112 protein-coding genes, 1 tRNA gene and 1 pseudogene are annotated in these 112,047 nt (G+C 62.3%); 37 read left to right on the plus strand and 77 right to left on the minus strand.

The features are described from left to right. Positions 1–104: 104 nt before the first annotated feature. The 4 genes from pyrG to tpiA form a co-directional block, all read right to left on the minus strand. The gene (pyrG, locus tag NKI19_RS11860) at positions 105–1,733 is read right to left on the minus strand and encodes a CTP synthase (protein ID WP_352448839.1); all 1,629 of its coding nucleotides are present in this window, start codon (positions 1,731–1,733) and stop codon (positions 105–107) included. A 147-nt stretch (positions 1,734–1,880) separates the two neighbouring features. Then, on the minus strand, positions 1,881–3,002 hold the full coding sequence (locus NKI19_RS11865; RefSeq protein WP_352492001.1) for a L,D-transpeptidase: 1,122 nt from the start codon (positions 3,000–3,002) through the stop codon (positions 1,881–1,883). Between the two features lie 199 nt (positions 3,003–3,201). Next, on the minus strand, positions 3,202–3,654 hold the full coding sequence (gene secG, locus NKI19_RS11870; RefSeq protein WP_254817294.1) for a preprotein translocase subunit SecG: 453 nt from the start codon (positions 3,652–3,654) through the stop codon (positions 3,202–3,204). 163 nt (positions 3,655–3,817) lie between these two features. Then, positions 3,818–4,585 carry a triose-phosphate isomerase gene (tpiA, locus tag NKI19_RS11875; protein ID WP_352492002.1) on the minus strand — a complete coding sequence of 256 codons (768 nt, stop codon included), beginning with the start codon at positions 4,583–4,585 and terminating at the stop codon, positions 3,818–3,820. A 143-nt stretch (positions 4,586–4,728) separates the two neighbouring features. Between tpiA and NKI19_RS11880 the strand changes: the two genes are divergently transcribed. The 5 genes from NKI19_RS11880 to NKI19_RS11900 are packed head-to-tail and all read left to right on the plus strand — an operon-like array spanning position 4,729 to position 10,159. Further along, a complete protein-coding gene (locus NKI19_RS11880) occupies positions 4,729–6,621 on the plus strand; it encodes a SurA N-terminal domain-containing protein (RefSeq protein WP_352492003.1) in 1,893 nt (630 codons plus the stop codon). Next, positions 6,618–7,628 carry an anthranilate phosphoribosyltransferase gene (trpD, locus tag NKI19_RS11885; protein ID WP_352492004.1) on the plus strand — a complete coding sequence of 337 codons (1,011 nt, stop codon included), beginning with the start codon at positions 6,618–6,620 and terminating at the stop codon, positions 7,626–7,628. Before NKI19_RS11880 ends, trpD begins: the two co-directional genes overlap by 4 nt. Position 7,629: 1 nt before the next feature. Beyond that, on the plus strand, positions 7,630–8,445 hold the full coding sequence (gene trpC, locus NKI19_RS11890) for an indole-3-glycerol phosphate synthase TrpC (RefSeq protein WP_352492021.1): 816 nt from the start codon (positions 7,630–7,632) through the stop codon (positions 8,443–8,445). A gap of 2 nt (positions 8,446–8,447) precedes the next feature. Further along, positions 8,448–8,954: a cyclic pyranopterin monophosphate synthase MoaC gene (gene moaC / locus NKI19_RS11895; protein ID WP_352492005.1), complete on the plus strand. Its 507-nt coding sequence runs from the start codon at positions 8,448–8,450 to the stop codon at positions 8,952–8,954. Then, the gene (locus tag NKI19_RS11900) at positions 8,954–10,159 is read left to right on the plus strand and encodes a molybdopterin molybdotransferase MoeA (protein ID WP_352492006.1); all 1,206 of its coding nucleotides are present in this window, start codon (positions 8,954–8,956) and stop codon (positions 10,157–10,159) included. The genes moaC and NKI19_RS11900 overlap by 1 nt, the downstream gene beginning before the upstream one ends. Before the next feature lie 7 nt (positions 10,160–10,166). On the opposite strand, the gene NKI19_RS11905 is transcribed toward NKI19_RS11900, so the two are convergent. Both NKI19_RS11905 and kynU read right to left on the minus strand, forming a co-directional pair. Further along, on the minus strand, positions 10,167–10,997 hold the full coding sequence (locus tag NKI19_RS11905) for a hormone-sensitive lipase (protein WP_352492007.1): 831 nt from the start codon (positions 10,995–10,997) through the stop codon (positions 10,167–10,169). Between the two features lie 97 nt (positions 10,998–11,094). Then, entirely contained in the window at positions 11,095–12,342 is a 1,248-nt protein-coding gene (gene kynU / locus NKI19_RS11910) for a kynureninase (protein ID WP_352492008.1), read from the minus strand. 447 nt (positions 12,343–12,789) lie between these two features. Between kynU and lexA the strand changes: the two genes are divergently transcribed. Next, positions 12,790–13,524: a transcriptional repressor LexA gene (lexA, locus tag NKI19_RS11915; RefSeq protein ID WP_023674949.1), complete on the plus strand. Its 735-nt coding sequence runs from the start codon at positions 12,790–12,792 to the stop codon at positions 13,522–13,524. On the opposite strand, the gene NKI19_RS11920 is transcribed toward lexA, so the two are convergent. Continuing rightward, complete coding sequence (locus NKI19_RS11920; RefSeq protein WP_352567459.1) at positions 13,518–15,983, minus strand: ComEC/Rec2 family competence protein; 2,466 nt, start codon at positions 15,981–15,983, stop codon at positions 13,518–13,520. The genes lexA and NKI19_RS11920 overlap by 7 nt on opposite strands. 96 nt (positions 15,984–16,079) lie before the next feature. Here NKI19_RS11920 and gltX point away from each other — a divergent pair, with 96 nt between their 5' ends. Together gltX and gltA are read left to right on the plus strand one after the other, a co-directional pair. Beyond that, positions 16,080–17,501, plus strand: coding sequence for a glutamate--tRNA ligase (gene gltX / locus NKI19_RS11925; protein ID WP_352567458.1), 1,422 nt, complete (start codon positions 16,080–16,082; stop codon positions 17,499–17,501). A gap of 179 nt (positions 17,502–17,680) precedes the next feature. Further along, the gene (gltA, locus tag NKI19_RS11930; protein ID WP_254817305.1) at positions 17,681–19,009 is read left to right on the plus strand and encodes a citrate synthase; all 1,329 of its coding nucleotides are present in this window, start codon (positions 17,681–17,683) and stop codon (positions 19,007–19,009) included. A 106-nt stretch (positions 19,010–19,115) separates the two neighbouring features. Here gltA and lpxB read toward each other — a convergent pair whose 3' ends face one another. From lpxB to NKI19_RS11995, 13 genes are all read right to left on the minus strand, one after another. Continuing rightward, positions 19,116–20,282 carry a lipid-A-disaccharide synthase gene (gene lpxB, locus NKI19_RS11935; RefSeq protein WP_352951136.1) on the minus strand — a complete coding sequence of 389 codons (1,167 nt, stop codon included), beginning with the start codon at positions 20,280–20,282 and terminating at the stop codon, positions 19,116–19,118. Then, positions 20,272–21,174 carry an LpxI family protein gene (locus NKI19_RS11940; RefSeq protein WP_352492012.1) on the minus strand — a complete coding sequence of 301 codons (903 nt, stop codon included), beginning with the start codon at positions 21,172–21,174 and terminating at the stop codon, positions 20,272–20,274. Before NKI19_RS11940 ends, lpxB begins: the two co-directional genes overlap by 11 nt. A 6-nt stretch (positions 21,175–21,180) precedes the next feature. Continuing rightward, complete coding sequence (gene lpxA / locus NKI19_RS11945; protein ID WP_352492013.1) at positions 21,181–22,014, minus strand: acyl-ACP--UDP-N-acetylglucosamine O-acyltransferase; 834 nt, start codon at positions 22,012–22,014, stop codon at positions 21,181–21,183. Positions 22,015–22,027: 13 nt separating this feature from the next. Further along, complete coding sequence (gene fabZ, locus NKI19_RS11950) at positions 22,028–22,492, minus strand: 3-hydroxyacyl-ACP dehydratase FabZ (RefSeq protein ID WP_023674942.1); 465 nt, start codon at positions 22,490–22,492, stop codon at positions 22,028–22,030. Continuing rightward, positions 22,485–23,543 carry a UDP-3-O-(3-hydroxymyristoyl)glucosamine N-acyltransferase gene (gene lpxD, locus NKI19_RS11955; protein WP_292653516.1) on the minus strand — a complete coding sequence of 353 codons (1,059 nt, stop codon included), beginning with the start codon at positions 23,541–23,543 and terminating at the stop codon, positions 22,485–22,487. The genes fabZ and lpxD overlap by 8 nt, the downstream gene beginning before the upstream one ends. Before the next feature lie 179 nt (positions 23,544–23,722). Then, positions 23,723–26,086, minus strand: coding sequence for an outer membrane protein assembly factor BamA (gene bamA, locus NKI19_RS11960; RefSeq protein ID WP_352492014.1), 2,364 nt, complete (start codon positions 26,084–26,086; stop codon positions 23,723–23,725). Positions 26,087–26,303: 217 nt separating this feature from the next. Beyond that, positions 26,304–27,446 carry an RIP metalloprotease RseP gene (gene rseP / locus NKI19_RS11965; protein WP_352492015.1) on the minus strand — a complete coding sequence of 381 codons (1,143 nt, stop codon included), beginning with the start codon at positions 27,444–27,446 and terminating at the stop codon, positions 26,304–26,306. A gap of 104 nt (positions 27,447–27,550) precedes the next feature. Next, positions 27,551–28,384, minus strand: a complete 834-nt coding sequence (locus NKI19_RS11970) for a phosphatidate cytidylyltransferase (RefSeq protein ID WP_352492016.1) — start codon at positions 28,382–28,384, stop codon at positions 27,551–27,553. Between the two features lie 3 nt (positions 28,385–28,387). Beyond that, complete coding sequence (locus NKI19_RS11975) at positions 28,388–29,110, minus strand: isoprenyl transferase (protein ID WP_352492017.1); 723 nt, start codon at positions 29,108–29,110, stop codon at positions 28,388–28,390. A 32-nt stretch (positions 29,111–29,142) separates the two neighbouring features. Further along, on the minus strand, positions 29,143–29,697 hold the full coding sequence (frr, locus tag NKI19_RS11980) for a ribosome recycling factor (RefSeq protein WP_084640965.1): 555 nt from the start codon (positions 29,695–29,697) through the stop codon (positions 29,143–29,145). A gap of 91 nt (positions 29,698–29,788) precedes the next feature. Then, positions 29,789–30,511, minus strand: coding sequence for a UMP kinase (pyrH, locus tag NKI19_RS11985; protein ID WP_023674934.1), 723 nt, complete (start codon positions 30,509–30,511; stop codon positions 29,789–29,791). 132 nt (positions 30,512–30,643) lie between these two features. After that, the gene (locus NKI19_RS11990) at positions 30,644–31,750 is read right to left on the minus strand and encodes an aldo/keto reductase (RefSeq protein WP_352491528.1); all 1,107 of its coding nucleotides are present in this window, start codon (positions 31,748–31,750) and stop codon (positions 30,644–30,646) included. Positions 31,751–31,804: 54 nt separating this feature from the next. Then, positions 31,805–32,329, minus strand: a complete 525-nt coding sequence (locus tag NKI19_RS11995; protein ID WP_352491529.1) for a nuclear transport factor 2 family protein — start codon at positions 32,327–32,329, stop codon at positions 31,805–31,807. A gap of 19 nt (positions 32,330–32,348) precedes the next feature. Here NKI19_RS11995 and NKI19_RS12000 point away from each other — a divergent pair, with 19 nt between their 5' ends. Continuing rightward, positions 32,349–33,287, plus strand: a complete 939-nt coding sequence (locus NKI19_RS12000; protein WP_352491530.1) for a LysR family transcriptional regulator — start codon at positions 32,349–32,351, stop codon at positions 33,285–33,287. On the opposite strand, the gene tsf is transcribed toward NKI19_RS12000, so the two are convergent. The 5 genes from tsf to NKI19_RS12025 all read right to left on the minus strand — a co-directional run bounded on the left by tsf (position 33,276) and on the right by NKI19_RS12025 (position 37,917). Then, a complete protein-coding gene (gene tsf / locus NKI19_RS12005; protein ID WP_352565357.1) occupies positions 33,276–34,211 on the minus strand; it encodes a translation elongation factor Ts in 936 nt (311 codons plus the stop codon). The genes NKI19_RS12000 and tsf overlap by 12 nt on opposite strands. A gap of 119 nt (positions 34,212–34,330) precedes the next feature. Further along, complete coding sequence (gene rpsB, locus NKI19_RS12010; protein WP_031211288.1) at positions 34,331–35,128, minus strand: 30S ribosomal protein S2; 798 nt, start codon at positions 35,126–35,128, stop codon at positions 34,331–34,333. A 204-nt stretch (positions 35,129–35,332) separates the two neighbouring features. Then, positions 35,333–35,611, minus strand: a complete 279-nt coding sequence (locus NKI19_RS12015) for a DUF4031 domain-containing protein (RefSeq protein ID WP_352491532.1) — start codon at positions 35,609–35,611, stop codon at positions 35,333–35,335. Positions 35,612–35,654: 43 nt separating this feature from the next. Beyond that, complete coding sequence (locus NKI19_RS12020) at positions 35,655–36,953, minus strand: lysophospholipid acyltransferase family protein (RefSeq protein ID WP_352491533.1); 1,299 nt, start codon at positions 36,951–36,953, stop codon at positions 35,655–35,657. Positions 36,954–37,089: 136 nt separating this feature from the next. Beyond that, positions 37,090–37,917, minus strand: a complete 828-nt coding sequence (locus tag NKI19_RS12025; RefSeq protein ID WP_352491534.1) for a cell envelope integrity EipB family protein — start codon at positions 37,915–37,917, stop codon at positions 37,090–37,092. A gap of 138 nt (positions 37,918–38,055) precedes the next feature. Here NKI19_RS12025 and NKI19_RS12030 point away from each other — a divergent pair, with 138 nt between their 5' ends. The 4 genes from NKI19_RS12030 to NKI19_RS12045 all read left to right on the plus strand — a co-directional run bounded on the left by NKI19_RS12030 (position 38,056) and on the right by NKI19_RS12045 (position 41,068). Next, positions 38,056–38,520 (plus strand): RidA family protein, encoded by a 465-nt coding sequence (locus NKI19_RS12030; protein WP_352491535.1) that lies wholly within the window; start codon positions 38,056–38,058, stop codon positions 38,518–38,520. A 14-nt stretch (positions 38,521–38,534) separates the two neighbouring features. After that, positions 38,535–39,263, plus strand: a complete 729-nt coding sequence (locus tag NKI19_RS12035; RefSeq protein WP_352491536.1) for a glycerophosphodiester phosphodiesterase — start codon at positions 38,535–38,537, stop codon at positions 39,261–39,263. Between the two features lie 40 nt (positions 39,264–39,303). After that, positions 39,304–40,518, plus strand: a complete 1,215-nt coding sequence (locus NKI19_RS12040) for a GNAT family N-acetyltransferase (protein ID WP_352491537.1) — start codon at positions 39,304–39,306, stop codon at positions 40,516–40,518. 118 nt (positions 40,519–40,636) lie between these two features. After that, positions 40,637–41,068 carry an HIT family protein gene (locus NKI19_RS12045; protein WP_352491538.1) on the plus strand — a complete coding sequence of 144 codons (432 nt, stop codon included), beginning with the start codon at positions 40,637–40,639 and terminating at the stop codon, positions 41,066–41,068. Positions 41,069–41,162: 94 nt separating this feature from the next. Here the strand turns inward: NKI19_RS12045 and clpA are convergent, their stop codons facing one another. From clpA to NKI19_RS12060, 3 genes are all read right to left on the minus strand, one after another. Beyond that, positions 41,163–43,631 carry an ATP-dependent Clp protease ATP-binding subunit ClpA gene (clpA, locus tag NKI19_RS12050; RefSeq protein ID WP_352491539.1) on the minus strand — a complete coding sequence of 823 codons (2,469 nt, stop codon included), beginning with the start codon at positions 43,629–43,631 and terminating at the stop codon, positions 41,163–41,165. A 6-nt stretch (positions 43,632–43,637) separates the two neighbouring features. Then, positions 43,638–43,964: an ATP-dependent Clp protease adapter ClpS gene (gene clpS / locus NKI19_RS12055; RefSeq protein WP_023717744.1), complete on the minus strand. Its 327-nt coding sequence runs from the start codon at positions 43,962–43,964 to the stop codon at positions 43,638–43,640. Between the two features lie 274 nt (positions 43,965–44,238). Then, positions 44,239–44,568, minus strand: coding sequence for a phasin family protein (locus NKI19_RS12060; protein ID WP_023717745.1), 330 nt, complete (start codon positions 44,566–44,568; stop codon positions 44,239–44,241). Between the two features lie 297 nt (positions 44,569–44,865). Here NKI19_RS12060 and NKI19_RS12065 point away from each other — a divergent pair, with 297 nt between their 5' ends. Then, positions 44,866–46,254, plus strand: a complete 1,389-nt coding sequence (locus NKI19_RS12065; RefSeq protein ID WP_352491540.1) for an SPOR domain-containing protein — start codon at positions 44,866–44,868, stop codon at positions 46,252–46,254. Positions 46,255–46,304: 50 nt separating this feature from the next. On the opposite strand, the gene NKI19_RS12070 is transcribed toward NKI19_RS12065, so the two are convergent. The 4 genes from NKI19_RS12070 to NKI19_RS12085 all read right to left on the minus strand — a co-directional run bounded on the left by NKI19_RS12070 (position 46,305) and on the right by NKI19_RS12085 (position 49,785). Then, positions 46,305–47,003, minus strand: a complete 699-nt coding sequence (locus NKI19_RS12070) for a DnaJ domain-containing protein (RefSeq protein WP_352565355.1) — start codon at positions 47,001–47,003, stop codon at positions 46,305–46,307. Next, positions 47,003–47,734 carry a vWA domain-containing protein gene (locus NKI19_RS12075; protein WP_352491542.1) on the minus strand — a complete coding sequence of 244 codons (732 nt, stop codon included), beginning with the start codon at positions 47,732–47,734 and terminating at the stop codon, positions 47,003–47,005. The genes NKI19_RS12070 and NKI19_RS12075 overlap by 1 nt, the downstream gene beginning before the upstream one ends. Positions 47,735–47,859: 125 nt before the next feature. Then, the gene (locus NKI19_RS12080; protein WP_352491543.1) at positions 47,860–48,297 is read right to left on the minus strand and encodes a DUF1489 family protein; all 438 of its coding nucleotides are present in this window, start codon (positions 48,295–48,297) and stop codon (positions 47,860–47,862) included. 84 nt (positions 48,298–48,381) lie between these two features. Further along, the gene (locus NKI19_RS12085) at positions 48,382–49,785 is read right to left on the minus strand and encodes an L-serine ammonia-lyase (protein WP_352491544.1); all 1,404 of its coding nucleotides are present in this window, start codon (positions 49,783–49,785) and stop codon (positions 48,382–48,384) included. A 170-nt stretch (positions 49,786–49,955) separates the two neighbouring features. Here NKI19_RS12085 and NKI19_RS12090 point away from each other — a divergent pair, with 170 nt between their 5' ends. Continuing rightward, complete coding sequence (locus NKI19_RS12090) at positions 49,956–50,699, plus strand: DUF599 domain-containing protein (RefSeq protein ID WP_352491545.1); 744 nt, start codon at positions 49,956–49,958, stop codon at positions 50,697–50,699. Here NKI19_RS12090 and NKI19_RS12095 read toward each other — a convergent pair. From NKI19_RS12095 to NKI19_RS12120, 6 genes are all read right to left on the minus strand, one after another. Further along, on the minus strand, positions 50,648–51,442 hold the full coding sequence (locus NKI19_RS12095; protein ID WP_352491546.1) for a YdcF family protein: 795 nt from the start codon (positions 51,440–51,442) through the stop codon (positions 50,648–50,650). The genes NKI19_RS12090 and NKI19_RS12095 overlap by 52 nt on opposite strands. A 28-nt stretch (positions 51,443–51,470) precedes the next feature. Beyond that, positions 51,471–53,036 (minus strand): amidase, encoded by a 1,566-nt coding sequence (locus NKI19_RS12100; RefSeq protein ID WP_352491547.1) that lies wholly within the window; start codon positions 53,034–53,036, stop codon positions 51,471–51,473. Further along, on the minus strand, positions 53,036–53,494 hold the full coding sequence (locus tag NKI19_RS12105) for a GNAT family N-acetyltransferase (protein ID WP_352491548.1): 459 nt from the start codon (positions 53,492–53,494) through the stop codon (positions 53,036–53,038). The genes NKI19_RS12100 and NKI19_RS12105 overlap by 1 nt, the downstream gene beginning before the upstream one ends. Before the next feature lie 7 nt (positions 53,495–53,501). Next, a complete protein-coding gene (gene gatC / locus NKI19_RS12110) occupies positions 53,502–53,789 on the minus strand; it encodes an Asp-tRNA(Asn)/Glu-tRNA(Gln) amidotransferase subunit GatC (protein ID WP_023674910.1) in 288 nt (95 codons plus the stop codon). A gap of 76 nt (positions 53,790–53,865) precedes the next feature. Further along, the gene (locus NKI19_RS12115) at positions 53,866–54,252 is read right to left on the minus strand and encodes a hypothetical protein (protein ID WP_352491549.1); all 387 of its coding nucleotides are present in this window, start codon (positions 54,250–54,252) and stop codon (positions 53,866–53,868) included. A gap of 53 nt (positions 54,253–54,305) precedes the next feature. After that, on the minus strand, positions 54,306–55,013 hold the full coding sequence (locus NKI19_RS12120) for a metal-dependent hydrolase (RefSeq protein WP_352491550.1): 708 nt from the start codon (positions 55,011–55,013) through the stop codon (positions 54,306–54,308). 116 nt (positions 55,014–55,129) lie between these two features. On the opposite strand from NKI19_RS12120, the gene ruvX reads away from it, so the two are divergent. After that, entirely contained in the window at positions 55,130–55,615 is a 486-nt protein-coding gene (ruvX, locus tag NKI19_RS12125; RefSeq protein WP_023674907.1) for a Holliday junction resolvase RuvX, read from the plus strand. On the opposite strand, the gene NKI19_RS12130 is transcribed toward ruvX, so the two are convergent. The 3 genes from NKI19_RS12130 to NKI19_RS12140 form a co-directional block, all read right to left on the minus strand. Beyond that, positions 55,582–55,893 (minus strand): DUF6105 family protein, encoded by a 312-nt coding sequence (locus tag NKI19_RS12130; RefSeq protein WP_352491551.1) that lies wholly within the window; start codon positions 55,891–55,893, stop codon positions 55,582–55,584. The genes ruvX and NKI19_RS12130 overlap by 34 nt on opposite strands. Then, positions 55,893–56,447 (minus strand): hypothetical protein, encoded by a 555-nt coding sequence (locus NKI19_RS12135; protein WP_352491552.1) that lies wholly within the window; start codon positions 56,445–56,447, stop codon positions 55,893–55,895. Before NKI19_RS12135 ends, NKI19_RS12130 begins: the two co-directional genes overlap by 1 nt. A gap of 159 nt (positions 56,448–56,606) precedes the next feature. Beyond that, the gene (locus NKI19_RS12140) at positions 56,607–58,235 is read right to left on the minus strand and encodes a DNA alkylation response protein (RefSeq protein ID WP_352491553.1); all 1,629 of its coding nucleotides are present in this window, start codon (positions 58,233–58,235) and stop codon (positions 56,607–56,609) included. A gap of 155 nt (positions 58,236–58,390) precedes the next feature. On the opposite strand from NKI19_RS12140, the gene NKI19_RS12145 reads away from it, so the two are divergent. The 5 genes from NKI19_RS12145 to NKI19_RS12165 are packed head-to-tail and all read left to right on the plus strand — an operon-like array spanning position 58,391 to position 62,848. After that, on the plus strand, positions 58,391–59,353 hold the full coding sequence (locus tag NKI19_RS12145) for an aspartate carbamoyltransferase catalytic subunit (protein ID WP_352491554.1): 963 nt from the start codon (positions 58,391–58,393) through the stop codon (positions 59,351–59,353). Continuing rightward, positions 59,353–60,639, plus strand: coding sequence for a dihydroorotase (locus tag NKI19_RS12150; RefSeq protein ID WP_352491555.1), 1,287 nt, complete (start codon positions 59,353–59,355; stop codon positions 60,637–60,639). The genes NKI19_RS12145 and NKI19_RS12150 overlap by 1 nt, the downstream gene beginning before the upstream one ends. Before the next feature lie 58 nt (positions 60,640–60,697). Next, the gene (plsY, locus tag NKI19_RS12155; RefSeq protein ID WP_352491556.1) at positions 60,698–61,285 is read left to right on the plus strand and encodes a glycerol-3-phosphate 1-O-acyltransferase PlsY; all 588 of its coding nucleotides are present in this window, start codon (positions 60,698–60,700) and stop codon (positions 61,283–61,285) included. Then, on the plus strand, positions 61,282–62,406 hold the full coding sequence (gene dprA, locus NKI19_RS12160; RefSeq protein WP_352491557.1) for a DNA-processing protein DprA: 1,125 nt from the start codon (positions 61,282–61,284) through the stop codon (positions 62,404–62,406). Before plsY ends, dprA begins: the two co-directional genes overlap by 4 nt. Before the next feature lie 46 nt (positions 62,407–62,452). Then, positions 62,453–62,848: a hypothetical protein gene (locus tag NKI19_RS12165; RefSeq protein ID WP_352491558.1), complete on the plus strand. Its 396-nt coding sequence runs from the start codon at positions 62,453–62,455 to the stop codon at positions 62,846–62,848. Positions 62,849–62,935: 87 nt separating this feature from the next. Here NKI19_RS12165 and NKI19_RS12170 read toward each other — a convergent pair. Next, positions 62,936–63,011, minus strand: a tRNA-Lys gene (locus NKI19_RS12170). A gap of 308 nt (positions 63,012–63,319) precedes the next feature. On the opposite strand from NKI19_RS12170, the gene NKI19_RS12175 reads away from it, so the two are divergent. Continuing rightward, the gene (locus NKI19_RS12175; RefSeq protein WP_352491639.1) at positions 63,320–63,793 is read left to right on the plus strand and encodes a BA14K family protein; all 474 of its coding nucleotides are present in this window, start codon (positions 63,320–63,322) and stop codon (positions 63,791–63,793) included. Between the two features lie 76 nt (positions 63,794–63,869). Here NKI19_RS12175 and glpK read toward each other — a convergent pair whose 3' ends face one another. The 15 genes and pseudogenes from glpK to NKI19_RS12250 all read right to left on the minus strand — a co-directional run bounded on the left by glpK (position 63,870) and on the right by NKI19_RS12250 (position 80,268). Beyond that, positions 63,870–65,363: a glycerol kinase GlpK gene (gene glpK, locus NKI19_RS12180; protein ID WP_352565353.1), complete on the minus strand. Its 1,494-nt coding sequence runs from the start codon at positions 65,361–65,363 to the stop codon at positions 63,870–63,872. A gap of 145 nt (positions 65,364–65,508) precedes the next feature. After that, positions 65,509–67,236, minus strand: a complete 1,728-nt coding sequence (locus tag NKI19_RS12185) for an ABC transporter substrate-binding protein (RefSeq protein ID WP_352565351.1) — start codon at positions 67,234–67,236, stop codon at positions 65,509–65,511. A 78-nt stretch (positions 67,237–67,314) separates the two neighbouring features. Further along, positions 67,315–67,581 (minus strand): DUF2160 domain-containing protein, encoded by a 267-nt coding sequence (locus NKI19_RS12190; protein WP_031193610.1) that lies wholly within the window; start codon positions 67,579–67,581, stop codon positions 67,315–67,317. A gap of 173 nt (positions 67,582–67,754) precedes the next feature. Further along, positions 67,755–68,669 (minus strand): carbohydrate ABC transporter permease, encoded by a 915-nt coding sequence (locus NKI19_RS12195; protein WP_352491561.1) that lies wholly within the window; start codon positions 68,667–68,669, stop codon positions 67,755–67,757. A 1-nt stretch (position 68,670) separates the two neighbouring features. Further along, entirely contained in the window at positions 68,671–69,537 is an 867-nt protein-coding gene (locus NKI19_RS12200; protein ID WP_023674893.1) for a carbohydrate ABC transporter permease, read from the minus strand. A gap of 1 nt (position 69,538) precedes the next feature. Then, the gene (locus NKI19_RS12205) at positions 69,539–70,606 is read right to left on the minus strand and encodes an ABC transporter ATP-binding protein (protein WP_352491562.1); all 1,068 of its coding nucleotides are present in this window, start codon (positions 70,604–70,606) and stop codon (positions 69,539–69,541) included. 9 nt (positions 70,607–70,615) lie between these two features. Continuing rightward, positions 70,616–71,695 carry an ABC transporter ATP-binding protein gene (locus NKI19_RS12210; RefSeq protein ID WP_352491563.1) on the minus strand — a complete coding sequence of 360 codons (1,080 nt, stop codon included), beginning with the start codon at positions 71,693–71,695 and terminating at the stop codon, positions 70,616–70,618. Between the two features lie 39 nt (positions 71,696–71,734). Further along, positions 71,735–73,261: a glycerol-3-phosphate dehydrogenase gene (gene glpD, locus NKI19_RS12215; RefSeq protein ID WP_352565349.1), complete on the minus strand. Its 1,527-nt coding sequence runs from the start codon at positions 73,259–73,261 to the stop codon at positions 71,735–71,737. Positions 73,262–73,388: 127 nt separating this feature from the next. Next, positions 73,389–74,156 carry a DeoR/GlpR family DNA-binding transcription regulator gene (locus tag NKI19_RS12220; RefSeq protein WP_023674889.1) on the minus strand — a complete coding sequence of 256 codons (768 nt, stop codon included), beginning with the start codon at positions 74,154–74,156 and terminating at the stop codon, positions 73,389–73,391. 128 nt (positions 74,157–74,284) lie between these two features. Further along, positions 74,285–75,692, minus strand: a pseudogene (locus tag NKI19_RS12225) (pyridoxal phosphate-dependent decarboxylase family protein). A 58-nt stretch (positions 75,693–75,750) separates the two neighbouring features. After that, positions 75,751–76,482 carry a proteasome-type protease gene (locus NKI19_RS12230; protein ID WP_352491565.1) on the minus strand — a complete coding sequence of 244 codons (732 nt, stop codon included), beginning with the start codon at positions 76,480–76,482 and terminating at the stop codon, positions 75,751–75,753. A 31-nt stretch (positions 76,483–76,513) separates the two neighbouring features. Beyond that, positions 76,514–77,308 (minus strand): transglutaminase family protein, encoded by a 795-nt coding sequence (locus NKI19_RS12235; RefSeq protein WP_352491566.1) that lies wholly within the window; start codon positions 77,306–77,308, stop codon positions 76,514–76,516. 61 nt (positions 77,309–77,369) lie between these two features. Next, on the minus strand, positions 77,370–78,311 hold the full coding sequence (locus tag NKI19_RS12240; protein ID WP_352491567.1) for an alpha-E domain-containing protein: 942 nt from the start codon (positions 78,309–78,311) through the stop codon (positions 77,370–77,372). Positions 78,312–78,446: 135 nt separating this feature from the next. After that, a complete protein-coding gene (locus NKI19_RS12245; RefSeq protein ID WP_352448777.1) occupies positions 78,447–79,859 on the minus strand; it encodes a circularly permuted type 2 ATP-grasp protein in 1,413 nt (470 codons plus the stop codon). Positions 79,860–80,031: 172 nt separating this feature from the next. Continuing rightward, positions 80,032–80,268, minus strand: a complete 237-nt coding sequence (locus tag NKI19_RS12250) for an Lrp/AsnC ligand binding domain-containing protein (protein ID WP_352491568.1) — start codon at positions 80,266–80,268, stop codon at positions 80,032–80,034. Between the two features lie 196 nt (positions 80,269–80,464). On the opposite strand from NKI19_RS12250, the gene NKI19_RS12255 reads away from it, so the two are divergent. Beyond that, a complete protein-coding gene (locus NKI19_RS12255; protein ID WP_352491569.1) occupies positions 80,465–80,884 on the plus strand; it encodes a DUF4864 domain-containing protein in 420 nt (139 codons plus the stop codon). 10 nt (positions 80,885–80,894) lie between these two features. Here NKI19_RS12255 and NKI19_RS12260 read toward each other — a convergent pair whose 3' ends face one another. The 8 genes from NKI19_RS12260 to coaD form a co-directional block, all read right to left on the minus strand. After that, entirely contained in the window at positions 80,895–81,620 is a 726-nt protein-coding gene (locus NKI19_RS12260; RefSeq protein WP_352565348.1) for an SDR family NAD(P)-dependent oxidoreductase, read from the minus strand. A 61-nt stretch (positions 81,621–81,681) separates the two neighbouring features. Continuing rightward, entirely contained in the window at positions 81,682–82,812 is a 1,131-nt protein-coding gene (gene tgt / locus NKI19_RS12265; RefSeq protein ID WP_352491571.1) for a tRNA guanosine(34) transglycosylase Tgt, read from the minus strand. Continuing rightward, positions 82,809–83,090: a hypothetical protein gene (locus NKI19_RS12270; RefSeq protein WP_352491572.1), complete on the minus strand. Its 282-nt coding sequence runs from the start codon at positions 83,088–83,090 to the stop codon at positions 82,809–82,811. The genes tgt and NKI19_RS12270 overlap by 4 nt, the downstream gene beginning before the upstream one ends. Then, entirely contained in the window at positions 83,080–84,165 is a 1,086-nt protein-coding gene (queA, locus tag NKI19_RS12275) for a tRNA preQ1(34) S-adenosylmethionine ribosyltransferase-isomerase QueA (protein WP_352491573.1), read from the minus strand. Before queA ends, NKI19_RS12270 begins: the two co-directional genes overlap by 11 nt. Positions 84,166–84,177: 12 nt before the next feature. Then, positions 84,178–84,576 carry a hypothetical protein gene (locus NKI19_RS12280; protein ID WP_352565346.1) on the minus strand — a complete coding sequence of 133 codons (399 nt, stop codon included), beginning with the start codon at positions 84,574–84,576 and terminating at the stop codon, positions 84,178–84,180. Further along, a complete protein-coding gene (locus NKI19_RS12285; RefSeq protein WP_254817363.1) occupies positions 84,573–85,085 on the minus strand; it encodes a peptidylprolyl isomerase in 513 nt (170 codons plus the stop codon). The genes NKI19_RS12280 and NKI19_RS12285 overlap by 4 nt, the downstream gene beginning before the upstream one ends. 28 nt (positions 85,086–85,113) lie before the next feature. After that, a complete protein-coding gene (locus tag NKI19_RS12290) occupies positions 85,114–85,704 on the minus strand; it encodes a peptidylprolyl isomerase (protein ID WP_352491575.1) in 591 nt (196 codons plus the stop codon). Positions 85,705–85,779: 75 nt separating this feature from the next. Further along, positions 85,780–86,280, minus strand: a complete 501-nt coding sequence (gene coaD / locus NKI19_RS12295; RefSeq protein WP_352491576.1) for a pantetheine-phosphate adenylyltransferase — start codon at positions 86,278–86,280, stop codon at positions 85,780–85,782. Positions 86,281–86,476: 196 nt separating this feature from the next. On the opposite strand from coaD, the gene NKI19_RS12300 reads away from it, so the two are divergent. Further along, positions 86,477–86,629 (plus strand): hypothetical protein, encoded by a 153-nt coding sequence (locus NKI19_RS12300; protein ID WP_352491577.1) that lies wholly within the window; start codon positions 86,477–86,479, stop codon positions 86,627–86,629. A 56-nt stretch (positions 86,630–86,685) separates the two neighbouring features. Here the strand turns inward: NKI19_RS12300 and gyrA are convergent, their stop codons facing one another. Next, on the minus strand, positions 86,686–89,472 hold the full coding sequence (gene gyrA, locus NKI19_RS12305) for a DNA gyrase subunit A (protein WP_352491578.1): 2,787 nt from the start codon (positions 89,470–89,472) through the stop codon (positions 86,686–86,688). Between the two features lie 148 nt (positions 89,473–89,620). Continuing rightward, on the minus strand, positions 89,621–90,448 hold the full coding sequence (locus tag NKI19_RS12310; RefSeq protein WP_352491579.1) for a helix-turn-helix transcriptional regulator: 828 nt from the start codon (positions 90,446–90,448) through the stop codon (positions 89,621–89,623). A gap of 86 nt (positions 90,449–90,534) precedes the next feature. Here NKI19_RS12310 and NKI19_RS12315 point away from each other — a divergent pair, with 86 nt between their 5' ends. Next, the gene (locus NKI19_RS12315; RefSeq protein ID WP_352491580.1) at positions 90,535–91,065 is read left to right on the plus strand and encodes a hypothetical protein; all 531 of its coding nucleotides are present in this window, start codon (positions 90,535–90,537) and stop codon (positions 91,063–91,065) included. Positions 91,066–91,139: 74 nt separating this feature from the next. Then, positions 91,140–91,769, plus strand: coding sequence for a MarC family protein (locus tag NKI19_RS12320; protein ID WP_352491581.1), 630 nt, complete (start codon positions 91,140–91,142; stop codon positions 91,767–91,769). An 8-nt stretch (positions 91,770–91,777) separates the two neighbouring features. Here NKI19_RS12320 and NKI19_RS12325 read toward each other — a convergent pair whose 3' ends face one another. Together NKI19_RS12325 and NKI19_RS12330 are read right to left on the minus strand one after the other, a co-directional pair. Next, a complete protein-coding gene (locus tag NKI19_RS12325; protein ID WP_352491582.1) occupies positions 91,778–92,203 on the minus strand; it encodes an OsmC family protein in 426 nt (141 codons plus the stop codon). Positions 92,204–92,326: 123 nt separating this feature from the next. Beyond that, the gene (locus tag NKI19_RS12330) at positions 92,327–92,839 is read right to left on the minus strand and encodes a single-stranded DNA-binding protein (protein WP_352448761.1); all 513 of its coding nucleotides are present in this window, start codon (positions 92,837–92,839) and stop codon (positions 92,327–92,329) included. 263 nt (positions 92,840–93,102) lie between these two features. Between NKI19_RS12330 and NKI19_RS12335 the strand changes: the two genes are divergently transcribed. The 9 genes from NKI19_RS12335 (at position 93,103) to NKI19_RS12375 (ending at position 100,690) form a co-directional block, all read left to right on the plus strand. Then, on the plus strand, positions 93,103–93,429 hold the full coding sequence (locus NKI19_RS12335) for a cupin domain-containing protein (RefSeq protein WP_352709800.1): 327 nt from the start codon (positions 93,103–93,105) through the stop codon (positions 93,427–93,429). 78 nt (positions 93,430–93,507) lie between these two features. After that, positions 93,508–93,822 carry an ArsR/SmtB family transcription factor gene (locus NKI19_RS12340; protein WP_352491584.1) on the plus strand — a complete coding sequence of 105 codons (315 nt, stop codon included), beginning with the start codon at positions 93,508–93,510 and terminating at the stop codon, positions 93,820–93,822. Further along, complete coding sequence (locus tag NKI19_RS12345; RefSeq protein WP_352491585.1) at positions 93,819–94,343, plus strand: SRPBCC family protein; 525 nt, start codon at positions 93,819–93,821, stop codon at positions 94,341–94,343. Before NKI19_RS12340 ends, NKI19_RS12345 begins: the two co-directional genes overlap by 4 nt. 26 nt (positions 94,344–94,369) lie before the next feature. Then, entirely contained in the window at positions 94,370–94,975 is a 606-nt protein-coding gene (locus NKI19_RS12350) for an ATP-dependent Clp protease proteolytic subunit (protein ID WP_254817374.1), read from the plus strand. A 93-nt stretch (positions 94,976–95,068) separates the two neighbouring features. Beyond that, positions 95,069–95,362 carry a hypothetical protein gene (locus NKI19_RS12355; protein ID WP_352491586.1) on the plus strand — a complete coding sequence of 98 codons (294 nt, stop codon included), beginning with the start codon at positions 95,069–95,071 and terminating at the stop codon, positions 95,360–95,362. A 694-nt stretch (positions 95,363–96,056) separates the two neighbouring features. After that, entirely contained in the window at positions 96,057–98,978 is a 2,922-nt protein-coding gene (uvrA, locus tag NKI19_RS12360; RefSeq protein WP_352491587.1) for an excinuclease ABC subunit UvrA, read from the plus strand. Further along, the gene (locus NKI19_RS12365) at positions 98,978–99,388 is read left to right on the plus strand and encodes a DUF302 domain-containing protein (protein ID WP_352491588.1); all 411 of its coding nucleotides are present in this window, start codon (positions 98,978–98,980) and stop codon (positions 99,386–99,388) included. The genes uvrA and NKI19_RS12365 overlap by 1 nt, the downstream gene beginning before the upstream one ends. Further along, entirely contained in the window at positions 99,385–99,855 is a 471-nt protein-coding gene (locus NKI19_RS12370) for a GNAT family N-acetyltransferase (RefSeq protein ID WP_352491589.1), read from the plus strand. Before NKI19_RS12365 ends, NKI19_RS12370 begins: the two co-directional genes overlap by 4 nt. Before the next feature lie 28 nt (positions 99,856–99,883). Continuing rightward, a complete protein-coding gene (locus NKI19_RS12375) occupies positions 99,884–100,690 on the plus strand; it encodes a DUF72 domain-containing protein (RefSeq protein WP_352491590.1) in 807 nt (268 codons plus the stop codon). 45 nt (positions 100,691–100,735) lie between these two features. On the opposite strand, the gene NKI19_RS12380 is transcribed toward NKI19_RS12375, so the two are convergent. The 6 genes from NKI19_RS12380 to urtA form a co-directional block, all read right to left on the minus strand. Continuing rightward, on the minus strand, positions 100,736–100,936 hold the full coding sequence (locus NKI19_RS12380; RefSeq protein WP_352491591.1) for a hypothetical protein: 201 nt from the start codon (positions 100,934–100,936) through the stop codon (positions 100,736–100,738). A gap of 217 nt (positions 100,937–101,153) precedes the next feature. Then, positions 101,154–101,849, minus strand: a complete 696-nt coding sequence (gene urtE, locus NKI19_RS12385; RefSeq protein WP_352491592.1) for an urea ABC transporter ATP-binding subunit UrtE — start codon at positions 101,847–101,849, stop codon at positions 101,154–101,156. A gap of 70 nt (positions 101,850–101,919) precedes the next feature. Then, the gene (gene urtD, locus NKI19_RS12390; protein WP_352491593.1) at positions 101,920–102,666 is read right to left on the minus strand and encodes an urea ABC transporter ATP-binding protein UrtD; all 747 of its coding nucleotides are present in this window, start codon (positions 102,664–102,666) and stop codon (positions 101,920–101,922) included. 7 nt (positions 102,667–102,673) lie between these two features. Further along, positions 102,674–103,906 carry an urea ABC transporter permease subunit UrtC gene (gene urtC / locus NKI19_RS12395; RefSeq protein WP_352491594.1) on the minus strand — a complete coding sequence of 411 codons (1,233 nt, stop codon included), beginning with the start codon at positions 103,904–103,906 and terminating at the stop codon, positions 102,674–102,676. After that, the gene (gene urtB, locus NKI19_RS12400; protein ID WP_352565344.1) at positions 103,903–105,519 is read right to left on the minus strand and encodes an urea ABC transporter permease subunit UrtB; all 1,617 of its coding nucleotides are present in this window, start codon (positions 105,517–105,519) and stop codon (positions 103,903–103,905) included. The genes urtC and urtB overlap by 4 nt, the downstream gene beginning before the upstream one ends. Before the next feature lie 98 nt (positions 105,520–105,617). After that, entirely contained in the window at positions 105,618–106,928 is a 1,311-nt protein-coding gene (gene urtA / locus NKI19_RS12405) for an urea ABC transporter substrate-binding protein (RefSeq protein ID WP_376704326.1), read from the minus strand. Positions 106,929–107,229: 301 nt separating this feature from the next. Between urtA and NKI19_RS12410 the strand changes: the two genes are divergently transcribed. After that, the gene (locus NKI19_RS12410) at positions 107,230–107,625 is read left to right on the plus strand and encodes a hypothetical protein (protein WP_352491596.1); all 396 of its coding nucleotides are present in this window, start codon (positions 107,230–107,232) and stop codon (positions 107,623–107,625) included. Positions 107,626–107,672: 47 nt separating this feature from the next. On the opposite strand, the gene NKI19_RS12415 is transcribed toward NKI19_RS12410, so the two are convergent. Together NKI19_RS12415 and cckA are read right to left on the minus strand one after the other, a co-directional pair. Then, complete coding sequence (locus NKI19_RS12415) at positions 107,673–108,383, minus strand: purine-nucleoside phosphorylase (RefSeq protein WP_352491597.1); 711 nt, start codon at positions 108,381–108,383, stop codon at positions 107,673–107,675. Between the two features lie 82 nt (positions 108,384–108,465). Further along, a complete protein-coding gene (cckA, locus tag NKI19_RS12420) occupies positions 108,466–111,039 on the minus strand; it encodes a cell cycle histidine kinase CckA (protein WP_352491598.1) in 2,574 nt (857 codons plus the stop codon). Positions 111,040–111,242: 203 nt separating this feature from the next. Here cckA and NKI19_RS12425 point away from each other — a divergent pair, with 203 nt between their 5' ends. Further along, the gene (locus tag NKI19_RS12425) at positions 111,243–111,995 is read left to right on the plus strand and encodes a hypothetical protein (protein ID WP_352491599.1); all 753 of its coding nucleotides are present in this window, start codon (positions 111,243–111,245) and stop codon (positions 111,993–111,995) included. Positions 111,996–112,047: the final 52 nt, after the last annotated feature.

A 112,047-nucleotide genomic window follows, 5' to 3' on the forward strand; every position in this document is an offset into this window, starting at 1 on the left:
GGTCAGCGCCCGTGATCCCATCCATCCCGTCGCTAAGGCGACCCAGCCTAGCATAAACCTCTGTAAACGCTGCGAAATACACGTGTTTGTGGACGGAAACTAGTCTAGACCAGCCGCGACTGCTCTACCGCCGCTTCGATGAAGCTGGCAAACAGCGGGTGCGGATCGAGCGGCCGGCTTTTCAACTCGGGATGGTACTGCACGCCGATGAACCAGGGGTGGTCGGGATATTCGACCGTTTCCGGCAGCACGCCGTCCGGCGACATGCCGGCAAACACCAGGCCGCAATCCTCGAGCCGCTCCTTGTAGTCGACATTGACCTCATAGCGGTGACGATGGCGTTCGGAAATCTGCGTATCGCCATAGATCTCGGCGATCTTCGATCCCTTGGCGAGGTCGGCCTGGTAGGCACCGAGCCGCATGGTACCGCCGAGGTCGCCGGTTTCCCTGCGCTTTTCCAGCATGTTGCCCTTCAGCCATTCGGTCATCAAGCCGACGACCGGCTCCTCGGTCGGGCCGAACTCGGTCGATGATGCGTGCTCGACACCGGCCAGCGAACGCGCCGCCTCGATGCAGGCCATCTGCATGCCGAAGCAGATGCCGAAATACGGCACCTTGCGCTCGCGCGCGAACTTCGCCGCCAGGATCTTGCCCTCCGAGCCGCGCTCGCCAAAGCCGCCGGGGACGAGAATGCCATGGACCTTTTCCAGCCACGGCGCCGGGTCTTCCTTCTCGAATATCTCGCTTTCGATCCAGTCGAGCTTGACCTTGACCCGGTTGGCGAGGCCGCCATGCGACAGCGCCTCGATCAGCGATTTGTAGGCGTCCTTGAGGCCGGTATATTTGCCGACGACGGCAATGGTCACTTCGCCTTCCGGATTGTGGATGCGGTTGGATACTGCTTGCCAGCGTTCCATGCGCGGCTTCGGCGCCGGATCGATGCCGAACGCGGCCAGCACTTCCGAGTCGAGCCCTTCATTGTGATAGGCCATCGGCACGTCGTAGATGTGCGGCACGTCCAGCGCCTGGATGACGGCGCTTTCGCGGACATTGCAGAACAGCGACAGCTTTCTGCGCTCTTCCTTGGGGATCGGCCGGTCGGCGCGGACCAGCAGGATATCAGGCGCAATGCCGATGCCGCGCAACTCCTTGACCGAATGCTGCGTTGGCTTGGTCTTCAGTTCACCCGCCGTCGGAATGTAAGGCATCAAGGTCAGGTGCACGTAGACGGCGTTGTTGCGCGGCAGGTCGTTGCCGAGCTGGCGGATCGCCTCCAGGAACGGCATCGCTTCGATGTCGCCGACGGTGCCGCCGATCTCGCACAGCACGAAATCGTAGTCGTCGTTGCCGTTGAGGACGAAGTTCTTGATCTCGTCGGTGACGTGCGGAATGACCTGCACGGTGGCGCCGAGATAGTCGCCGCGCCGCTCGCGCTCGATGATGTTCTTATAGATGCGGCCGGTGGTGATGTTATCTTGCTGGTTGGCCGAGCGGCCGGTGAAGCGCTCATAATGGCCAAGATCGAGATCGGTCTCGGCCCCGTCATCGGTCACGAAGACTTCGCCGTGCTGATAGGGCGACATCGTGCCGGGATCGACATTGAGATAGGGATCGAGCTTTTTGATGCGTGCGCGATAGCCTCGCGCCTGCAAGAGAGCCCCAAGGGCCGCTGCAGCAATGCCTTTTCCAAGTGAGGAAACCACGCCGCCTGTGATGAATACATATCGCGCCATGGGAGTCATCGCTTAACGCGGCCGAATTGATTCCGCCAGAGAAAAAACCGCCGCGAAGGCTTTTTCCCAAGAAGGCGCTCTGGTCGTTGGCGTATCAAAACAAAAGGGCCGGCGAGGCCGGCCCTTTTGGCACGATCTGTCAAAGCGTCAGATGATGACGACTTTGGTGCCTACTTTCACCCGGCGGTAAAGGTCCATGACGTGCTCGTTGATCATGCGGAAGCAGCCATTGGAGGCGCTGGTTCCGATCGACTGCGGCGCTATGGTGCCGTGAATGCGCAGGTGGGTGTCCTTTTTGCCGTCGTAGAGATAGATGGCGCGCGCACCGAGCGGATTGTCGCCGCCGCCGGGCATGCCGTCCTTGTACTGGCCATAGTGCTTGGGTTCGCGCTTTTGCATATCCAGCGTCGGAATCCAGCGCGGCCATTCCTGCTTGTCGCCGACGGCAACCGTCCCCTTGAACTGCAGGCCTTCCCGGCCGACCGCGATGGCATAACGGCGGGCGGTTGACGATGATTCGACGAGGTAGAGACGACGGGCGCTGGTATCGATGACGATGGTGCCGGGGTTGTAGCCGGTGAATTCGACCTCCTGCGGCACGAACTCCGGCTTGACCTTGAACTGCCGCTTGGCTTGCTTCCTTTCGAGCGCGGCGTCGAGCGCGCGTGTTTCCGGAAGCAGCGACATCGACGAAGAGGATGTGCCGCCGAACAGTCCCGCGAACAGCCCGACGCTCTGCGGCTTCTGCCCGACCGGTTCGCTGCGCAACTCGCCATTGTTGCCGGTCAGCGCAACGTTCATGGCCTCGGCCGGGATCGGCTCGGCCGACTGGATCGGCGCAATGGGTGCAATAGGTTCGATGATGTTGAGGGTCTTCTTCTTGGCCGGCTTGGCATCAGCCACTTTGACCGCCGCGACCGGCTGGCTCTTCTTGGCAAGGAATGCCTGCCGTTCCGCATCGGCCTTGGCTTTCGCCGCCTCGCGCATCGCCAGCTTCCTGGCTTCAAGTGCCTTGGCGCGAGCGGCTTCCTTGTCGGCTACGATCTTGGCTTCGATCTTGCGGATCTGTGCAAGGTCGTCCGGCGTCGGATCTTTCTTCTTCTTGAGTAGCTTCAATTGCGCCGCATCGCTTTTGGCAGCGACGTTGACGACGTTGGTTGTTGTCGCGGCTTTATGGGCCGAATTTGCCGCCGGCATGGCCGCGTAAGCGGGCGCACCTAGGCTGAGCACGGCACAAAGGCCGGCAAAAATGAAGCTGCGAAGCTGCATGGGGAAGATCCGATCGTTCAATGCTTGTTGCCCACGGCGTCGCCCGGCGCCCCCCAAGGACGCCGAGAATGCCGCGTGCAACGTATAATCGATTAGCCGGAAGCGCCTCAAGCGTAGGGCACTGTCGAATCTTCGTGATCGTGCGGCATTTGCCGCGACTGTGTTCAAACGACAACAGATCGCGGCATATCTTGCCCGATTACTGGTTGGGGACCTGCGGCGTGGCCGGCGCGGTGGCGCCGTTTGTCGCTGGCGGCGTCGCCGGAGCGGTTGCCGGCGGCGTCGTTGCCGCGCCATTGCCGGACGGCGGGGTCGGCGCCGTGGTGCCCGAAGGCGGCGTCGGCGTCGTGGTTCCGGGCAATTGGTTGAGTACGCCCTTGCCTGCCCCGTCCGAGGTCGCTGGCACGCGATCGAGAATGTCGATCGGCTTCTCGCCATAGCGCGCTACGATCGACAGTGTCAGCGAAGTGACGAAGAAAGCGGCAGCCAGGATCGCCGTCGCCCGCGTCAGCGCATTGGCGGCGCCACGCGCGGTCATGAAGCCCGATCCGCCGCCGATGCCGAGGCCGCCGCCTTCAGAGCGCTGCAGCAGCACCACGCCGACAAGCGCGAGCACGACCATGAGGTGGACGACGATCAGTACGGTTTCCATAATTTATCCTGGCAAGGCCTTGCGCGGCCGCTGATTTGGAGGCGGCTCAATACAATGCTTTGACGGCATTTCCAAGCCCGTGGCCGGAATATGGGAAGCAATGCGTCCTTTGCAACGATTTCGGCGCCGGCCGTCCGCTCAAATGCAGCAAGCAGCTCCTGTATCAAGCGATGTTTCGATAGGCTTCCGCGATGCCGAGGAAGTCCGCCGCCTTCAGGCTGGCGCCGCCGACCAGCGCGCCATCGACATTCCTCACGCCGAGCAACTCGACGGCGTTGGACGGCTTGACCGAGCCGCCGTAGAGAATGCGCATCTTGGCCGCCGTATTGCCGAGCTTCCGCGCCAGTTCTTCGCGGATATGCGCATGTGCCTCGGCGACGTCGGCGGCGGTCGGGGTCAAGCCCGTGCCGATCGCCCATATTGGCTCATAGGCGATAATAGTGTTGGAAGCCGTGGCGTTTGGCGGGACCGAGCCAGCGACCTGGCGCGACAGCACGTCGAGCGTGGCTCCTGCTTCGCGTTCGGCTCTTGTCTCACCAATGCAGACGATGGCCACCAGCCCGGCGCGCCATGCGGCGGAGGCCTTGGCCTGCACCAAGGCATCGTCCTCCTTGCGATCGGCGCGGCATTCGGAATGGCCGACGATGACATGGCTGGCACCTGCATCCTTCAGCATCTCGGCCGAAATGCAGCCGGTATAGGCGCCGCTTTCCTCGGTGTGGCAATCCTCTCCGCCGGCCCGCACCGGCGTGCGCGACAGAATCTCGGCGGCGTGCGCAAGCAGGGTCGCCGGCACGCAGACCACCGCTTCGGTCTCGGCGTCGAGCCCACTCATGAAGCCGTTGCCGATCATCCTGAGCTCGTTGAGCGAGGCGCTGGTGCCGTTCATTTTCCAGTTGCCGGCGACGAGCGGGCGGATTCCAGGCGTCATGGGATTTGTTTCTCCGGGCAATTTCAAGCTGGCCCTCACTATCAAAATCAGGCCACAAAGCAATCGACAGTGGGCAGGAAGGGCGCTATTGCGCTTGTTTCAGACTCGGCGCATGCGAAAATGCGCAAAAATCGGAAGTACTCATGCTTGGTATGTTGAGAAGCGCGGCGGGGACCTGGGTCGCGAAACTGCTGCTGTCATTGTTGGTGTTGAGCTTCGCCATCTGGGGCATCTCGGGACGGCTGATGGGCGGTCTTGCCGGCCATGACGCCGTGATTACGGCCGGAGGCACCAAGGTCTCGATCAACGAATACCGCCTCGCCTACGATCGCCATTTGAGTGTCATGTCGCAGCAATTCGGCCAGCGCATCAGCCGTGAGCAGGCGACGGCGCTCGGCATCGACAACCAGGTGCTGGCGCAACTCGTGTCAGGCGCTGTCCTCGACGAGCAGGCCCGCAAGCTCGGCCTCGGCCTGTCAAAGGACCGGCTTGCCGAACTGACGCGTGAGGACCCGGCGTTCAAAGGGCCTGCCGGAACCTTCGACAGGAGAACCTTCGAGTACCTGCTTCGGCAGATCGGCATGCGGCCGGAAGACTATTTGAAGAACCGCGCCCAGGTCGCGGTCCGCCAGCAGATCGTCGAGGCGGTTTCGGATGGCCTCAAGGCCCCGGATACATTCTTCAAGGCGGTCGCGCTCTATCGCGGCGAAGATCGCACCATCGACTACCTGACCTTGCCGAAATCGCTTGTCGAGCCGATAGAAGCGCCGTCCGACAGCGTGCTTTCGGCCTATTTCGAGGAAAACAAGAAAACCTACGCCGCACCCGAATACCGCAAGTTCTCCTATGTTAGGCTCGAACCGGAAGACATCATGGATTTGAGCGCGGTGACCGACCAACAGGTCAGCGACGACTACAACAAGAACAAGGCGCGCTACACCACGCCGGAGATGCGCACCATCGAGCAGCTTGTATTCAAGACGCCTGATGCCGCAAAGGCGGCGCTCGATTCGCTCAGGACCGGCGCGACCTTCGACAAGATCGTCGCCGCTGAAGGCAAGACACCAGCCGACACGCTGCTCGGCACGCTGGCCAAGGACAAGATCGCCGACAAGGCGGTTGCCGATGCTGCCTTCAAGCTCAACGTCAATGAAGTCAGCCCGGTCGTGCAAGGCGCCTTTGGCCCCGTTCTGCTGCGCGTCACCGAGATCAAGCCCGAAGTGGTGAAGCCGCTGGCCGAAGTGTCCGAGCAGATCCGCAAGGACCTGGCACTGGGCGAGGCAAGCCGCATCTTGCTGGACGTGCACGACAATTACGAGGATACGCGCGCCTCGGGCAGTTCGCTCGCCGAGGCCGCCGCCAAATTGAAGCTGAAGGTCGTCACCATCGACGCTATCGACCGCACCGGCCGAAGGCCGGATGAAAGCATCGTCAAAGACCTGCCGGAATCGCCGGCACTCATCAAGGCGGTTTTCGAATCCGAACCCGGAACCGACAATGAAGGCCTCACCACCGCCGATAACGGCTTCGTTTTCTACGATGTGAGCGCGATCACGCCGGCCCGTGACCGCACATTGGACGAAGTCCGCCAGAAGGTCGTGGCCGACTGGACCGCGGCTGAGACTACCAAACGGCTTAGCGCAAAGGCACAAGAGCTCGAGAAGCGTCTCAAGGCCGGCGCCACGCTCGAGGTGATCGCCGGTGAGCTCAAGCTCGAAAAGCAGACCAAGCGCGGCGTCAAGCGCGATGCTGACGACGTCGATTTCGGCAAGGAAGGGGCTGCCGCGATGTTCGGCGTCGGCGAAGGCGGAACCGGGCTGATCCCCTCGCCCACAGGCGACGGACAGATCCTGTTCAAGGTTGCCGAGGTGTTCGAGCCTGCCGGGGCCGATGCCAGCTCAGTACCCGAGGACGCACAGAAATCCTTCACCTCCGGCATGTCCGACGACCTGCTCGACCAGTTGGTGGCGCAGCTGCAGACGCAATATGACGTCCGCATCGATCAGGCGGCCGTGACCCAAGCCCTGGCCAGATGAGCGCGCTGAAGATCCACATCGCCAAGGTCGCCGCCGGCAGCGCCCTTTCTTTCGAGGAGGCGCGCGAGGCCTTCGACATCATCATGTCCGGCGATGCCACCCCAGGCCAGATCGGCGGCTTCCTGATGGCATTGCGCGTGCGCGGTGAAACCGTCAGCGAGATCGCCGGCGCCGTCGCCACCATGCGCGCCAAGATGCTGCGCGTCGAAGCCCCCGAAGGCGCCATCGACATTGTCGGCACCGGCGGCGACAATTCGCACAGCGTCAACATTTCGACCGCATCCGCTTTCGTCATCGCCGGCAGCGGCGTGCCCGTCGCCAAGCACGGCAATCGCGGACTGTCCTCGCTGACCGGCGCCGCCGATGTGCTGATCGCATTGGGCGTCAAGATCGACATCCCTCCGGAGACGATCGGCCGCTGCATCCACGAGGCCGGCGTTGGCTTCATGTTCGCGCCGGCGCATCACCCGGCGATGAAGCATGTCGGCCCGACCCGGGTCGAGCTCGGAACCCGCACCATCTTCAACCTGTTGGGCCCGCTTTCCAATCCGGCCAGTGTCAGACGGCAGATGGTCGGCGTGTTCCTGCCCGAATGGATCATGCCGGTGGCAGAAACGTTGAAGGAACTTGGTGCCGACCATGCCTGGATCGTCCATGGCGACGGCTATGACGAGATCACCACCACCGGCGAGACACTTGTCGCCGAACTGGCCGGCGGCGAGATCCGCAGCTTTACGCTGACCCCGGAAGCCGTCGGGCTGAAGCGTCACACCAAGGACGAGTTGCGCGGCGGCGACGCCGCCCACAACGCCCAGGCACTGCGCGACATGCTGGGCGGCGCTGCCGGCGCCTTTCGCGATACGGTGCTGATGAATGCCGGCGCCGGGCTGGTGGTGGCCGGCAAGGTGACGACACTTGCCGACGGCATGGTGACGGCGGCGCAGGCCATCGACAGCGGCCGCGCGCTGAAAGTGCTCGACAGGCTGGTCGAGATTTCGAACGGTTAGAATTATGTCCGACATCCTGCGCAACATCGAGGCTTACAAGCGCGACGAGATCGCGGCGGCCAAGGCGCAAGTGCCGTTTGCCGAAATCAAGGCACAGGCGACGGATGCCGACGCGCCGCGCGGCTTTCTTTCCGCCCTTGAGGCAAAGCGCAAATCCGGCGGGTTCGCGCTGATTGCCGAAATCAAGAAGGCTAGCCCATCGAAAGGCCTGATCCGCGCCGATTTCGATCCGCCGGCGCTGGCCAGGGCCTATGCGGAAGGCGGTGCCGCCTGCCTTTCGGTGCTGACCGACGCACCCTCCTTCCAAGGCGCGCCCGAATTCCTCACTGCTGCGCGCACTGCCGTCGACCTGCCTGCCTTGCGCAAGGATTTCCTGTTCGACCCCTATCAGATCTACGAGGCCAGGGCCTGGGGCGCCGATGCCATCCTGATCATCATGGCCAGCGTCGACGACGCGTTGGCAAGAGAACTCGAAGCGACAGCCTTCGGGCTCGGCATGGACGCGCTGGTCGAAGTGCATGACGAGGCGGAAATGGAACGCGCGCTGCGGCTGTCGTCGCGGCTGATCGGAATCAACAACCGCAATCTCCGGACCTTCGAAACCAGCCTCGAGACCTCGGAACGGCTGGTAGCGATGGTGCCAGCCGGCCGCCTTCTGGTCAGTGAGAGCGGGATCTTTTCGCATGACGATTGCCGCCGGCTGGAGCGGAGCGGCATCGCTACTTTCCTGGTTGGTGAAAGCCTGATGCGCCAGCAGGACGTGGCCGCGGCAACGCGCCTGCTTCTGACGGGCAAGGCGCGGGCAGAGGCCGTCTGACGATGGCGGCCGCCCTCACCCATCTTGGCGCGCAGGGCGAAGCCAACATGGTCGATGTCGGCGACAAGGCTGAGACGGTGCGCACGGCAGTCGCCGAGGGCTTCGTGTCGATGCGGTCCGAGACGCTGGACATGATCCTCGCTGGCGATGCCAAGAAGGGCGACGTGCTCGGCACCGCGCGCATTGCCGGCATCATGGCGGCCAAGAAGACGCACGAACTGATCCCGCTTTGCCATCCGCTGCTGCTGACCAGGATATCTGTCGATATCGAGGCGGACGCCGCGCTGCCCGGCCTGAAGGTGACAGCATTGACCCGCGTCACCGGCAAGACCGGCGTTGAGATGGAGGCTCTGAGTGCCGTCTCGGTCGCTTGCCTGACCATCTACGACATGGCCAAGGCGGTCGACCGCGCCATGGTCATCTCGGGCATCAGGCTGGTTGAAAAGACCGGCGGCAAATCCGGCGACTACAAGATCACCGGAGGCGGGGCCACCGGGGCAGGCCGATAATGGCGCTGGTCCCGGTTGCCGAGGCGCTCGAGCGCCTGCTGGACGGCGCAGGAGCGCTGCCGGGCGAACGCGTCGCACTGCTGGATGCCGCCGACCGCGTGCTGGCGGAGCCGGTTGTGGCGCTCCGCACCCAGCCGCCGTTCAACGCTTCCGCTATGGATGGCTATGCCGTGCGGGCGGCCGATATCGCGTCCGTACCGGCAAAGCTTTCGGTGGTCGGCGTGGCGCCGGCCGGACGCGGCTTTGCCGGAACGGTGCAGCAGGGGCAGGCCGTGCGTATCTTCACCGGCGCGCCGCTTCCCGAAGGCGCCGACACCATCGTCATCCAGGAGAACGTCCGCGATCTCGGCGGCGGTGTCGTAGAAGTGACGGAGCCGACTGTGCAGGGGCGCAACATCCGCCGCCTCGGGCTCGATTTCGCCAAGGGCGATGTCCTGCTGCCCAAGGGCCGCCTGCTCGATCCGGCGGCCTTGTCGCTGGCGGCGTCGGCCAACCACCCCGAGGTCCGCGTGGTCAAACGGCCGCTGCTCGCCATCATCGCGACCGGCGACGAATTGCTGCCGCCGGGCAGCAATCTTGGCCCCGACCAGATCATCTCCTCCACCGCCTATGGTGTCGCCGCTGCCACACAGTCGGTCGGTGCGCGCGCGCTCGACCTTGGCATCGCACCGGACCACAGGGAGGCGATCGCCGCATTGGTTGAAAAGGCCGTGAAGGCTGGCGCGAACGTCATCGTCACGCTGGGCGGTGCCTCGGTCGGTGACCACGACTTCGTCCATGACGTGCTGACCGGGCAAGGCATGACGCTCGATTTCTGGAAGATCGCCATGCGGCCGGGCAAGCCGCTGATGTTCGGGCGGCTGGGCGACATTCGCTGCATTGGCCTGCCCGGCAATCCGGTGGCAAGCCTGGTCTGCACTCAGCTCTTCCTGAAGCCGCTGCTGGCGCGGCTCGGCGGCCGCGCCTTTCAGCAGGATATACGTCAGGTGCGGCTCGGTGCTGCCATGCCGGCCAACGATCTCAGGCAAGATTATGTGCGGGCTGTTGTCACAGACGACGCCGGTACGCTCGTGGCGACGCCGTTCGGCATCCAGGACTCCTCGATGCTGAAAATGCTGGCCGATGCCAACGGATTGATCGTTCGCGCGCCGTTCGCGCCTGCCGCGGCGGCGGGCTCCCCCTGCGACGTGCTGATGCTACGCTGAACCTGCCTCACTCCGAGATCAAGGCCTGGGTCAGCGGATGGTCTGGATCGGCCAAACCGTCGATGATGTTGAAATGGTGCCGGTCAGGCTCGACCACAGAGCTGGTCGAGGCACCTAGGCCGATCCAGATGTTGGCCAGCACCGCGCTCTGGCGCAGGAATTCGGCGCGCTCGCCGCCGCCGGCCCAGCAGGTCAGGCGGGCCTTGTCCATCGGGCGCAGCAGCACCGGGCTTTCGGCCTGCGCCTCGGCCTCATCGATCGCCAGCGTCTCGTTCATGCCGGTGCACATGATCGGGCGCAAATCGTGCACTCCCGAGATCGACACCACGCGACGAACGCGCCGGACCACTTCGGGCGCCAGCGGCGTCGTCGCCGTAACCATCCGGCTAACAAGATGGCCGCCGGCCGAGTGTCCGGTCAGCATCAGCGGCCCTGCGACCATCGCCGCCGCTGTGCCGATCGCCGCGCCGACTTCCTTGACGATGCCGGCAATGCGTATCTGCGGACAGAGCGTGTAGGACGGCATCGCAACCGCATAGCCGCGATCAACAGGGCCAGCGGCAAGATGCGACCAGAAACTCTTGTCGAATGCCATCCAGTAGCCGCCATGGACGAACACCACGAGCCCCTTGGGCTTGGTGGCCGGCAGGAAAAGATCGAGCCGGTTGCGTGGTTTATCGCCATAGGCCAAGTCGAGCCGCGCCCTGCCCTCGGTCGAAAGCACGTCGCGGAAAACCCGCGCTGGCTCCATCCAGGCCGCCGGCCAGCGATCGCTGCCGGCTATATTGGCGCCGTTGGCATAGGCGTTATCCCAATCGGCAATGTGACGTTCGAACACCCTGCGCCCTCCCCTGGCAATATGGCCTTGCAACGTAGCCGTAAGCATCGCGCGGCGCGTCGTCGCCAGCCTCACGGCTCCAGCTCTCGCATCAATCTCAAGTGACAGCCGCCTTGATGGCGAAGCGCGCATCCTTCCACGCACCGGTGCGCAGGATGTCCTCAAGCACTTCGACGGCCTGCCAGACATCGGCATAGCCGACATAGAGCGGGGTGAAGCCGAAGCGCATGGTCGATGGCGCGCGAAAATCGCCGATCACGCCGCGTTCGATCAGCGCGCGCATGATCTGGTAGCCATGCTCATGCATGAATGAAATCTGGCTGCCGCGTTTTTCCCCGTCGCGCGTGCTTTCGAGCGTGAGCCCGTAAGTGCCGCACTTTGCCTCGACAAGCTCGATGAACAGATCGGCCAGCGCAATGCTCTTCTTGCGCACCGCCGTCATGTCGACATCGTTCCAGATGTCGAGCGCGCCCTTCAGCGTGCGCATCGACAGGATCGGCTGGGTGCCGCACAGAAACCGGCGGATGCCGGTGCCGGCCGCATAGCCTGGCTCGAAGGCGAAGGGCCGTGCATGGCCCCACCAGCCGGTGAGCGGCTGCTGGATGTCGGCAAGATGCCGCTCAGCCGCATAGATGAAGGCAGGCGCGCCCGGTCCGCCATTCAGATATTTGTAAGTGCAGCCAACGGCAAAATCGGCCTTTGCCTTGTCGAGCTCGACTGGCATCGCACCGGCGGTGTGGCAGAGATCCCAGACGATCATCGCCCCGGCTTCCTGGGCCCTGCGCGTCAGCGCCGGCATGTCGCGCAGTTCGCCCGACTTGTAGTTGACGTGGTTGACCAGCACCACGGCGGTGCGTGCGTCGATCAGCTCCTCGATGCTCGGCGCGTCGACCCCCGAGAGGCGCAGCAGCGTATCTTTTCGCGTCGAAACCACACCCTCAGCCATGTAGAGGTCCGTCGGAAAACTATCGCCCTCGGCGACGATGACCTGCCGCTCCGGTCGCATAGCCATGGCGGCGTGCAGCAGCTTGTAGATGTTGACCGACGTCGTGTCGCAGACCACCGTCTGGCCGGCCGCGGCGCCAATCAGGCGCCCGAGCTGGTCGCCGAGTTCGAGCGGCATGTTGAACCAGCCGGCCGCGTTCCAGGCGCGGATAAGATCATGCGACCATTCTTCGGTCGCGGCCTTGCGCAATTCATCGAAAGCGGCACGTGAAGCAGCTCCTAGCGAATTGCCGTCGAGATAGATCACTCCTTGCGGCAACACAAAGCGGTCGCGCATCGCGCGCAGCGGATCCGCGGCATCCATCGCCTTTACGGCCACGAGATCGGGAATTCCTGTCATGATTTGCCTGCTCCCCCAAGATCCAACGCAACGCCGGACACGCATCGACTGTTCTTCCATTACCTGGTTGCGCGCAGCAAGACTCCACCGGCGAGAAGCAGCCTGACCAGGCGATGGAAACCAGGACCTAACCCGAGGTTGGCGTTTTGAGTTCGTTTCGTTCACGGTGCATTGACCAAACCGCACACTCGATAGGGTTCACTTCCGTGCCATTTGCCGACCGACGGCCGATGCCAATGTGGCCTTCCGGGAAGCCAGAAGGGCGCAAACGAAAGCAGAATCAAGGCGATGAGGCTCGCGACGGTGAAAGTGCGGTACCCCGGTTAGGGGACGTCGTTTGTTTCCCGAGCCTTAACGCATTCATTAAACTTTAAACAGTTGCGGAACACAACTGGAACAGATAGTGTTTGTTCTGGGTTTGTTTTTCTGATTCTGTTGGGGGTCGCTATGCTGACACGCAAACAACACGAACTGCTTATGTTCATCCACGAAAGATTGAAGGAAAGCGGTATCCCGCCTTCCTTCGACGAGATGAAGGAAGCGCTCGACCTGGCTTCCAAATCGGGAATCCACCGGCTTATTACGGCACTGGAGGAGCGCGGCTTCATTCGCCGTTTGCCCAACCGGGCCCGTGCGCTGGAGGTGCTGCGCCTGCCTGACTCGATCGCCCCCGGCCTCAATGCGGCACGCAAGTTCTCGCCGAGTGTCATCCAGGGCAGCCTCGGGCAAGGCGCCCCTCGGCAGGGCAAGCCGACATCGTCGCGCGTCCCTGCAGCCGGCAATGACGACGATGTCGTCGCCGCCGTTTCGATCCCGGTGATGGGCCGCATCGCCGCCGGTGTGCCGATCGACGCCATCCAGCACCAGACGCATTCGATTTCGGTGCCGCCGGATATGATCATGGGCGGCGAGCATTATGCGCTCGAGGTCAAAGGCGATTCGATGATCGAGGCTGGCATTTTCGACGGCGACACGGTGATCATCCGCAATGCCGATACGGCGAGCCCCGGTGAGATCGTGGTGGCACTGGTCGACGAGGAGGAAGCGACGCTGAAGCGGTTCCGCCGCAAGGGCGCTTCGATCGCCCTGGAAGCCGCCAATCCGGCCTACGAGACGCGCATCTTCGGACCAGACAGGGTCAAGGTGCAAGGCAAGCTCGTCGGACTGATCCGCCGCTACTGAGCTCCGCCCTTGGCGCCGGCTTTGGGTTTGTCGGCCCTGCGGTATGGCGGCAGGCCCCGCGCCGCGCGTGAAAATTTCCGCTGCACGTGCCAGGGCCGGTATGATTTTTCGACTGCGAAACGGATTTCGGCGCGTGTTGCCGCTTGTGGATCGAAATAGACGGCGGCACTTCCCGCGCGCGCCAGTTGCCGTTTGGTGACGACGAGGACCAGCCGGTCGTAGTAGCAGGGGTTATGGGCGGTGGCGTCGTCGATGACGATCAAACTGGCAAAGGCGCAGGCTGGCCGCGCAGTATTGCGGTCCTTGGCTTGCGCGATGATCGCGCCGGATGGATGCCTGGCAAGGCAGAGGCCGTCCGCGCAAATGAACGGCATGCCCGGCGGTAGTTCGGCCGGATCGGCAATGTCGAATTGCGGGTCGTTCTTTCCAGGTGTTTCCGGCGCGACGATAGCCTCTGATGTGAGCGCGCGTTTCCAGTTGTCGATGGTGAACTCATTCGGGCGTGCCCGGTTGACCGCGAGTTCACCGCTCCCAATCGGCAGCGCGACCAGCCGTGCGTCCTCCGAGATCAATACATCGGGTACGCGCGTCTGCGTTGTCGTCAGCAAGCCGGCGAGCGCAAAAGGAAGTGCCGCGAGCCGCAACCAGGTCGTCGCCATGCTGGCAATGACGAGGGCGATCGTCACCAGAAGGACGGATCTCAGCGAAATCAGCCCGACCGCATCGATCGGCGAGCGCTCGGAGATCCACCCGGACAGGGCGATCATCGCCGTTAGCCCCTTGCCCATCACATAGAGGAACGGCCCATCCGCACCGAACGGCATCGCCAGCGCGCTGAGAACGGCGAAGGGCATGACGACCAGTGAGACGATGGGCATGATGGCCAGATTGGCGAACAGGCTGAGCGGCGCCACGCGCTGGAAGTGCCATATGGCGAAAAGCGCCGTGGCGCTCCCTGCAATGATCGAGGTCATCGCTAGGCCGCCCATGCCCAGCAGGACCTTTCGCGTGGCAAAGCGTAGCGGCGACCGCCGCAGCGGCGGCGTGGCGGCCCTGCCGGCGCGGTAATCGGACCAGCCTGCATAGGCGCCGACAAGGGCCGCCGTCGCGGCGAAGGACATCTGGAAACTCGGACCGACCACCTCGTGCGGCGACACCAGGATGACCGCGATGGCCGAGATCGCCAGGTTGCGCATGGTGAGCGCGGCCCGGTCGAACAGCACGGCGATAAGCATCACCGCCAGCATGATGAAGCTGCGTTCGGCCGCTACCACAATGCCGGAAAAGACGAGGTAGGCCGCAATCGAAAAAAGCGCGGTGGCCGCGGCATATTTCTTGACCGGCCGTCGCGATGAGAAATCGGGAAACAGCGCAAAGGCGCCGCGCAGCAGCGCCATGATGGTGCCGGCGACCAACGCCATATGCAGCCCCGAGATAGAGATGATGTGATAGATGCCTGTACGCCGCATCGCTTCGTTGATCTCCTCGGGAATGCCGGCGCGCACGCCGACGATCAGCGCAGCAGCAATCTCGCCCTCGGCGCCGCCGATGCGGCTGCGGATATGGTCGGCGATGGATTCGCGCGCGTCTTCGATCGCGGAAGAAAGCCGCGCGGCAAGCGGCATGCTGCCCGACGACACGACTTTCGGATTGCCGAGAAAAAAGCCGCTGCCGCCGATACCGGCGAAATAGCTGTCGAAGGAGAAATTATAGCTGTCGGGCCGCACCGGGCCGGTCGGCGGCAGCAGCCGCACATAGCCGGTGATCTCGGAACCAGCGGTCAGCTCAGCCGGTATCTTCATCGCCGAAACGCGGACCCGTCCCGGCATATAGCGCAGCGTCGGCCTGGCAGTTGAGATCACATCGATTGTCAGCCTGATGCGGCCGCTCGCCATGGGCTCGTACGATACGACGCGGCCCGTCAGCCGCGTCGAGATTTCGGAACCGAGCATATGCGTTCCGACACGCCAGGTCTCGAACTTGGCGGCAAGCACGCCAAGCGCGCAGAGCAGCGCCACTATGAAGCACAGGCGGGCTCTGGGCCAAGAGCGCGACAGGACGGCACAAAGCGCCGTGAGAAGCACGATTGCGATCGGCTGTGGGAAGGCCGGCTCAGCCGCCATCGCGAAATACACGACCACCCCGCACGCGAGGAATACCGGCACCAGCAGGAAGGCGATGCCGCGGTCGAGTTCCAGGCCGGCCGCCGAGGTTACGCTGTTGCGGATACGGGACGGTGACGGGAGGCGGAAACGACGGCGTAGGCGCACGATGGGCTCGCCCGCGGGCACGGGAACCGTTGCGGGGTCGCTGGCCGGCAGTGACGGCGCATCAAAGCGCGGAGCGGGCAGCAATGCCGGTGCCAGCAGGACAGGCTGGGGAGCGGCAAACAGCAAGCGTTCGCTGACGCCGCTGCCAGCGTCCTCGCCCCCGCCCGCACCACGGCCTCGCACAGCCATCGGGTCTGCCCCTTGCGCCCTCGACCTCCTATGCTACATGAACGCGCAACGCGCGAAAGTCCGAAAACCCACTTCCTTCGCCCGCCTGAGAGTTCCATGCCCGATAAGGTCGTCACCCGTTTTGCCCCCTCGCCCACCGGCTATCTGCACATTGGCGGCGCGCGCACGGCGCTGTTCAACTGGCTGTATGCCAAGCACACAGGCGGCACGATGCTGCTGCGCATCGAGGACACCGACCGTGAGCGCTCCACCGATGCGGCAACCGCGGCCATTCTCGACGGGCTTTCCTGGCTTGGCCTGACATGGGACGGCGAGCCGGTGTCGCAGTTCGAGCGTGCGCCGCGCCATCGCGAGGTCGCCGAGGAGCTCGTTCGCACGGGCAAGGCCTATTATTGTTATGCGACGCCTGCCGAGCTGGAAGAAATGCGCGAGAGCGCACGGGCCAAGGGGCTGCCTCCCCGCTATGACGGACGCTGGCGCGACCGCGACCCGTCGGAGGCGCCGCCCGGCGCCAAGGGGGCGATCCGCATCAAGGCGCCGACAGACGGCGAGACGGTGGTACATGACCGCGTCCAGGGCGACGTGCGCTTTCCCAACAAGGATCTCGACGATTTCATTATTCTGCGTTCGGACGGCAATCCAACCTACATGCATGCCGTCGTCGTCGACGATCACGACATGGGCATCACCCACATCATCCGCGGCGACGATCATTTGACCAACGCCGCACGCCAGACCGTAATTTACCAGGCCATGGGCTGGGAGGTGCCGTCGATGTCGCATATCCCGCTGATCCACGGTGCCGACGGCGCCAAGCTGTCGAAGCGGCACGGTGCGCTTGGCGTCGAGGCCTATCGCGCCATGGGCTACCTGCCGGAGGCGCTGCTCAACTATCTTGCGAGGCTTGGCTGGAGCCACGGCGACGATGAAATCATGTCGATAGCCGACATGATTGCATGGTTTGACATTGGCGACGTCAACAAGGGCGCCGCCCGTTTCGACTTCGCCAAACTCGAGGCGCTTAATGGCGTGCATATGCGCCGGATGAACGACGCGGCGCTGCTCGACATCTTCATTGCCACTCTGCCCTATCTCGAAGGCGGCCCGGCAATCGCCGCGCGCCTCGACGACAGAGGCAGAGCGCAACTGCTTGCCGCTTTGCCGGGCCTGAAGGAGCGCGCCAAGACGCTGGTCGAACTTGTTGAAGGGGCTGCATTCCTGTTCGTCGAGCGGCCGCTGCCGGTCGACGAGAAGGCGGCGGCGCTGCTTAGCGGTGAGGCGCGCGCGATCCTGCGGGGCGCTCATGCGGCACTAGCCACGGTGTCGGACTGGTCTGCCGCCTCAGCGGAGGCCGCGATCCGCGACTATGCGCAGTCCGGCGGCCATAAACTCGGCGCCGTGGCCCAACCTTTGCGCGCCGCGCTCACCGGCAAAAGTACCTCGCCAGGTGTCTTTGATGTGCTTGCCGTGCTTGGCCGCGAGGAAAGCCTGGCGCGGATCGCTGATCAAATCGATTAGCAAACTGGCCCAAGAAGATTGGCATTGAAAGGTGTGTTTCGCAGTGCAACATTGGGTCTTGGCCTAATCTGGCGCGCAGATTCAATTGCGGGCGCAAATGTGCGTATTCCGATGCTTTTGACGTGTTGGGTTCAGATATTTTGCCTTTGCCGGCCTGAGGAAACAAAAAGGAGTTTGCTATGACCGAACCTGCGACAAAAATGGAATTTGGCGGCAAAACCCAGGCATCGACGGCAAAGCTGGAACTCGGCGGCAAAACCCATGAATTCAAGATACGAAGTGGTTCGGTAGGACCTGACGTCATCGACATTGGTTCGCTCTACAACACTGCCGGCGTCTTTACCTACGATCCCGGCTTTACGTCGACGGCAAGCTGCGAATCGGAAATCACCTTCATCGATGGCGATGCCGGCATTCTTTTGCACCGCGGTTACCCGATCGACCAATTGGCCGAGCACGGCGACTTCCTCGAAGTCTGCTATCTCTTGCTCTATGGTGAACTACCGACCAAGGCGCAGAAGGACGATTTCGACTACCGGGTGACGCGCCACACCATGGTGCATGAGCAGATGTCGCGCTTTTTCACCGGCTTCCGCCGTGATGCGCATCCGATGGCGGTGATGTGCGGCGTGGTCGGCGCGCTGTCGGCCTTCTATCACGATTCCACCGACATCTCGGACCCTTATCAACGCATGGTCGCCTCAATGCGGCTGATCGCCAAGATGCCGACGATCGCGGCGATGGCCTATAAATACCACATCGGCCAGCCATTCATTTATCCGAAGAACGAGCTGAATTTCGCAGCCAACTTCCTGCATATGTGCTTCGCCGTGCCTTGCGAGGAATACAAGATCAATCCGGTGCTGGCGCGCGCGATGGAGCGCATCTTCATCCTGCACGCCGATCACGAACAGAACGCCTCGACTTCGACCGTCCGCCTGGCCGGCTCGTCGGGCGCCAATCCCTTTGCCTGTATCGCTGCCGGCATCGCCTGCCTGTGGGGTCCCGCACATGGCGGCGCCAACGAGGCAGCCCTAAACATGCTGGGCGAGATCGGCCATGTCGATCACATCCCGGAATTCATTGCGCGCGCCAAGGATAAGAACGATCCGTTCCGATTGATGGGATTTGGCCACCGCGTTTATAAGAACTACGATCCGCGCGCCAAGATCATGCAGAAGACCGCGCACGAGGTCCTGGGCGAGCTCGGCATCAAGGACGATCCGTTGCTCGACATCGCCATGGAGCTGGAAAAAATCGCGCTGACCGATTCCTATTTCATCGAGAAGAAGCTCTATCCGAACGTCGATTTCTATTCCGGCATCACACTGAAGGCGCTGGGCTTCCCCACCACCATGTTCACGGTGCTGTTCGCGGTCGCCCGCACCGTCGGTTGGATCGCGCAGTGGAAGGAGATGATCGAGGACCCGCACCAGAAGATCGGTCGCCCGCGCCAGCTCTATACCGGCGCGCCGGAACGGGATTACGTGCCGATCGCGAAGCGGTGAAGATGGTGAATGGTGAATGGTGAATGGTGAATGGTGAATGGTGAATGGGAGTAGCAAAGCGTCGCTCCCTGTCCATAGAAACCACTATTCACCATTCACTATTCACTCACTTCCTCACCGTGCCCATCACCACCCCCGCGGCAATCTCGCCTGACGGCTTGGCGGTTGCCATACGCCCGGCAATGTCGGCAAAACCGTGCTTCTGCCAGGTGCGGTAGGCGGTATCGGAGAACAGCGCTTCCAGCTGCCGCGCCAGATAATGCGGCCGCACATATTGATTGTAGTGTTCCGGCACAACTGGCCGGTCGGCAATGAGATTGGGCAAGGCTGCGCTCCATACTTTGATCAGCGGCTGCGCCATGCGCATGACTGGATCGAGCCGGTAGCAGGAGATCATCGGCACACCCGCCAGTGCCAGTTCCAGCGATACCGTCCCAGACGCGATCAGCGCCGCATCGGCCTTGCCGAAGGCCTGCCATTTGCGTTCGGCATCAAGGATGATCTCCGGCTTCTCGTCCCAGCTCGCGACCGAGGACCTGACCAGGTCGGCGACGTGCGGCACCGTTGGCAACAGCAGGCGCAGGCGGTGTCCGCGCGTCCGCAGGATCGACACCGTTTCGCCGAACGGCCCAACCAGGCGCCGCACCTCACCACGACGCGAACCGGGCAATACAAGCAACGTTTTCACACGGTCAGCGGAGAGGTTGCGCGGCTGCGCCTGCGCCCTGGCGGCACTGACTATGCCCGGATCGTGTGCAAGGCGATGCCCGACATAGGTGCCGGGCGGCCCGCCCAGGCGAGCGAGTTCCTTCACCTCGAATGGCAGGATGCAAAGGATGTGATCGACATATGGCTTCATCGCCGCCGCCCTGCCCGGTCGCCAAGCCCACACGCTCGGGCAGACATAGTGGACGATCGGGATGGTCGGATCGGCGGCACGCACGTTCTTGGCGACGCGCAGCGAGAAATCCGGACTGTCGATGGTGACAAGGCAATCGGGCTTTTCACCGGCAATCGCGTTTCCCGTCTGGCCGATCCGCCGCATCAGGCGCGGCAGGTCGCGCAGGATGGCACTAAGCCCCATCAGTGCGATCTCGCTGCCGTCGAACAATGGCGCCAGCCCGAGCGCCTGCAAATGGCGGCCGCCGATGCCTACGAGCCGAACGTCGCGCCCGGTCATGCGCTTTAATGCCTGCACAAGGTCGGCGCCAAGCAGGTCGCCGGACTCCTCGCCGGCGACGACGGCTATCTTCAACGGCCGCTCATTCGCCATGCGCCGGCTCCGCAGCAGGTAGCCCGATCACGAACAGGCCGAGCGCATTGGCACGCCGGATCGTGGCGGGACCTTCGAGCACCAGCGAGCGACCGGCTTCGACGGCAATGCCGGCCAGTCCGGCGGCATGCGCCGCATCGACGGTCAGCGGGCCGATGGAGGGCAGATCGGCACGCAGTTCCTGACCGGGCTTGGCGCATTTGACCAGGACACCGCGCGTCCTGCCGGCCAGCCTGCCGTGCCCGCGCAACTCCCTTGTCCGCTCGAGCAGCCCGTCGGTGCCTTCGACGCCTTCCAAGGCAATAGCGCGGCCGCCGACCGCAACAGCCGCTTGGCCGATATCCAGCGCGCCGATGGCTTTTGCCGCCGCGTGCGCCGCCTCGATGTCGCGCCAGTCGGATTTGCGTGGCGCCGCCTTGGTCAGCAGGCCTTCGGCGGCGACCAGTTCCGGCACGATCTCGTGAGCGCCGACGACCTTGATGCCGCTGCGCTCGATCCTGCGCACGAACAGTTTCAGCACGGTATCGTCCCCCCGGGTTACACCGACGAAGAGGCTGGGTAGCCACGCGAGCAGGCCCAAATTGAGGCGCATGGCGCTCAGCCTGGGGCGGCGCGTGATATGACCCGCGGTTACGAGATGCGTAACGTGATGCCGCTTAAGGATTGGCAGCAGCGAGCCGACGTCTTCCAGCCTCAAGGTTGCCTGCTCATAGGGCTCGAAATCGGCTATGCGATCGACCTCGCCGGCCGCCATCACGACGAAGGGCGATTTGCCTTGCCGGGCGAGCGCTCGGGCAATTTCGACCGGGAGGCTGCCGCCGCCGGCGATGATGCCGACCTTGGCATCTGGCGCGAGATCAAGGCCCTTTCCGGCAGCCTCAATCTTCGTCATCTGCCCTCAGTCTTCATCATCGGTATCGTCGCCGTCGCTACCCTTGAGCGATGGCACGGCGTAGTGCCGCTTGCCGCGACCGGCGATGAAGTCGACGATCTTCATGGCAGTCGGCGACGAGGCGAATTCCGCCTTCGCGAATTCGATGTTTTCGCCGACGGTCCGGGAGCGATCGAAGATCGTCTTGTAGGCTTTGCGCAGCAAGTGGATCTCCGAACGCGGCAGGCCGGCGCGCTTCAGGCCAATGATGTTGAGGCCGCGAAGGCTGGCACGGTTGCCAACGGCGATCGCGTAAGGAATGACGTCGCCGACGATCGCCGAGCAACCGCCGAGGAAGGCGTTATCGCCGATGCGGACAAACTGATGAACCGCGGTAAGTCCGCCGATGTAGACATTGTCACCGACTTCGCAATGCCCGCCTAACGTCGCTTGATTGGCGAAGGTGGCGTTCTTGCCGACCACGCAGTCATGGGCAATGTGGGCATAGGCAAGGAAATTGCCGTTGTCGCCGATCGTCGTCTCGCCGCGGCTGGAATCGGTGCCGACATGCATGGTGACGCCTTCGCGGATCGTGCAATTCTCGCCGATCACCAGCGTGGTCCGGCCGCCCTTGTGCTTGGTGTTCTGCGGCGGCCCGCCCAGTATCGCCATCGGATAGACCTTGGTCGATGCACCGATGGTGGTCGCGCCAATCACCGAGACATGGCTGACCAGTTCGACGCGGTCGCCGATCACGGCGTCGGGGCCGACGTGACAGAAGGGCCCGATGCGGGCGCCTTCGCCGATTTGGGCGCCTGGCTCGATGACCGACGATGGATGGATGACTGTCTGGATTTTCATTAGCATTCGTTTGTCAGCCGCTTGCGACCATCATCGCCGAGATCTCGGCTTCCGCCGCCTTGGCGCCATCGACGAGGGCCTCGCAAGCGAATTTGAGAAGATTGCCGCGTTTCTTGATTTTCTTCACATGAATTTTCAACTGGTCGCCTGGAACGACCGGCTTGCGGAACTTGGCATTGTCGATGGTCAGGAAATAAACCAGCGACGGCTTTTCCGTACCAAGGCTGCGGATGCAGATGGCGCCGGCCGTCTGCGCCATCGCCTCGATGATCAGCACGCCGGGCATGACCGGCTGGTCGGGGAAATGACCTTGGAAATGCGGCTCGTTTATGGTGACGTTCTTGATGCCGATGGCGGATTCGTCGCCATCTATGTCGACAATGCGGTCGATCATCAAGAACGGATAGCGGTGCGGCAGGAGCTTCATCAGCCGCATTATGTCAACCGCTTCGAGCGTCGCCGCTGCGATGTCAGCCATTTCCCCCCTCACCCTGTTTGCGCGTCCGTGCAAGTCTGCGCAAGGCCGCTATCTCGCGCATGGCTTCCGCCATCGGCTGCGCCGGATATCCTCCCCAAATCTCACCGGCAGGCACATTGCTCATAAACCCGCTTCTTGCCGCAAGCTTGGCCCCGGACCCTATGGTCAAATGATCCGCAAGGCCGACACCGCCACCCATGGTGACGTTGTCGCCTACCGTCACGGAACCGGAAATACCCGAAAGCCCGGCTATTATGCAATTGCGGCCGATGCGAACGTTGTGGGCGATCTGTACCAGATTGTCGATCTTGGTACCCTGGCCGATGATCGTGTCGGACATGGCGCCGCGATCGACGGTCGTATTCGACCCGATCTCGACGTCGTCCTGGATGATGACGCGGCCGATCTGCGGAACCCGCTCCGGACCTTTGGCGCCGGCCACGAAACCGAAGCCATCCTGCCCGATCCTGGCACCGCCATGGATGATGACGCGATTGCCAATCAACGCATATTGCACGCTGGCTCCTGGACCGACATAGCCGTCGCGGCCGATCTGCGAGGATGGACCGATGACCGCATGCGGGGCAATGACGGTCCCGCTGCCGATGGCAGCGCGCGGTCCGATGACCGCACCTGCTTCGATGATCGCACCGGCCTCGACATGGGCGGTCGCATCGATATGGGCGTGCGGCGAGATACCGGTTTCGCCGGTCATCGGTCCAGGCGTCGCAGCCGCGGGGAAAAGCAGACGCCCGACCATTGCGAAAGCCTGCTGCGGGCGCGGATGCACCAGCACCGCGATGCCCGCCGGCGCCTTGCCGGCAAATTCGGCAGGGCAGAGAACCGCCGCCGCCCGCAGTGCCTGCATCAGGGCGAAATTGCGCCTGCCGTCGACGAAGACAAGGGCGTTCTCGCCGCCTTCGTTGGCGGGCGCCAGAGCTTCGATCGATACATCGGAGAGACCGGAATCGACAAGCGTCGAGCCGGTCAGATTCGCGACTTCGCCGGCCGTATACCGGCGTGAGGGCGCGAAGAACACCGGATCGGTCATTCCAGAAGCAATATCCAGCTAGCGCATGATCCCGAAATCGGAAATCGACCCTCGGAAAGGATCATGCGCAAATCAATGTACTACAACGTCCTTTGCGCGTCCGATAGGACGCGCTGCGCTGTAGTGTCGGATCACTGCCATCCGGATCCAAACGAGCCGGAAGCATCATTGCCCGCACATCAGAAGCGGGTCGATATGCCGAAGTTGAATTCCTGCACGTCGTCGGTCTTTTCCTTCTTGACCGGGATCGCATAGTCGATGCGGATCGGCCCGAAAGGCGATGCCCACATCACACCGACACCGACGGAAGCGCGCCATTCCATGCCGGTTGTCGAAGAATTGACAAGGCCACTTGCGATTTTGCTGCCGTAGAGCGTTGCCGCATCGGCGAACACAGCGCCGCGCAAACCGAAGCTTTCGGGGATGACCGGCAGCGGGAACTGCGCTTCCGCCGAGGCATTGAAGTAGGTGGTGCCGCCGAGATGGTCATTGCTGTTGTCCGAAGCAACCGGGCCGATGCCGCCGTATTCGAAACCGCGGATCATACGATCGCTGCTCTGGAAATGGTCGAAGACGCGCAGATCGCCATTGCCATACCCTTGCACATGGCCGGCGCCGCCCGAAATGAGGCCCACCAGATCCAATTGTTCGGACAGCGTCTGATAGATGCTGCCGCGCGCTGTAACCTTGATGAACTTGGCGTCGCCGCCGAGGCCAGCCACTTCCGTGCCGACATTGGCATAAATGCCGTCATGCGGGTTCTTCATGTCGTCGATCGTATTGTAGATCAGACCGAGACTGACCGAAGACTTGAGCCATGGGCTCTCGTTAACGCCGTTTACGATCGCCTGGGAGACGTCGCAGGTGCCACCATTGATAACGGGAACGCAGCCCTCGTCGAACTTGTACTTCTCTTGCGAGATGTTGTACGCTAGCTGCGTCGAAATGTTGTCTGTGATTGGCAGGCCGAAGCGAACGGTCGCGCCTGTCGTGTCGCTGTCGTAATGGTCGTAGTTTCGGCTCTGCTTGTAGATGTCGAAGCCAGCCGCGATGCGGCGTCCGAGGAAATAGGGTTCGGTGAAAGAGAAGCTGTAGTCGCGCGAGTTCTTGCCACCGCCCGCCGCCACCTTGATGAATTGGCCGCGACCGAGGAAGTTGCGCTCACTGATGGAGCCTTCGACGGACGGACCTGACGTTTCACCGCCGCTCGAATAACCGGCGCCGACGGTGAACTCACCGGTCGATTTCTCGACCACGTCGACCACCAGCACAACCTGGTCCGGCTCAGAGCCCGGAACGGTGGAAATTTCGACTTTCTCAAAATAATCGAGCGCTTCCAGCCGCCTCTTCGCGCGCTGGATGAGGACCTGATTGAAAGCGTCGCCTTCGCTGACATCGAACTCGCGGCGAATGACGTAGTCGCGCGTCCGATCGTTGCCGCGAATCTCGATGCGCTCGATATAGGCCTTGGTACCCTGGTCGACCGTATAGACGACCGAGATCGTGTGGTTCTCGAAGTTGCGGTCGCCACGCGGCGTCACCTGGGCGAAGGCATAGCCGGATCCAGCCACCTTCTCGGTCAGCGCAATGATCGTGTCCTCGACGTTTTTGGCGTTGTAGACATCGCCCTTGTGGGTCTCGACCACCGATTCAAGCGACTTGCTGTCGACCTCGGGGATCGTGCTTTCGACGCTGACATCCCCGAACGTATAACGCTCGCCCTCCTGCACCGTGATGGTGACGGTGTATTTGTTGGTTGTGTCGTCGAGTTCGCCGACAGCCGAGACGACCTGGAAGTCGGCATAGCCGTGATTGTAATAGAAGCGGCGCAGCAGCTCCTGGTCGGCGCGCAGCTTGTCCTCGTCATAGACGTCGTCGCGCAGCACGAACGAAAGGAAGGACGAGCGTTTGGTGGAGATGATGTCCGACAGCCGGCGGCTCGAATAGGCACTGTTGCCGACGAAATTGATCGCTGCGATCTGGGTGCGGCCGCCTTCGTTGATGTTGAAGACCACGTTTACGCGGTTGTCGCCGAGATCCATGATTTGGGTGGTCACGGCGGCATCGTCGCGGCCGATACGCCGGTATGCGGCCTTGACCGCCTCGACATCGGCGTCGAGCTGCTGTTGCGAGAAGGTGCCGCGCGGCTTCAATTGCACCGCGGCTTCAAGCGCGTTGTCCTTGAGCTTCTTGTTGCCCTGGAACAGGACCTGGTTGACGACCTGGTATTCAGAAACCTTGATGACCAGCGTCGATCCGACCTGGTTGATCTGCACGTCCGAAAACAGCCCGGTGCCAAACAACGCCTTGACCGCATCGTCGATATCCGAACTTGAAAACGCCTTGCCGGGTTTGATCGTCACGTAATTGCGGATGGTGTCCGCGTCGACGCGCTGATTGCCGGTGACTTCGACTCTGGAGACGACAGCCGCCTCGGCGGCCGATGTGGCAACGAACTGCACTGCGAGCGCGCCTGGTACAACCAGAGCGGCGGACATAGCCACCGCGGACGCGGCGCTCAGAAACTTGGATGCTGCCTTCATCGGGCTTTTGTACCTTTTCTCGAAGTCCCCACGGCGAGAAAACCGGACGTGCGGTAATTTCCCCTACCGTATTAACCGGATTTTCCCTACACGCAAGGCTTCTGGTTAATTTGTATTTACTTAACCCTGCGGCGTGGCTTTCGCGTCACGCATATCCCCACGCATGGTAAACGGCGTCTCAACATTGCTTGTGCCGAAGCCAAATTCCTTCATGATTTCAGCACCCAAACAGATCGTTCCAGAAAACAAAGCCCATGAAGCCGAGCACCAATATGAGGCCGCTTCGGTAAGCCATTTCCATCATCCGTTCGGACACCGGCCGCCGGATGACAGCCTCCACGCCGTAGAACAGAAGATGCCCTCCGTCGAGGGGGGGAATCGGCAATAGGTTCAGAATCCCTATCCCGACTGACAGGAATGCAACAAGCTGCACGAGCCATTCAAAGCCGAGCTTTGCCGCCTGACCCGACATCTTGGCGATCTTGATGGGGCCGCCCAGCTGGCACTTGTCCTCGCGACCGACAACGAAACGTTGCAGGAACTGGCCGGTGCGCTGGATGACGTGCCCGGTTTCCTGGACCGCTGCCCCGACCGCCCCGGCCGGACTGTAGGTGATCAGCCGCGGCTGGCCGAGTTCCTTATTATTGACGACGCCGATCACGGCCACCTGGACCTTGTTGCCCAGCGCGTCTTGTTGTTCCATCAAGCGCGGCGTCGCCGTGACGGTGATTTCCTTGCCGCCGCGGAGCATGACGAAGGTGATGCTGTCGCCGGCGCGGCCAGAGACCAGACGCTGGACGTCGGCAAAGGTCTCGACCTTGCTGCCGTCGACGCTGACGAATCGGTCGCCGGGCATGATGCCGGCCGCGGCGGCCGGACTGCCGACGGTGACCTCGGCCACCATCGGCTCCAGCACGGGCCGGCCATGGACGGAAAACAGCACGGCAAAGACGGCGATCGTCAGCAGGAAGTTGAACAGCGGCCCCGCCACGACGGTCGCCGCACGCTTCCAGATCGGCTGCGTGTGGAAGGCGACCTTGCGTTCCTCGTCGCTAAGCGCCTCGATCTCCTCCGAGCTGGGCTGGCTCGACGTCGCGTTCATGTCGCCGACGAACTTGACGTAGCCGCCAAGCGGTATGGCGCAAAGCTTCCAGCGCGTGCCGCGGCTGTCGTTGAAGCCTATGATCTCAGGGCCGAAACCGATCGAAAAGGCTTTTGCGCCGATACCGCACCAGCGGCCGACGAGGTAGTGGCCCATTTCGTGGACGAAAACGACCACGGTCAGCACGAACAGGAAAGGCACCAGCGTGCCGAGGACAAAGCCCTCTGTGCTGAAAACCGCGTGAAGAATCTCGTTCAACTCATGCCCTCAAATTCATTCACGGCACAGATCACGCCGCGACTGTGACATCAATCCAGGCGAATCCATGGCGCAGCCCCGCGCCGGCCCACCGACGATGCCGCTCAAACCGGAAACAGCCCCTGTGCCGGATGATCGGCGGTCGCGGAAATCCAGCCGATGACGTATAGGGCGAAAGCCGCCGCGACAAGCCCGTCGACCCGATCCATGATGCCGCCATGGCCGGGTATCAGCGTGCCGGAATCTTTACGGCCGTGGCGTCGCTTGACCCATGATTCGAACAGGTCGCCGGCCTGAGCGACGATCGAAAGCACCAGTGCGACCACGCCAAGCACGACGAGGTTGCCCGTTCCGGCTACGGCGGCCAGAAGCAGCCCGGCCACTACGCCGCCGACCACCCCACCGAGCGCCCCGCTCCGCGTCTTGCCCGGCGAGATCGACGGCGCCAGCCTTGGGCCGCCGACGGAGCGGCCGACGAAATAGGCAAAGATATCGGTCGCCCAAACCACGGCGAATAGGAACAGAATGGCCAGCAGCCCTGAATGGTCGCCGTCACGCAAGAAGGCCAGCGACAAGCCGGACACGGCCGCATAGGCAAGGCCGGATGCTTCCCACGGTCCTGCCCTGCGCATGGAGGAAGCGACGGCAGTGATAGCCACCAGAGCCGCGACGAGCGGCAGCAGCAAAGATGCAGGCAGGCCGGCGACGAGGGCACCAATAAAGACCACGATCAGCGCCTCCGGCAGAAAGCCGAGACCTGCCGTAGCACTAGCACCTGCCGGGGCAACGGGGCGGCTCATCCGCGTCCACTCGTAAAAGATCACCGCCGCCATGGCGGCGCAAAGCAACCGGAAGGACAGTCCGCCGAGCCAGGTCAGGGCAAGCGTGACGATGCCAAGCACGACCGCCGAAATGACCCGGAGTTGGAGGTTGCTCATTCCTCAGCCTGAGGCGACATCTTGGGCGGCAAGTCCGCCGAAGCGGCGCTCGCGGCCGGCGAAATCGCGCAGTGCGTCGGACAGGTGCTCGCGACTGAAGTCGGGCCAGTAGCAAGGCAGGAAAACGAGTTCGCTATAGGCGGCCTGCCATAACAGGAAGTTGGACAGCCGAAGCTCGCCGCTGGTGCGGATGACCAGTTCCGGGTCCGGAATGCCCTCTGTATCGAGCGAGCTGGCAAAGGAATCGGCCGTGATCGCCTCGCTCTCCATCTCACCGCGCGCCACCGCCGCTGCGAGCTTGCGCGCGGTGCGCACGATCTCATCGCGCCCGCCGTAATTGAAGGCAATGACCAGTGTCAGCGCCTCGTTGCGGAGAGTGAGCGTTTCGGCTTCCTCGAGCAGGCCCCTTATGTCGGGCTGCAGCCCTGCCCTGTCACCGATGACCCTGATCCGCACCCCACTCTGGTGCAGCTCGGCGAGGTCACGTCGGATGAAAAGCTTCAGCAGGCCCATGAGGTCGCTGACTTCGGATTTCGGCCGTGACCAGTTTTCCGACGAAAAAGCGTAGACGGTCAGGAAGGAGATGCCGAGGCCGGGGGCGGCCCGCACTGTCTTGCGCAGCGCCTCGACGCCGGCGCGGTGACCGGCCAGCCGCGGCAAGCCGCGCGCCTTGGCCCAGCGTCCGTTTCCGTCCATGATGATCGCGACATGCGCGGGCGTTGCCATATTCTCGCTTCCGGGCCAGGCGTGGCCAGACCCTAGACCTGCATGATTTCCGCTTCCTTGTCGGAAAGCAGGTGGTCGATGGTGCTGATTGTCTCGTCGGTCAGTTTCTGAACCTGGTCGGCCCGTTTGCGATGGTCGTCCTCACTGATGTCGCCGTCCTTTTCCGCCTTTTTCAGAAAGTCCATGCCGTCCCGACGAACGTGGCGTGCGGCGACGCGGGCATTCTCGGCATAACCGTGCGAGATCTTGACCAGCTCCTTGCGGCGCTGTTCGTTGAGCTCGGGCAGCGGAATCCTGAGATTGGTACCGTCGACGATAGGATTGAAGCCGAGATTGGCTTCACGGATGGCGCGGTCAACTGCGCTGACCATCGACTTGTCCCAGACCGAAACCGAAATCATGCGCGGTTCCGGCACCGACACTGTTGCCACCTGGTTGATCGGCATGGTGGTGCCATAGGCCTGCACCTGGACGGCATCGAGCAGGTTGCTCGACGCACGGCCGGTGCGCAGCGAAGCCAGATCATGCTTGAACGCGGCGATCGCCCCGTCCATGCGCCGTTTGAGATCGTCGTATTCGCCACTCATCATCGTCTCCTCGACCCGTTAACCCGGGTTCACTGCTTAGGCCCTGTTCGAGCCTCATCCGCAACCGGTCCCTTTCGGGTTCATGGTTCGGTCAATCGTCTGCGACAACCGTGCAACGGCCGCCGCCCCTCAGGATATCGCCGAAACCACCCTTCTCGTGGATCGAATAGACGATTATCGGAATGTTGTTTTCGCGCGCAAGTGCAATCGCCGCCGTATCCATGATCGAAAGCCCGCGTTTGATGACTTCGTCATGGCTGATCCGCTCGAAACGTGTCGCGTGCGGGTCCTTCTTGGGATCAGCCGAATAGACACCGTCGACCTGGGTGCCCTTGAACAGAGCATCGGCCCCGATCTCGGCGGCGCGAAGGGCTGCAGCCGAATCGGTGGTGAAGAACGGATTGCCGGTGCCGCCGGCGAAGATAACGACCTTGCCCTGGTTCATGTAGGCGGTCGCCTGACGCTGCGAAAAACTTTCGCAAAGCTCGGGCATGGCGATCGCCGACAGCACAACGGCGTCGACGCCGATCTTGTTGAGCGAGGTGCGCAGCGCCAGCGAGTTGATGACAGTGGCTAGCATGCCCATATGGTCGCCGGTAACGCGGTCGCCGCCCTTCGAGGCAACCGCGACGCCACGGAAGATGTTGCCGCCGCCGATGACGACACCGACTTCGATGCCCAGTGCGCGGGCCTCGGCGATGTCGGCGGCGATGCGGTCGACCACCGATACGTCGATGCCGAAATGCTGCTCGCCCATCAACGCTTCGCCCGATGCTTTCAGCAAGACACGTCGGTAGAGGGGCTTCACCGTCATCTGGTCCTCGTCATCGTGCGTGTGACGCGTTTCGGTGCGCCCCGAAACACTGGGCGTTCCGATACACGAAGGGCGCCGCGCTGTCACGCGGCCCCCGAGCCGGAAAGTTGAGATCGTCGACCGGGATAACCGTCAGCTCACGCCGGCAAAAGTGCCTTGCATGAGCAGGTCCGGCAGATAACTTGCCGGCTTACCGCCCACCGCCTGCCCACCGGTCAGGCCGCCTTGTATTTCAGGGCCGAAGAACGAATACGGAAAGGGCGTGACCGGCCGGCTCACCTCATCGAGCCGTGCCCGAAGATCTTCGGGAATATCGAAATCAAGCGCGCCGAGATTGTCCTTGAGCTGGTTAAGCCTGGTGGCGCCGACGATGACGGACGCAATGCCTGGCCTGTTTGCCGTCCAGTTCAGGGCGACCTGGGCCATGCTGCGGCCGAGCTGGCCGGCAACCGTCTCCAGTTCAGCGACGATTTGCCAGTTGCGGTCGGTGAATTTCTGGAAACCGGGATTGGGCGAACCACGCATTGTCTCCAGCCGGCCACCATCCTTGACGATTGTATCGAAACGGTATTTTCCGCTGAGCAGGCCGCTGGCCAATGGACTCCAGACCATGATTCCGGCGCCATAGCGCGTGCCGAACGGCACGAACTCGTGCTCGATGTTGCGCTCGGCCAGCGAATATTCGAGCTGAAGCGCCGAAACCGGTTCATAGCCGCGCTGCTCGGCGACCGCCTGCGCCCGGCTTGCGTACCAGGCCGGCACGTCGGACAGACCGACATGCCGGATCTTTCCGGCGCGCACCAGATCGTCCAGCGTCCGCATCACCTCCTCCGGTGGTGTCAGCCTGTCCCAGGTATGGAGGATGTAGAGGTCGATGTAGTCGGTGCCGAGCCGCTTCAGCGAACCGTCTACAGCCCGCAGGATGTTCTTGCGGCCGTTGCCCCCGGCGTTCGGGTTGCCCGGTTCGGCGTTGTAGGTGAATTTGGTACTGATCACCGCCTTGTCGCGCAGCCCACGCTCGGCGATGAATTCGCCGAGCCAGGTTTCAGCCGTGCCACCGGTATAGAGATCTGCTGTATCGAAGAAATTGCCACCGCCTTCGACATAGGCATCAACCAAGGTGCGCGCGGTTTCCTTTTCCGCGCCCCAGCCCCATTCAGTGCCGAACGTCATGGTGCCGAGCGCCAGGCGGGTGACACGCAGCCCGCTGTTGCCGAGCGTGTAGTAGGACATGGTCATGGATTTCTCCTGAAGTTTGAAAAGCGGGAGTGAGGTCTTGCCTGGGATACGCAGTCAGGCCTTGGCCAGCGCATCGATCACCACCTGGAACCGGCGCGGATCGAAATAGTCGTGGTAGGCGCTGATCAGACCGCTCTTGAAGCGGAAAATCGCGATATTGCTGTTGGTGTATTCAGTGCCGCCGATCAGCATCGCGCGGTAATTGTACTCAACGACGATCGCGTCCGAATCCGCTGCCGGATAGATGGCTGTCAGCTGCGAATCGAAGGATTCGAAATTACCGAAGAGGCCTCGGAAGGCCGCCAGGATCGCGGCCTTGCCATCGATGCTGTTTCCAAATCCTGCCGGCGGGTTGAAGACAAGGATACGGCCATCTTCAGACCAAAGGTCGCCCCATGCCTCAATGTCCTTGCGATGCATCAGATCAAAGAATTTACGCACGGTCTCGAGATTACGGGTTTGTTCGGAATCGAGGTCGGTCATTAGACGTCCTCCTTGGCTGCTCGGCGATTGCCGTGTGATGCGGTCAAAGATGCGCCCTCCTTTCCCTGCGGATAAGATTGCATTATCCGCATGCACTATGCGATATCATGCATGAATGGACCGCGATCTGCTTAGCCACCTACCTATAATCGTTGCCGTCGCGCGGCGTGCCGGCTTCGCGTCGGCGGCCGCCGAGCTCGGCATGAGCCCGTCAGCGGTCAGCCATGCGGTGCGGCTGGTAGAGGAGCGGATCGGCCAGCCGTTGTTTGCCCGCACCACGCGCAGCGTCTCGCTGACCGAGGCTGGTACCGCGCTTGTCGCTGCGGCGGAGCCCGCGCTGGAAGACATTGCCGACCGAATCGAACGCATCCGCTCTGTCAAAGGCCGGGCAAGCGGACTGCTCAGGATCAATGCGCCGCGTTTGGCACTGCCTCTGGCGCTGATGCCCATCCTGACGGCGATGGCGGAACGCTACCCTGACGTGACCGTGGAGATCGTCACCGACGAACGTCTGAGCGATATCGTCGGCGAGGGTTTCGACGCCGGCATCCGGCTGGGCGAGATGATCGCCGAGGATATGGTGACGGTGCGGCTGACTCAGCCGTTCCGGACGACCATTGTCGCCTCTCCGGCCTATGTCGGCCGCCACGGAAAGCCGCGAACAATTGCTGATCTCTCTGCCTGCAACTGCATCGGCTATCGGCTGTTGCGATCACATGCGCTCTATCGGTGGGATCTGTCAGACCATGGCAAGGATATCAGCGTCGAGACACGCGGCAGCGTGGTCGTCAGCGATCCGCTGTCGGCAAGGGAAATGGCGCTTGCCGGCATCGGCCTCGCCTATCTGTTCGAGCCGCTTGTCAAGCCCGACATCGAGGCAGGCCGGCTGGTCGAAGTCCTTGGCGAGGCATCGATCGAGGAACCGGGACTGTTCCTCTATTTCCCGCGCCGCGCCGCGATGGCCCCGAAGCTCCGCACCTTCATCGACACCGCGCAAGAAATCGGCCGGGCATCCTCGCGGATACCCGGCCGAAAAAGCCTTTCAAACGAATAGTTGCTTCTTGACCGCTGCCGCGACTTCCGCCGCGAAATCGGTCTCTTCCTTCTCGATGCCCTCACCGAGCGCAAAGCGCAGATAGGCAGCGATTTTGGCTGGCGCGCCGATTTCGCTTTCGGCATCCTTCAGCGCCTTCTCGACGGTAATGTCGGGATTGAGCACGAAAGCCTGCTTGAGCAGCACGACCTCTTCATAGAACTTGCGCAAACGGCCTTCGACCATCTTCTCGATGATCGCTTCCGGCTTGCCGGACTGGCGCGCCTGGTCGGCGAAGATCGCCTTCTCGCGTTCCACCGCGGCCGGATCGAGCTCTTCGGTAGTCAAGGCCATCGGATTGGTGGCAGCGACATGCATGGCAACCTGACGGGCGAAGGCGTTGGCGGCATGCGCGTTGCCTGTCGTCTCGATGGCCACCAGCACGCCGAGCTTGCCAAGGCCGTCGGCGACCGCATTGTGAACGTAGGTTGCGACAGCGCCGTGCTCGACGGTGAGCTTGGCCGAGCGGCGGAAGCCCAGATTCTCGCCGATGGTGCCGACGGCGTCCTTGATGGTCTCGGTGACGGACTTGCCCGAGCCCGGATAGGGAGCGGCGGCAACGGCATCGGTCTTGCCGCCATAGGCAAGCGCGACCTTCGCGACATTGGCGACGATCTCCTGGAACGCAGCATTGCGCGCAACGAAGTCCGTCTCGGAATTGACCTCGACGATCGCTGCCTCGCGGACGCCGGAATCGACGCCGATCAGGCCTTCGGCAGCGGTACGGCCAGCCTTCTTGTCGGCCTTGGAAATGCCCTTCTTGCGCAGCCAGTCGATGGCTTCTTCCATATTGCCGTTGGTCTCGTTCAACGCCGCCTTGCAGTCCATCATGCCCGCGCCGGTCAAGTCGCGGAGTTCTTTGACCTGTGCAGCCGAAATGCTCATTGTCGCCTCTTTGTCTAAATGCACCGACGCACCATCGATTTTCGATGATGCGCCTGGTGCCGGTAGCGCTTACCGCGCCAACATATTGGAAAGATGAAGGCCGCAGCCGGCCTTCGCTACTATGCTTCCGGCGTCTGGGCTGCCGGGCTCTCGGCGGCCGGGGTCTGATCGAGCGCCGGCTCGACCGGAGCCTCGACCGATGCGCCGATATCGACACCGAGCGCGCCCTGCTGACGGGCGATGCCGTCGATAGCTGCCTTGGCGATCAGATCGCAATACAGCTGGATGGCGCGGGCCGCGTCGTCGTTGCCGGGGATCGGGAAGTCGATCTTGTCCGGGTCGCAGTTGGAATCGATGATGGCAACGACCGGGATGCCGAGACGCTTGGCCTCGAGAATGGCGATCGCTTCCTTGTTGGTGTCGATCACGAACATCAAATCGGGCGTCGAACCCATATCCTTGATGCCGCCCAGCGCCTTGTCGAGCTTCTCACGCTCGCGGTCGAGGTTGAGGCGCTCCTTCTTGGTCAGGCCCTGAGCCTCGCCGGCCAGCATTTCGTCGAGCTTGCGCAGGCGCTGGATGGAATTCGAGATCGTCTTCCAGTTGGTCAGCATGCCGCCGAGCCAGCGCGAGTTGACATAGTACTGGGCCGAGCGCTGCGCGGCATCGGCGACGATGTCGGAGGCCTGGCGCTTGGTGCCGACAAACAGCACGCGGCCGCCCTTGGCGACAGTGTCGGAAACCTGCTTCAGCGCCTGGTGCAGCAAAGGCACCGTCTGCGAGAGGTCGATGATGTGGATGTTGTTGCGGGCGCCGTAGATATAGGGCGCCATTTTCGGGTTCCAGCGGTGGGTCTGGTGGCCGAAGTGAATGCCAGCTTCCAATAGCTGGCGCATGCTGAAATCAGGCAGAGCCATTCTTATTTCCTTTCCGGTTAGCCTCCACGGACACAGGCATTTTTGGACTTTGTCCTCGAACGCCACCGGAGGTTTCAGCCGGATTTCTCCCGGGCAGACACCAAAGTCCGTGTGTGGAATGAGCGCGCATATAGAGGGGAAGCGCGACAAACGCAAGCGTTGTGGCGTCTTGTGGTTCAGCGTGCGGCGATCAGCGCACCGGTGTCATCGCCGCATCTTCGCCTTCGGCACCCGCACACGCCGGAAAACGGCGACGATCTCCTCGCGGCTGCATTCGATGGCGCCTAACCGCACTGCGCGGTCGCGCTCGAACCCGGTTATGTCATAATGCGGTGCCGATGTCTTCGGTGGCCCTTGATAGGACGAGCGCTTGATGCCGAGCTGCCCGGCAAAGCGATGCAGCTCGTCGGTGTCGTCTGCCAGCAGATGACACCAGCGGTGGCCGACCCATTTCCAGATCGCCGCATCGACATAGACCGCCATGAGGCTTGCCGCACTCCTTCATCTTGCGCCGACCAACACGCCGCTAACGATGATAGAAGGGATTGGCATAGAAAATGAAGCCGCCGCCGGCCTCGAGTTGCGTCATCGTCCTGGTGACGGTCTCCTGCATGCGGTCATGCAGTTCGGCGAGTGCCTCCTCGACGGAGCCTTGATAGGCGTGCAAGCCTAGCGGCTCCGGTACCCGGACATAGGCGCGGCGCGGGCCTGCCGGCTGCGGCACGAAACGGTTGATGGTATCGCGCAGCGTACCCTTGCAATAATCGTTGCGGATTCGCTTCAAATGTTCGGCGATCTCCTCCTGCGTGATGCGCGGATTGGCCGACGCCCACGGCCCGACACGCTGCAGGCGCTGGATTGTATCCGCCAGCATTCGGACCTGCTTCTGGCTTCCGGTGCCGTCCGTGTTTTCCCGCAGCCAGCGCCGCGAACGGCGCAAAAGCTCGGCATTGTCGAGCGTGCCGGCGTCGAGCGAAACAAGTTCAGCAAGGCGACGGCCGAGTTCGGTCAGCAGGTCCTTCTGACGTGTGTCATACGAAGCCCGCTCGTCGGACCGCAGGCCATTCGCAGCCTCATCGCGCGATAGCAGCGTCGCGTAGATATGATGGACGCGCTCCGGCAGCGTATCGGCGGCACGGCGTTCGATCTTCAGGCTGTGCTCGACATAGGCGCATTCCTTTGCCAGCGCCGCCTCGACATTCCCCGTGAAAGCGAGCTTCCAGATCACGGGCGCGATCCAAACCTTGAAATCCGGATCCGTCAGGCGGCCGCGCTTCAGCGCCTCGAACCCCATCTCGACCGCGCCCGGCAGCAGCGGGGCAATGATGTTGGCATGCCAGCCGACACCGCCTTCGGGATGCAGGAGCACGCCGTGCCCCTTCAGCGCCCAGGCCACCGAATGTTCCTTCGCGGCCGTGCTGTTGCCCGGGATTTGCGCGATCAGATTGTTGGCCAACCAGAATTTCTGCATCAGCCGGCCAAGCCCGTTGACGACGCCGTGCGTGGCCCAGGATGCCGCCAGCGGGCTTACCCGCGAGACGACCTCCTTGTCGATCATCCAGTCGGTAAAGAATTCGGGATGGTTGGGTGTTATGAACGTCGCCTTGCCCGCGCCGCAACAAGCCTTCAACCTTTGCCGGTCATCCTCCGGAAAATCGATGTGGCGGACATTGGCGACGCCGCGCAAACCGGCCAGACGGTTGAATGGCAACAGGTCACGAAGCCCCGGAATGCCGTGCAGCATGACAATCCGGTTGACGAATGTCATGGCCTTGATCAGCGTCGCGTTGGGCCGCGGCGCAACAAAAACGTCGATCCTGCTCAACTTGCTCCCCCGCGGCGCTTACCGTCGTAAAACGTTCATATGCAATTGCGGCATGCTCAAGTCGATGCGACATGCCCCGCAAGATCAAGCACTGCTAATGCTGGATAGCGGCCGGCGGCTTGTCGTTGGTTCGAGCCTATTTCGACGGGCAGGTCTTTGGCTGATCGAACAGCGACAGATTGACCAATTTGCCGGTCATCGAGAACTCGCCATAGTCCATGACGAGATCGCGCGTGATGCCGTTCTTGTGCAGCTTGAAGCTGATCCGGTATTCCGGCACCTCCTCGCCGCCTTTGTCGGCATCATCGAAATAGGCGATGTCGACCGGCCAGTATTTGTCGGTGGCGAGCTTGGCCAGCGCCGGCGCTTCCGGATCGGCGTTGTCGGCATCGGCTTGCTTGCCGACGACGACGGTGGTGGTCACCACCTTGTTGGCATCCTCAGAGCCGTCGAACAGGTTGGTTTCGTAGAAACGCTCGCCCCTTTCCGCCTTGCCGATCATTTCGACCATTTGCTGGGTCGGGAACTGGGTCGGCGCGAGTTCCAGGCTGCTCTTCTCGGGCTTGTCGATATCGACCTTGAGACCATTAGCCTCCTTCGTTGCGGTACCCTTGACCTCCTTGTCGAGGTTCTGGTCGACAAAGGATTTGTTCACGAAGGAGAAGGTCTTGCCCTCGGCATCCTCGAAGGTGGTCATCTGCTGGTCGGTCAGCCTGGTGTTGTCGCTGGTTACGATCTGGGTCACCAGACGGAACTTTACCGTATAGCCCTCGCAAGGCGAGCCGTTGAACTCGTAGACCATGCGGCCGGTAATGCCGGTAATGCCGGAACGGTCTGAGGCCTTGTCGAGTGAAATGTCGTAAACAGCACGATGCGCCTGCAGCGCAGGCACCGCAAAAGCGGGAGCCGCCCAGGAAGCCGCTGTCAAGAGAACGGCGTTGAATGCGAGGCGCGTTGCGCGCATGGGGTGCTCCGATCATCGCGGCTAATGGCAGGCCGCATGGAAAGATGGTCCAGCTTAAAAAAAGTCGTGGCGGAAGCGAGGCAAAAATAGCAATTTCGGCCCGGCCTGCGCGGCACCTTCAAGCAATAGGGAAATAGCATGAGCGAAACAATCGAAAAGCGGCTAAGCGATCTCGGCGTGACGCTGCCGGCCGCCGCCGCGCCTGCCGCCAATTACGTGCCCTATTGCAAGACCGGCAATCTGCTGTTCACCGCCGGGCAGTTGCCGCTCAAGGAGGGCAAGCTCCAGGCGAGCGGACTGCTTGGCCGCGATGTCGACACCGCGACTGGCAAGGAAGCCGCAAAATACTGTGCGATCAACATATTGGCGCAGGCCCAGGCGGCACTTGGCGATCTCGAGAAAATCCGTCGCTTGGTGAAGATCACCGTCTTCGTCGCCTCGGCACCGGATTTTGTCGAACAGCATCTGGTTGCCAACGGCGCCTCGGATTTTCTCGCCGCCGTGCTCGGCGATCGCGGCAAGCACGCACGCTCCGCCGTCGGCACCGCCTCCCTGCCGCTTAATGCCGCAGTGGAAATCGAAGCGATCTTCGAAGTCGAATGACCGGGACTGCGACCATGACCGATCTTTCCTGGCTGACCGCCCGGCCCGTCGCCCATCGCGGCCTCCACGACATGAACAAGACGCGCTGGGAGAACACGCTTTCCGCCTTTGCCGCGGCGGCCGAGCGCGGCTATGCGATCGAGTGCGACGTGCACCTGTCATCCGACGGCGTCCCCGTCATTATCCACGATGGCGATCTGCGGCGGCTGACCGGCAAGGACGGCTTCGTCTGGCAGCGTACCGCTGCCGAGATCACGGCGCTGACGGTCGGCGGCACCGCTGACCATTTGCCGACGCTGCAGCAGGCACTTGATCTGGTCGACGGCCGTGTGCCGATGGTTATCGAGCTGAAAGGCGCTGCCGGGCACGACGAAGGCCTGGTCGAAAGCGTCGGCAAGATACTCAAACATTACAAGGGCAGGACCGCGATCATGTCGTTCGACCATTGGCTGATCCGCGAGTTCGCGAAACATGCACCCGGCATACCCGGCGGGTTGACCGCCTACGGCAACGACAACCACCTGATCGAGGCGCATTTCGCCATGCTGGCGCATGACATCGCCTTTACCTCCTACGCCGCCGGCGACCTGCCGAACCGGTTCGTCTCCTTCGTGCGAGAAAGACTCGGCATGCCGGTGATCACCTGGACCGTGCACGACCAGCCTGCCGTCGATCTGACCTTCAAATATGCCGACCAGATGACGTTCGAAGGATTCGAGCCCGATCTGGTACGGCTTGCCTGAGCGGGCTTGTATGGGTCCGCAGCGAGCTTAAGTAAGCCTCATGGATCAAGGGGACGACTGCGAAAGGCAAACGGCGAATGCGGAGCTGTCGATCCGCATCGCCGCGGGTATCGGCGCCTTTACCAGCGCTGAATGGGACAGCCTCGGCGGCACCACACGCGGCGATGCAGAAAACGGCTACAATCCGCTTGTTTCATTCGCTTTTTTGAGCGCTCTGGAAGATTCGGGCTGCGCTGTTCGGCGCACCGGCTGGCAAGGCCATCACGTCAGGCTGGAAACCGCCCGAGGCAAGCTGCTCGGGGCGGTCCCCTGCTATCTGAAGTCGCACAGCCAGGGCGAATATGTATTCGACCATGGCTGGTCGGACGCATTCGAACGCGCTGGCGGACGCTACTACCCGAAGATGCAATGCGCGGTGCCGTTCACACCCGTCACCGGCCCTCGCCTGCTCGTCGGCAAGGGCGAGGACAGCCCCACCGTCAAGGCTGGTCTTGCGGCCGGCCTGAAGGCGGTGACGGATAAGCTGGGCGTGTCTTCCGCGCATGTTACTTTCGCGCCGGAGGACGACGTCCAGATATTGGCGGCGGCCGGCTACCTGCATCGCACCGACCAGCAATTTCATTTCTTCAACGAAGGCTTTTCGAGCTACGACGATTTTCTCGCGACGTTAGCCTCGCGCAAGCGCAAGGCAATGAAGAAAGAGCGGCGCGAGGCGCTCGCCGACGGCATCTCGATCGACTGGCTGACCGGCAAGGATCTGACCGAAAAGACCTGGGACGACTTTTTCGCGTTCTACATGGATACCGGCAGCAGGAAATGGGGCCGGCCCTACCTCAACCGCGATTTCTTCTCGCTGATCGGCGAGCGCATGGCCGACGACATCCTGCTGGTCATGGCCAAACGCAACGGGCGCTACATTGCAGGTGCCATCAACTTCATCGGCTCAGACGCGCTCTACGGCCGCAACTGGGGCTGCATCGAGGACCACCCATTCCTGCATTTCGAGGTCTGCTACCATCAGGCAATCGATTTCGCCATCTCGCGCAAGCTGAAGGTGGTTGAAGCCGGTGCGCAGGGCGAGCACAAGCTGGCGCGCGGCTACCGGCCCGTGACAATGCATTCGGCGCACTACATCGCCCATCCAGGTCTGCGCAATGCAGTTGCCGACTACCTCCAGCGCGAGCGGCGCGAAGTCGAGCGGATGAGCGAATATCTGGAAGAGCACACGCCGTTCCGCAAGGACATGGCGGAGTAGAGTAGCGAGCCCCAATCGCTCAGCCGAGCGGGCCGGCACGGCCGATGTCGATCGATCGTCTTGCCCGCCCGGAACAGCTTCGCTACACGAGACAGCGAGCCAAGAACCGGAGCGCGCCATGGCCGAAGCAACCTACGACAGCAGCAACATCTTCGCAAAAATCCTGCGCGGAGAAATCCCTTCGCACCGCGTCTACGAGGATGACGCGGTCATGGTCTTCATGGATGTGATGCCGCAAGGACATGGTCACACGCTGGTGGTGCCGAAAGCCCCGTCACGCAATCTGCTCGACGCGGATCCGGCGGTGCTTGGCCCGCTCTTCGCTCACGTCCAGAAAGTTGCGCGGGCCGTAAAGAAGGCCTTCGATGCCGATGGCGTCACGGTTATGCAGTTCAATGAACCAGCCTCGGGGCAGACCGTTTTCCACCTCCATGTCCATGTCATTCCGCGCTTCGAGGGCATTCCCTTGAAGCCGCACAGCGGACAGATGGAAAAGCCTGAAGTCCTGGCCGAGAACGCCGGCAAGATACGGATGGCGCTGGCAAGCTGAACCGGCGCAAACCGCTCCGGCGGGCGCCGGGTGCATAACCGGAAGGTGTCATAAAAAAAGCCCCGTTTCCGGGGCTTTTTTACTGGCTGGTTCGTCAGCTCTTGCGCGGCAGTTGCGGCACGAGGCTGCGCTTGCCACCATCCTTGCCTTTCGGCTCCGGCTTCTGCGCCACCGCCTTTTTCGCGGCGGGCTTCTTCGCCACCGCCTTCTTGGCTTTCGGCGCGTCGTCCGGCTCTTCTTTCTTCGGCTTCACCGGTGCCTCGTCGGCCAGCGATTCGAGCTTCAGGCCGGTCTCGCCGGTTTCCTTCTTCTCGACGGTGACACGCACCGTGCCGCCCTTCTTGAGCTTGCCGAACAGCACCTCATCGGCCAGCGGCTTCTTGATGTGCTCCTGGATGACACGGCCAAGCGGCCGGGCGCCCATGCGCTCGTCATAGCCTTTGTCGGCCAGCCATGCGATTGCCTCCTGCGACAAATCGAAGGTCACGCCACGCTCGGAAAGCTGCGCTTCCAGCTGCATGACGAACTTCTGCACCACCTGATGGATGACCGGCACCGGCAGCGAGCCGAACGGAATAATCGCATCGAGACGGTTGCGGAACTCCGGCGTGAACAGCCGGTTGATCGCTTCGACATCGTCGCCTTCGCGCTTGGTCGAACCGAAACCGATGGCCGCGCGCTGCGCATCGGACGCGCCCGCATTGGTGGTCATGATCAGGATGACATTGCGGAAGTCGATCTGCTTGCCGTTATGGTCGGTCAGCTTGCCGTGGTCCATGACCTGCAACAGGATGTTGAACAGGTCCGGATGCGCCTTCTCGACTTCGTCCAGCAACAGCACGCAATGCGGATGCTGGTCGACGCCGTCGGTCAGAAGCCCGCCCTGGTCGAAGCCGACATAGCCGGGAGGCGCGCCGATCAGCCGCGAAACGGTGTGGCGTTCCATATATTCCGACATGTCGAAGCGGATCAGTTCCACGCCGAGCGAGGCGGCGAGCTGCTTGGCCACTTCCGTCTTGCCGACACCGGTCGGGCCCGAGAACAGGTACGAGCCGATCGGCTTTTCCGGTTCGCGCAGGCCGGCCCGCGCCAGCTTGATGGCCGAGGTCAGCGCTGTGATCGCGGTGTCCTGGCCGTAAACGACGCGCTTCAACTCGATGTCGAGGCCTTGCAGCACCTTCTCGTCGTCGGCGGAAACCGTCTTCGGGGGGATGCGTGCCATGGTGGCGATCGTCGCTTCGATCTCCTTGATGCCGATGGTCTTCTTGCGCTTGGCTTCCGGTACCAGCATCTGCGAGGCGCCGGTCTCGTCGATCACGTCGATCGCCTTGTCCGGCAGCTTGCGGTCGTTGATGTAACGCGCCGAGAGTTCGACCGAAGCCTTGATCGCCTCGCTCGTGTAGCGGACCTTGTGGAACTCCTCGAAATAGGGCTTGAGGCCCTTCATGATCTCGATTGCGTCCTCGACCGTCGGCTCGTTGACGTCGATCTTCTGGAAGCGCCGCACCAGCGCGCGGTCCTTCTCGAAGAACTGACGGAACTCCTTGTAGGTGGTTGAGCCGATGCAGCGGATGGCGCCGGACGACAGCGCAGGCTTCAACAGGTTGGACGCATCCATGGCGCCGCCGGAGGTGGCCCCTGCCCCGATCACGGTGTGGATTTCGTCGATGAACAGCACGGCGCCGGGATAGTCCTCGAGCTCCTTGACGACCTGCTTCAGCCGCTCCTCGAAATCGCCGCGATAGCGGGTGCCGGCCAGCAGTGTGCCCATGTCGAGCGCGAAGATGGTGGCATTGTGCAGTACTTCGGGAACGTCGCCCTCGACGATGCGCTTGGCGAGGCCTTCGGCGATCGCCGTCTTGCCGACGCCGGGATCACCGACATAGAGCGGGTTGTTCTTCGAGCGGCGGCACAGCACCTGGATGGTCCGGTTGATCTCGCTCTCGCGACCGATCAATGGATCGATCTTGCCGGCCTTGGCCTTGTTGTTCAGGTTGACGCAATAGGCAGTCAGCGCGTCCTGCTGCTGCTTCTTCTTGCCGCCTTCCTCTTGCGGCTCGGCCCCGCTCTGGCTGCCTTGCTCGTCGTCGGCGCCGCGCGGGGTCCGCGTCTCGGAAGCGCCGGGGCGCTTGGCGATGCCATGCGAGATGTAGTTGACCGCGTCGTAGCGGGTCATCTGCTGTTCCTGCAGGAAGTAAGCGGCGTGGCTCTCACGCTCAGCGAAGATGGCGACAAGCACGTTGGCGCCGGACACTTCCTCGCGGCCTGACGACTGCACATGGATCACCGCGCGCTGGATGACGCGCTGGAAACCGGCAGTCGGCTTGGAATCTTCATCGTAGCCGGTGACCAGATTGTCGAGCTCGGTGTCGATATAGGTGAGGACCGTATGCTTCAATTCGTCGAGATCGACGTTGCAGGCACGCATGACGGCGGCCGCCTCGGTGTCGTCGATCAGGGCGAGCAGCAAATGTTCAAGGGTTGCATATTCATGGTGTCGCTCATTGGCGAGCGTCAGCGCTTGGTGAAGCGCCTTTTCCAGGCCTTGGGAGAAAGCCGGCATGTTACCTCACTTCTTCTCCATCACGCATTGCAGCGGATGCTGATTCTGTCGGGCGAAATCCATGACCTGAGACACTTTGGTCTCGGCCACCTCGAATGTATAGACCCCGCACTCGCCCACCCCATGATTGTGAACATGAAGCATTATGCGTGTGGCGGCTTCGCGGTCCTTCTGGAAAAAGCGCTCCAGCACGTGGACCACGAATTCCATGGGTGTGTAGTCGTCGTTAAGAATGAGGACCCGATACAGACTGGGCTTCTTGGTCTTGGTTTTTGTGCGCGTGATGACGGCCGTGCCGCGACCGGCCTCATTGCCGTTGCTGCCGTTCTGCATTCGCACCACGTAGCTCGTGGCAGTCAAACCTGTAGTCACGTAGTCCTGCCTTTTTCGAATCCTCATGCATCCTCGACATGTAGGTGTTCGATGGACGATTTTAAGCCCTTCTGTTTAGCTGACAATATGGCTAGGTGGCCAAACTTGACCGATTTTCCAAATCGTGAAGACCGCAGGCCCCCGATTTCGAGCTGGCATGAAAAAACCCGGCCGCGCGTTCGCGACCGGGTCTGTCTTTGCAAGCCCAGGGGCCGGCTCGGAACGTTCGTCGAATTTACTTCGCCTTGGCGACGATCGATTCGAACGGCTTGTAGGCTTCCTTGGCGAGTTCGGCATAGAGATCGCCAAGCTTGGTGGCCTCGGTGACGAAGCTCTCATAGGACTGCTTGGCGTAGTCGGACTGGATTTCGATCGCCTTATCCAGCGACTTGGCGGAGAAGAGCTTCTCGACAACGGCGCTGCCGGCCTCGAAACTTTTCTTGGTGTACTCGCCCGCCTCGGTGGCGATGGCCTGCGCACCCTTGGACAGCGATGCAAAGCTCTTCAATCCGGTGTCGGCAAATTCCTTGCCGTATTTGCTGAAATCTTCATAGGTCTGGGTCATTTCACGCATTCCCTTGAACGGTTGCCTTGGACGATAGACGCGCCTTGTCCGGGTCGCGTTGTGCAATGCGTATAAATATATTGTGCAGTGCACAAAAAGTCAAGATTCCCGCGGCAATGCGCATCGTGAGCTGCCGGCAATCGCTAAGATTCGAATAAAGAGAAGCTCAATCCCGCAGAAAATGGTGAACGCGGCGGTTACCATAAACGGATTGGTAACGCTGCCCGCGTTAGCGTGGCCGGAGGTGAGGCAGGACCTTTGCCGCCTCCAGGCAACGGAAATTCAAAGGAACTATCAGTGCGTAAGGCGTTGTCGGGCTTCGTTTCCAAATCCGCGTCCCCCCTCAAAACGATCATGGTCCTCGCTTTGGCGATGAGCTTCGTCATCGCGGACGCGGCCTCATCCATGGCGGCCAAGTCGGCGGCCATCGTCATCGATGCCAAGACCGGCAAGGTGCTTTATTCGTCGGATGCCGATGGCCGGCGCTATCCGGCTTCGCTTACTAAGATGATGACGCTCTATCTGACGTTCGAGGCGTTGGCGAAGGGCAGGATCAGCAAGAATTCCCCGGTCGTGTTCTCGGCCAATGCCGCAGCCGAACCGCCCACGAAGCTCGGCGTCAAGCGGGGCGGCTCGGTCACGGTCGAGACCGCGATCCTGTCGATGGTGACCAAATCGGCAAACGATTCCGCAACGGCGCTTGGCGAGATGCTCGGCGGCAACGAAGCCAATTTCGCCCGCATGATGACCGCCAAGGCGCGGGCGCTGGGCATGAGGGGAACCGTTTTCCGCAACGCCAACGGCTTGCCTGATCCCGGCCAGTTCACGACCGCGCGCGACATGGCGATGCTCGGCATCGCCCTGAGAGAGCATTTTCCGCAATATTACGGCTATTTCTCGCAGCGCTCCTTTCTTTATGGGCGGCAGCGTATCAACGGCCACAACCGGCTGCTCGGACGCATCAAGGGCGTCGACGGCATCAAGACCGGTTACACCCGCGCCTCCGGTTACAATCTGGTCTCCTCGGTCTCGGATGGCGATCGGCGCATCGTAGCGGTGGTCATGGGCGGCAGGTCCGGCGGCAGCCGCGACAGCCAGATGGCCGGGTTGATCAATGCCTACATGCCGAAGGCGTCGTCGCGCGGCGGCGGCGTGCTGATTGCCAAGGCTAGCGGCGGCAATCCGATTTCAGCCTTGGCCAAGGTGCTTTTACCGAAGCATGACGCTCCGACACCGGACAGTAAGCCGGACGACGATGCCGTTGCTTCCCTTGTCGAGGAAAATGCGCCCGTCGTTGAAGAAACCACTCCGGTCGTTCAGGCCAAGAGGGTCAAGACGACGGCCGTGGCGACAGTGGACGATGTGGCGACAGCCCGGGTCGCCGCAGCCTATGCCGAACCGGCGCCAGAGGTCGATCCGGTCAGCACGGCATCGGTGCCATCCGGCTGGGCAATACAGGTCGCCTCTTCGCCAAAACAGGCCGAAGCGAAGGCTTTCCTCGACAAGGCGACGAAGCAGGCGCCCTCCGTTCTGGCCGATGCCTCCGGTTTCACCGTCGCCTTCGACAAGGACGGCGTCACCTACTACCGCGCCCGGTTCGGTGGTTTCGGTTCGAAGACCGCTGCCTGGAAGGCCTGCAACGCTTTGAAAAAGAAGAAGATCGAGTGCTACGCCGTCCAGCAGTAAGCGGCGCGCGAAAAACGATATCTTTCCCGAAAGTTCTGCGTCGAAGGAGACTAGTTGTGATTGGAGAGCAAGACGTCCTTGGCTTCATTGATCCGCGCCGCCAGGAAAGACGTGCCACCGATATCGGGGTGCAGGCGCTGCATCAGGCGGCGGTGCGCCTTGCGGACATCCGCCGCGGCAGCCCCCGCTTCAAGACCAAGGATCTTGTAGGCCTCCTCCTTAGTCATGGCGCCAGAACCTGGCGCAACACCCAGCCCTTCGCCACCATTCGCATCAGCGTCTTTGCGCCAGATGGGAAATCTGCCGTCAAGATACGTCTCTAGCAATTGGCGGCTCTCCGGATCGCCGGAGAGTTCGCGATACAGTTGCTGCAATTCGGCAAGCCCCATCGAGCCAAGCATCTTGCCTTCATGGCGCCCGGCCAGCACAAGGCCTTCGAGGCTGCCGGTATCGTGATCGAGTTCCATCTCAAGCGCGGCGGTACGAACTGTCGAACGCTTGCCTGGTGCCAGTTTGGCTGCCGGCCGATTCATGCGCATGGAGCCGTACCAGGCGAGCGCAGCCGACAGGATCAAGCCGCCGATGCCCTCGCGCCCGACCAGCAGCACGGCGACGCCGACCAGCCCGAGCAGCACAGGTCCAAGCGTTCTCATGCCGCCTGCAAGCTTCGCCGGATCGGCGCGCAGGAAGATGGTGAGCGTGCCGAGAAGCACTAGAAGCAATGCTACAAAAGCGATAATTGCGCCCATCAGTTTCCGCCGCCCCGCATATGCTCGATCATCAGCCGGTCCTCCGGCCTGCCCCGGGCCTCCAGTGCTTTCAGCCCGCCGGTCGCAAACACGGCGACGGACGAAAGCAGGCCGGCCAAGGTTGCGGCAGCCCGTCGATCGAACCGGAACCAGGCCCCTTTCGACAGCCGCGCAATTTCCTTGAACGCCTTTTCCGCAGCGGCATCATGACCCTCCTGAAAGACGAAGACAGGAACGCCGTGCAGACCGAGGCTGCCGGCCTTTTCGGCCAGATCATCTATGTTTTCTTCCATCGCGTCGCCGATATAGACCAGCGCGTTGACCTTGGCCGCCGCCGTCTGTTTCAGCGCATGGGCGAGCACCTTGCCGATCTGGGTATGGCCGCTGCGGCAGTCGATGCGCGTCATCAACTGTTTCAGAGCTTCGGTATCGGTAACGAATGCGGAGGAGCGGCACTCGCCAAGGCCGCGAAAATAGACAAGTTGAACCTTGAGCGCCCCGGCCTTGCCGACGGCGTCGAACATCTCGGCCTGCAGCGCACAGGCGAGATCCCAGGTCGGCTGGCGGCTCATCGTCGCGTCAAGCGACAGGATCAGCCTGCCTGAACCGGTGGCGGATGCAGCGAGCGTCCTTGCCTGACGGAGAAACGCGTCGATCTCGCCGGTGCTCGATTGAGACTCGACCGGCGCAGGATTGGCCTTTGCAGGCACGGGCTGCTTCTTGTCGCTCATGACATTCAAGATGTGGCGTTGTTCCCCGGCTTGCAAGCCCAGATGAGGCGACCTGGAGGACCGGTGATGATGGCAACTGCGGACAAGCGCTTCGGCTGGTGGTCTTGGCGTTGCGTTTCTTGCCGTCAGAGCAGGCCGAGATCGGCAAGCTCACGCCTGAGCTTCGGCGGCATCTCGATCAGCCCGGCTTTGCCCTTGCCGAGATCGGCCGGCGCGTCCGCCTGCTTCAGGTAGCGCCACCCCTGGAATGCACGGCGCGGTTGCCAGTCAGTGCGCACGACCTCGGGATCGAGGATCAGATGGCAACGGCCGATGCCCTCGTCATCGGTGAAGGGCCGGATTTCGGTGATCAGCTGGCGGCATTGGACATTGCCCTTGATCACCCAGTAGAGCGAGCCGCCGTCGGTAATCTCGGCGCCGCGTGTCGGCACCATGCGGGTGGTGTGGTAGTGCTCGGCCGGTTCGCCGGCGCGGCGCCGCTCGTCGAGACGGAAGGCAATCCACTCTTCCAGATCCTCGACGCTGTCACAGCCGACGCAAAGCTTTATGAGATTGAGAGACATCGTTTAAGGTTTAGTCCAGCACGCGAACGCGTCAACGGCCTGATCGACTTCTCCACAGTGGTGGTCCGGGCCCCAGATTGGCGCTCAGCACTCCACGACATTGACGGCCAATCCGCCAAGGCTGGTTTCCTTGTACTTTTCGTTCATGTCGAGGCCGGTCTGGCGCATCGTCTCGATCGCGGCATCGAGCGGCACGAAATGAACGCCGTCGCCCTTGATCGCCAGCGAAGCGGCGGTCACCGCCTTGACGGCACCAAGCGCGTTGCGCTCGATACACGGTACCTGCACCAGGCCGCCGACCGGATCGCAGGTCATGCCGAGATGATGTTCCAACGCGATCTCGGCAGCGTTCTCGACCTGCTCGGGCGTGCCGCCCATGACGGCGCACAATCCCGCCGCAGCCATTGCCGAAGCCGAACCGACCTCGCCCTGGCAGCCGACTTCCGCCCCCGAGATCGAAGCATTGGTTTTGATGATGCCGCCGACGGCCGCCGCCGTCAGCAGGAAATCGCGGATACCGGGCTGGTCGGCTTCGGGATGGAAATGCAACCAGTAGCGCAGCACTGCGGGCAGAGTGCCGGCCGCCCCATTGGTTGGCGCGGTGACCACACGGCCGCCGGCGGCGTTCTCCTCATTGACCGCCATCGCATAGATCGACAGCCAGTCATTGGCGAGCAGCGGGTTGGGCCGATTCTGCTGCCATTGCTCCTGCAGCTTGTCGTGCAGCATCCGGGCGCGGCGGCGCACCTTCAGTCCGCCCGGCATGATGCCGTCTTGCGACAGGCCACGCTCGATGCAGCCCTTCATGGCGCTCCAGATGCCGTCGAGGCCGGCGTCGAGCTCCTCGCGCGACATCTGCTTCTCCTCGTTGACGCGCTTCATCTCGGCAATGGAAAGCCCGCTTTTTGCTGCCATCGATAGCATTTCGACGGCATTCTTGAACGGATACGGAACCTTCTTGCCTTCGGTTGTCGCCGAGCCCCTTGCTTTCATCCGCTGCAGTTCCTCCTCGGACACTACGAAGCCGCCGCCGATCGAATAATAGACGCGCCTCAGCAGCAACCGATCGCCGGCATCATAGGCCGAGAAGGCCATGCCGTTGGCGTGACCCGGCAGCGGCGTCTTGCGATCCAGCACAAGATCCGTTGCCGGGTCGAAACGATAGGACGGATGGCCGGGCGGCGAAATCCGCTTCTCGGCGGCGATGCGAGCGACGATGCCGTCCGCCTGGTCGGGATCCACCGTCTGCGGCGTCTGGCCGGCGAGGCCGAGCACCACGGCACGATCGGAGCCATGGCCGATGCCGGTATAGGCGAGCGAGCCATGCAGGCTGGCCGCGATCCGGTCGACCTTGGCGCCGGCCGGGCGCGGCCAGTCGTCTCCCGCAATCTCGTCGAGAAACCGCCGCGCAGCCGTCATCGGCCCCATCGTGTGCGAACTCGATGGGCCGATGCCGATCTTGAACAAGTCGAAAACCGAAAGGAACACGTGGGCGTTTTCTCCTGGGACCCTGTTGAGGTCTACATATAGGAATTCCCATGATGTTTTCCGCTGTTTTAAGGACCGCGGCGCTGCGCCTGCCGACCTTGTTTGCTCCGGCAGCGACATTCCAGCTTCGGCCATCGAAGCGTTACCGCCGCCTGTGGTAAAAGCAATGCATGAGCGATTCCTTTCATCTATCGACGGCCGACCTTGCGGCGCTGGGGTTCTTCCTTGCCGCGTGGGTGCTGCATACGCTCGCCGCCGACGGAATGCTGGTCAGCCGCATGTCGCTGACGAGGGCGATGAACGCGCAGCGCGAGACCTGGATGCGGACCATGGCCGAACGCGAGATCCGCATCGTCGACACCGCTATCATGAGCGGCCTGCAACAGGGGACCGCCTTCTTTGCCTCCAGTTCGCTGATTGCGATCGGCGGCTGTTTTGCCCTGCTCGGCGCCTCCGATCAGGTTCTGACCGTGCTGAGCGACCTGCCGTTTGGCGCCACGTCCTCACGCGCGGCCTTCCAGACGAAGGTGTTCGGGCTGGTGCTGATCCTGGCCTTTTCCTTCTTCAAGTTTGGCTGGGCTTACCGGCTGTTCAACTATTGCTCGATCCTGATCGGCGCCGTGCCGATCCCACATGGCGAGGCGTCGCGCAATTCGGTCACCGAAACGGCGGTGTGGCGTGCCGCGCGGATGAACATGCTGGCCGGAAAGCATTTCAATTCCGGCCTGCGCGGCGTGTTCTTCTCGATCGGCTATCTCGGTTGGTTCGTCGATCCCACTGTCTTCGTGCTTTCGACGCTGCTGCTTCTGGCGGTACTGGTGCGCCGCCAGTTTTTTTCGGCGGCGCGGCAGGCGGTGCTCGGTCAGCCGCCCGGTCCGGGAAAAGGCCGATCGATGCGGCCCGACAGCCAATAGGCGGTGAGCCCAATCCATTCGCGGATCGCAACAGTGGTGACCTCCAGCCAGTCGCCGGGATAGGGCAAGGTGCCGATGCTTTCCCTGCCGGAGGTGCGATAGTCGACCGGCCACGGAACGGTCGAAAAGCCGGCTTTGTCGAACAGCGCCTTGGCGCGTGGCATATGGAAGGCCGAGGTCACCAGCAACCAGGTCTCGCCCGGTTTCGGCGTCACCAGTTCCCTGGTGAAGACAGCATTCTCGTAGGTGTTGCGGGATTTGTTCTCGAGGATCAGCCGATCGGCCGCCACCCCGAAAGCGGCAAAAAGACGCGGCGCGGTATCTGCATCGCCTTCGCCGCCGCGGAACGTTTCGATGCTGCCACCGGAGATAACGACTTTCGCTGTCGGAAACCGCCGCGCCAGCACGGCAGCCTCGACCATCCGGTCGCCGCTGGCGTTCATTTCATAGCCGCCACGCACCAGATTGACGGCGCCATCCAGACTGCCGCCAAGCACGATGATACCGTCAACCTTTTCCGGCAGCGGCGGCCTGGGGAAGCGCTCCTCCAGCGGATTGAGCATCATGGGTCCGAGCGGGCTCCATGTCGAAACAACAAGGATGAGGAACGCAAGAGTGCTGCCGGCGGTCGCCAACCGTCGCCGCCCGAACATCGCCGCGACCAGCCCCGCCAGCAGCAGAAAGATCGCGAGATTCAACGGCTCGACGAAGAACCCGAGAACCTTGGAGACATAGAAGAACATCCCTCACCCCCTCCGATGAGAAACGATCCTACCACCATTTTTCCGGCTGAAATGTGCCGGCCGCCTGTTCGATGACATGGGCGGTCTGGAACAGCGTTCCCTCGTCGAAGGGCCGGCCGATCAGCTGCAGGCCGAGCGGCAGCCCCTTGGCGTCGAGCCCGGCCGGAACCGCTATGCCGGGCAGGCCGGCCATGTTCACCGTCACCGTAAAGATGTCGTTGAGATACATCTTGACCGGGTCGGCGGCCATGTCCTCGTCGGCGATGCCGAAGGCGGCGGACGGAGTTGCCGGCGTCAGGATGACGTCGACGCCTGCGGCAAACACATTTTCGAAATCACGCTTGATCAGGGTTCGAACCTTCTGCGCCTGCAGATAGTAGGCATCGTAGTACCCGGCGGAAAGCACATAGGTGCCGATCATGATGCGGCGCTTGACCTCGCGCCCGAAGCCGGCAGCGCGGGTCTTTTCATACATGTCGACAATGTCCTTGCCGGGCACGCGCAAGCCATAGCGGACGCCGTCGTAACGGGCGAGGTTGGACGAGGCTTCGGCCGGCGCCACGATGTAATAGGCCGGCAGCGCGTATTTCGTGTGCGGCAGCGAGATATCGACGATCTCGGCACCGGCATCCCTCAGCCAGGCAATGCCTTTCTGCCACAGCGCCTCGATCTCCGCGGGCATGTCGTCGACACGATATTCCTTTGGAATGCCGACCTTCATGCCTTTGATCGGGCGGCCGATCGCCGCCTCGTAGTCCGGCACTCGCAGGTCGACGGACGTCGTATCCTTCGGGTCGACCGAAGCCATCGACTTCAACAGGATCGCGGCGTCGCGTACGTCGCGCGCGATCGGCCCGGCCTGGTCGAGCGACGAGGCGAAGGCAACGATGCCCCAGCGCGAACAGCGGCCATAGGTCGGCTTGATGCCGACCGTGCCGGTGAAGGCGGCGGGCTGGCGGATCGAGCCGCCGGTGTCGGTGGCGGTGGCGCCTGCGCACAGGAAGGCCGAGACCGCTGATGCAGAGCCACCGGACGAACCGCCCGGCACCAGTTGGGCATTGTCCAACGTGCGCGCGGTCCTGGTGCCGCCCGCCGAAACGAAGCCGCCCTCGCCCTGATGCGTCGTCGGCATCACCACCGTGTCGAGGCGCGAACGCCGCCACGGGTTGATGACGGGCCCGTAATACGAGGTCTCGTTGGACGAGCCCATGGCAAACTCGTCCATGTTGAGCTTGCCGAGCATGACGGCGCCATCCGCCCACAGGTTGGCGGTGATAGTCGATTCATAGCGCGGCTTGAAGCCATCCAGCACATGGCTGCAGGCCTGGGTGTGGACGCCTTCGGTGCCGAACAAATCCTTGATGCCGAGCGGGATACCCTCGAGCGACCCGCCCTCGCCCTTGGCCAGTTTCGCGTCGGAGGCCTTGGCCATGTCGCGCGCCTTGTCGTCGGTAACCACGACGTAGGCATTGAGCGCCGGATTGGCTCGCTCGATCGCCGACAGATAAGCCTCGGTGATTTCGGTGGCGGTGATCTCCCTGGAGCGCAATTTGGCGCGGGCCTGCGAAATCGTCAGCTGGGTCAGGTCGCTCATCAGGCAAGGCTCTTTTCGTAAAACACCGACCACTCGGAATCGGGATAATTCAGCACCGGGCCGCAACGCGAAAAACCGGCGCGTTCGTAGACCGTCCAGGCGGCGGGATGACGGTCGCCCGTCTCCAGCACCAGACGCTTAAGCCCTTCTTGGCGCGCCAGCGCCTCGATACGGTCGACAATCTTCGCGCCGATCTTGCGGCCGCGATGCGAAGGTCGCGTATACATGCGCTTGACCTCGCCTAGGACGGCATCGTGGCGCTTCAGTGCGCCGCAACCGATGGCAAGGCCGTTGTCGCGGGCGATGAAGACGGTCGTGTCACGGTCCGCCATCTGCTCGACTGTCAAATGGTAGCAATGCTCCGGCGGCGTCAGCTCCAGCAATGTGGCATTGAGCTCCTCGACCAGCCCGCGCACATCGTCCTGCAGCGGAGTCTCCGCGGCGATCTCGATTGCCATCGGCCAGCTACTCCACGACCTTCGGCACAAGGAAGAAATTCTCTTCGGTCGCCGGCGCGTTGGCGACGATGTCGGCTGCCTTGCCGCCGTCGGTAACGACGTCCTGGCGCTTTTTCATTGCCATCGGCGTGACCGAGGTCATCGGCTCGACGCCGGAAACATCGACCTCGTTCAACTGCTCGACAAAGCCCAAAATGGCGTTCAATTCGCCGGTCATGCGCTCTGCATCCTCCTCGCTCACCGCAATACGGGCAAGATGCGCGACGCGCTTCACGGTTTTAATATCAACGGACATGTTCGTGCCTCGGGGAAAACCAGCGCTATAGCGGCGCAGCGCGTGCCGCGCAACATGCATCGTGCCGACAACTGCCCTATGGCATCGCGACGCCGTCGCAGAGGAAATAACTGCCGCCGTTGCCGCTCTGCTCGCCTTCGTCGGTGGCAGGCCGAACCGATACCAGGTCGATCTGCTTCGGGCTCATCTGTGTCAGTGAGAGCACATCCGGAAAGACGTAGCCCGGCTCCTGGCATATGGCGGTCACCGCCCAGCTTGGTGAACGTGTCGCTTTGGTGATTTGCAGGAGTTCACAATTATATTCGATGCTTTCCAGGCCATTTGCCGACAGCACGATATTGCCGCCCTCGATCACCGTCTGCAGCGTATCCTTTTTGGCCTGCGCGCAGAGGTCCTCCGATTGCAGATAGATGCCCTCGATGAAATCCTCCGCCGCCAGCGCCGGCGACGCGGCAACCAGCATGGAAATGCAAGAGAATTTCTCAAGCGCATCGTATCGTTCCGGATCAGCTTTCTTTACAGCGTAATCGTCTCGCCGAACTTGGGCAACGCCACTTTCACGCCCGATCCGTCCAGCCCGGCCACGAATTTGTCGGCGGTCTGGTCGATCATCGGAAACGTGCCGAAGTGGGCGGGAACGACGGTCTCGAACTTGAAGAAGCGCTGGCAGGCAAGGGCTGCTACCGCCCCACCCATGGTGAAGCGGTCGCCGATCGGCACGATGCCGATCTTCGGTTCATGCAATTCGTTGATCAGCGCCATGTCGGAAAAAATGTCGGTGTCGCCCATATGATAAAGCGTCTGGTCCTCGGGGAAGTGCAGGACGAGCCCACCCGGATTGCCGAGATAGGTATTCTGGCCGCCCTCGCCCGAAAAGGACGATGAGTGCAGGGCCTGAACGAAGGTGGTGGTGAAGCCGCCGCAATCGACCGTACCGCCGATATTGCCGGGATTGATCTGCTTGTCACCGACGCCCTTGCCGACCAGGTACATGCAAATCTCGAAATTGGCGACCAGCATCGCGCCGGTCTTCTTGAGCACTTCGATGGCGCCGCTGATGTGGTCGCTGTGGCCATGGGTGAGCAACACGTGCGTGACCCCTTCGGCCGGCCCTTCCCAGCCGCCTGTCCATGACGGATTGCCGACCAGATAGGGGTCGATGAGGATTTTCGCGCCTTCGATTTCAATTCGGAATGCCGAATGTCCGTACCAGGTCAGTTTCATCAATGCTTTCCTCGATTTTTGCTTCGGTAGAGGATAGAACGCCGACGGCGAAATTAAAGTGCCACGCACGCTTTGCGCGTATAGGACGTGCGGTGTCGCGGTCAAAGGAAAAGCCGTTGGGCATCATCACCATCGAAGAGTTGCCGGCCCGGCTCGGCGGCGGCAAGACCCTGGCCGGTCTCGACCTCGGCGACAAGACGATCGGCGTGGCGGTTTCCGACCGCGGCTTGTCCTTCGCGCACCCGCGCCCTGTCATCATGCGCAGAAAATTCTCGCTCGATGCCGCAGTGCTGCTCGCTCTGCTACAGAAGGAAAATGCCGGCGCCGTGGTGATCGGCCTCCCCATCAACATGGACGGCTCGGAAGGCCCGCGCGCCCAAAAATCCCGCGCTTTCGTCCGCAACATGGCTGGATTGACCGATCTGCCCTTCCTCTTTTGGGACGAAAGGCTGTCGACGGTGGCGGCCGAGCGGACGCTGATCGAGATGGATTTTTCCCGCAAGAAACGCGCCGGCAAGATCGATTCGGCGGCAGCCGCATTTATCCTGCAGGGCGTTCTCGACCGCCTTCAGGCGCTCGGCGTCGATGCCTGGTCGAAATAGCGGTTGCGCATCGCCGTGATCCAGCCGCCAATTGCCTTGCGGCGGCGAAATGCCCAGAACGCCATCAGCAGCAGCCCGTCGAATACGCAAGCTTTCGCCACCATGCCCGGAATAAGCGCCGGATCGACGCCCAACATCTGTCCATAGAGCTGGAAGACGAGATCGTGCAATTGGCGGCTCAGCATGACATAGCCGAAATTGATGTCGTTGAGCGACAGAAAGAACCAGCCCCAAAACAAGAGGAGCGGAGCCGCCCACAGCGCGAACAAGGTGCGCATCAGCGGTCATCCCTCGGATCCAGCCGGCCGGAAATGCGGGCAAGCGAGGAATTATGCGCCGCTGCCTTGGCCATGACATGCGCGGCCGCTCGGATTTCGCCGGTTCCGGGAACTGCCGCGGCAACGGCCGACCGCCGCTCGGCGAGCATCGCGACATAGGACGCCAGAAGTGCCGCCAATTGCACCGCGACAACCATGAACAGCCCATTGATGCCTTGCGCGGCGCCGCCGATGACTATCAGCGACAGCACGCCCAAGGCGGAGATGAAGGCGATTCGCACGACGCTGTCGGCCGGATCCGGGTTGGTCGTGTCGCTGGTCAGTGCTTCAACAAAGGCCCAGCAGAACAGCACCGCGACGACAAGCAGTGCCACGGCGAGCGGCGCCACGACGACGGCGTTTTCGAGATCGGCAAATCGAGTGTTCTGGACGGGAACGCCCAGCACGCCAAGGGCCGTCGCCACGCCTCGATTCCCGTCGATGCAGATGAACGCCAGCAGGGCGAAAACGGCCGCCCAATGCAATGCCAGAAAAGAGCTCAGAATATGCCGCATGACGCTCCTGCTTCGCAGGGCAAAGCCGCTCAAGCTGAACAATCCTTGCCTTAACCATAACAGTGGGCTTTGCCACCGGCCGCCGCAATGGAAACCATTCGTTAAGGTTAACGGCCATCCACAGGGTCGCGAGAGCGGCAGCGAATAGGGCGACGGCCCTTAGTTGATCGGCGGGTAGAGCGTATCGATGATCATGCGCGCATCATGGCGCGAATCGATCATGCCGTAGGTATTGCGCCACTGGCCGGCGAGGCGCGTTTCGACGAAGGCGTCGGCGATCCGCCCTGCCCCCAGCCTGCGAAGCTCTGCCGCCGCCGCCGACAATGCCAATTGCTCGGTCAAGAGCCGCGCCGAGCCCTCGTCGGTTACTGCGACCTGCATTGCCGCCTTGAGCACGCCGACGGTGCCGCGTCCGCCGGCGCCGAGATCGCGGTCGATGCCGGCCAACACGTCGTCGAACAGGCCTGGCGCGCGGCCGAGCACGCGCAACACGTCGAGCGCCATGACATTGCCTGAACCTTCCCAGATAGCGTTGACCGGAGCTTCGCGATAGTAGCGGGCGAGCGGTCCCTCCTCGACATAGCCATTGCCGCCGAGGCACTCCATCGCTTCATAGAGCAGCGGCGGCGCAATCTTGCAGACCCAGTATTTGACCACCGGCGTCATGGCGCGGGCGAAGGCCGCCTCGCCGCGGTCGCCGGCCGCCTCGTCGAAGGAGCGCGCCAGCCGGAACGACAGCGCGGTAGCGGCGGCAACGTCGAGCGCCATATCGGCCAGCACACGCTGCATCAGCGGCTGCTCGATCAGATTGGTTCCAAACACCTTGCGGTGGCGCGTGTGGTGGACGGCCTCGGCCAGTCCGGCCCGCATGATCGCCGACGAGGCGATGGCACAGTCGAGCCGCGTCAGGGTTACCATGTCCATGATCGTCTTCACGCCGGCGCCGGGCTCGCCGACCATCTCGCCGATGGCATTGACGAATTCCACCTCCGACGAGGCGTTGGATCGATTGCCGAGCTTGTCCTTCAGCCGTTGAAAACGGAAGCCGTTGCCGGATCCGTCGCCGAGCAAGCGGGGCACGAGAAAGCATGACAGTCCCTCCGGCACCTGTCCGAGCACCAGGAAAGCATCCGACATCGGCGCCGACATGAACCATTTGTGGCCGGTCAGGCGATAAAACCCGCTGCCGGCGCGCTCGGCCCTGGTGACGTTGGCACGGACATCGGTGCCGCCTTGCTTCTCGGTCATGCCCATGCCGAGTGTCAGCCCGGCTTTTTCGACCGGAGGCTTTTGGCTTTGATCGTATTTGCGCGTCGTCACCCGAGGCGCCCATTCGCGAAACAGCTTCGGGCTGGCCATCAGCGCTGCCAGCGAAGCGCTGGTCATCGTGATCGGGCAGAGATGTCCGGTCTCGAGCTCAGCCGTGAGGTAAAAGCGTGCAGCGCGCACCTGGTGGCGGCGGCCGATCTCGGCGTCGCCATTCTCCCAGACCGATGAATGCAGCCCGTTGGCAACAGAGCGGCGCATGAGCGCGTGATAGGCGGGATGGAACTCGACCTGGTCGATGCGCCGGCCCTGGCGGTCATGGGTCCTGAGCTTCGGCGTCTCGACATTGGCAAGACGGGCCAGTTCCTGCGCCTCATGGGTCAGAACGAAACGACCAAGCCCGTCGAGGTCCTTGCGCACCGGATCGGAAAAGCGCTCGGCAAGCTGGATCAGCAACGGATCGCCCCGCCAGGCGTTGCCGCCGGCCAGCGGCGGCGGCTGGTTGGTCACGTCGTCAGTCACGCTTCGTCCTTATCACCTGAAGGCTGTGAATCCAAAGCCAAGGCGGTTTATAGCCTATGGCCAGCGGCGCGCGACGAAAATACCGGGGAGAACCAATCCAATCCCAAGCCGGTGCTTGCAGCCGCGAGGCCTCCCCCCTATAGCAGCGACTTGAGATGACCGACGCATCGTCCCTGCCACTTTATCCCCACCGCCATCTTCTGGGCATCCGCGATCTTTCCCCCGCCGATATCGAGCTACTGCTCGACCGGGCGGACCGGGCCGTTGCCATCTCGCGGCAGTCGGACAAGAAGACATCGACGCTGCGCGGCCGCACCCAGATCAATCTCTTCTACGAAGCCTCGACCCGTACGCAATCGTCATTCGAACTGGCCGGCAAGCGGCTCGGCGCCGACGTCATGAACATGTCGGTGGCGAGCTCTTCGGTGAAGAAGGGCGAGACGCTGATCGATACCGCGATGACGCTGAACGCCATGCGCCCCGACATATTGATCATCCGCCATCAATCGGCTGGCGCTGCAGCACTTCTTGCCCAAAAGGTCGGCTGCTCGGTGGTCAACGCCGGCGACGGCGCCCATGAGCACCCTACCCAGGCGCTGCTCGACGCACTGACCATCCGCCGCGCCAAGGGTCCGCTGTCGAAGCTGATCGTGGCGATCTGCGGCGACATCCTGCATTCGCGCGTGGCCCGCTCCAACATCATCCTGCTCAACGCGCTTGGTGCCCAGGTCCGGGTCGCCGCCCCTTCGACGCTTTTGCCCACCGGCATCGAGAAGATGGGCGTCATCGTCACCCGCTCGATGGCCGAGGGTCTGAAGGACGCTGACGTGGTGATGATGCTGCGCCTGCAGCGCGAACGCATGGAAGGCGCTTTCGTACCGTCGGTGCGCGAATATTTCCGCTATTTCGGCCTCGACGCCGAGAAGCTGAAAGCAGCCAAGGACGGCGCGCTGGTCATGCATCCCGGCCCGATGAACCGCGGCGTCGAGATCGCCTCCGAGATCGCCGACGGCCCGCAAAGCGTCATCCAGGAACAGGTTGAGATGGGCGTCGCCGTGCGCATGGCGGTGATGGAAGCGCTGCTCGACCCCCGTCGAAACCACGAGGGCCGCGGCTGATGGGCATAACGGTCTTCAGCCGAGCCCGCATCGTCGACCCGTCGCGCGGCATCGATGAGGTCGGTACCATCATCGTCGAAGGCCGCAGAATCGTTGCGGCCGGCAAGGCGACCTTGAATCAGGGCTCGCCCGAAGGCGCCACGATCATCGACTGCGCCGGCAAGACCATCCTCCCCGGCCTGATCGATGCGCGTGTCTTCATCGGCGAACCCGGCGGCGAACACCGCGAAACCATCGCATCGGCGAGCATCGCTGCGGCGGCCGGCGGCGTCACCTCAGTCGTCATGATGCCCGATACCGACCCGGTGATCGACAATGTCGCATTGGTCGAGTTCGTGCTGCGCACCGCCAAGGACACCGCAATCGTCAACATCTTTCCGGCAGCAGCGATCACCACGGGGCTGGAAGGCCGCGAGATGACCGAATTCGGCCTGCTGCGCGAGGCCGGCGCGGTCGCCTTCACCGACGGCCGGCATTCTATCGCCAGCGCGCTGGTGATGCGCCGCGCGCTGACCTATGCGCGCGATTTCGGTGGCGTCATCGCGCATGAAACCCAAGACGCCGACCTCGCTTCGGCCGGGGTGATGAACGAAGGCCTTTACGCAAGCTGGCTTGGCCTTGCCGGCATTCCGCGCGAAGCCGAATCGATCCCCCTGGAGCGCGATCTCGCGTTGGCTCGCCTGACCGGCGGCGCCTATCACGCTGCCAAGATTTCGACGGCTATGGCGGCAAACGCGGTAGCGCGCGCAAAGGCCGATGGCGCCAACGTCACCTCAGGCGTGTCGATCCACAATCTGTCGCTCAACGAGAACGATGTCGGCGAGTACCGCACCTTCTTCCGGCTGACGCCGCCGCTGCGCGCCGAGGAAGACCGGCTGGCGATGATCGAGGCGATCAAGGACGGCACCATCGACCTCATCGTCTCCTCGCACGACCCGCAGGACGTCGACACCAAGCGCCTGCCCTTCGCCGATGCAGCCGCAGGCGCCATCGGGCTGGAAACATTATTGGGCGCAGCGCTGCGGCTCTATCACAATGGCGACGTGACGCTGCTCCGGCTGGTCGAGACACTGTCGACCGCGACGGCAAGATTGTTCGGCCTGCCCGGCGGCACGCTGAAACCGGGGGCATTGGCCGACCTTGCGCTCGTCGATCTGGACGAACCATGGGTCGTCAGCGAGAGCGGCATCCGCTCACGCTCGAAAAACACCTGTTTCGAAGGCGCGCGACTGCAAGGCAAGGTCTTGCAAACGATGGTGGCGGGCCGCACAGTGTTTTCGGCGTAGGACGAAAACAGGCGTCACGCCTTAAAATCCGCTCAGCCAAGGAAAGTTCGGGGGAACAATGGCTTACAGTCCCGTCTTGGCATTGGTGTTCGGCTATCTTCTCGGCTCGATCCCGTTTGGCCTGCTGATCACCCGTGCCGCCGGCCTCGGCGACGTGCGCAACATCGGCTCCGGCAACATCGGCGCCACCAACGTGCTGCGCACCGGCAACAAGAGCTTGGCCGCGGCCACACTTCTGCTCGATGCGCTGAAGGGCACCGCGGCGGTGCTGATCGCCGGCCGCTTTGCGCCCGAGCTCGGACTTTGGGCCGGCTTCGGCGCGTTTTTAGGTCATCTTTTTCCGATCTGGCTCGGCTTCAAGGGCGGCAAGGGTGTCGCCACTTACCTTGGCGTGCTGATCGGCCTTGCCTGGCAGGTGGCGCTGATCTTCGCCGTCGTCTGGCTGGCGGTGGCCTTCCTGTTCCGTTTCTCCTCGCTTGCGGCACTGACCGCAGCGGTGGTCGTGCCCGTAGCCCTGTATTTCCTGAGCACGCAGCAGATTGCCGGGCTTTTCGCGGCGATGAGCCTCATCGTCATCGTAAAGCACCGCGCCAACATTGCTCGGCTGCTTGCCGGCACCGAGGGTAAGATCGGGGCCAAGGAGTGAGCGAGCCCGACGCCGGGCCGCGCCTCAGCGACCGGCAGCGGCTGAGCTGGCTTCGTCTAATCCGCACGCCGAATGTCGGCCCGGCTTCCTTTCGCGACCTGATCAACCGGTTCGGTTCGGCCGAAGCAGCGTTATCGATGCTGCCCGAGCTGATGATTTCGGGTGGCGCCAAAAAAATCGTCCGCATCCCGTCCATTGCGGAGGCCGAGGCCGAGCTGGAGACGGCCCGGCGGGCCGGCGCCCGTTTCGTCGGCATCGGCGAGGCGGATTATCCGCCGCTGATGAAAAGCATGGATCATCCGCCGCCGCTGCTTGCGGTCAAGGGGAATAGCGCGGTGTTCCGCTTGCCAGCGGTCGCCATCGTCGGCGCTCGCAACGCATCGCTGGCCGGCATCAAGATGGCGAGGATGCTGGCGGCGGACCTTGGCCGTGACGGCTATGGCATCGTCTCCGGCTTGGCGCGCGGCATCGATACGGCCGCGCACCAGGGCAGCCTTTCGACCGGCACGATCGGCGTGCTCGCCGGCGGCCTCGATTTGCCCTACCCGCCCGAAAATGCCGGCCTGTGCGACGAGATCGCCGAGCGCGGTGGCGCCATCATCTCCGAAATGCCGTTTGGCTGGCAGCCGCGCGCACAGGATTTTCCGCGCCGCAACCGGCTCGTCGCCGGCGCTGCATTGGGATTGGTGGTGGTCGAGGCCGCACAGCGCTCCGGCTCGCTGATCAGCGCCCGGCTGGCGGGCGAGATGGGCCGCCTGGTCTTCGCCGTTCCCGGTTCGCCGCTCGATCCGCGCGCCGCCGGCACCAATGGCCTGCTCAAGGATGGCGCCACCCTTGTGACCGAGGCCGCCGATGTCACCAGTGCGATCGCGCCGCTGGTCGGCGACTGGGCGCCAAGGACATCGCCGCTTGAAGAGCCGCCCGACTTTTCGGCAACACCGCCGCCGCGCGAGGACGACCGCGACCGCGTCGTCGAGGCGCTCGGCCCGACGCCAGTAGCAGTCGACGAGATCATCCGCCACACCGGCCTGCATCCCGCCCAAGTCTTCATGGTGCTACTGGAGCTCGACCTCGCCGGCCGGCTCGAACGCCATGCCGGCGGCAACGTCTCGCTGATCTGACCGAGAGCTTGCGCATGTCCCGGCAAGCAATTCCGACGTGATCCCGGTGGCCGATCCGAGCAACAAACCAAAGCAGACGCTGTTCGCTCGTACGACGACCCTTGTCTGGTCAGCGCTGAGCGTCATGCTGGCGCTGCAATGGTCGATGGATCTCGGCATGCTGGGTTTTCCGGACGGCTACATAACGCCCTTCGCAAGAGCGACCAGCACACTTCTGGGCATTCTGACGGCAGCCTGCATGGCCCAGGGTCTCTACTTCTTCCTGGCCGGCGTGTTCGACAGGAAGGTAAGCGCCGTCGGTCTTTGCCTGCAAATCCTTGCCGCAGCGGTTCTCACCGTGTTGCCAGTGCTTATCGTGAAGGATTGTCCGCATTCACAGCTATGCAGCAGAGCCTATGAGGCACTCACTGGCACGATGATGGATGATGGGGCGGGCGGCTAAGGCCACTGCATGCGTTCGGCACGACGTTGTCACGCATGTCTTAGGTACAAACTGTTACCTATGTCTCCGGGCCGTACAAATCTGGATTGGTGAGCGCGATGGGATTCGAACCCATGACCTACTGATTAAAAGTCAGTTGCTCTACCGGCTGAGCTACGCGCTCCCGCGGGCTCAGAAAGGCCGCCCTCGAAATTGCGCGGAACATAGGGAGAGAGCCTCGGCCGGTCAACCGGAAAAAGACAGCTCCCAAACCGGACTTTCCTGCCGTGCCATCATGCCGTGCGGTGCGCTTCGGCGTTGACGGAACTGCCTCGCTCTAGCGCAAGGCCGAAGCTCGCGCTTTGCGGGATAAGCGCAAGCAGCGAATCGGGAGAACCTTTGCAGATCAGCAACTTGGGATTTTTAGCGGAACAATTTGCGCAGCCTGCCCGTTTTTCCGCGACAAGGGACACGCGTTTCAAGGAGAAGATCATGAATAGGATCATGTCGGGCCTGCTGGCGACCACCCTTTCGATCTCATTCGCTGCCGCGGAGATCGTGCCAGTCAACGCTCAGCCCAGCTATGCGCCCCCTGCCCTGGGGCTCACCTCGAATGTCCAGACCGTCCAGTACGAGCCGTGGCGGAGGCACCGGAATTTCAATCGCGATTTCTCGCGTCGCGATTTCCGTCGCAATTTTTCGCGTGACGACGGCATGTACTGGCGTGGCCATCGCGGCTATCGCGAATATCGTCGCGGCTATCGCCGTCACGGTGACTACTGGTTCCCGCTGGCCGCCTTCGCCACCGGAGCGCTGATTACGGGCGCGATTGTCAACCAGAATCGTGTCTATCGTGGCGATGCACACGTGCAGTGGTGCTACGACCATTATCGAAGCTATCGTGCCTCCGACAATACGTATCAGCCGAACTACGGTCCGCGTCGGCAGTGCCGGTCGCCTTACTGAGTTTGATTAGAGGCTGCAAAGCCCGCGCCGAAACGGCGCGGGTTTTTCATGAGTGCGAATCCGGTGCCATCCCTGCTTATTGCACGCTTAGCGTCCTGCGCACAGCGTGGCGCCAGCCGGCCAGCTTGGCGGCGCGTGTCGAAGCATCCATGTCTGGCTTGAACCGGCGCTCGAGCGCCCAACTCCTGGCAAATTCCCGCGCCTTCGGCCAGACACCGGCCTTCGAGCCGGCCAGCCATGCCGCACCAAGCGCGGTCGTCTCGAGAATTGTCGGCCGGTCGACCGGCGCATCGAGAATGTCGGCCAGCCGCTGCATGGTCCAGTCCGACGCCACCATGCCGCCATCGACCCTGAGCACGGTCTTGACCGAGGCGCCCTTCCAGTCCTTCCGCATGGCGTCAAGCAGATCGCGCGTTTGGAACGCAACGGATTCCAGTGCCGCGCGAGCAAATTCCGCCGGCCCCGAATTGCGGGTCAGCCCGAAGATGGCGCCGCGCGCCTCGGCATCCCAGTGCGGTGCTCCGAGCCCGACGAAAGCTGGCACCAGATAGACGTTCTGCGTCGGATCGGCTTCCGCCGCCAATTTGCCGCTCTGCTCGGCCTTGCCGATCACCTTGATGCCGTCCCGCAGCCACTGCACGGCGGCGCCGGCGATAAAGATCGAGCCCTCCAGTGCATAGGTGGTCTTGCCGTTCAGCCTGTAGGCGATGGTGGTCAAAAGCCGGTTCTTCGAACGCACCAGATCGCTGCCGGTGTTGAGCAGCGCGAAGCAACCGGTGCCGTAGGTAGATTTCATCATGCCCGGATCGAAACAGGCCTGGCCGATCGCCGCCGCATGCTGGTCGCCGGCCACACCGAGGATTCTGATCTCTGCACCAAACAGGCTTTTGTCTGTGATTCCAAAATCATCGGCACAATCTTTCACCTGCGGCAGCATTCTTGCGGGTATGCCGAGAATGGCCAGCAGCTCGTCGTCCCAGGCGTTTTGTTCGATGTTGTAGACCAGTGTGCGCGAGGCATTGGTGGCGTCAGTGGCGTGGACCTTGCCGCCAGTCAGGCGCCAAATCAGAAAACTGTCGATGGTGCCGGCCAGCAGTTCGCACTTCTCGGCGCGTTTTCTGGCGCCCTTCACCTTGTCCAGCATCCAGGCGATCTTGGTGCCGGAGAAATAGGGATCGAGCAGCAGGCCGGTCTTTTTCGTGAACTTCTTCTCCAGCCCCAGCTTCTTCAGTTTCTGGCATAGCGGCGCGGTGCGGCGGTCCTGCCAGACAATCGCGTTGTGGATCGGCTTGCCGGTCTCTTTGTCCCAGATGACGACGGTTTCGCGCTGGTTGGTGATGCCGATCGCGGCGACTTCCGCCGCGTTGCGGCCGGCTGTCTTCAGCGCGGCCTTCACCGTTTCCACGACACTTGCCCATATCTCTTCGGGATCGTGCTCGACCCAGCCGGAGGCCGGATAATATTGGGTGAATTCCTTTTGCCCGCTGCCGACGACCTTCATCTTGTCGTCGAACAGGATCGCCCGGCTCGATGTCGTCCCCTGGTCGATTGCAAGGATATATCCGGTCATTCTCTCTCCCGTCGAAGCGAATTCAAGGTGCTACGGTGTCCCGAAGCCAGATGGCGCGGAGCCGTTCACGCAAACAGGGGAGACGGCAACATGCCGCCTCCCCTGAGCATGGCGATGCGGGCGTGGACGCCCGCATCAAAGGGTCCTATTGCTGCCAGCTCTTCACCAGCTCGTCGTAGTTGATGGTGACCGGCTTTTCCTTCTCGTTCTCGATCTTGAGCTGAGGAGCGAGATTGCCCTTCTTGACCGCGTCCGCGTTCCAGTAGGCGAGGTCATGCTCTTCGGCCATCTTCGGGCCAATATCGCCCTGGACGCCCGACTTCTCGATGCGGCTCATCACTTTTTCCTGCTCGGCGCAGAGCGAGTCCATTGCTTCTTGCGCGCTCTTGGCGCCCGACGAAGCATCGCCGATCGCCTGCCACCAGAGCTGTGCCAGCTTCGGATAGTCCGGCACGTTGGTGCCGGTCGGCGACCACTGGACGCGCGCCGGCGAGCGGTAGAACTCGATCAAGCCGCCGAGCTTTGGCGCACGTTCGGTGAAGCTCTTGTCGTGGATCGTGCTCTCGCGGATGAAGGTCAGGCCGACATGGCTCTTCTTCACGTCGACCGTCTTCGAGGTGACGAACTGCGCGTAGAGCCAGGCGGCCTTGGCGCGGTCGGTCGGCGTCGACTTCATCAGCGTCCAGGAACCGACGTCCTGATAGCCGAGCTTCATGCCGTCCTTCCAGTAGACGCCATGCGGCGACGGCGCCATGCGCCACTTCGGCGTGCCGTCGTCGTTCAGCACCGCCTTGGCGCTGGCGTCGACCATGCTGGCGGTGAAGGCGGTATACCAGAAGATCTGCTGGGCGACCGCGCCCTGCGCCGGAACTGGCCCCGATTCGGAGAAGGTCATGCCTTGGGCTTCCGCCGGTGCATAGGCCTTCAGCCAATCGAGGTACTTCTGGATGGCGTAGACGGAAGCCGGACCATTGGTGTCGCCGCCGCGCGCCGTGCAGGAACCGACCGGACGCGAATTCTCGTCGACCTTGATGCCCCATTCGTCGACGGGCAGACCGTTTGGAATGCCCTTGTCGCCATTGCCGGCCATCGACAGCCAGGCGTCGGTGAACCGCCAGCCGAGCGACGGGTCCTTCTTGCCATAGTCCATATGGCCGTAGACCTTCTTGCCGTCGATCTCGCGGCCGGTGAAGAACTCGGCGATGTCCTCATAGGCCGACCAATTGACCGGCACGCCGAGGTCGTAGCCGTATTTGGCCTTGAAGTCCGCCTTGTTCTTCTCGTCGTTGAACCAGTCGTAACGGAACCAGTAGAGGTTCGCGAACTGCTGGTCGGGAAGCTGGTAGAGTTTCTTGTCGGGCGCGGTGGTGAACGAGGTGCCGATGAAATCCTTCAGGTCGAGATTCGGGTTGGTGACATCCTTGCCGTCGCCTGCCATCCAGTCGGTCAGGTTGCGCACCTGCTGGTAGCGCCAGTGCGTGCCGATCAGATCGGAATCGTTGACCCAGCCGTCATAGAGGTTCTGGCCGGTCTGCATCTGGGTCTGGATCTTCTCGACGACGTCGCCTTCCTGGATGACATCGTGCGTGATCTTGATGCCGGTGATGGCCGTAAAGGCCGGCGCCAGCACCTGCGATTCATACTGATGCGTGGCGATGGTTTCGGAAACCACCTTGATGTCCATGCCGGCGAAAGGTTTCGCGGCATCGATGAACCATTGCATTTCGGCTTCCTGGCCGGCGCGGTCGAGTGTCGACAGGTCGCCGATTTCCTTGTCCAGGAAGGCCTTGGCCTCGTCCATTCCGGCATAGGCGTTGCTTGCCCCGAGCAACAGGACAAGCGCAGTTGTTGATGTCAAGAATTGCCGTCGCATGTATTTCCTCCACTGTTAAAGTTCAAAGTGCGATCTGGATCGGCGGCCGGCACGCCGCCGTTCCAACAGTTTCCCCCTCTATACGTAGCGGAACACGCCGACGGCGTAGACCACGGAGAGAGCGAGAGCCCACCACAGATTGGGTCCGACTAGACCCAGCCAAGCGAGATGGATAAAGGCGCTGCCAAGCAGCGACAGGAACAGGCGGTCGCCGCGCGTCGTTTCGAAGCGCAGCACGCCGACGCGCGGATTGCCGCCCGGCGAGACGTATTCCCACACCGCCATGCCGCAAAGCAGCAGAAAGATGGTTCCAAAGAAGGCCGCGGTCGGCCACGTCCAGGCCATCCACGAAAAATCGAGGTTGGACGAGAGGTTAAATCCCCACAGGCGGATATTTGTCGGATCGCTGAAACCTACCGTTATTGCCACGAAATCGATTTGAAGGGCCACCCAGGCCACAACGACCAGGGCGAGAAACAGCACGGCCCACCACCACGGCCTTCTATCGACCTGTTCCATCATACCCTCCCCAGGGCAAAGCCCTTGGCGATGTAGTTGCGCACAAACCAGATGACGAGCGCGCCAGGGATCAGCGTCAGCACGCCGGCTGCGGCGAGCAGCCCCCAATCCATGCCGGCGGCCGAAACGGTGCGGGTCATGGTCGCGGCGATCGGCTTGGCGTCCGTGGTCGTCAGCGTCCGGGCGATCAGCAGCTCGACCCACGAGAACATGAAGCAGAAGAAGCACGCCACGCCGATGCCGCTCGCAATCAGCGGCATGAAGATCTTGATGAAGAAGCGAGGGAACGAATAGCCGTCGATATAGGCGGTCTCGTCGATCTCCTTGGGTACGCCCGACATGAAGCCTTCGAGGATCCACACCGCCAACGGCACGTTGAACAGGCAATGCGCCAGAGCCACGGCGATATGGGTGTCGATAAGGCCGAAGGCCGAATAAAGCTGGAAGAATGGCAGCGCGAACACCGCCGGCGGCGCCATGCGGTTGGTCAGCAGCCAGAAGAACAGATGCTTGTCGCCGAGGAAGCGATAGCGCGAAAAGGCATAGGCAGCAGGCAGTGCCGCAGCCACGGAAATCACCATGTTCATAACCACATAGGTGATCGAGTTGATGTAGCCCGAATACCAAGACGCGTCGGTGAAGATGGTGCGGTAATTCGCCAATGTCGGCGCGTGCGGGTAGAGCGTCAGCGACGAGACGATCTCGCCATTGGTCTTGAAGCTCATATTGATGAGCCAGTAGATCGGCAAAAGCAGAACGACGATGTAGAGCGTCGGCACGATCCACCACCAGCGCGACTCCTCGCCGCGACGGCGCATCAGCCGTGCGATCTCGTCCTGCCGTAGCGTGCTGGCGATCCCTTCCGAAGCTGTCGTCTCACTCACTCTGTCGGCTCTCTCTTCGGTGCGGCTCATCTCAACGCTCCGCGTCGTAATTGGTCATCACGGTGTAGAACACCCACGACAACAGCAGGACGATAAGGAAGTAGACCAGCGACATCGCCGCCGCCGGGCCGAGGTCGAACTGGCCGAGCGCGGTCTTGACGAGATCGATCGAAAGAAAGGTCGTCGAGTTGCCGGGGCCGCCACCGGTGACCACGAACGGCTCCGTGTAGATCATGAAGCTATCCATGAAGCGCAGCAGCACGGCGATCAGCAGCACGCGGTTCATCTTCGGCAGCTGGATGTAACGGAACACCGCCCAGCGCGAGGCACCGTCGATCTTGGCCGCCTGATAAAAGGCATCGGGGATCGAGACCAGGCCGGCATAGCAGAGCAGAACGACGAGGCTGGTCCAATGCCAGACGTCCATGATGATGACCGTGACCCAGGCGTCGTAAGGGTCTTGCACATAATTATAGTCGATGCCGAGCGCGTTGACGTAATAGCCGAGCAGGCCAATGTCGTTGCGCCCGAACACCTGCCAGATGGTGCCGACGACGTTCCACGGGATCAGCAGCGGCAACGCCATCAAAACAAGGCAAACAGGCACGCCCCAACCCTTCTTCGGCATATTGAGCGCAATGAAGATGCCGAGCGGCACTTCGATCGCCAGGATGATGAAGGAGAAGACAAGGTTGCGGATCATTGCCTGCCAGAAGCGGCTGGAGGAAAGCAGTTCCTCGAACCACTCGGTGCCGGCCCAGAAGAAAACGTTGTTGCCGAAAGTGTCCTGCACCGAATAATTGACGACCGTCATCAGCGGTATGACCGCCGAGAACGCCACCAGCAGCAGCACCGGCAGCACCAGGAACCAGGCTCTGTTGTTCCAGGTCTTTTCCACTTCAGGCTCCCATCTCGACGCGCCAGGAATCGGCATAGATGTTGATGCCGGCCGGGTCGAACCGCACCTTCGGATCGGCCGGAACTGTCTCGTCCTCGCCGATGACGGCGGCGATCTCGCGCCCTTCGAGATTGGCACGGACCACCTTGTGGCGGCCGACGTCCTCGACCTTGCTGACCCGGACGGCCATGCCCTGGCTGCCCAGGCGCACATATTCGGGACGGATGCCGAGTTCGATGGCGCCGCCGCTCGCCTTGGGCACGCCCGGCAGTTCGATCTGCTGCGAGCCCAGCTTCGCGGTCTTGCCGTCGATTGCCACCGGCATGACATTCATGCCGGGCGAGCCGATGAAATAGCCGACAAAGGTGTGGCGCGGGCGCTCGAACAGCTCCGCCGGTGTGCCGATCTGCACGATTTCGCCGTCATACATGACGACCACCCTGTCGGCGAAGGTCAACGCCTCGGTCTGGTCGTGCGTGACATAGACCATGGTGTAGCCGAAGCGGCGGTGAAGCTGCTTCAACTGCGAGCGCAGCACCCATTTCATATGCGGGTCGATGACGGTCAAAGGCTCGTCGAACAGGATGGCATTGACGTCGGAGCGCACCAGCCCGCGTCCGAGCGAGATTTTCTGCTTCTGGTCGGCGGTCAGTCCGCGCGCCTTTCGTTTGGCCATGTCGGCCAGCCCGGTCATCTCGAGCGTCTCGCGCACCTTGCGGTCGACGTCGGCCTCCGGCACGCCGCGATTGCGCAGCGGGAATGCCAGATTGTCGTAGACGGTCATCGTGTCGTAGATCACCGGGAACTGGAAGACCTGGGCAATGTTGCGCTCTTGGGTCGACAGATTGGTCACGTTCCTGCCGTTGAACAGCAGCTGGCCATGCGAGGGATGCAGCAATCCCGAAATGATGTTGAGCAGTGTGGTCTTGCCGCAGCCCGATGGGCCGAGCAGCGCATAAGCGCCGCCATCCTCGAACGTGTGGTGCACTTCCTTCAGGGCGAAATCGGCATCCGTGCGCGGGTTCTGCAGATAGGTGTGGCGGATATGATTGACGTCGATGCGCGCCATCGCTTCCTCCTAAGCCGCCAGCTTCGGCGCGGCCACGGCGCGGCCGTGCTCGTCGAAGACCATGATGTGGCGCGGGTCGATGAACACCTCGACCTCCTCGTCCGGCTCGAAGTCGCGAATGCCGTGGGTCAGCATGACCCAGCGCGCATCGGCAAAATCGAGATGGATGAAGCTTTCCGATCCCGTGATCTCGGTGATCGTCACCTTTGCGCGCACCGGCACTGCGGCGGCGTTGGGCCGATCGAGGGAAAGATGATGGGGCTGGAAGCCTATCGTATAGATCGCATCGGCAATGCCGAAGAGCTCGGCCGGCACCGGCAATTTCACGCCGCCCTCGAGCAGGAAATCCAGGCCCTTCTTGGCAAGCACGATGGTGTTGAGCGGCGGATCGGCGAAGGTTCTCGCCGTCACCAGATCGACCGGCTTGCGGAACACTTCGATGGTCGGCCCGAACTGGGTGATGCTGCCCTCGGAAAGCGTTGCCGTGTTGCCGCCGAGCAGCAAGGCCTCGTGCGGCTCGGTCGTGGCATAAACGAAGATTGTGCCGGCGGCCGCGAAGACTTTCGGCAGTTCCGCGCGTAATTCTTCGCGCAGCTTGTAGTCGAGATTGGCGAGCGGCTCGTCGAGCAGCACGAGGCTGGCATTCTTGACGATGGCGCGGGCCAGCGCGGTGCGCTGCTGCTGGCCGCCCGACAGACTGAGAGGCGTCCGATCGAGATAGGGCGTGAGTTTGAGAAGGGCGGCGGCATTGCGCACCTCCCTGTCGATCGTTGCCTGATCCGTGCCGGCCACCCGCAGCGGCGAGGCGATGTTCTCGTAGACCGTCATCGCCGGATAATTGATGAATTGCTGGTAGACCATGGCGACGTTGCGCTTTTGCACCGGCATGCCAGTGACATCCTTGCCATCGAACCAGACCGAGCCGAAGGTCGGCACGTCGAGGCCCGCCATCAGCCGCATCAGGCTGGTCTTGCCGGAGAGCGTCGGCCCGAGCAGGACGTTGAGTGAGCCGTGCTGAAACGTCAGCGAGACGTCGCGGATATGTTCCGCCGCACCCACCTTCTTCGTCACGTTTCTCAGTTCAAGCATGATGCCTCCTCCCAGGCTTTCTGCATCAGTCGGCCGTCCCTATTCGGCAGCCGCTACGTGCTGCCGGCTTATTCCGCGCATGAACTCGTCGAGCACTGCCGCCTGCTCACGGCTGAGACGCAGGCCGCGCTTGGTCCGGCGCCACAATACATCCTCGGCAGTCATCGCCCATTCGTTTTCGACGAGGTAGCGCACCTCGGCTTCGAAGAGATCGGCGCCGAAGTTGCGGCCAAGATCGACGTTCGACTTGGCGAGGCCCAGCAGCTTCCTTGCGCGGGTGCCGTAGAGCCGGGTCAACCGGCGGGCCAGCCGCGCGTCGAGGAACGGGTACGCCGTCTTCAGTTTCGCCACCTCGGCATCGAAGCCGGTGACGGCAAAGTCACCGCCGGGCAGCGGCGCGTTTGCCGTCCATGATTTGCCGCGCTTGCCGAGAAAACCCTCGATCTTCTCAAGCATCGATTCCGACAATCTGCGGTAGGTGGTGATCTTGCCGCCAAAGGCGTTGACGATCGGGGCGGCACCCTCGCCTCCATCGGCCTTCAGCACATAGTCTCGGGTGGCTTCCTGCGCCTTTGAGGCGCCATCGTCGTAGAGCGGCCGCACCGCGGAATAGGTCCAGACGATATCCGACGGCTTGACCGGCTGCGCGAAATATTCGCTTGCCGCAGCGCAGAGATAGTCGATCTCGGCGTCACTGATCCTGACGTTGTGCGGATCGCCGGGATAGTCCCGATCGGTGGTGCCGATGAGCGTGAATTCGTCCTCGTAAGGGATGGCGAAAATGATGCGCCCGTCCTTGTTCTGAAAGAAATATGCGCGTGGGTCGTCGAATTTCTTGCCAACGACGATGTGGCTGCCTTGTACGAGGCGGACATTGTGCACGTCGTTCAAGCCGACGGTGGCCGACAGCACCTGGTCGACCCACGGGCCGGCGGCATTGACCAGCAGCCGCGCCTTGACCTCCTCGGTATCGCCGGTCCGCACATTTTCAAGCCTGACCGTCCAGAGATTGCCTTCGCGGCGTGCGCTGACGACCTTTGTTCGGGTTCTAACGGTTGCGCCGCGCTCGGCAGCGTCACGGGCGTTCAACACAACCAGCCGGGCATCGTTGACCCAACCGTCCGAATATTCGAACGCCTTTCGAAACAGCGGCTTCAGCGGCTTGCCGGCCGGATCCTTGGCCATGTCCAGCGTTTTCGTCGGCGGCAGCAATTTGCGCCCGCCAATATGGTCGTAGAGGAAAAGCCCGAGCCGGATTAGCCAGGCCGGACGCAGCCCCTTGGCGTATGGCAGCACGAAGCGCATCGGCCAGATGATGTGCGGCGCGTTCCTCCACAGGACCTCACGTTCCATCAGCGCTTCGCGTACCAGGCGGAATTCGTAGAACTCGAGATAGCGCAAGCCGCCATGGATCAGTTTGGTCGAGCCGGAAGAGGTCCCGCTGGCCAGATCGTTCATCTCGGCAAGAAAGACCGAAAAGCCACGTCCAACGGCATCGCGGGCGATGCCGCAGCCATTGATGCCGCCACCGATGACGAAAATGTCATGAATCGGTGATGCGCTCAAAAGAATCCTCCCTCGATTTCGCATTGCAGCATTTTTGGGTTCTTGCGAAACCGTAGGGGAATTATTTCGAAATGATAACGAATGTCAAACGAAATAATAATAGGCGGAAGATGCCGCTACGGCATCTCTAGGAGAGCGACGTTTCGATCAGCTGAACTTCTGCCTCCTGACAGATCTTGCGCACCGACGGGATGTCGCAACGATCGGTGATAAAGGTGTTGACCTGCGACAGATGGCCAATGCGGACGGGCGCGGTGCGCTCGAATTTGGTCTGGTCCGACACCAGGATCACATGCCGGGCGTTGGCGATGATCGCCTGGGCCACCTTCACCTCGCGAAAATCGAAGTCGAGCAGTGCGCCGTCATGGTCGATGGCCGAGGCGCCGATCACCGCAAAATCGACTTTGAACTGCCTGATGAAATCGACCGCTGCCTCGCCGACCACACCGCCGTCGGAACCGCGCACGACACCGCCGGCGATCACCACCTCGATCGAAGGATATATGCGCATCCTGTTGGCAACATTGATGTTATTGGTGATGACCATCAGGCCGCTGTGATCGAGCAGCGACTTGCTGACAGCTTCTGTCGTTGTCCCGATATTGATGAACAGAGACGCGTTGTCGGGGATCAGCCGGGCTGCTGCGCGGCCGATCGCCTCCTTCTCCTCGGCGGCGATCTTACGCCGAGCCTCATATTCCATGTTCTCGATGCCGGACGGGAACAACGCCCCGCCATGAATGCGGGACAAAAGCCGCTGGTCGCAGAGATCGTTGAGATCCTTGCGGATCGTTTGCGGCGTAACGTTGAAATGCGTCGCCAGCTCCTCGACCAGTACGCGGCCATGGTCCTTGGCCATCTGGATGATTTCGGAATGACGCGGCGACAGGTACATCTAGCAACCTCTCATTTTCGTTTTTCTCGTCTATAGCTGAAAACGAAAGCCATGAACAGGTATGAGCCGGCTAATGAAAATCGGGCAACTGCAGAGAGAAAAGCTCCGGCGCAAACTCGACGAGGCTATCAACTCAGGCCCCGCGCGATCTCAGTGATGACCTCGAAAGCAGTATCGACGTCCGCCGCAGTCGTTTCGAACTGCCCGACCTGAAAGCGGATCGCCACCTGCCCGTCCACCCGGGTCTGCGTCAGGTAAATGCGGCCGTCATCGTTGATCGCGTTGACCAGCCGCAAATTGTGCTCGTCAAGGTCGATTCCCGCAGCCGCGAGATGGCGGAATGAGAACAGCGACAGCATCGGTTCCGTGACGATCTCGAAATCCGGCTCCCGAGCCAGCCAGGCGACGAGGCGCTCGCTCCAGGCGACATGGTTGCGGATCATGTTCCGCAGATTTTCCAAGCCATGCGCACGCAGCAGGAACCAAAGTTTCAGCGCGCGGAACCTTCGGCCGAGCGGCACCGACCATTCGGAGTAGTTGATGACCCCGTCGCGGCCATGCGTCTTGAGGAATTCGGGCTTGATCGCCAGCGTGCGCACGAGGTCCTCCGGCTGGCGGATGAACTGCATCGAGCAATCGAACTGTGCGCCCAGCCATTTATGCGGGTTGAAGACGATGGAATCGGCACTTTCGGCGCCGGCCCAGAAATGCCGGAACTCGGGGCAGATCATGGCCGAGCCGGCCCATGCGGCATCGACATGCAGGTAGAGCCCGTGCCGCTTCGCCACAGCGGCAACAGCCGCGACATCGTCGGTGCCGCCGGTACTGGTGCCGCCGACGCTGGCGATAATGCCGGCCGGCAGCATGCCGTTTTCGCGGTCGGTGACGATAGCTGCTTCCAGAGCCGCCGTCCGCATGGTGCGGAAGCGTCCGGCGACCGGAATGCGCACGAGGTTCGCCTCGCCGATGCCCGACACCCAGATCGCCCGGTCGATGGAAGTATGGACCTGGTCGGAAGAATAGACCCGCACGACCGGCTGGCCCTGCAGGCCACTCTTGTTGCCTTGCCAGTCGAGCGCGCGCTCGCGCATGGTCAGCACGGCGGCAAGCGTCGCCGATGAAGCCGAATCCTGCATGACGCCGGAAAATCCCTCCGGCAAACCAAGCGCCTGCCGCATCCAGTCGACGACCCGCATCTCGAGCTCGGTTGCCGCCGGCGAGGTCTGCCAGAGCATGCATTGCGCGGCCATCGCGGAAACCAGATACTCGGCCACGACGGATGCCGGTGCCGCGTTAGCCGGAAAATAGGCGAAGAAACGCGGATGCTGCCAGTGCGTCATGCCAGGCAGGATCTTTTGCTCGAAATCGGCGAAGATTGCCTGCATCGTTTCACCGTCTTCCGGCGGCGCGGCATCGATGCTTTTGAAGATTTCGCCGGGCTCGACAAGCGGCCGCACCGGTCTCTCCCGAAGGCCTGTAGTCGACGCCCCATTCAGCCGCTCGCAGCGACCATTCGCGGAATTCGTCCCTATTCATCTTCGCCTCCGTAGCGCCTCATCGAGCCGCCATCAAAGAGCACGAAAAACGTAGGTTTTCATTCGGGAAAATCAGGCAAACTGGCAAAGGCGGTCTTCAGCGCGTTCGACCAGCTATCCGAGATCGTGCGATAATATTGATCGTCCTGGGTTATTCGCTTTTTGAGGCCGACCTTGAAAGTGTCCTTTTCATAGAACAGCAGGTCGAGCGGCAGGCCGACCGACAGGTTCGACTTCAGCGTCGAGTCGAACGACACCAACAGCAACTTCACCGTCTCGGCGAAACTCATCATCTTTTCATAAGCGCGGATAATGATCGGCTTGCCGTATTTGGTCTCACCGATCTGGAAGAACGGCGTGTCGTCGGTGGATTCGATGAAATTGCCTTCCGGATAGATCATGAACAGGCGCGGCGCGCTGCCCTTGATCTGACCGCCGAGGATGAAGGAGGCGTTGAAGTAGGAATCCGCCTTTTCGCCAGCCGGCGACGAGCTGGCGATGACCTCCTTGACGGTGTCTCCGACCAACCGCACTGTCTGGTACATGGAAGGCGTTTCGAGCAGCGTGGCACGGCGCTCGGCCACTGCCTTGGTGCGTTCGTCGAGCAGGCTGACCACGGCCTGGGTCGTCGCCAGATTGCCGGCCGACATCAAAACGATGACGCGCTCGCCCGGCTCTTCCCAGACATGCATCTTCCTGAAGGTCGAGATCGAATCCATGCCGGCATTGGTGCGCGTGTCCGACATGAACACGAGCCCGCGATCGATCTTCAGGCCGACGCAATAGGTCATCGAATCTCTTTGGCAACAATCTTGCCGGGGATTACTGCTCCACGGTGACGGTGACCGCAAGCTGTTCTTCCGCCTGTCCCTGCCGAATTCCCGACACCGGCGTGGCGTCGCGATAATCGCGGCCGGTCGCCACCTTCACATAGCGCTCGTCTGGAGAAATGCCGTTGGCTACGTCGAAGGCGACCCAGCCGAGGCCCGAGACATGCGCCTCGGCCCAGGCGTGGCTTGCCGCCTGCTCGATCACCGCATCCATCATCAGATAGCCGCTGACGTAGCGCGCCGGAAAATCCATGGCGCGCGCCGCGGCAACGAAGATGTGGCTGTGGTCCTGGCAAACGCCGGTCTTGAGCGCCAGGGCCTCTTCGGCCGGCGTCGTCGCGTTGGTGGTGCCGGGTGTATAAGCGACACGCTCGCCGATTACGGCCATTAGCCGGTGCAGCCTCTCAATGTCGGTGCCCTTGCCGACCGAGGCAGCAAGCTCGCGAATGCCGCTGCCGATCGTCGTCAGCGGCGTTTCATGGCCGAACAGCCAGAGCGGCGCGAAACCCTGGTGCGGTCCGCAGACGCCGGCAGTGTCGCGCGTCACCACTTCGCCGGCAGCTTCGACGGTGATGAAGTCGCGCTCGCCCTCGACGCTCAACAGCCGGGTATCATTGCCGAAATGGTCGGTGAAACGCACTTCCTCGCGTGCGCCTTCAATCTTCAGCGCCCAGGACAGTACCGTCTGGGTGCGCCCGTTCACCGGGAGCAGCCGCAAACGCTGCAACAAATAATGCACCGGCGCATCGTAGCGGTATTCGGTCCGGTGGGTGATCTTCAGCCGCATCGCACACGTCCCTGGAGCATGAGCTTTTCCGAAAACCGGTCTCCGCTTTTTGGCGTCATGCTCAATAGAACCTGTAATCCTGCGCGATCTCGTCGCCGAGCCTGGTGTTGTCGCGGATGAAATTGGCCAGGAATTCATGCAGGCCGGCGTCGAAAATATCCTTGATCGACCCGGCCGTCAGCATGGCCTGGGTCTTGGCAGCCGTCGCATGACAGGCGTGGCGCTCCCCATAGTCGTCACCCAGGAATTTGAGATGCTCCGTCAGGAAGCGGTAGCAAAAGGTAAGCGAGCGCGGCATGCGCACGTTGAGGATCAGATAATCGGCGATGTTGCTCGGCTTGTAGTCGGCGTCATAAACCCAGCGATAGGAACGATGCGCCGACACCGAGCGCAGGATCGATTCCCACTGGTAGTTGTCCAGCGTCGAGCCGACCCAGGAGATCGACGGCAACAGCACGTAGTATTTCACATCCAGGATGCGCGCGGTGTTGTCGGCGCGTTCGACATACGTGCCGAGTTGCGAAAAATCGAAAATCTCGTTGCGCAGCATCGTGCCGTAGAACGATCCGCGAATCAGCGCCGTCTCGCGTTTGATTGCGTCGAGCGCGTTGGGCAGGTCGCGCTCGTCGATCGGCTTGGCCAGCATCCGCTTCAGCGACATCCAGGCTTCGTTGATGCTTTCCCAGGTTTCACGCGTCAACGCGGTACGCACCATGCGGGCATTGTTACGGGCCGTTTCGATAGACGACATCGTGCTCGACGGGTTCGATGTATCGCGCAGCAGATAATCGGCGACATTGGCGGCGGTGTAGTCGGAATATTTCTGCGTGAAGGCGGCGTCCGAACCGGCGCTGAGCAGCACCGAATTCCACTCCTCCGAAGCGTTCTGAGTACGAGTCAGCGCCATGCGCAGGCCGGCATCCACCAGCCGCGCCATGTTTTCCGCCCGCTCGATATAGCGGTTCATCCAGTAAAGCCCGTTGGCGGTGCGGCCGAGAAGCATGTCAGGCGGTCCTGCGGTGAATAGTGAATGGTGAATAGTGATTGGTGACTGTCCAGATTCCAGGCCACGATGCTGCGTGCTTCACTTCAGGGCATTTCACCAACATCAACGACACATATCCTTACTATTCACTCTCTAATCATCCAACACCCACGTATCCTTCGTGCCGCCGCCTTGCGAGGAATTTACGACCAGCGAGCCTTCCTTGAGCGCTACTCGGGTCAGCCCTCCGGGCACGATCTGAATACGGTCGGAAACCAGAACATAGGGGCGCAGATCGACATGGCGCGGCGCCAACCCTTTGTCCGTCAGGATCGGACAGGTCGACAGCGCCAGCGTCGGCTGGGCGATGTAGTTCGACGGTTTTGCCGCGAGCTTTTTGGAAAAATCCTCGCATTCCTTCTTGGTCGCCGCCGGACCGACCAGCATGCCGTAACCGCCGGAGCCGTGGACCTCCTTGATCACCAGTTCGTCGATGTGTTCGAGCACGTATTTCAGGCTGTCCGGCTCCGAGCAGCGCCAGGTCGGGATGTTGCCAAGCATAGCCTTGCGGCCGGTGTAGAATTCGACGATCTCGGGCATGTAGGAATAGATCGCCTTGTCGTCGGCGATGCCGGTTCCCGGCGCATTGGCGATCGTGATATTGCCGGCGCGGTAGACGTCCATAATGCCCGGCACGCCAAGTGCCGAGTCGGGGCGGAAGGTCAACGGATCGAGGAACGAGTCGTCGACACGCCGGTAGAGCACATCGATCTGCTTGTAGCCCTCGGTAGTGCGCATCGCGACATGGCCATCGACGACGCGCAGATCCTGCCCTTCGACGAGTTGCACCCCCATCTGGTCGGCAAGGAAAGCATGCTCGAAATAGGCCGAGTTGAAGCTGCCCGGCGTCAGCACGGCAATGGTCGGCGCGCCCTTGGTGCTTTGCGGCCGCACTGCGGCCAGCGACTGGCGCAAGAGCTGCGGATAATTCTCAACCGGCCGCACCTTGATCTGCTGGAACAACTCGGGAAAGAGCTGCATCATCGTCTCGCGGTTCTCCAGCATGTAAGAGACGCCGGACGGCGTGCGCGCATTGTCCTCCAGCACGTAGAACTCGTTCTCGCTGATGCGCACGATGTCGACGCCGATAATATGGGTATAGACGCCGGCCGGCGGCCGCACCCCGATCATCTCGGGCAGGAACGCCTCGTTCTTGGCGATCAACTCCTTCGGCACCCGGCCGGCGCGCAAGATCTCCTGGCGATGGTAGATGTCGTCGAGAAAGGCGTTCAGCGCCTGGACGCGCTGCTCGATGCCTTGCGTTAGCCGTCGCCATTCATTGCCCGAAATAATGCGCGGAACGATATCGAAGGGTATCAGCCGCTCCGATGCTTCCTGCTCGCCATAGACGGCGAAGGTGATGCCTGTCTTGCGAAAGACGCGTTCGGCGTCCTGCATCTTCTCGGTAAGCCTGGCCGGGTCCTGTTCCTTCAGCCAGCGATCGTAAGCCGAATACGGTTTTCTCAGCCCGGAAACTTCCGGAAGCATTTCATCGAACGCTGCCAATCGCATACTCCCCTGTGACGCCATTTCACTGGCCTCGCTGGAGAAAATCAAGCGCAATCGGTGATTTGGTGGGCGCCGGCGATCAGTATATCGCTCTTGCCTAAAATTAAGGCAGTACCGATAGGGCCGTGGTCAGGCTTTGCTTCGTGTCCGGGCAGATGCCGGATGCGGATCAAAAGGCGCGAAAGGTGACGACCGTGAACGTGTCCTTGATGCCGGGAAGAATCTGCACTTTCTCGTTGACGAAGTGCCCGATGTCTTCCTCGTCGTCGACGTAGAATTTGGCGAGCAGGTCGTAGTTTCCAGCTGTCGAGTAGATTTCCGAAGCAATCTCGGCATCGGCCAAAGCGCTGGCAACCTCATAGGCCTTGCCCAGATCGCACTTTATCTGCACGAAAAATGCCCTCATTGCCTGGTCCTGCCTAGCCTCAGCTCGAATGAGCGGCCCTTCTCGCAGACTGAGAGCGGGCTTTCAAGCGTTGGAATTCGGCTCGGTCTCGCCAGACAGGCGAATGTTTGCGATCGCTGAAACCGCGAGGCGTCTCGAGGCGTATGGTATGATGCGTCTTCGGATAGCGATTTTTGAGGGACAACGGAGGCAGACCATGCGCCGCGCGTTATTCGCATTCGCAATCGTTCCACTGCTCCTGGCCTCTTCGGCATTTGCCGGCGACGCTGAGGTCAAGGCGGCGCAGACAGTCATAGACAGCCAGTTGAAAGCCTTCCTCGCCGATGACGGCGCCACCGCCTGCAGTTTCGCGGCGCCGAACGTGAAACGGATATTCCCGACCGTCGACACCTTCATGAACATGGTCACCAACGGCTACGCGCCGGTGCGCAAGCCGCAGAGCTATTCCTTCGGCAAGGTCGAGCAGACCGGGCCGGTCTCGATCATCCAGCAGGTGCTGATCGTCGGACCCGACGGCAAGGACTACGTGGCGGTCTACACGCTGGAGCAGCAGCCGGACGGCAGCTTCAAGATCACCGGCTGCAGCTTGCGGGCGGCGAACTCCGTCAGCACCTGAGGCGCGTGCGTCAATACCGCGCCCTGCCGCCCGACATGTCGAACACCGCGCCGGTATTGAAGCTCGAGGCATCGCAACAGAGCCAGAGGACCAGCGCCGCGACCTCCTCCGCCGCCCCAAGCCGCTTGAGCGGACTGGCCCCAATCATCTCGCTGACGACCTCGTTGCCGAGACGCCGGATAAGATCGGTATCGATCGGTCCGGGCGCGACGCAGTTGACGCGAATGTCGGTGTCGCAGACCTCACGCGACAAGGCTTTGGTGAAGGCAATGATGCCTGCGCTCGCCGCCGAATAGGCCGCTAGGTTCGGCAATCCTTCCTTGCCGGCGAGCGATCCCATGTTGACGATGCGGCCGCGGCCGGTCTTGCGCATGACCGGCAATACCTGGTGCGTGACCTCGAACGTCCCGACGAGATTGACCCCGATGATGCGTTGCCATTCGGCCGGATCGAAGGCCTCGAAGCCAAGGTAAGGACCAAGATAGCCCGCATTGTTGACGAGAATATCGATTTGGCCCGTACTGGCGACGACTTCGCCGAGGGCATTGCTTATGTCCTGCGCCTTGGTCACGTCGACGGTCTGGCTGCGGGTTTCATCATTCGGCGCAGGATCGGCGTCCCATATCCAGACGTCGGCTCCCGACCTTACCAACTGCGTGGCCACGGCCCTGCCGATGCCCCTTGAGCCACCGGTAACGATCGCCGTCTTGCCGGCAAAGTCGTATGTAACGGTCATGGCTGATCCCCGCAGCGGAACTCTGCTCCCGGGCAGGCAGTCCGTCAATCGCAGGGACGCGCTAGACGGCCGGAATATCGCCCCGCGCCCAGCCCTCTGATATCTCCGCCGCGCGCGCCTCGAAGGTCTGCGCCACGATCGCGGCACGGATGTCCTGCATCAGCTGCTGGTAATAGGACAGATTGTTCCAAGTCAGCAGCATGGCGCCAAGCGACTCCTGCGAGCGCACCAGATGGTGCAAATAGGCCCGCGAATAGTCGCGTGCGGCCGGGCAGTCGCTTTCCTCATCGAGCGGGCGCGGATCGTCGGCATGGCGAGCGTTGCGCAGATTGACCTTGCCGCGCCGTGTATAGGCAAGGCCATGCCGCCCTGCCCGCGTCGGCATCACGCAGTCGAACATGTCGATACCGCGCGCCACCGACTTCAAGATATCGTCCGGCGTGCCGACACCCATCAGGTAGCGCGGCCGGTCAGCCGGCAGCTCCGGGCAAGTGATGTCGAGCATCTCCAGCATCACCGCTTGCGGCTCGCCGACGGCCAGCCCGCCGATCGCATAGCCCTTCAGCTCCATTGCCTTCAGCGCCTGCGCCGAGCGCAACCGCAGATCCGGCACGTCGCCGCCTTGCACAATGCCGAACATCGCCTTGCCGGGCTGCTCGCCGAATGCCGTCTTGCAACGCTCGGCCCAGCGCAGCGACAACTCCATGGCACGCTCGATCTCGTTCTGCTTGGCCGGCAGCGCCGTGCATTCGTCGAGCTGCATCTGGATGTCGGAATCGAGCAACCCCTGGATTTCGATGGAACGCTCCGGCGACATCTCGTAGGCGCCGCCGTCGATATGCGAGCGAAAGGTCACGCCGATCTCGGTCAGTTTCCGCAGCTTCGACAGCGACATCACCTGGAAGCCGCCGCTGTCGGTCAAGATCGGATACGGCCAGCGGGCGAATTCATGCAGGCCGCCGAGCCGCGCCACGCGCTCTGCGCCGGGTCTCAGCATCAGGTGGTAGGTATTGCCGAGGATGATGTCCGAGCCGACGCCGCGCACCTGATCCATATACATGGCCTTCACCGTGCCGCCCGTGCCGACCGGCATGAAGGCGGGCGTGCGGATTTCCCCGCGCGGCATGGTGATTGCGCCACGCCGCGCCCTGCCGTCGGTCGCCAGCACGTTAAAGGTGAATGCGGCAGTCATTGAATTCCCTGGCCATCGAACTCCTTGTCGAATACCGGCGCATCTGGAGCCTGCTTGTCGAGTGATTGCCGGTAGCGGATGCAGCCGCGCATGAATTTTGGCCACGGCGGCACGGCAATCGCCGGCTCCGTCTTTTCGGGCAAAAGCGACCACAGGTCGGGATGATGCCAGCACAGATCATGGCCGGTGGCGTCGCGGTGTTGGCGGATGCCGGCGCGCAGTTTCCTGACCTCGGCGATCAAGGCTTCGCGGTCGAAGGTTTCCAGGTCATCGTCCATCATTATCCTCCCTGAACAGAAGACTTGCGTCTCCATAGGAATAGAACCTGTAGCGGTTCTCGATCGCATGCGCATAGGCGGCGCGCATCGTCTGCAAACCGCAGAAGGCCGAAACAAGCATGAACAGCGTCGAACGCGGCAGATGGAAATTGGTCATCAGCATATCGGCGGTCTTGAAGCGGTAGCCGGGCGTGATGAAGATGTCGGTCGGGCCCGACCACGCGGCCAGCCTGCCGTCATCGCCAGCCGCGCTCTCTAACAAGCGCAGCGATGTCGTGCCGACAGCGATAATGCGCCCTCCTCTTGCTTTCGCAGCATTCAGCGCTTCGGCGGTTTCCGGGCTGACCGAGCCGGTTTCGGCGTGCATCTTGTGGTTGGCGGTGTCATCCGCCTTCACCGGCAAAAACGTGCCGGCGCCGACATGCAGCGTGACGAAACGGCGCTCGATGCCCTTGGCGTCGAGCGTCGCAAACAGCTCCGGCGTGAAATGCAGCCCTGCCGTCGGCGCGGCCACGGCGCCCTCCTCCCTGGCATAAATGGTCTGGTAATCACGGCGGTCGCGTTCGTCGTCGTCACGCTTGGAGGCGATATAGGGCGGCAGCGGGATATGCCCGACGGCGTGCAGCGCTTCGTCGAGGAACGGACCTGACAGGTCGAAGCCGAGCAGCACCTCGCCACCTTCCCCCTTCTCGATCACGGTCGCGTCGAGCTGGCCGAGAAAGCAGGAATTGGCGTCATGACCGAAATGGATGCGATCGCCGGCGGCGACGCGCTTGCCCGGGCGCATGAAGGCGAGCCAGCGGTCGGGCGCCGTCCGCATATGCAGCGTGGCTTCGACCTGCGCCGCCGCCTCGCCGCGCCGCCTGATGCCCTTCAGCTGCGCCGGAATAACTTTGGTGTCGTTGAAGACCAGCACATCACCGGCCTTGAGCAGGGACGGCAGGTCGCGCACCGTCCGGTCCTCGAGCCCCTCACCCGGCCTGACCACCAGCATCCTGGCGCTGTCGCGCGGCTCGGCTGGGCGAAGCGCGATGCGCTCGTCCGGCAGATCGAAGTCGAAAAGATCGACGCGCAAGAAATCCCCGCCTCAAGGTTCCGGGCAGGTCACCGCCCAAGCGCCGACACCGTCTATGCTCAGCGCACCGCCCATCGCGAAACTGGACTGCTCACTGGCCTTGACCAGCCGCAATCTGGCGATGATCGAGCTGAGGCCCTCATCAGTGAGATCGATCAGCATACGGTCGTCGTCTTCGAATGCCTGTCCGACGATGACTTTCGTTGAACCCGGCTGGCCGTCCGTGGTCCATGTCTTGCCGCCGGCATCCAGCCACACACGCGCCACCGCAATGACGGCCGTGTGGCCCATCAAAACGTCGATCGATGCGACGCCGCCGTCGGCGCTGCAGACGATCGATTCCGTCGCCAGCGCCGGGGTGGCCGCCGCGACGAGCACAAATGCGATGGCCGCGACAGCCCGGCTGGTCATTTCACGTCGGCCGCGACCTTGAGCGACACGATCTTGTCGGGATCCTGCACCGGTTCGCCGCGCTTGATCTTGTCGACATTGTCCATGCCTTCGATGACCTGGCCCCATACCGTGTACTGGCGGTTGAGGAAGGCGGCATCGTCGAAGCAGATGAAGAACTGCGAATTGGCCGAGTTCGGGTTCTGCGAGCGCGCCATCGAGCAGGTACCGCGGCCGTGGTTGGCGTTGGAGAACTCGGCCTTCAGATCGGGCTTGTCGGAACCGCCAGTGCCGGCGCGCGACGGCGCGAAAGACGGCTTGTTGGAATTGCCAAACTTGACGTCGCCGGTCTGCGCCATGAAGCCGTCGATGACGCGGTGGAAGACCACGCCGTCATAGGCGCCTTCGCGCGCCAGCTCCTTGATACGGCCCACATGGCCGGGCGCCAGATCTGGAAACAATTCGATGACGACCTTGCCTTTGGTCGTATCCATGATAAGCGCGTTCTCGCGGTCCTTGATTTCGGCCATGTCAGAAATATCCTTTTGAAACTTGGGGTTACTTGCCGTCGGCGGCGATGCGCACCTTGATCATGCGATCGGGGTCGGTCACCGTCCCGTTCTGCGCCGCTTCGCCTTTCTTGATGTGGTCCACCAGCTCCATGCCGCTGACGACATTGCCGACGATGGTGTACTGGCCGTCGAGCGGCGGTGCCGGCGCGAACATGATGAAGAATTGCGAATTGGCCGAATTCGGATCGTCGGAGCGAGCCATGCCGACCACGCCGCGCTGGTAGTGCTCGGTGCTGGAGAATTCGGCCGGCAGGTCGGGAAGATCGGAGCCGCCGGTGCCGACGGCGTCGGCATTGAAGCCGCTCTTCATGTTGCCGAACTTGACGTCGCCGGTCTGCGCCATGAAGCCGTCGATGACGCGGTGAAAGGCGACGTTGTCGTAGGCGCCCTGGCGCACCAGCTTTTTGATCTGCGCGACGTGCTTCGGCGCAAGGTCGGGCCTCAGCGCGATGGTCACGTCGCCGTCCTTCAGCGTTACGATCATAGTGTTTTCCGGATCGGCGGCAAACGCCGACACGGATGCGGTCACAAGACCGGCAAGCACGGCAAGCAAGAAGGCAAGCTTTTTCAGCTGCATGGGATCTTTCTCCGACTATCTTCGTTCATGCATGTCGTTACCCAAAGCCGGGTTCCACTTTTGGGCGACATGCATTTATTTCGCGAATTTGGCGGTGAGCGCGCCGGCCACGGCCGCCGGCACGAAGGGGCGGATGTCGCCTCCCATCGAAGCTATTTGGCGCACAAGTGTGGCGGTAATGGTGCGCACCGAGGGGCTGGCGGGCAGGAAAACCGTTTGCAGCTGCGGCGCCATGGTCTCGTTCATGCCGGCCATCTGCATCTCATAGTCGAGATCGGTGCCGTCGCGCAGGCCGCGGATTATGATCGAGGCGCCATGCTTCCTGGCTGCGTCGATGACCAGCCCGTCGAAGGCGACTACTTTGATGCGCGCACCGTCGCTGCCGAATTCCGCCTTCGCAGCCGTTTCGATCAGATCGACCCGTTCCTCGAAGGAAAACAGCGGCTTCTTGCCGGGATGGATGCCGATCGCCGCATAGATTGTATCCGCCACGGCCAGCGACGCCTTCAGCACGTCGAGATGGCCGTTGGTCAGCGGGTCGAAAGAGCCGGCATAAAGGGCGATGCGTTCGGTCATGGCAGGTGCTTCTAGCGAGCCTCTCCCCTAAAGGCAAATCCGATCGGCAGGCCCGCCCCATGAACCTTTTGGCCGACGTGAACGACAGATGAATGTGCCGCTTGCAACGGCTTCACGCAGTGTTCACTAAGTTGCAGCTGCATAAGATGAAACCAAACACCCATCTAATCGTTGTTAGGCGCAGGAGAACACGCACATGCTGATCTACATGCTCGCCACCGCAATGACCGTCGCCATGCTGATCGCTACCGTATTCGGGTTGCATCAGGAAGCACAGCGCGTCCGCGCCAAGGCCAATACCAAGCGGCTCGAAGGCTTCGGCAACCGCAAGCCTTATCACCACTTCTAGATTGCGGGGGTTTCTTCACAACGCCGGCCCATGGGGCTGGCGCCGTCGTGGCAAACTCACTCGACGGTAGTATCAGGCCCCCCACCTTCGGCATCGACACTCTCTTCGATCTCTTCATCCGCTTGCGGTTCTGAAATTCGCTCCACCGAAACGACCTTCTCGCCCTCTGCGGTATTGAAGATGGTAACGCCCTTGGTGGCGCGGCTGGCGAAACGAATGCCGTTCACTGGAACGCGGATAACGGTACCGCCATCTGAAACCAGCATGATCTGATCGTCATTGCCGACCGGGAAGGTTGCCACCAGGCGGCCGATTTCGGCCGTTTTCGACACGTCGGTGGCGCGGATACCCTTGCCGCCACGGCCGGTCAGGCGGAAATCGTAGGACGACGAACGCTTGCCATAGCCATATTCCGTCACCGTCAGCACGAACTGCTCATGCGCCTTGAGGAATTCATAGCGCTCGTCGGAAAGCTCCGCCTCTTCGCCGACCTCTTCATTGGTGAGCTGGATTTCTTCCTCCTCGCCGGCCGCGATGTCGGCAGCGAACCGGCGTTCGGCCACCACCCGCTTGAGGTAAGCGGCACGCTCCGCCGGCGGCGCATCGACATGCTCGATCACCGCCATCGAGATCACCCGGTCGCCATCGGCCATCGCAATGCCGCGCACGCCGACCGAATTGCGGCTCTGGAAGACGCGTACGTCGCTGACCGGAAAGCGGATGCACTGGCCGGAACTTGCCGTCAAAAGCACGTCGTCGTTGTCGGTGCAGGTCTCGACGCCGAGGATCTCGTCGCCTTCCTCGTCCAGCTTCATGGCAATCTTGCCGTTGCGGTTGACCTGGACGAAGTCCGAAAGCTTGTTGCGGCGCACGGTGCCGCGCGTGGTGGCAAACATCACGTCGAGCTCGCCCCAGCTCGTCTCATCCTCCGGCAGCGGCATGATGGTGGTGATGCGCTCGCCCTGTTCGAGCGGCAGCATATTGATCAGCGCCTTGCCGCGCGATTGCGGGTTGCCGATCGGCAGGCGCCAGACCTTTTCCTTGTAGACGATGCCGCGCGAGGAGAAGAACAGCACCGGCGTGTGCGTGTTGGCGACGAACAGCCGGGTGACGAAATCCTCTTCCTTGGTCGACATGCCGGAGCGGCCCTTGCCGCCGCGGCGCTGCGCCCGGTAGAGCGACAGCGGCACGCGCTTGATGTAGCCGGAATGGCTGACGGTGACGACCATGTCCTCGCGCTGGATGAGGTCCTCGTCTTCCATGTCGGCCCCGCCCTCGGCGAGCTCGGTGCGGCGCTGTGTGCCGAACTCGTCGCGCACGGCGATGAGTTCGTCCTTTACGATCTGCTGGATGCGGGCGCGGGACGAGAGGATGTCCAGGTAATCCTTGATCTCGTCGCCGATCGTATTCAGCTCGTCGGCGATCTCGTCGCGGCCGAGCGCGGTCAGGCGCTGCAGGCGCAGTTCGAGGATGGCGCGGGCCTGCTCCTCGGAGAGATTGTAGGTTCCGTCCTCGTTGATGCGATGGCGCGGATCGTCGATCAACAGAATCAGCGATTCCACGTCGCCCGAAGGCCAGCGACGCTCCATCAACTGCTCGCGCGCCGTCTGCGGGTCCGGCGCCGTGCGGATCAGCTTGATGACTTCATCGATGTTGGCAACGGCGATGGCAAGGCCGACCAGCACATGGGCACGGTCGCGCGCCTTGCGCAGCAGGAATTTCGTGCGCCGGCTGATCACCTCTTCACGGAAGGCGACGAACGCCTTCAGCATGTCGGTCAGCGTCAGCAATTCCGGCTTGCCGCCGTTCAGCGCCACCATGTTGGCGCCGAACGACGTCTGCAGCGGCGTGAAGCGGTAAAGCTGGTTGAGGATGACATCGGCGACCGCGTCGCGCTTCAGTTCGATGACGACGCGGTAGCCCTGGCGGTCGCTCTCGTCGCGAATGTCGGAAATGCCTTCGATGCGCTTGTCGCGCACCAGTTCGGCCATCTTCTCGATCATCGACGCCTTGTTCACCTGATAGGGAACCTCGGTGATGACGATCGATTCACGGTCGTTGCCGCGCGCCTCGACGTTGACGCGGCCGCGCATGACGATGGAGCCGCGGCCGGTCGAATAGGCGCTGTAGATGCCGGAACGGCCAAGCACGATGCCGCCGGTCGGGAAATCTGGCCCCGGAATGATCTCCATCAGTGCCGGAAGGTCGATCGCCGGATTGTCGATGAGGGCAATGGCGCCGTTGCAGACCTCGCCCAGATTGTGCGGCGGGATGTTGGTGGCCATGCCGACGGCGATACCGCCGGAGCCGTTGACCAACAGGTTCGGAAAGCGCGCCGGCAGGACTTTCGGTTCGCTGCCCGACGCATCGTAAGTGTCTTGGAAATCGACGGTGTCCTTGTCGATGTCTTCCAGCAACTCGTGCGCGACCTTGGTCAGCCGCGATTCCGTGTAGCGCATCGCCGCCGGCGGATCGCCGTCGATCGAGCCGAAATTGCCCTGCCCGTCGATCAGCGGCACGCGCAGCGACCAATCCTGTGCCATGCGCACCAAAGCGTCGTAGATCGAGGCGTCGCCGTGCGGATGGTATTTACCCATCACGTCGGCGACCGGGCGTGCCGATTTCACATATTTGCGGTTCCAGTGATAGCCGCTCTCATAGGCGGCGTAGAGGATGCGGCGATGCACCGGTTTGAGGCCGTCGCGCACGTCCGGCAGCGCACGGCTGACGATCACGCTCATGGCGTAATCGAGATAGGAGCGCTGCATCTCCTCAATGATGGATATCGGCTCGATGCCGGTGGGGCCGCCGTCGGCGCCGCGCGGTGTCTTTTGGTCGGTCAAATCGGATCACAATCTAATCAGGAATCACTTGGTGCTTATATAGGAAGCCGGCCCGAAACTCCAACAATCGCGGCAGTTTTCCAGTGTGGTTTTTAGCGGCAAATTCAAAAGGATAAACCAATTGCGACGATATGGCCGTGGCACCCTTTCACGGGCATCGCCGGCGGGCGCGATAAGTACCTGGCGCCTCGCCCATCAGCCGCCGGAAACGACGATTGAAGGTTGATAGATCGTTGAATCCCGCTGCAAAGGCGATCGCCGAAATCGTCTGATCCGAGGTCCGCAGCCGCACGGCTGCCCTGTGCAGCCGCGCTCTCAGCAGGAACTGGTAGGGCGTCATGCCGGCGATGTGCCGGAAGGTGCGCAGGAAATGGTAGGGGCTGGTAGCGGTCTCGTCGGCGAGTTCGGCAAGCGAGATCGGCCGGTCGGCATCGAGCTCGATGCGCCGCACCGCTTCGGCAACACGCTTCTGGTCACGGCGGCTCGGCGCGCTTTGTCCTTCCGTGGCGCCGTAAGCCGCTGTCACCGCTGCACCAGCAATGCGCAGGGCGAGTTCCTCGAACGCGCCGGTGTCGGCCATCTCGCGCGCCGCCTCCGCGTCGGCGAGCAGCGGCACCAGCGCCGGCAAGGGCGGCAGGCGTGGCCTGCCGAAATCGAGCGTCTTCGCGCCCGGCACGTCGGCGACGATCCGCTCCATATAGGCCGGTCCGAAATGGAAGGAGAGGCAGCGGTCGCCAGCGCCATGCTCATGCCCGCATTCATAGCATGTGCCGGGATTGCCGAGCAGGAGCGCGCCCGGCGCCAGCATCGCCGTGCCCTGGCGCGCACGATAGCGGAAGGTGCCGCTGGTTACGGCGGCAATGCAGAAATCCCGATGCTCCTCCTCGAATGGCCTGTCGGCGGCGCTGGCGGTGCAGATAACATCCGACACCTGCCAGCCTCGGCCCGACGCCAGCCTGTGCGCGCTCGTCGCCATCGCCGAAATATAGCAATTTTTCCCAAGCGCAGAACCCCTGTCGGCCTCTATGCTTGCCGGTCTCCTGACAAGATGAGAGCGAAGCCATGTCCAATTCCTTTGCCAAGGCCCTGCACAGCGATGGACCCGTACCGGCCCTTGCCGAGAAACTGAACCTTTACGGCCGCTTCGTCGGCGCCTGGACGTTCGACGCCACGCGCCATCTCGAGGACGGCCAGGTGCTGACCGGGCGCGGCGAGGTGCATTTCGGCTGGGTGCTCGAAGGCCGCGCGATCCAGGACGTATGGATCCTGCCCGCCCGTGACGCCGGCGCCTCGCCGTCGCTCGGCAAATGGACCTTTTATGGCACGACTTTGCGCGTCTACGACCCCGACGTCGACGCCTGGCACATCTTCTGGAGCGATCCGCGCAGCCAGTACTACAGCCGCCAGCTCGGCCGTGCCGAGGGCGACACCATTATCCAGCAAGGCGCAGACGGCACCGGATCTGCTGTGCGCTGGAGCTTTTCGCGCATCACCGAAAATTCGTTCCGCTGGCTGGGCGAACGCTCACCGGACGACGGCGCCACCTGGCGTCTCGAAGTCGAGTTCCTGGCGCGGCGCGCCGCGAGCCCGTGATCCGCACGGTTTCCACTGGCTCCGCTTTGCTCTACCAATCCCGATATCCGGCATTGCCGGCGGGGAGGGTCAGCATGCCGAGCTTCGACAGCCTGTTCAACGCCTTCGTCACCATACTTGTGACGATCGATCCGCCCGGCCTGGCGCCGCTCTTCCTCGCCGTGACCCGCGGCATGAACCGCGAGGAACGCAACCAGGTCTCCGTGCGCGCCTCGGTCATCGCCTTCCTGGTGGTGGCGTTGTTCGCAATCGCCGGCGCGTCGATCCTGTCAGTCTTCGGCATCACCCTGCCGGCCTTCCGCGTCGCCGGCGGCTTTCTGCTGTTTTTCATCGCCTTCGAAATGGTGTTCGAGCGCCGGCAGGACCGCAAGGAGAAGATCGGCGACGTCGCCATCACCAGGGACATGATCCACAACATCGCCGCCTTTCCGCTGGCGATCCCGCTTATTGCCGGTCCCGGCGCGATTTCGGCGACCGTCCTGCTCTCAAGCTCGTTTCAGGGTTTGGGCGCGCAGACAGCCCTTGTCGGCATCATCGCCATCTGCCTCGTCATCACCTACCTCGTGTTCGTGCTGTCAGAGCGCATCGACCGTATCCTCGGCCAAACCGGCCGTTCGATCCTGACGCGGCTGCTCGGCGTCATCCTGGCGGCGCTCGCCGTACAGTTCGTCGCCGACGGCATCAAGGCGCTGATGGCGACTTAGGAGCTGCCCTACTTCGCCGTCGTTTCAATGACTTCGAAGTCGTGGGTAATCTCGGCAGTCTTGGCCATCATTGCCGAGGCCGAGCAGTATTTCTCGATCGAAAGCCCGATTGCCCGCTTCACCTTGTCGTGTGACAGCGCCCGGCCCTTAACGACAAAATGCATGTGGATGCGGGTGAACACCTTGGGATCGGCTTCTGCACGGTCGGCATCGAGTTCGACCACACAATCTTCAACTGCCTCGCGCCCCTTTTCCAGGATATGGACCACGTCATAGGCCGAGCAGCCGCCGGTGCCGATCAGCACCAGTTCCATTGGGCTCGGCCCCGGTGTCTTGCCCTCCGGCCCAAACGCAGTGCCTAGCACCAGCTTGTGCCCACTGGCGGACTCGCCAATGAAAGTGCGCTCCTCGACCCATTTGACCCTTGCTTTCAACTGATACGTCCTTTCACCGCTCAAACGCACAACGTCCCGAAAATCCAAGACAGATTTTCGGGACGCCATTTCGTGGCCAAGATGCCGGCGCTTTTCGCCGCAAGGGCAGTCCGCCCCGAGAAATCAGAACGGAATTTCGTCGTCCAGCTCGCGCGACGAACCACCGCCGCCACCCTTGTTGGCGCCACCGCGATTGAAACTTTCGCCCGGGCCGGACTGGCCGAAATCGGAACCGCGGCTCGCACCACCACCAGCATAGTTGCCGACCTGGCCGCCGCCCTCGCCCCGCGCATCGAGCATCTGCAGCTCGCCGCGGAATTTCTGCAACACGATTTCGGTCGTATAGCGGTCATTGCCGGTCTGGTCTTGCCATTTGCGCGTCTGCAGTTGGCCCTCGACATAGACCTTCATGCCCTTCTTCAGATACTGCTCGGCCACCTTGGCGATCTGGTCGTTGAAGATCACGACATTGTGCCACTCGGTCTTTTCCTTGCGCTCTCCGGATGTCTTGTCGCGCCAGCTTTCCGACGTCGCGATGCGGATGTTGACGACCGGGTCACCCGAATTCAGGCGGCGGATTTCAGGGTCCGCCCCGAGGTTGCCCACCAGAATGACCTTGTTGACGCTACCCGCCATGACACTTCTCCGCGCTCATCCGAAACCAAATTTTTGTCGCTGCACCTTACAGGCTATGGATAATCCCTGCCTGCTGTGGCTGCCTTTTCCCACAAGGTTTTTGTTCTCTATTCGTTCTAAGTTAAAGGCCCTGCACTGTCAATAGATGTCAGTAACAAGTAGTGTCCTGGCGTCGAATTTCCACGAACCCTGAGATCGAGGCGAACTCAATGAAGATGGTCGAGCATGACGATCAGCCGCAAGAAGAATGGCGGACGACCCGCATGCATGTCTCGGCCTGCAACGGCGCAACTCAACTTTGCATATTTGAACAATGGGTCGAACCCACGGTTGGCGCCCCGACACATTGGCACCCGGTCGAGGAAGTGCTTACCGTCATCGCCGGCAGGGCCGAGATGTGGATCGATGACGAGCATCTCGTCTTGACTGCCGGACAGTCGCTTGTTGTTGCCGCGCTCAGGCAACATGGCTTCCGGAACGTCGGCTCCGAACTGCTTCATATCCATGCCGTGCTCGCGTCACCCGTTTTCGAGGCGACGTTTAGCGGATCTCCAGACATGGTGAGACGCTGGCTTCCGACGCCTTTGTAAAATCTCGCCGTCGTAAAAACACCGCCTGTCTTAAAAAGCGGCTTGCCAAACCGATAAGTATCGACTTATGCTTTCGGAATGATCGAAGCAGAGATTTTTCGGGCACTGGCCGATCCAACGCGTCGCGCCGTCTATGAGCGGCTCGCCGACGGCGAGATGACGGTGTCGGAACTGCGCACTGGCATGCCGGTATCGCAGCCGGCGGTATCGCAGCATCTCGCCGTGCTGCGCGGCGCCGGCCTCGTCGTCGAGCGGCGGGCCGGCCGCAACGCCTATTACCGCGTCGATCCGAAGGGGCTTGCGCCGCTGCTCGGCTGGATCGAACGCTACCGTGCGTTCTGGCCAGAGCGCATCGAAAGGCTCAAGACGGTGTTGAAGGACATGGACCAATGACCAGCCGAGGCAAAGAACGCGCGGAAATGGCCGTAGACAAGATCGAGTTCGAGTGCGAACTGCCCGAGCCGCCGGAAAAAGTGTGGAGGGCGCTGACGGTGCCGGACCTGCTCGCGGCCTGGATGATGCCGAACGACATCAAGCCCGAAATCGGCAACCGCTTTGCCTTTAAAGCGCCGAATGCGCCGATCGAGTGCGAAATCCTCGACGCGGATCCCGGACGGCTGCTGCGCTACTCCTGGCGGGAGCGGCCGGCGCCCTGCGATACGCAGGTGCCGCCCGGCAGCCCCCTGGACAGCCCAATGAACGACAGCCCAGTGGACAGCATCGTCACCTTTACGCTCGACCGCACCGTTTCCGGCGGCACGCATCTGCGCATCGTCCATGATGGTTTTGCTCGGGCAGCAGTGCCGGAGATCGCGATAGCATGCGCCGGTTGCCGGCTTTCGTTTGAAGCGCGCACTCCCAAGCACAAGCAGATCGCCGCAAACACCCCGCGCCTCCTTCTGCGCGCGGCCTGAACCCGATCAGCCTACGGAGAAAAATAATGAGCGGCCTTGCCAATTTGGTGCCGATGGTGATCGAGCAGTCGAGCCGCGGCGAACGTGCCTTCGACATATTTTCGCGGCTGCTACGCGAGCGCATCGTCTTCATCAACGGGCCGATCGATGACGGCACCTCGGCGCTGGTCTGCGCCCAGCTTCTGTCGCTGGAATCCGACAACCCCGACAAGGAGGTCTCGCTCTACATCAACTCGCCGGGCGGCGTGGTGACCAGCGGTTTCGCCATCTATGATACGATGCAGTATATCAGCTGCCCGGTCTCCACCGTTTGTATGGGTTTCGCCGCCTCGATGGCCTCGTTCCTCCTGATGGCCGGCACACCAGGGCGGCGCATCGCGCTACCCAACACCAGCATCGTGCTGCATCAGCCTCTCGGCGGCTTCCAGGGCCAAGCCTCCGATATCCAGCGCCATGCCGAGGGCATCCTTCGCACCAAGCGGCGCATGACCGATCTTTACGCCCACCATTGCGGCCGCACCTACGAAGAAGTGGAACGCACGCTCGACCGCGACTTTTTCATGACTGCGCAGGAGGCCAAGGATTGGGGCCTCGTCGACCATGTTTTCGACACTCGCAAGCAGGCCGCATGAAGCACCTTCGAACCGAACTGAGCGACATGAGGGCTGGCAACTTTCAGCGCCGCCGGTCTGGCTTCGGCGCTATCGCCGCACTATAGTCAGGTGATGACCGCCAGCCGTTCATCCAGCCTATGCCTTGCCATTGCCGCCATTGTGGGCACGAACATGTTGGTCGGCGCGGCACTTGCCCAAGATAATTCGACGTCCTCGCAAAAGGGCGCCCTGCCCGGTGTGACCAGCGATTATCGCATCGCGGGGCCAGCCCCGCAGCCCGAGCCCGACGAGGCGCTTCCCAGCAGCGGCAACGGCACGTTCAAGATCGGCGATACCGACGTTCGGATTTCCGGTAGCATAACCATCGATGTCGCTACCGGCGGGATCAGGCCCCCCAGCCGGTAAGCTCGCCTGGTATGCACCACAAATGTGCGCTTCAAACGAACAGCCCCGCCATTGCTTGTGCAACTGACGGGGCTTCTTGGATCTGAAATCCAAATTGCCGGGAGTTTCCTGCCGGCTTTTCATTTCGGATGCTTCGCGGCGTTCAGCCGACGATCCGACTAGCAGTCTCTGATTGTTGTGGGGATCGGCAAGTCAACGTTGGCAGGTAGCGCAAAACGCCTGACCTGGTCACTTATACCTGCCGCGGCTCCAGCGACACGTGGAGCCTCAAGGAACTATCCGGTGGAGTCATGCCTCTGCTCTCCTTCTGTTCGTTGCGACTGTCGTCGAAGCGCTCATCGCATAACCCGCGGCGTCTCGCAGGCTAGCCCCAGGCCGCGAGGCCATCGAAAGACGGCTGGCTTCGTTGACGTCTGGAGTCTGCCCCCACGGCGCAGGGACGTCAACCTTGAATAGCCGGTTACCGAAAAATGTGATCGCGAGACGCTTTGTGAAGCCGGCTGTACGGGCAGCTTTTGTCAGGAGCGTGTTCGGCCTTTGTTCTTTCCGCTTGCCCGTTCGCGCGAAAGGCGGTTAAACGCTTTAGTCGAGAGTTGTGGCGTCTCTCGAAAAGGCGGCGAAATTGCCTACATAGGGGATGGTCGGGAAAACCCGCCCATCCCACGAATTCCAGATTCTGAGGCGGCGACCGGCGATGGCCGACCATAAATATCTCTCCATTCGCGGGGCACGCGAACACAATCTGAAGAATGTCGATCTCGACCTGCCGCGTGACAGCCTGATTGTCATGACCGGCCTGTCGGGGTCGGGCAAGTCGTCGCTTGCCTTCGACACCATATACGCCGAGGGCCAGCGCCGCTACGTCGAGAGCCTTTCGGCCTATGCGCGGCAATTCCTCGAAATGATGCAGAAGCCGGACGTCGACCAGATCGACGGCCTGTCGCCAGCGATCTCCATCGAGCAGAAGACCACCTCGAAGAACCCACGTTCGACGGTCGGCACCGTCACCGAGATCTACGACTATATGCGGCTTTTGTTCGCCCGCGTCGGCGTACCTTATTCACCGGCCACCGGCCTGCCGATCGAGAGCCAGACGGTTTCGCAGATGGTCGACCGGGTGCTCGCAGTCGAGGAAGGCACCCGGCTGTTCATTCTGGCGCCGATGGTGCGCGGCCGCAAAGGCGAGTACCGCAAGGAACTGCTGGAGCTGCAGAAGAAGGGCTTTCAGCGCGTCAAAGTCGATGGCGTCTTCTACGAGATCGCCGACGTGCCGGCCTTGGACAAGAAGTACAAACATGACATCGACGTTGTCGTCGACCGCATCGTCGTGCGCGGCGATCTCGCGACTCGGCTCGCCGATTCCATCGAGACCGCGCTGAAGCTGGCCGACGGACTGGCGGTAGCGGAATTTGCCGACAGGCCGCTTGACGCCAGCCAGACCGGCGAGGATTCGGTCAACAAATCGAAGAACGAGACACATGAACGCATGCTGTTCTCGGAAAAGTTCGCCTGCCCGGTATCCGGGTTCACCATTCCCGAGATCGAGCCCAGGCTGTTCTCCTTCAACAATCCGTTCGGCGCCTGCCCGACCTGCGATGGGCTCGGCAGCCAACGCGCCATCGATGCCAGCCTGGTCGTGCCCGACGAGAATGTCTCGCTGCGCGCCGGCGCCGTCAGCCCGTGGGCGAAGTCGACCTCGCCCTATTATGCGCAAACGCTGGAAGCGCTGGGCGTTGCCTATGGCTTCAAGCTCGGCGACAAGTTCAAGGATTTGAGCGAGGAGGCAAAGCAAGCCGTCCTGCACGGCACCGGCGAGCGCGAAATCACCTTCCACTACGATGACGGCCTGCGCTCCTACAAGACGACAAAAACCTTCGAGGGCGTCATCCCCAACCTCGAGCGCCGCTGGAAGGAAACCGAATCCGCCTGGATGCGCGAGGAGATCGAGCGCTTTATGTCGGCCACGCCCTGCCCGGCCTGCCGCGGCTATCGGCTGAAGCCCGAGGCGCTCGCGGTCAAGATCGCCGGCAAGCACATTGGCGAGGTCACCGAGCTGTCGATCCGCAAGGCCGACCAGTGGTTCACCGACCTGCCTGCGTCGCTCAACGACAAGCAGAACGAGATCGCGGTGCGCGTGCTCAAGGAAATCCGCGAGCGGCTGCGCTTCCTCAACGATGTCGGGCTCGACTATCTGACGCTGTCGCGCAACTCCGGCACGCTGTCAGGTGGCGAGAGCCAGCGCATCCGTCTTGCCTCGCAGATCGGCTCCGGCCTGACCGGCGTACTTTACGTGCTGGACGAGCCGTCGATCGGTCTGCACCAGCGCGACAATGCCCGCCTGCTCGATACGCTGAAGCATCTGCGCGACATCGGCAACACGGTCATCGTCGTCGAGCACGACGAGGACGCGATCCTCCATGCCGACTATGTCGTCGATATCGGCCCGGCCGCCGGCATCCATGGCGGCCACATCATCGCCCAGGGCACGCCGCAGCAGATCATGGCGACCCCCGCTTCCATCACCGGCAAATACCTGTCGGGCGAGCTCGAGGTGGCGACGCCGGCAGTACGGCGCGAGGCCAGGAAGAACCGCCGGCTGAAGGTCGTCGGCGCGCGTGGCAACAACCTGAAGAACGTCACCGCTGAAATTCCGCTCGGCACTTTTACCGCCGTCACCGGCGTGTCCGGCGGCGGCAAGTCGACCTTCCTGATTGAGACCCTGTTCAAGGCGGCGTCGCGCCGCATCATGGGCTCGCGCGAGCATCCGGCCGAGCACGACCGCATCGAAGGGCTGGAATTCCTCGACAAGGTCATCGACATCGACCAGTCGCCGATCGGGCGCACCCCGCGCTCAAATCCCGCCACCTATACCGGCGCCTTCACGCCGATCCGCGACTGGTTCGCCGGCCTGCCGGAGGCCAAGGCGCGCGGCTATCAGCCGGGCCGCTTCTCGTTCAACGTCAAGGGCGGCCGCTGCGAGGCCTGCCAGGGCGACGGCGTCATCAAGATCGAGATGCATTTCCTGCCCGACGTCTATGTCACCTGCGATGTCTGCCACGGCAAGCGCTACAATCGCGAGACACTGGACGTCCTGTTCAAGGGCAAGTCGATTGCCGACGTTCTCGACATGACCGTCGAGGAAGGCGTCGATTTCTTCGCCGCCGTGCCCGGCGTTCGCGACAAGCTGGAGACGCTGAAACGGGTCGGTCTCGGCTACATCCATGTTGGCCAGCAGGCGACGACTTTGTCGGGTGGCGAGGCGCAGCGCATCAAGCTCGCCAAGGAACTGTCGCGCAAGGCGACGGGCAAGACGCTCTACATTCTCGATGAGCCAACCACCGGCCTGCATTTCCACGACGTCGCCAAGCTGCTTGAAGTGCTGCACGAGCTGGTCGACCAGGGCAACACGGTCGTCGTCATCGAGCACAATCTAGAGGTGATCAAGACCGCTGACTGGGTTCTCGATCTTGGCCCCGAAGGTGGTGACGGCGGCGGCGAGCTGGTGGCGTCCGGCACGCCTGAGGACATCGTTCGCGAAAAGCGCAGCTATACCGGGCAGTTCCTGAGGGAATTGCTGGAGCGGCGCCCCGGAGGCAAGCGCGAAGCGGCGGAGTGATGGCAAAGAACGGTCTCATCACGGTCCAAAGCCGCTTCGGCGTGGCCGAAACGATCGATCGCCTGGTCGAGACTGTGGAACGTGCAGGATTGCTGGTCTTCGCCCGCATTGACCACGCCGCCGGTGCGCGCAATGTCGAAACATCACTGCGTCCAACCCAGCTCCTGATTTTCGGCAATCCGAAAGGCGGCACGCCGCTGATGCAGGACCGGCAGCTTGCCGGCATCGATCTGCCGGTCAAGGCACTGGCCTGGGAGGACGAGCAAGGCAAGGTCTGGCTCTCCTACAATGACGCGCACTGGCTCGCTGAGCGCCACTGCTTGGGCGACGCCAGCTGCAATGCCGTCGCCGCGATAGCGGCGGGCATGGACAACGTGATTGCGGCCGCTGCCGGCGCGGGCCAGTTTTGATCATGAGAGCCGCTCGGGCCGATGATCTCCCCACGGTGATCTCGCTCACCACCGACGCCTACGCGCCCTACACTGCCCTGTTCGGTGCGCCGCCGATCCCCGTCACCGAGGATTATGCGCCGCGCATCCACTGCGGCGAGGTCTGGCTTTCGGAGCAGGATGGACAGACGGCCGGCCTGATCGTTCTCGAACGACATGCGGACCATACAATGATCTTCAGCGTCGCCGTTGCGCCCGCCTTTCAGGGCAAGGGTTTCGGGATCGGGCTGCTCGACGGGGCCGAGCGACAGACGCGCCTGTGGAGCTTGCCTGAAATCCGACTCTACACCAATTCCAGAATGGAACGGAACGTTTCGTTGTATAAGGCCTACGGCTTTCGCGAAACGGGTCGCCGGCCCAATCCATATCGGCCAGGATGGACGGTCGTCGACATGGCGAAAGCCATCGAGACGACCGCCATCGCGTGATCCTTTTCTGAAAACCGGGAGGACGACTATGACTCAATCAGGAACAATCCGCGCCGGCATGGGCGGCTGGACCTTCGAGCCGTGGGACACGTCCTTCTACCCGGACAAATTGTCGAAGGCCAAGCAACTGCATTATGCCAGCCGGCAGGTGCCCACTATCGAGGTCAACGGCACCTATTATTCGAGCTTCAAGGAACCGACCTTCGTCAAATGGGCGAACGAGGCGCCGGATGGTTTCGTCTATTCGCTGAAGGGCAACCGCTTCGTCACCAACCGCCGCGTGCTTGGCGAGGCCGGGGAATCGATTATGCGCTTCCTCGGGTCGGGCGTCGCGGCACTTGGCGACAAGCTCGGGCCGATTCTGTGGCAGTTCGCGCCGACCAAGAGATTCGACCCGGACGACTTCGAGGCCTTCCTCAAGCTGTTGCCGGAAAAGCAGGACGGCGTTGCGCTGCGCCACGCGATCGAGGTGCGCAACGACAGCTTCATCGTGCCGGAATTCGCCGCCTTGGCGCGAAAGCACAAGGCCGCCATCGTCTATGCCGACCACGCCAAATATCCAGGGATTGCCGACGCTACTGGCGATTTCATCTATGCGCGGCTGCAGACCGGCAGCGACGATAATCCCGATTGCTACACGCCAAAGGCGCTCGACGAATGGGCGGCCCGCGCCAAGACTTGGGCGGAAGGCAAGGTGCCGGCCGATCTGCCGCGCGCCGATCCTTCAACCGACGCGCCGGTCAAGCCACGCGATGTGTTCGTCTACTTCATCACAGAGGGCAAGGTCCGCGCTCCATTCGGCGCCATCGCGTTGATGAAGCGGGTCGCCGGCTGACGCCTCGCTGTCGGTGGTCCGCCTGGCAGGGTCCGAAACTACCGGCTATGCGGCGCGTTCGTCCGGACGCCGATCAACCCTGACGATCTCATTGAAAGCATCGAGATCGACATAGAAGACCTTGGTGATCTCCGCGATGAGTTCGTCGTGTTCATACCCCTGCGATTTCAGAATGTTGATGGCTGTTAGGATGTCGACGCGCTCCGTGAGCCGTCGTTTCTGGTAGTCCTCGACATAGCGCTCCATCGACTGGCCCTGGCTCCCAAGCACCCGAAATGTTGGACGACAACAGATCGCTGGAAGGGAACGGCTTGCGGGCAAGCGTGCCGACGCGGGCCGCGCCTTCCCCTGATCTGCCAAGTTGAAACTGGTACGGAAAGCGGCCGACTCACCAAGGCCAAGCAAAATCTAGCACGCAATCTGCAGCGCGCCAGAGTTGCAAAGTAATGGAATCAATAAGAATTCAGACAGTCAGGAATTTGCGGACGTCCGCACGGTCGAGATCCTCGGCGGGGCCGGTATGGACGATCTGGCCGCGGTCCATGATGTTGACCTCGTCGGCCAATTCCCGGCAGAAATCGAGATATTGTTCGACCAAAAGCACGGCGATTCCCGCCTGGTCGCGCAGATAGCGGACGGCGCGGCCGATATCCTTGATGATCGACGGCTGGATGCCTTCGGTCGGCTCGTCGAGCACCAGCAGTTTCGGCCGCATTACCAGCGCCCTGCCGATGGCAAGCTGCTGCTGCTGGCCGCCGGAAAGGTCACCGCCACGGCGCGCGAGCATCTGCTTCAGCACCGGAAACAATTCGAAGACGTGACCGGGAATGTTGCGATCGGAGCGCTTCAACGGCGCAAAACCCGATTCGAGGTTTTCCCGCACCGTAAGCAGCGGAAATATCTCCCTGCCCTGCGGCACGAATGCGATGCCCGACCGGGCGCGATCATACGCCGCGCTCCGGTCGAGCGCCTTCCCCTCGAAGGCAACGCTTCCGCTCGTCAGCCGATGATGGCCGACGATCGATCTCATCAAACTGGTCTTGCCGACGCCGTTGCGGCCGAGCACGCAGGTGATCTTGCCGGCGCCAGCCTTCAGCGAGACGCCGCGCAGCGCTTGGGCAGCGCCGTAGTGCAGCGTGGCATTGGAGACTTCAAGCATGGTCAGCGCTTTCTCCAACGCCTGAAGAACGAAAGGTCGAAATGATGGAACGGAACGCGCCAGACCATGCTTATCTCCCCAGATAGACTTCGACGACACGTTCGTCGGCCGAAACGAAGTCGAGGCTGCCCTCGGAAAGCACCGAGCCCTCGTGCAGGCAGGTAACCTTGACGCCGAGCTCGCGCACGAAATGCATGTCGTGCTCGACGACGATGACTGAATGGTCGCGCGCGATGTCCCTGAGCAGCCGCGCGGTTTCCTCGGTCTCGGCATCGGTCATGCCAGCTACCGGTTCGTCGACCAGCAGCAGCTTCGGATCCTGCGCCAGAAGCATGCCGATCTCGAGCCATTGCTTTTGGCCGTGACTCAGATTGGCGGCGAGCTCGTCACGCTTGTCGCCAAGCCGGATGATGCCGAGAATGTCGTCGATGTGCCGCACGTCCGCGGCCGAGCGACGATGGAACAGTGCCGGGAAGATCGAGCGCGGGCCTTTCAGCGCCAGCATCAGATTGTCCTCGATCGTGTGGCTTTCGAAGACGGTCGGCTTCTGGAATTTACGGCCGATGCCCATCATGGCGATTTCGGCCTCGTCGTGTTTGGTCAAGTCGACCTCACCGTTGAAGAAAACCTCGCCAGCATCGGGCCGCGTCTTGCCGGTGACGATGTCCATCATCGTCGTCTTTCCGGCGCCGTTGGGGCCGATGATCGCCCGCATCTCGCCCTTGTCGAGCACCAGCGACAGGTTGTTGATGGCGCGAAATCCGTCGAAGGAAACCGACACGCCGTCGAGATAGAGGATGGTGTTGCTCTTCGACATCAGGCCATCACTCTGCCGGCTGCGGTTCGGCGCCGGAGGCCGACCAGTCGCCCGGCCTTCTCGCCGCCGAGCGGTCGGTTTTCGGCGGCACCGGCGCATCGGCATCGATGCCGGCTTCCTCGGCGACCGAGGCCGCCCGCAGCGCCTTGGCGTTGCCGCGCCAGGAATCCCACATGCCGATGATGCCCTTGGGCAGGAACAGCGTGACGGCGACAAATAGTCCGCCCAGCGCAAACAGCCAGAATTCCGGCAGCACGCCGGTGAACCAGGATTTACCGGCATTGACCAGAAGCGCGCCGATGATCGGTCCGACGATGGTGCCGCGCCCGCCGACGGCCGCCCACACCACCACCTCGATCGAATTGGACGGCTCGAATTCGCCAGGGTTGATGATGCCGACCTGCGGCACGTAAAGCGCACCGGCGATGCCGGCCATCACCGCCGACACGGTGAATGCGAACAGTTTGACGTTCTCCGCCCGCCATCCGAGGAAGCGTGTGCGGCTTTCGGCGTCGCGCACCGCCATCAAAAGCTTGCCGTACTTGGAACCGACGATTGCCCAGGTCACGAAGACGGCAAACGCCAGCATGACGGCGCTGGCCGCGAACAGCGCCGACCGTGTCATGTCGGCCTGCACGTTGAAGCCTAGAATGTCCTTGAAATCAGTCAGGCCGTTATTGCCGCCGAAACCCATGTCGTTGCGGAAAAACGCAAGCAGCAGCGCATAGGTCATCGCCTGGGTGATGATCGACAGATAGACGCCGGTAACGCGGCTGCGGAAGGCGAACCAGCCGAAGACGAAGGCGAGCAGGCCGGGTACCGCAAGCACCATGATCGCCGCGAACCAGAAATGGTCGAAACCATACCAGAACCATGGCAATTCCTTGTAATTCAGGAACACCATGAAATCCGGCAGCAGCGGATTGCCGTAGACGCCCCGCGAGCCGATCTGGCGCATCAGATACATGCCCATCGCATAGCCGCCGAGCGCAAAGAAAGCGCCATGGCCGAGCGAGAGGATGCCGCAATAGCCCCAGACGAGATCGAGCGCCAAGGCGAGCAGCGCGTAGCAGAGGTATTTGCCGGTGAGCGCGACGATATAGGACGGCACGTAAAACGCACTTGTCGGCGAGACCGCAAGATTGAGCAGCGGCACGATGATGGCAACCGCCAGCAGGATGAAGATGGTGATGGCGACGCGGCGGTCGGCGCCGGCGGCAAAGAAGCGTCCCGTGATCATGCTTCCACCGACCTGCCCTTGAGCGCGAACAGACCGCGCGGGCGTTTCTGGATGAACAGGATGATCAGGACCAGGACGACGATCTTGCCGAGCACCGCTCCCGCATAAGGTTCGAGGAACTTGTTGACGATGCCGAGCGAAAAGGCGCCGACCAGCGTGCCCCAAAGATTGCCGACACCGCCGAAGACGACGACCATGAAGCTGTCGATGATGTAGCCGCGGCCGAGATTGGGCGAGACGTTGTCGATCTGGCTGAGCGCGACACCGGCGATGCCGGCAATGCCGGAGCCGAGTGCAAATGTTAGCGCATCGACCCAAGGCGTCCTGATACCCATCGAGGCGGCCATGCGGCGATTGGCGGTGACGGCACGCATCTGCAGCCCCCAGGGCGTGCGTTTCATCACGTAGAGCAGCACCGCGAACACGCCGAGCGCGAATACCAGGATCCAGAGCCGGTTCCATGTCACGGCAAGCTGGCCGATATTGAACGAGCCGGACATCCAGGACGGGTTTCCGACCTCCTGGTTGGTCGGCCCGAAGATGGTGCGTACGGCCTGCTGCAGGATCAGCGAAACACCCCAGGTCGCCAGCAGGGTTTCCAGCGGCCGGCCGTAGAGGAAGCGGATCAGCCCGCGCTCGATGATAAGGCCGACGAGCGCCGCTACCAGGAAGGCCAGCGGCAGGGCAATGACCAGCGACCAGTCGAACAGGCCGGGAAAGGAATTGCGGATCACCTCCTGCACGACGAAGGTCGTATAGGCGCCGAGCATGACCATCTCGCCATGCGCCATGTTGATGACGCCCATGACGCCGAAGGTGATGGCCAGGCCGATCGCCGCCAGCAGCAGCACCGATCCGAGCGATATGCCGTACCAGATATTCTGGCCGGCATCCCACAGCGCCAGCGTCGAATTGATGTTGGCGATCGCCGCCGTCGCCGCGTCCTTCACCGCACCTTCGGCATTGACCTCCACCGACGTGAGCAGCGACACCGCATCGCGGTCGCCGCGCGCGCCGATAAGCGCGATCGCCGCCAGTTTGTCGGTCTCGGGCCTGTCTGAAACGAGAACCGAGGCGGCGCGTGCCTGTTCGAGCAGCGCCTTGACGCTTGCCACGCTCTCATTGGCGATCGCGGTGTCGAGCGGCTCGATGTTCGCCGCGTCCGGCGTCTTGAACATTGTGTCGGCGGCGGCAATGCGTACGGCCGGATCCTTGGAGCCAAGCGTCAGCGTGCCCAGCGCGTCGCGGATAACGCGGCGCAGCGTATTGTTGACCTTGATCTTGGTGATGTCGGCCTTGGCAGCTTCGCCCGTTTTTTCGCCGGTGAGTGCATCGAGCAGCTCGATGCCGCCGCCGCTCTCCTTGCCGACAAAGACCAGTGAATCGGCCTTGCGGACGTAAAGGCTGCCCTCCGCAAGCGCGGCAAGCGGCCGTTCTACGGCTGGATCGCCGGATACCGCAAGCTCGCGCACCACGGCTTCGATCGCCGGAAAATTGGCGGCGGTGGCGAATTTGGCGACGACGGCGCGCAAATCGGCCTCGCTGGCGTTCGACGGCGGCAGCGTCCCCAGGAGGAGGAGCAGCATCAGGCCAATCGCGCGGATCAGGATCATTGGTTTCTGGTGGCTGTTGAAGGTTGAATGTCGCCTCCGGGCAGGCTGGAGGAAGCCTGCCCGGAGGCTTGCGGGTCTGGGAGGACAGACCGGGAGGATCAGTTGGTTCCCTTGCCGCCGCATTTGCCGGTGGCAACGTTGAAGTTGCCGCAGGACAGAGGTGCGCGCCAATCGGAGATCAGGTCCTTGGAGTCAGGCAGGTAGTCGGACCACTCGTCGCCCATCACCAGGCCCGGCGTCTGTGAGACGGTTTCGAACTGGCCGTCGGCCTGGATTTCGCCGATCAGCACCGGCTTGGTGATGTGATGGTTCGGCATCATGGTCGAATAGCCGCCGGTCAGGTTCGGCACCGAGACGCCGACCATGGCGTCGATGACCTTGTCCGGATCGGTGGTGCCGGCCTTCTCGACCGCCTTCACCCACATGTTGAAGCCGATATAGTGGGCTTCCATTGGGTCGTTGGTGGTGCGCTTGTCGTTCTTGATAAACTTGTGCCAGTCGGCGATGAACTTCTCGTTCTCGGGCGTGTCGACGCTTTCGAAATAGTTCCAGGCGGCGAGATGGCCGACCAGCGGCGCGGTGTCGAGACCGGCAAGCTCTTCCTCGCCGACCGAGAAGGCCATGACCGGAATGTCCTCGGCCTTGATGCCCTGGTTGCCGAGTTCCTTGTAGAACGGCACGTTCGCGTCGCCGTTGACGGTCGAGACGACGGCGGTCTTCTTGCCGGCCGAGCCGAACTTCTTGATCGCCGAGACTTCGGTCTGCCAGTCGGAAAAGCCGAACGGCGTGTAGTTGACCATGATGTCTTCCGCAGCAACGCCCTTTGCTTTCAGATAAGCCTCGAGGATCTTGTTGGTGGTGCGCGGGTAGACGTAGTCGGTGCCTTCGAGCACCCAGCGCTTCACCGAACCGCCATCCTCGCTCATCAGATAATCGACGGCCGGAATGGCCTGCTGGTTCGGCGCCGCACCGGTGTAGAACACGTTGCGCTCGCTTTCCTCGCCCTCATACTGGACCGGGTAGAACAGGATGTTGTCGAGTTCGCTGAACACCGGCAGTACCGACTTGCGCGACACCGAGGTCCAGCAGCCAAACACCGCGGCGACCTTGTCCTTCGAGATCAGCTCGCGCGCTTTTTCTGCGAACAGCGGCCAGTTCGAAGCCGGATCGACGACCACCGCCTCGAGCTTCTTGCCGAGTAGGCCGCCCTTGGCATTCTGCTCTTCGATGAGCATCAGCATGGCGTCCTTCAGCGTCGTCTCCGAGATCGCCATGGTTCCCGACAGCGAATGGAGGATGCCGACCTTGATCGTGTCGTCGGCCGCCTTGGCGGGAACGCTCATCAGCAGGCCGGCGGTGACCACGCCGGCCGAAAACATTTTTGCTATTGTCGAGAAACTGCCCCTCATACTTTTAAACTCCCAAGCTGGTTAACTGCATCGGAACAGACCATGCAACGGCTGTGCCAATCACGGGAGCAAGGTCGGGGGATTTGAGATTTCCCAGCTCTGTCAGTCGGTTAATATATTAGCCGCAGGAGATGAACCTCGCCTGCCCTGTTCGAAACGAGAAAGGATCACCCATATCAGCCTAAGTTTTACTCACATATAGGCCAATGCCCGAATTTTGAGCAGCATCATATGAGCGCTGGCGAGGATTGCAGCGCCGCAGCGAAATGAGGCAAGCTCGAACCCTTAAGCGAGCGACGCCATGGCCTTCAGAACTTCTTGCATTTTCACCGCCATTCTTCTGCTGGCGACGACGACCGTAGCGCGCGCCGGCTTCAGCGACGGCAAGCTGCCGGACGGCTCCTATCATTGCGAAGTCTATCTGCTTGGCATGTTCCTCAGCCTCGGCGACATCACCATCAAGGGAAACGTCTATAGCGGTCCGGTGAGCTTCGGGATCCCGCCGCAGAGCTACAATTACCAGATGGATGCAGACGGCGTGATCACCTGGCTAGGTCCGCTGGGCGGCTACACCAGTGGCGGCAACTCGATCTCGCTTACCCAAGCGACGCTGGAAAGCGGAACCACCCCGTCCTTCGACATCATCATGAAGCAGCCAGACGGCGCCTTTACCGCCTCGACCTGCACGAAGCGTTGAAAAAAGTACGGCACCTGGCGAGGTTTCCCCCCGAAGCGGAAAGCCGCCTAGCTCTCCGCCGCCAGATCGAGCGCCAGCCGGGTCATATCGGTGAAAAGCCCCTGGCGTTCGGAATAGTCGGTTTGCTCGCCGGTTGCCACGTTATCGACGACGGTCAGGATCGACAGCGCCCGGGCGCCGAAATCGGCCGCAATGCGGTAGAGCGCGCTGGTTTCCATATCCACGGCGAGCGCGCCCTGGGCCTGCGCTTCGGCAAAGCGTTCGCGCCCCTGCGGATGATAGAAAATGTCGCTGCAGATCGTCAGCCCGGCCCGATAGTCGATGCCGAGTTCAGCAGCCCGGGCCAACGCCTGGGCCAACAATGCAGGATCGGGGCCGGCATCGGCACGATAGAGCCCAAAAACCTGGCCGCTCTCGGCATTTTCGCCGCGCACCGATTGTGCGATCACCAGGCTGCGCAGCGCCATCTCGGCGGTCAGGCCACCGCACGTACCAGTGCGGATCAACGTTTTCGCACCATAAGAGTCCAGCAGCTCATGCACATAGACCAGGAACGACGGGACGCCGATGCCGGTGGACTGGATGCTGACAGGTTTGCCGCGAAACAACCCGGTAAAGCCGAGCGCGCCGCGGCGGCGGTTGACGCAGCGCGGCGCTTCCAGAAAGGTCTGCGCCATCCATTCAGCGCGCTGCGGATCGCCCGGCAGCAGCACCGTGCTTGCGTAGTCGCCCTTGCTTGCCTCGTTGTGTGGCGTCACGGCAGCTTTCCAAAACCCGTCGCCCGTTTCGCCTGCAATCATGGCAGTCTCGCGACATTGCGCAAGCAGAGCATTGGAAGGGTCAGGATTCCAGCATGTCCTTTACGATGGTGGCCAACTGCTTGAGCGAAAACGGCTTCGGCAAGAAGCCGAAATGCGCGTCTGCCGGCAAGTTCTTGGCGAACGCGTCTTCGGCATAGCCGGACACGAAGATAAACTTGATGTCGGGCTGCCGTTTGCGCAATTCGCCAAGCAGCGTCGGGCCGTCCATTTCCGGCATCACCACGTCCGACACCACGACGTCGACCTTGCCCCCGAGCGCTTCGTAGACTTCAAGCGCCTCGACGCCCGACGACGCCTCGTGGACGGTGTAGCCGCGCGATTTCAGCGCCCGCATGCCGCCCATGCGCACGGCGTCCTCGTCCTCGACAAGCAGCACCGTGGCCGAGCCCGACAGATCCTTGGCTGAGTCGGCGATCTTGGCAGGGGCGGCCGGCACTTCCCCAGCCTCGCCCGCCTTCCTTGCCTCCGCAATGTGCCGCGGCAGGAAGATGCGGAACACGGATCCCTTGCCGACTTCGGAATCGCAGAAGATGAAGCCGCCTGTCTGCTTGATGATGCCATAGACCATGGACAGGCCGAGGCCGGTTCCCTTGCCAACCTCCTTTGTCGTGAAGAAGGGCTCGAAGATCTTTTTCAGCACATCAGGCGCGATGCCGCTGCCGCTGTCCTCGACCTCGACCAGCACATAGTCGGCCGGAGTAAGTTCGCGGTAGGAAAAGGTCTTGCACTCTCCGGCGCTGACGTTGCGGGTGCGTACGGTGAGGTCGCCGCCGGCCGGCATCGCATCGCGCGCATTGACCGCCAGATTGACCACCACTTGCTCGAACTGCCCGATATCGACCCTGACCGGCCACAGGTCGCGGCCATGGTCGATCTTGAGCTTGATGTCGTTGCCGACCAGCCGGGCAAGCAGCATCCTGAGATCGGCGAGCACGTCGGTCAGGTTGAGCACCTCCGGCCGCAGGGTCTGCTTGCGCGAGAAGGCCAGCAACTGCCGCACCAGCGAGGCCGCCCGGTTGGCATTCTGCTTGATGTTCATGATGTCCGGGAATGACGGATCGGACGGCCGGTGATTGGTCAACAGCAGGTCCGAGGCCATGATGATGGCGGTCAGCACATTGTTGAAATCATGCGCGATGCCGCCGGCGAGCTGGCCGACCGCCTGCATCTTCTGGCTCTGCGCCATCTGGCCCTCGAGGGCCTTTTGCTCAGTGGTCTCCACGGCATAGACGATGGCCGATTCCTCGGCGCCCTCGCCACCGGTACCGTCTGCGACCGCATTGACGTAGAAGCGTATGTGGCGCTCCTCATTGCCGGGCAGCACCGTATCGATCGGCTCGATGTCAGCCTGTTGCTGGCGTGCCTTTTCGAACGCCGCGGCGAAAGCCGGCCGGTCTCGCTCGTGGATCACCGTATCCAGTCGCACACGCCGATCGACCGCGTCGCGGTCGACGACCGAGGAAAACAGCGACAGGAACGGCGCATTGGTGCGCAGGATGCGGCCGGCATGGTCGACGCCGGCTATCGCCATCGGCGTCGAGTTGAAGAACCGCGTGAAGCGTATTTCCGATGCGCGGAGGTCGGCCGAAGCGTCCTCGCCTTGCGTCCGGTTGAGCACGATGGTGCGAGTCGGGCCGTTGAGGCCCTCTCGGCTGGCCGAGACACGATGCATGAAGCGCACCGGCAGCGCCTCGCCGGTCATCGTCGTCAGATCGAGATCAATAACGGCATTGCGCGTGGTACCCGCGTCGGCCTTGACCGAACGGACCAGCGCCATGCCGTCGCCGGCGACGATCTCCGGTAGCGTGATGGCGCCGGGGGTGAAGCTGGCCAGGTCGATGCCTAACCACTCCGCAAGGGTCGCGTTGATATAGGTGACGCGGCCTTCCTGGTCGGCCGAAAAGAAACCGGCCGGCGCATGGTCGAGGTGATCGATGGCCTTTTGCAGGTCGAGAAAGAACCGCTCCTGCTCGGCCCGTTCCTGTGAGATGTCGGCAAGCTGCCAGGCAAGCATGGGCAGCCGCTGGCCGGGAACGCTGAACGCGCGGGCCCGGATGCGGTACCAGCGCGCACCCGGTTCAGCGCCTGGCCGAATGGACTGCGCGAGCCGAAACTCGCCGTCGCCCGGCTGGCCGTCGCGCAGGCCTGACGCCAGCCGGTATATGGTCACCGAGGCCTCGGGAACGTCCGAAAGCAACCCTTCGACTGTCTTGAGGTCGGCGGCCGACTCGGCACCCGTCATATCGGCATAGGTCCGGTTGGCGTAGATGATACGGCCTTTGGTGTCGGTGACCAGGAGACCCTGCGACATCGAATCGACGAAAGCTTTCGACAGTTCGTCGCTTGTCGAGCGCGGCGTGATTTGCACGAAGCCGATCGCAGTGGCGAATAGAAAGCCGACGCCGATCATCGCCAGCACGCCAAGCATGCCGAGCAGGAATGGATCGCCAAGTCGCTCGCGGAAAAGGCCGAAGACGATCGCTGCCCCTGTCAGGACGACGATGAAAACGATGAGCCGGGTGACCGCTCCCGGTCGCGTGTTCTGGTCGACGATAGGTACCGGATAGAAATCGCCGCGCGCTTCCTTGGCCATGTGCCCCCTGCTCGTGAATACCGGTGTCGGTTGAATCATATTCTCAGGGTCGGGAAAAGGCCCGGCTGCAGATGTCCGCTAAAAATGACACCGTTCGGCTCCCAGCGTTTCAAGCTGTTCACGAAGCGTGAAAGGCAACTTGCGGTGGCCTGCCGCAACAGTCTAGTGTCGCCTCTCTTCGAAAGCTGATTTTGGGGGAACCAATGCTGCAATGGCTGGATGGCGTAGCGGGTCCTGGTTATGCCGCAGCAATCCTATGGACGTTTGCAGTACTTGTCCTTCTGCTCATCATTCTTCTTATCATCAGGCTGGTCCGCAGCCTGACATTCGGAACATTCGTCGCCGGCGGCAGGAACCGCAAGACGCGGCTGGCTGTCATGGATGCCACAGCGGTCGACAGTCACCGACGGCTGGTGCTAGTGCGCCGCGACGATATCGAGCACCTGCTCTTGATCGGTGGTCCGACCGACGTCGTCGTCGAGCGCGACATCAGGCTCTCGGCGCTGCGCCGCCCGGCATTGACCGGAGACAATAGCCACCAGCCGGCAGCAAGGCCAGCTCAGACCACAGCCGCGCCGGCGAGGCAAGCGCCGCCGCAACCGGCAAGCGTGGCCGCAACCCCTGTCCGAGCCCGCCAGACGGCGACGATGCCGGTAACAATGCCGGCGCCGGCGCCGAAACCGGCATCGAACGTCACACCCTTGCCAAGTTATGGATCCGTCAACGCCAATGCCTCGCGGCATGCGCAGCCGCCGGTAAGACAGGACTCCCCGGCAAGATACGAGCCGCCGGCACAGCATGAGTCGATTGACGATGCGCTGATGAAGGAGCTGGAAGTTTCCCTCGACGAGCCACGCTTCAGCCAAACGCCGAGCAAGCCGGTGGCGAAGGCATCGCCCTCTCTCGACGACGAGATGACGAAGCTCCTCGGCGAGTTGTCCAATCAGAAAAGATAGGCCGATAGCGAACGGCCAATGAAAATGGCCGGAAAACCGGCCATTTTGAACG

The organism is Mesorhizobium sp. M0751 (assembly GCF_040320265.1).
GTDB lineage: Bacteria > Pseudomonadota > Alphaproteobacteria > Rhizobiales > Rhizobiaceae > Mesorhizobium.

Coding starts and splice junctions, on each gene's coding strand:
- pyrG (WP_352448839.1), bottom strand. CDS start 1,733: ATGGCGCGATATGTATTCATCACAGGCGGCGTGGTTTCCTCACTTGGA.
- NKI19_RS11865 (WP_352492001.1), bottom strand. CDS start 3,002: ATGCAGCTTCGCAGCTTCATTTTTGCCGGCCTTTGTGCCGTGCTCAGC.
- secG (WP_254817294.1), bottom strand. CDS start 3,654: ATGGAAACCGTACTGATCGTCGTCCACCTCATGGTCGTGCTCGCGCTT.
- tpiA (WP_352492002.1), bottom strand. CDS start 4,585: ATGACGCCTGGAATCCGCCCGCTCGTCGCCGGCAACTGGAAAATGAAC.
- NKI19_RS11880 (WP_352492003.1), top strand. CDS start 4,729: ATGCTTGGTATGTTGAGAAGCGCGGCGGGGACCTGGGTCGCGAAACTG.
- trpD (WP_352492004.1), top strand. CDS start 6,618: ATGAGCGCGCTGAAGATCCACATCGCCAAGGTCGCCGCCGGCAGCGCC.
- moaC (WP_352492005.1), top strand. CDS start 8,448: ATGGCGGCCGCCCTCACCCATCTTGGCGCGCAGGGCGAAGCCAACATG.
- NKI19_RS11900 (WP_352492006.1), top strand. CDS start 8,954: ATGGCGCTGGTCCCGGTTGCCGAGGCGCTCGAGCGCCTGCTGGACGGC.
- kynU (WP_352492008.1), bottom strand. CDS start 12,342: ATGACAGGAATTCCCGATCTCGTGGCCGTAAAGGCGATGGATGCCGCG.
- lexA (WP_023674949.1), top strand. CDS start 12,790: ATGCTGACACGCAAACAACACGAACTGCTTATGTTCATCCACGAAAGA.
- NKI19_RS11920 (WP_352567459.1), bottom strand. CDS start 15,983: ATGGCTGTGCGAGGCCGTGGTGCGGGCGGGGGCGAGGACGCTGGCAGC.
- gltX (WP_352567458.1), top strand. CDS start 16,080: ATGCCCGATAAGGTCGTCACCCGTTTTGCCCCCTCGCCCACCGGCTAT.
- gltA (WP_254817305.1), top strand. CDS start 17,681: ATGACCGAACCTGCGACAAAAATGGAATTTGGCGGCAAAACCCAGGCA.
- lpxB (WP_352951136.1), bottom strand. CDS start 20,282: ATGGCGAATGAGCGGCCGTTGAAGATAGCCGTCGTCGCCGGCGAGGAG.
- NKI19_RS11940 (WP_352492012.1), bottom strand. CDS start 21,174: ATGACGAAGATTGAGGCTGCCGGAAAGGGCCTTGATCTCGCGCCAGAT.
- lpxA (WP_352492013.1), bottom strand. CDS start 22,014: ATGAAAATCCAGACAGTCATCCATCCATCGTCGGTCATCGAGCCAGGC.
- fabZ (WP_023674942.1), bottom strand. CDS start 22,492: ATGGCTGACATCGCAGCGGCGACGCTCGAAGCGGTTGACATAATGCGG.
- lpxD (WP_292653516.1), bottom strand. CDS start 23,543: ATGACCGATCCGGTGTTCTTCGCGCCCTCACGCCGGTATACGGCCGGC.
- bamA (WP_352492014.1), bottom strand. CDS start 26,086: ATGAAGGCAGCATCCAAGTTTCTGAGCGCCGCGTCCGCGGTGGCTATG.
- NKI19_RS11970 (WP_352492016.1), bottom strand. CDS start 28,384: ATGAGCAACCTCCAACTCCGGGTCATTTCGGCGGTCGTGCTTGGCATC.
- NKI19_RS11975 (WP_352492017.1), bottom strand. CDS start 29,110: ATGGCAACGCCCGCGCATGTCGCGATCATCATGGACGGAAACGGACGC.
- frr (WP_084640965.1), bottom strand. CDS start 29,697: ATGAGTGGCGAATACGACGATCTCAAACGGCGCATGGACGGGGCGATC.
- pyrH (WP_023674934.1), bottom strand. CDS start 30,511: ATGACGGTGAAGCCCCTCTACCGACGTGTCTTGCTGAAAGCATCGGGC.
- NKI19_RS11990 (WP_352491528.1), bottom strand. CDS start 31,750: ATGACCATGTCCTACTACACGCTCGGCAACAGCGGGCTGCGTGTCACC.
- NKI19_RS12000 (WP_352491530.1), top strand. CDS start 32,349: ATGGACCGCGATCTGCTTAGCCACCTACCTATAATCGTTGCCGTCGCG.
- tsf (WP_352565357.1), bottom strand. CDS start 34,211: ATGAGCATTTCGGCTGCACAGGTCAAAGAACTCCGCGACTTGACCGGC.
- rpsB (WP_031211288.1), bottom strand. CDS start 35,128: ATGGCTCTGCCTGATTTCAGCATGCGCCAGCTATTGGAAGCTGGCATT.
- NKI19_RS12015 (WP_352491532.1), bottom strand. CDS start 35,611: ATGGCGGTCTATGTCGATGCGGCGATCTGGAAATGGGTCGGCCACCGC.
- NKI19_RS12025 (WP_352491534.1), bottom strand. CDS start 37,917: ATGCGCGCAACGCGCCTCGCATTCAACGCCGTTCTCTTGACAGCGGCT.
- NKI19_RS12030 (WP_352491535.1), top strand. CDS start 38,056: ATGAGCGAAACAATCGAAAAGCGGCTAAGCGATCTCGGCGTGACGCTG.
- NKI19_RS12035 (WP_352491536.1), top strand. CDS start 38,535: ATGACCGATCTTTCCTGGCTGACCGCCCGGCCCGTCGCCCATCGCGGC.
- NKI19_RS12040 (WP_352491537.1), top strand. CDS start 39,304: ATGGATCAAGGGGACGACTGCGAAAGGCAAACGGCGAATGCGGAGCTG.
- NKI19_RS12045 (WP_352491538.1), top strand. CDS start 40,637: ATGGCCGAAGCAACCTACGACAGCAGCAACATCTTCGCAAAAATCCTG.
- clpA (WP_352491539.1), bottom strand. CDS start 43,631: ATGCCGGCTTTCTCCCAAGGCCTGGAAAAGGCGCTTCACCAAGCGCTG.
- clpS (WP_023717744.1), bottom strand. CDS start 43,964: ATGCAGAACGGCAGCAACGGCAATGAGGCCGGTCGCGGCACGGCCGTC.
- NKI19_RS12060 (WP_023717745.1), bottom strand. CDS start 44,568: ATGACCCAGACCTATGAAGATTTCAGCAAATACGGCAAGGAATTTGCC.
- NKI19_RS12070 (WP_352565355.1), bottom strand. CDS start 47,003: ATGGGCGCAATTATCGCTTTTGTAGCATTGCTTCTAGTGCTTCTCGGC.
- NKI19_RS12075 (WP_352491542.1), bottom strand. CDS start 47,734: ATGAGCGACAAGAAGCAGCCCGTGCCTGCAAAGGCCAATCCTGCGCCG.
- NKI19_RS12080 (WP_352491543.1), bottom strand. CDS start 48,297: ATGTCTCTCAATCTCATAAAGCTTTGCGTCGGCTGTGACAGCGTCGAG.
- NKI19_RS12090 (WP_352491545.1), top strand. CDS start 49,956: ATGAGCGATTCCTTTCATCTATCGACGGCCGACCTTGCGGCGCTGGGG.
- NKI19_RS12095 (WP_352491546.1), bottom strand. CDS start 51,442: ATGTTCTTCTATGTCTCCAAGGTTCTCGGGTTCTTCGTCGAGCCGTTG.
- NKI19_RS12100 (WP_352491547.1), bottom strand. CDS start 53,036: ATGAGCGACCTGACCCAGCTGACGATTTCGCAGGCCCGCGCCAAATTG.
- NKI19_RS12105 (WP_352491548.1), bottom strand. CDS start 53,494: ATGGCAATCGAGATCGCCGCGGAGACTCCGCTGCAGGACGATGTGCGC.
- gatC (WP_023674910.1), bottom strand. CDS start 53,789: ATGTCCGTTGATATTAAAACCGTGAAGCGCGTCGCGCATCTTGCCCGT.
- NKI19_RS12115 (WP_352491549.1), bottom strand. CDS start 54,252: ATGCTGGTTGCCGCGTCGCCGGCGCTGGCGGCGGAGGATTTCATCGAG.
- NKI19_RS12120 (WP_352491550.1), bottom strand. CDS start 55,013: ATGAAACTGACCTGGTACGGACATTCGGCATTCCGAATTGAAATCGAA.
- NKI19_RS12130 (WP_352491551.1), bottom strand. CDS start 55,893: ATGCGCACCTTGTTCGCGCTGTGGGCGGCTCCGCTCCTCTTGTTTTGG.
- NKI19_RS12135 (WP_352491552.1), bottom strand. CDS start 56,447: ATGCGGCATATTCTGAGCTCTTTTCTGGCATTGCATTGGGCGGCCGTT.
- NKI19_RS12145 (WP_352491554.1), top strand. CDS start 58,391: ATGACCGACGCATCGTCCCTGCCACTTTATCCCCACCGCCATCTTCTG.
- NKI19_RS12150 (WP_352491555.1), top strand. CDS start 59,353: ATGGGCATAACGGTCTTCAGCCGAGCCCGCATCGTCGACCCGTCGCGC.
- plsY (WP_352491556.1), top strand. CDS start 60,698: ATGGCTTACAGTCCCGTCTTGGCATTGGTGTTCGGCTATCTTCTCGGC.
- NKI19_RS12175 (WP_352491639.1), top strand. CDS start 63,320: ATGAATAGGATCATGTCGGGCCTGCTGGCGACCACCCTTTCGATCTCA.
- glpK (WP_352565353.1), bottom strand. CDS start 65,363: ATGACCGGATATATCCTTGCAATCGACCAGGGGACGACATCGAGCCGG.
- NKI19_RS12185 (WP_352565351.1), bottom strand. CDS start 67,236: ATGCGACGGCAATTCTTGACATCAACAACTGCGCTTGTCCTGTTGCTC.
- NKI19_RS12190 (WP_031193610.1), bottom strand. CDS start 67,581: ATGGCCTGGACGTGGCCGACCGCGGCCTTCTTTGGAACCATCTTTCTG.
- NKI19_RS12195 (WP_352491561.1), bottom strand. CDS start 68,669: ATGAGCCGCACCGAAGAGAGAGCCGACAGAGTGAGTGAGACGACAGCT.
- NKI19_RS12205 (WP_352491562.1), bottom strand. CDS start 70,606: ATGGCGCGCATCGACGTCAATCATATCCGCCACACCTATCTGCAGAAC.
- NKI19_RS12210 (WP_352491563.1), bottom strand. CDS start 71,695: ATGCTTGAACTGAGAAACGTGACGAAGAAGGTGGGTGCGGCGGAACAT.
- NKI19_RS12220 (WP_023674889.1), bottom strand. CDS start 74,156: ATGTACCTGTCGCCGCGTCATTCCGAAATCATCCAGATGGCCAAGGAC.
- NKI19_RS12230 (WP_352491565.1), bottom strand. CDS start 76,482: ATGACCTATTGCGTCGGCCTGAAGATCGATCGCGGGCTCGTGTTCATG.
- NKI19_RS12235 (WP_352491566.1), bottom strand. CDS start 77,308: ATGCGGCTGAAGATCACCCACCGGACCGAATACCGCTACGATGCGCCG.
- NKI19_RS12240 (WP_352491567.1), bottom strand. CDS start 78,311: ATGCTTCTCGGCCGCACCGCCAACGGGCTTTACTGGATGAACCGCTAT.
- NKI19_RS12250 (WP_352491568.1), bottom strand. CDS start 80,268: ATGAGGGCATTTTTCGTGCAGATAAAGTGCGATCTGGGCAAGGCCTAT.
- NKI19_RS12255 (WP_352491569.1), top strand. CDS start 80,465: ATGCGCCGCGCGTTATTCGCATTCGCAATCGTTCCACTGCTCCTGGCC.
- NKI19_RS12260 (WP_352565348.1), bottom strand. CDS start 81,620: ATGACCGTTACATACGACTTTGCCGGCAAGACGGCGATCGTTACCGGT.
- tgt (WP_352491571.1), bottom strand. CDS start 82,812: ATGACTGCCGCATTCACCTTTAACGTGCTGGCGACCGACGGCAGGGCG.
- NKI19_RS12270 (WP_352491572.1), bottom strand. CDS start 83,090: ATGGACGATGACCTGGAAACCTTCGACCGCGAAGCCTTGATCGCCGAG.
- NKI19_RS12280 (WP_352565346.1), bottom strand. CDS start 84,576: ATGACCAGCCGGGCTGTCGCGGCCATCGCATTTGTGCTCGTCGCGGCG.
- NKI19_RS12285 (WP_254817363.1), bottom strand. CDS start 85,085: ATGGCCGAAATCAAGGACCGCGAGAACGCGCTTATCATGGATACGACC.
- NKI19_RS12290 (WP_352491575.1), bottom strand. CDS start 85,704: ATGCAGCTGAAAAAGCTTGCCTTCTTGCTTGCCGTGCTTGCCGGTCTT.
- coaD (WP_352491576.1), bottom strand. CDS start 86,280: ATGACCGAACGCATCGCCCTTTATGCCGGCTCTTTCGACCCGCTGACC.
- NKI19_RS12300 (WP_352491577.1), top strand. CDS start 86,477: ATGCTGATCTACATGCTCGCCACCGCAATGACCGTCGCCATGCTGATC.
- NKI19_RS12310 (WP_352491579.1), bottom strand. CDS start 90,448: ATGGCGACGAGCGCGCACAGGCTGGCGTCGGGCCGAGGCTGGCAGGTG.
- NKI19_RS12315 (WP_352491580.1), top strand. CDS start 90,535: ATGTCCAATTCCTTTGCCAAGGCCCTGCACAGCGATGGACCCGTACCG.
- NKI19_RS12320 (WP_352491581.1), top strand. CDS start 91,140: ATGCCGAGCTTCGACAGCCTGTTCAACGCCTTCGTCACCATACTTGTG.
- NKI19_RS12330 (WP_352448761.1), bottom strand. CDS start 92,839: ATGGCGGGTAGCGTCAACAAGGTCATTCTGGTGGGCAACCTCGGGGCG.
- NKI19_RS12335 (WP_352709800.1), top strand. CDS start 93,103: ATGCATGTCTCGGCCTGCAACGGCGCAACTCAACTTTGCATATTTGAA.
- NKI19_RS12340 (WP_352491584.1), top strand. CDS start 93,508: ATGATCGAAGCAGAGATTTTTCGGGCACTGGCCGATCCAACGCGTCGC.
- NKI19_RS12345 (WP_352491585.1), top strand. CDS start 93,819: ATGACCAGCCGAGGCAAAGAACGCGCGGAAATGGCCGTAGACAAGATC.
- NKI19_RS12350 (WP_254817374.1), top strand. CDS start 94,370: ATGAGCGGCCTTGCCAATTTGGTGCCGATGGTGATCGAGCAGTCGAGC.
- NKI19_RS12355 (WP_352491586.1), top strand. CDS start 95,069: ATGACCGCCAGCCGTTCATCCAGCCTATGCCTTGCCATTGCCGCCATT.
- uvrA (WP_352491587.1), top strand. CDS start 96,057: ATGGCCGACCATAAATATCTCTCCATTCGCGGGGCACGCGAACACAAT.
- NKI19_RS12365 (WP_352491588.1), top strand. CDS start 98,978: ATGGCAAAGAACGGTCTCATCACGGTCCAAAGCCGCTTCGGCGTGGCC.
- NKI19_RS12375 (WP_352491590.1), top strand. CDS start 99,884: ATGACTCAATCAGGAACAATCCGCGCCGGCATGGGCGGCTGGACCTTC.
- NKI19_RS12380 (WP_352491591.1), bottom strand. CDS start 100,936: ATGGAGCGCTATGTCGAGGACTACCAGAAACGACGGCTCACGGAGCGC.
- urtE (WP_352491592.1), bottom strand. CDS start 101,849: ATGCTTGAAGTCTCCAATGCCACGCTGCACTACGGCGCTGCCCAAGCG.
- urtD (WP_352491593.1), bottom strand. CDS start 102,666: ATGTCGAAGAGCAACACCATCCTCTATCTCGACGGCGTGTCGGTTTCC.
- urtC (WP_352491594.1), bottom strand. CDS start 103,906: ATGATCACGGGACGCTTCTTTGCCGCCGGCGCCGACCGCCGCGTCGCC.
- urtB (WP_352565344.1), bottom strand. CDS start 105,519: ATGATCCTGATCCGCGCGATTGGCCTGATGCTGCTCCTCCTCCTGGGG.
- urtA (WP_376704326.1), bottom strand. CDS start 106,928: ATGAGGGGCAGTTTCTCGACAATAGCAAAAATGTTTTCGGCCGGCGTG.
- NKI19_RS12410 (WP_352491596.1), top strand. CDS start 107,230: ATGGCCTTCAGAACTTCTTGCATTTTCACCGCCATTCTTCTGCTGGCG.
- cckA (WP_352491598.1), bottom strand. CDS start 111,039: ATGGCCAAGGAAGCGCGCGGCGATTTCTATCCGGTACCTATCGTCGAC.
- NKI19_RS12425 (WP_352491599.1), top strand. CDS start 111,243: ATGCTGCAATGGCTGGATGGCGTAGCGGGTCCTGGTTATGCCGCAGCA.